The sequence below is a fragment of the Luteimonas galliterrae genome (assembly GCF_023374055.1).
Classification (GTDB): domain Bacteria; phylum Pseudomonadota; class Gammaproteobacteria; order Xanthomonadales; family Xanthomonadaceae; genus Luteimonas_C; species Luteimonas_C galliterrae.
Genome location: NZ_JAMBEP010000001.1, coordinates 1,477,600 through 1,590,673, shown reverse-complemented (window position 1 = coordinate 1,590,673; position 113,074 = coordinate 1,477,600). Strand labels below are relative to the sequence as shown.

Genomic DNA, 113,074 nt, shown 5'->3' with positions numbered 1-113,074 from the left:
CGACGAACCGCTACCCGAACCGATGGCCCAGCCGCGCGAAGGCGAGGGCGATAGCGGCGGCAATTGGGTATTCGCCCTGTTCGTGGCCTTGATCGCGGCCAACCTGGTGCGCGGCGTGTTCCGGCGAGCGCCTGCCGGCATCCGTGGCGTCCTGACCGGCGGCGCGGCGGGCGGTGCGGCCTGGCTGATTTCGTCCTTGCTGGGCCTGGGCATCGCTGCGGGCGTGATCGGGCTCGTGTATGGCCTGGTAAGCGTTTCGGCCGGACGTTTTGCGCGGGGCGGCGGCGACTGGGGCGGCTTCGGCGGCGGTGGCTTCGGAGGTGGCGGTTTCGGCGGGGGCGGCGGCTTCGGCGGCGGTGGAGGCGGCTGGTCCGGCGGCGGCGGCATGAGCGGAGGCGGCGGCGCCTCGGGGAGTTGGTGATGGCGATGTCCCTGACCCGGCTGCTGCGTCACTTGTTCGCGCGCCCGGCGCATGGCCTGTATCCGCCGGACAGTCTGCAGCGGATCGCCGACGCGATCGCCGAAGGCGAAAACCGCCATCGCGGCGAGGTGTGTTTCGCGGTGGAATCGGCGTTGCCGGCGCGGCAGGCGTTGATGGGCCGCGACGCGCGCCATCGCGCCGCTGAAGTTTTCGGGCAATTGGGCGTCTGGGATACGGCCGCCAACAACGGTGTGTTGGTGTACCTGCTGCTGGCCGACCATCGCATAGAAATCGTCGCGGACCGCGGGTTGGAGGGCCGGATCAGCGCCGAGCAATGGCGCGGCATCTGCCAGATGATGGAAGAGCGTTTGAAGGCCGGAGAGCCGGAAGCGGCGGCGGTGCGCGCCGTGGCGGCGGTATCGGGCCTGCTGGCGGAACATTTCCCGCGCGCGGCCGGCGATCCAGACGACAACGAGCTGCCGGACCTGCCCAGGATCCTCGATTAAGCGCGCTGCGCTTCGTAGGAGCGGCTTCAGCCGCGAGCTTCTCATGTCGAGGCGATCTCGCCAGAAGAGCTCGCGGCTGAAGCCGCTCCTACAAGAAGCCGCTCTCACAGAAAGGCCGCCCCTCCAAAAACCGCGGCCTCGGGCACAATAGGCCATCGCCGGCTTCCCGATTTTTCGCCTGATGATCGTCCTCCACCAGATCGACCCGATCGCCTTGTCGCTGGGCCCGCTGCAAGTCCACTGGTACGGCATCATGTACTTGCTCGGCTTCGCCGCCGCTTGGTTCCTGGGCCGCAGCCGCATCCGTGCCGGCCGCTTGCCCGGCGCGGACACCAACGCCTACGGCGACCTGATGTTCTACGCGATGCTCGGCGTGGTGCTGGGCGGACGCATCGGCTATGTGCTGTTCTACAGCTTCGGCGCCTTCCTTGAAAATCCGCTGATGCTGTTCAAGGTGTGGGAAGGCGGGATGAGCTTCCACGGCGGCCTGCTCGGCGTGTTCGCCGCGGTTGCGTGGTGGGCGCGGCGGCATCGCCTGCACGTGTTCGACGTGGTCGACTTCATCGCGCCGCTGGTTCCGCCCGGGCTCGGTTTCGGGCGGCTGGGCAACTACATCGGCGGCGAGTTGTGGGGCAAATACACGCAGGCCGGTTGGGGCGTGGTCTTTCCGCGCGCGGAACGCGAACTCGCAAACCTGGATCCGGCTCAGTTGCAGGCGCAATACGCCGCCGGCGCGCTGGATCATTTCGCGCGGCATCCTTCGCAGCTCTATCAGGCCACGTTGGAGGGCTTGGTGATGTTCTGCGCCCTGTGGTGGTTCTCCCGCCGGCCGCGGCCGCGTTATGCCGTCGCCGGATTGTTCGCGCTGCTGTACGGCTTGTTCCGTTTCGCGGTCGAATTCGTGCGCGTTCCGGACGAGCAGCTCGGCTACCTCGCGTTCGGCTGGGTGACCATGGGCCAGGTGCTGAGCCTGCCGCTGGTGGCGCTGGGCCTGTTCTGGCTGTGGCGCTCGCGCAGCGCGCCGACGCTGCAGCCCCAGCCCGCTAGCGAGGCCGCCTGATGCGCCAGTACCTGGACCTGCTGCGCCACGTGCTCGAGAACGGCGCCGAGAAAGGCGACCGCACCGGCACCGGCACGCGCAGCGTCTTCGGTTGGCAGCTGCGCTTCGATCTGAACGAAGGCTTCCCGCTGGTCACCACCAAGAAGCTGCACCTGCGCTCGATCGTGCACGAGCTGCTGTGGTTCCTGCGCGGCGAAACCAACATCGCGTACCTGAAGGAAAACAAGGTTTCGATCTGGGACGAGTGGGCCGACGCGAACGGCGAACTCGGCCCGGTGTACGGCAAGCAATGGCGGCGCTGGGCGGCGCCCGGCGGCCGCGAGATCGATCAGATGCGCTGGGTAGTGGACGAGATCAAGCGCAATCCGGACTCGCGGCGCCTGATCGTCAGCGCCTGGAACGTCGCCGACTTGCCCGACATGGCGCTGATGCCCTGCCACACGATGTTCCAGTTCTACGTGGCGGGCGGCAAGCTCAGCTGCCAGCTGTACCAGCGCAGCGGCGACATTTTCCTCGGCGTGCCGTTCAACATCGCCAGCTACGCCTTGCTGACGCACATGGTCGCGCAGGCGACCGGCCTGGGCGTCGGCGATTTCGTGCATACGCTCGGCGATGCGCACCTGTATTCGAACCACTTCGACCAGGCGCGCGAGCAGTTGTCGCGGGAGCCGCGCGCGCTGCCGAAACTCGCGCTGAATCCGGACGTGAACGACCTCTTCGCTTTCACGTACGACGATATCGCGATCGAGGGCTACGATCCGTTGCCCGCTATCAAGGCGCCGGTCGCGGTCTGATATTGGTCCCCGGCTACGGCCATTTCGTCCCGCGATGCTGGCCGTCGGCAGACGAGTGCGATGCAATGCCTTCCGCACAGGTGCTGTCCGGAGGAGCAAATGAGCATCGCAGGCTGGCATAACGCCGTGGAGCGTCGTTTGGCAGGCCAGCATGGCGTCGGCCTGCTGATCCTGCGTATCGTGATGGGCGGGCATCTGATGTTCATGACGCAGGACAATGTGTTTTCGTGGGCGCGGATGCTCGAGTTCCGCGATTTCCTGGCGCAGTTCGGTTTTCCCTTTCCGTTGTTCTGCGCGGTGCTGTCGGTGATCGGACAGTTCGGCGGCGGCCTGGCGCTGGTGCTCGGACTCTGCACGCGTTTCGCAGGCGCGATCGTGGCCTTCAACTTCGTCGTCGCGATCGTGATGGTCGATTCGAAACAAGCTTATCCCGGCGCGTTCGCCGCGCTCGCTTTGGTCGCGGCGGGCTTGTGCCTGGTGTTCGCCGGCGCGGGCCGCTATTCGCTGGATCGAAGTTGGCGCAAACTAGCGCGATGAAACTGTCGTTGATCGCCGCGCTGGACCGCAACGCCGCCATCGGCAAGGGCAACGCCTTGCCCTGGCATCTGCCCGACGATCTGAAACGCTTCAAACGGCTGACGCTGGGCAAGCCGGTGCTGATGGGCCGCAAAACCGCCGCGTCGCTCGGCCGCGCGCTGCCGGGGCGGCCCAATCTGGTGCTGACGCGATCCGGAAACGCGCCGTTCGAAGGCATGCAGGCCGTCGATACGCTCGACGCCGCGCTGCAGGCGGCAGGCGACGACGGCGCGCAGGAACTGTGCGTCATCGGCGGCGCCGAGATCTACGCGCTGACCTTGCCGTCGGCCGATGCGCTGTATCTGACCCATGTCGACACCGTGGTCGAAGGCGCGGATACCTTCTTCCCGGATTTCGATCGCAACGGATGGCGCATCGCATCGCGCGAAAGCCGCCGCGCCGACGCCAAGCACGCTTTCGATTTCGAATTCGTCGATTACTTGCGCGCCTGAGGCGAAGGCGCCGGCACGTTGCGCCCCGGCACCTGCACGACGCGCAAATCCTCGCTGTCCAGCTGCAGCGCGGTCAGCTTGCCGCCCCAGACCGCGCCGGTGTCCAGCGCATGCACGCCGTGGCCGATGAACAGGCCCAGCGTCGACCAGTGCCCGCAAACGATCTTCAGCGTGCGCTCGGCCCGTCCCGGGACTTCGTACCACGGATACAGACCCGGCGGCTGCGTGCCGGGTGCGCCCTTGGCGTCGAAGGCGATGCGCCCGCGCGGCGTGCAATAGCGCAGCCGGGTGAACACGTTGATGATGGCGCGGTCGCGCTCGACGCCGGACAGCTTGGGCGACCACGACGGCTGGTCGCCGTACATGTTCTTCAGCAGCTTGCGGTAGCCGTCGCCGCGCAGCCGCTGTTCGACTTCGCGCGCATGCTTTTCCGCCAACGATACGGTCCATTTGGGCGCCAGGCCGGCGTGCACCATCATCCAGCCCAGATCGTGCTCGGCGTGCAGCAGCGGTTGCGAGCGCAGCCAGTCCAGCAGCACGTCGCGATCTTCGGCGAACAGTACGCGCTGCAGGTCCGGATTGACCTTGCGTTGCTCTTCGGGACGGCGCTCGCCGATCGCCAGCAGCGACAGGTCGTGGTTGCCGAGCACGGTGACGCAGTTCGCGCGCAGCGAATGCACCAAGCGCAAGGTTTCCAGCGACTCGCCGCCGCGGTTGACCAGGTCGCCGCAGAACCAGAGCCGGTCGGCCGCCGGATCGAAATGGATGCGATCGAGCAGGCGCCGCGTCGGTTCGTAACAGCCCTGCAGATCGCCTATTGCCCAGACGGCCATATCGGCTTAATGAAGCGTGCGCGGTGTCGACAGCGTGAACGCCGGGATCGGCGCCTCGAAGCGCGTGCCGTCGTCGGCGAGCATGTCGTAGCTGCCTTGCATGGTGCCCAGGCTGGTTTCCAGGATGGTGCCCGAGGTGTACTGGAAATCCTCGCCCGGCCGCAGCCAGGGCTGTTCGCCGACGACGCCTTCGCCCTCGACTTCTTCGATCTTGCCGTTGGCGTCGGTGATCACCCAATGGCGGCCGAGCAGGCGCGCCGGCACGCGCCCGCTATTGCGGATGCTGATGGTGTAGGCGAACACGAAGCGGCCCTCGTCGGGCGCGGATTGGTCGTCCAGGTAGCGCGTCGCGACGTCGATGTCGAAGGCGTAGTCGGTGTTGTCCATGCCGACAGTGTAAGCGAGCGGCGTGAACGCCTGGACTATGCGGTCGGCAGATTGGCGAGACGGACGAAGCCGGCGACGTCGACCTGTTCGGCGCGCAGCCCCGGTTCCAGGCCCGCGGCTTCGATCGCCGCGGCATCGGCCACGCCGTTAAGCGCATTGCGCAAGGTCTTGCGGCGTTGGCCGAAGGCGGCGCGCACCACGGCGGCGAAACGAGCGCGGTCGGCGATGCCGATCTCGGCCTCGGCGCGCGGTACCAACCGCACGACGGCCGAATCCACCTTCGGCGGCGGCCGGAATGCGCCCGGCGGCACCTTGAACAGCGGCGTTACGCGGCAATAGGCCTGCAGCATCACGCTCAGCCGGCCGTAGACCTTGCTGCCGGGTGCGGCGGCCATGCGGTCGACGACTTCCTTCTGCAGCATGAAGTGCATGTCGCGGATCGCCGCCGCGTGATCGAGCGCATGGAACAGGATCGGCGAGGAGACGTTGTAGGGCAGGTTACCGACCAGCCGGATCGGTTCGCCTTGCGCCAGCGCGGTCAGGTCGACGTTCAACGCATCGGCCGAGACCAGGGTCAGCCGGCCGACGTCGCTCGCCGCAGCGGCCAGCGGCACCAGCAAGTCGCGGTCGAACTCGATCGCGGTCAGCGCGCCGTGGCGCGCCAGCAACGGCAGGGTCAGCGCGCCCTGGCCGGGGCCGATCTCGACGATGCGGTCGCCGGGCCGCGGATCGATCGCCAGGATGATCTTGTCGATCACGCCGCGCTCGTGCAGGAAGTGCTGGCCCAGCGATTTCTTGGGCGGCTCGCTGAAATGCGTCATCGCGCGCGCCTGCTGCCGGCGATTCGAGCGCAGGTCTCCACCGCCGCGAACAGGCTCGACGGATCGGCGCGGCCGCTGCCGGCCAAATCGAGCGCGGTGCCGTGATCGACGGCGACGCGCGGATAGGGCAGGCCCAGGGTGAGATTGACCGCGCGCTCGAAGCCGCTGTACTTCAGCACCGGCAGGCCCTGGTCGTGGTACATGGCCAACACCGCGTCGAAGCCGGCCAGCTTGGTCGGCAGGAAGGCGGTATCGGCGGGCAATGGGCCGATCAGCTGCAGGCCCTCCGCGCGCAGCGCGTCCAGGGCGGGCACGATCACATCGATTTCTTCGCGTCCCAGATGGCCGGCTTCGCCGGCATGCGGGTTGAGGCCGAGCACGGCGATGGTCGGCGTCGCGATGTCGAAATCGTCGCGCAACGCGGCATGCATGATACGCAGCTGGCGGATCAGGCTATCGCGGGTGATCGCATCGGCCACCGAGCGCAGCGGCAGGTGCGTGGTCGCCAGCGCCACGCGCGCGGTGTCGTTGGCGAGCATCATCACCACTTCGCAGCCTGCTTGCGTCGCCAGCAATTCGGTAGTGCCGGTGTAGGCGATGCCGCCGGCGTTGATCGTGGCTTTGTGCACGGGCCCGGTGACCAGGCCGTCGAAATCGCCGCGCAGGCAACCGCCTGCAGCGGAAAGCAGGGCGCCGATCACTGCTCGCGCATTGCGCGGATCGGGTTCGCCGAAGCGGGCGGGAGCGGCGTTGGAGAATGGGTACAGCACGATATCGCCGGGGCGCTCGACGGCGGCATCGCGATGCAGCAGGCGCAGCGGCAACGACAAGGCGGCGGCTGCCGCAGTCAGTGTGTCGGCATCGGCGAAAACGGTGATCCGGCAATCGTCGCGCCGCTGCTGCGCCAGGCGCACGCAAAGCTCGGGGCCGACCCCGGCCGGCTCGCCCGCGACGAGGGCAAGCCGCGGGCGCATGTCAGCGTTGGCTGGCGTCGGGCAGGATCGCGTTCTGCGCGCGCTGCTTGCGCTGTTCGCGCGTCTCTTCGACCGGTGCGGTCGGCGTGACGGGTTGCGTCGTCTGGCCGGCCGCGGCGCCGCTGCGGATATCGACGTAAGCTTCGCCGCGCATTTCGCGCAGGTAGCGGTTGTACTCGTCTTCCAGCTTGCGGCGGCCGATCGTCTCGCGCACCTGCGCGCGACGCGTGTCGTCGGTGCTGGCGCTGGTCTGGCGGGTGGCGACGCGCTGCACGATATGCCAACCCGCCGAAGTCTTGAACACCGCCGACACCTGGCCGTCGCGAAGGCCCGCAATCTGCGAACCGAATTCGGGGCCGAAAGCGTCCTGCGCGAACCAGCCCAGGTCGCCGCCCTTGTCCTTGGTGTTCTGGTCTTCCGAACTTTCCTTGGCCACAGTAGCGAAATCGGCGCCGCCGGCGATGCGCGCGCGCAGGGTTTCGGCCTTGGCCTTGGCCTGCGCGTCGGTCGCTTCGTTATCGCTGCGGATCAGGATGTGGCGCGCTTCGTATTGGGTCACCGTGCCCGGCGCCGCTTGCGAGGCATCGCGCACTTCGACCAGCCGTACCAACTGGAAACCGCTCGGCCCGCGCAGCGGCCCGATGATCTGGCCCGGCTGCAGGTTGCGGATCTGGTCCGCGAACACGGTCGGAATCTCGTCCTGGCTGCGCCAGCCCAGGTCGCCGCCTTCCAGCGCGTTCGGGCTGTCGGAATAGCGCACCGCGGCCGCGGCGAAATCCATCTCGCCCTTGTCGATCAGGGCCTTGATGCCGTCGATCTTCTTCTGGCCGGTGGCGATCTGCTCGGCGGTGGCGCCGTCGGGCAAGGCGACCAGGATATGGGCCAGGTGGAACTGCGTGCCGGTGCTGGCCTGCGCGGCCAGCGCGGAGTTCACTTCGGCTTCGCTGACGTTGATCCGCCCCTGCGCGAAGCTCTGCCGCATGCGCTGGGTGATCATCTCGTCGCGCAGCGTGGCGCGGAAATCGTCGAAGCCGATGCCTTCGGCGGCGAGTTGCTGGCGCAGCTGGTCCGGGCTGATGCCGTTCTGGCTGGCGACGCCGTTGACCGCCTGATCCAGTTCGTCGTCGCTGACGCGGATGCCGCTGCGTTCGGCGCGTTCCACCTGCAGGCGCACCAGGATCAGGCGTTCGAGCACCTGTTTTTCGAGTACGTCGCGCGGCGGCAGCTGGTCCTGGCGGTTGGCGTATTGCGCCAGGACGTTGCGCATGGCGCGGTCCAGTTCGCTTTGCAGGATCACGTCTTCCTCGACCACCGCCGCGATGCGGTCGATCGGTTCTGCGGTCTGAGCGTGAGCGGTCAGGGTAGCGGCGAGCGCTGCGGATGCGAGCGCGGACAACAGGAGTTTCTTCATCATAATGAGGGATCCGGATCGGCTTTCTGGCCCGTTGCGGTCTCGGGCGGCACAAGATAAAGGTCGTCCCGGTAATAGCCCAGAATAGCACGGCGCAAGGTGCGTCTCGTATCCTGGCCCGCCGAGCCGAGGCCTTTCAGTTCGATTTCGAAAAGGATGCCGCTGTTCAGGTCGCCTTCGCTGTTTTCGACGTAGCGCCGCGCCATCAGCCGCGCGGCCACGCAGCAGCTCTCCCATTGCACGCCTGCGATCGTTTCCAGTTCCTTGTGGTCGAACAGCGAGTAGTAATAACGGCCGACCACGCTCCATTTCGGATTGATCGGGTAAAGGAAGGAAAGGTCGACTTGCTCGAGCAAATCGGGGCTGTTGTTGACGGTGACCGGCAGGTTGGAGCGGAAGTTCAGATTGCGCCGGTAACGGTAGGCGAAATTGATGATGCCGTCGTCCTTCAACAGGTATCTGGCGCGGAGGCTGGCCAGATCCTCGCGGCGCAGCCGCGAATCCCACTGGTACGAAGCGCCGATGGTCCAGCGGTCGCTGGGCGACCAGTTCGCGTCGGCCACCCATGAGGACTTGCCTTGCTTCACTGCGATTTCGCCGGGAAGCGTAACGCGCGAATCCTCGAAATAGCGGATCTGCCCCAGGCTCACGGAGAATTTTTCGTGTCCGTCGGAACCGCGGATCATGCGGCTGCTGATGGCCATCGTGAGTTGGTTGGCGTCGGCTTGGCGGTCGGCGCCGGAGTAGCGGTTGTCGCGGAAAAGCTGGCCCCAGCTGAATGTGAGCGGCCGCGTATCGAACGCCGGCAACCGCGACTGGTCGCGGTAGGGTACGTTGAGATAGAAGATGCGCGGTTCCAGCGTTTGCAGATAGTCCCGGTCGCGCCAGCGGAAGCTGCGGTCGAAGAACAGGCCGCTATCGACGCTGACGATCGGCAGGCTGCGGGTGGGGCTGTCGTCGCCCACGATCGCGCCCAGCCCATCGTCCAACTGGTATTGCGTGTATCGCCAGGCCGCGGTGGGCCTCAGGAACCAGCTCGCGCCTTCCAGCGGCATGCTGACGTAAGGCTTCAGGTCCAGTCGCGAGCCGCCGGGGAATTCGCGGCGGATGCCGGAGATTACGGCGTCGTCTTTCTGGTAGCGCACCACTTCCGATTCGATGCCGGCCGTAAACCAGTTCGTCAAAGGCCGTTCCCAGACGAAGGCGCCGCGTGGCTTGGCGCTGAAGGGCAGGTTGGCTTTGGTCAGGTTAGGGTCGGCCAGCTGGTAGTGGTTGGCGGTCAACGAGCTGCCCCAGTATCTGCCGCGCCCGTACAAGCCGACGGTACTAACCGCCGTGGTGATCGAAACGCCGTTGATGCTGTTGCTGAAGTCCTCGAAATAACGCGGATCGCTGATCCAGACCAAGCCGCTGCGCGCCTGCCAATGCCGGCTCAAGTTCTGGTAGGCGTTGAAAATGAAATGTCCGCGGTCGCGTTCGCGCAGGTCGTCGTCGGGCATGTACATGCCGGCGATCGTGCCTCGGCCGCGGGGATTGAGGTAGCGAAACTCGGCGCCCAGCGATGCGCCGCGGTTGGTCATGATGCGCGGGTTGAGGGTGGCGTCGTAGTTCGGCGCCAGGTTCAGGTAGATCGGCTGACGGTAGTCGAAACCGTTGCGGTCCGAGTTGGAGATCGACGGATACAACAGGCCGGTGCGGCGCGTGTCGTCGATCGGGAACATGAACCAGGGCACGTACAGCACGGGCACCTTGCCGATGTGCAGCGTCGCGTTGCGCGCCACGCCCATGCCTTTTTCGGTGTCGACGTCGATCCGCTGCGCGCGCAGTTCCCAGCGCTTGTCGCCGGGCGGGCAGGTGGTGTAGGTCGAGCGCCGCATGCCGCCCTTGGAACCGTCGAGCTGGATGGATTCCGCGGCGCCGTTGCCGCGCCGCTCCACCAGCTGATAGCGCACGTCTTCGATCTTGTGCTGGTCCTTGGCCTGGTTGCCTTCCGCGCGGTCGGCAACCACGCGCATGCCGCTGTCCTGGTAGCGGACGTTGCCTTCTGCAACGTAGGTTTCGGTGTCTTCGTTATAGGTCAGCTTGTCGGTACCGATGAACTGGTCGCCGCGGGTCAGCGCCACGTTGCCCTGGTACTCGATCGACTGGTCCTTGACCCCGCCCAGGGTGTCGCCTTCGATATCGGTGGGTTGCTGGCTGCGCGGCGCGGCGATCGCGCCGTTGGCCGGCTTGGGCGCGCCTTCGAAAGGGGGGATGGCGTCGTCCACCGGGCAAAGCCCCCAGTTCGGGGGCGGTTCCGCCGCCTGCGCGGTCAGCGAGATAGCGATGCACAAGGGCAGCGGCAGCAGGCGGAAAACAGGGCGCACGCGGCAATCCGGAACGGAATCGGCGGCTAGCTTGCCGTATCCCATGCGACCCGGCAACGCGAGCGCCTTTTTGTTGTTCAGGTCGAGGCGGGGGCGTGGCCCTGGCGATGAGGCGGTCCAGGCCCGCCTGTGGTGGCAGGCGAGCGGGCCAGTATTCCGCAGCGCTTTGCAGATCTGCTCCGCTCCACCGCTTTTTGCCCTTAAAGACGTCATCTCCGCACAGGCGGAAATCCAGTGCTCCGCTTTGTAAAGAGGGGCTTACCCCGCTGCCATTGCCCTCAAGCCGCCATGTAGCGAAGGCGAGGGATCCAGTGCCTTTGCTTGTCTCCCTTCTTTGAAAAAGAGGGCCCGGGGGAGATTCGCACTTGCTCTGTGTAGGGCGGAGCTTGCTCCGCTGCCTTTGCTGTTGGGTTTGTCGCGACCTGCCGGCCTTTCAGGCCGGGGTTTCGTCCGCTAAAACCGCGGCCGAGTGACTTTCTTTTTGTGGGGCCCAAAAAGAACAGTAACCAAAGAAAAAGGGCCTTTGGAAGGGATCCCGGCGATGGGGCTCCCCCGTATTCTTGGCCACCGCTCGCCAGCCCTCGGGATTCCTCCGTCGCTTCGACATTCAGATTCGGGGCGATCGATCAGAACGCCTCCTTAGCGCAAATCCGCAAAAGCCACGTCACCCATAGGCTGCGAATCAAAATCTAGTACCTGCGTAAGAAGGTCACCTGCGACGAAAGCAGGGTCGCTGGCGGACTTTCAGGCACGACGCATCGCACCGCAGTTCAGGCCCTTTCTTGGGTTACTTTCTTTGGGCCAACAAAGAAAGTGACCCGGCGCAGCCGGAAGCTTTTGTCCATGGCGCGAGCCGCAGCGCAAGCGGCGAGGACGCGGGCCTGGATCCCGGCCTTCGCCGGGATGACGGCTTAGGGGCAAGCGCCAGAGCAAGATGGGTCCCAGCGTTCGCTGGGATGACGGCTTAAAGAGCGAACGGCCTAAGAGCGAAGAGCAGCGGTGCAAGCTCGCTCTACAAAGCCGGAGCAAGGGCAGCGGTCGAGCTCCGCTCCACGAAAGTCTGGGCAAGATGGAGGGGAAGCGAACCGTTCTACGAAGGCCAGCGCATCAGCGCGCGCACGTGGGCCACGCTGCACTCGCGCAAGGCCTGCAGGTCGTAGCCGCCTTCCAGCATCGACACGATCCGGCCTTGCGCATGGCGATCGGCTAGCAGCACCAATTGTTCCGTGATCCAGGCGTAGTCGTCTTCGGCCAAGCGCAATTGCGCCAATGGATCGCGCCAATGCGCATCGAATCCGGCCGAGACCAGGATCAGTTGCGGGCGGAAGGCGTCCAGGGCCGGCAGCAGTTTTTCGCTCCAGATCGCACGGAACTCCGCACCCGACGCGCCGGGCGGAAGCGGTGCGTTGACGATGTTGCCGGCACCGCGTTCGTCGTCGCGGCCGGTGTCTGGGTACAGCGGAAACTGGTGCGAACTGAGGTAGAGCGCGCGCGGATCCGCTTCGAAAATGGCTTGAGTGCCATTGCCGTGGTGCACGTCGAAATCGACGATCGCCACGCGCGCCAGGCCGTGCTTGTCCAACGCATGGCGCGCCGCGACCGCGATCGAATTGAACAGGCAGAAACCCATCGCCGTGTCGCCGGTGGCGTGGTGGCCGGGCGGCCGCACCGCGCAGAACGCGGTTCGTGTCTCGCCGCCGAGCACCGCATCGACCGCGGCGACGCCGGCCCCCGCGGCGCGCAGCGCCGCTTCGGCCGAAGCGGGCGAAAGCACCGTGTCGGGGTCGAGCATGATCCGTCCTTCCGGACGCGTTTCCAGCACGGTATCCAGCAACGAAGCGTCGTGCGCGTGCAGCAGCTGGCCGCGGCTGGCGCGCGGCGCTTCCTGCCATTGAGCGGTTTCGAAGGCGGTGCGCAGGCCGTCGATCACCGCGCCCAGGCGTTCAGGGCATTCCGGATGGCCCGGCCCAGTGTCGTGCGCGAAGCAGGCCGAGTGGGTGAAGAAGACGGGGATGCCGGCGCTCATCGCTTCAGCGCTTGCGGCGCTCGTGCTTCCACAGCACTTCGCCATGGCCATCCGCACGCGCCAGCACGCGCGCCAGCACGAACAGCAGATCCGACAGCCGGTTGAGATAGCGGATCGCTTCGGGACGCACCGGTTCTTGGCGCGACAACGCCACCGTCTCGCGTTCGGCGCGGCGCACGATGGTGCGCGCCAGGTGGCAACGCGCCGCGGCTTCGCCGCCGCCGGGCAGGATGAAATCCTTCAGCGGCGGCAGCGGTTCGTTGTAGCCGTCCAATTGGCGTTCCAGCGCGTCGATGTCGGCATCGAAGATCGCGGCGTGGCCGGGGATGCACAACTCGCCGCCCAGATCGAACAGCTGATGCTGCACGGTGGTGAGCAGATCGCGGATCCCTTCGTCCAACCCGGCGGCCAGCAGCACGCCGATCGCCGAATTGGCTTCGTCGACGGTGCCGTACGCGGCCACGCGCGCCGAATCTTTGGCTACGCGCGTGCCGTCGCCCAGGCCGGTGCTGCCGTCGTCGCCGGTGCGGGTATAGATCTTGCTGAGGCGGTTGCCCATCGCCGGTCAGCGTTGCTTGCGTTCCTGTGCGCCGGCGTGCGAATGCTTGACGATCTGTTCGCTCGCCACCTGCGCGATCGCCGCGACCGCGACGAACATGGCGGTGCTGCGCAGGTAAGGCAGGAACCAGTCGCTGTAGTTCTTCCACCAGCCGGCGAAGGTCGGCTCGGCCACGCTGCTGCTGAGCCAGTAGAAGCTGCCTTGCGCCAGCAGATGGCACAGCGCGGTCGCCGCGAACAGGCTCGCCGCCAGCCGGCCGAGCGCCGCGACGCTCGCGCCTTTGTAATGGCGGGCCAGCCACAGGCCGCCCAGCCACATCGCCAGATGCGCCGGGATCAGGAACCAGTAGCCCGGAGACACGCAGTAATGGCTCCAGAAGCTGATGCCTTGGCTGCTGATGACCCACCAGTCGATCAGTACCGCCAGCGCCATCAGCAGCGGGAATGCCCAGCGCGTCCAGGCGCGCAGATAGAAGCCGCCGATGAAGAACACCGCCCACGACGCGTCGGGGACCGGCGCGAAGTGCGAGAAGACATGGGTCCGGGTCGCGGCCATCAGCAGCACGAGCAGGGACAGGACGATGGCGCGTTGCGTATGGGTGTTCATCGGGCGGGAAACTCCGGGCACGGCGTGCAGGACAGCGCTCATTCTAGCGAACTGGTCGGGCTGCGGCCTTATCATGTCGTGATGAAGGCAAGACACGACGTGCTCATCGTGGGCGGCGGCCTGGTCGGCGCCAGCCTGGCGATCGCGCTGGACCGCCTGGGGCTGGACACGGCCCTGGTGGAGGCCACGCCGGCCGGCGCCCTGCCGGCCGTGTTCGACCAGCGCAACCTCAGCTTCGCAGCGGCCACCGTCAATGCGCTGACCGCGCTCGGGGTGATGCAGAAGCTGTCCGCGCCGACCGGACCGATCCGCAGCATCCAGGTCAGCCGGCGCGGCGACTTCGGCCGGGTCCGGCTGGATGCCGCCGACTACGGCCGCGAGGCTTTCGGCCAAGTGGTGGTGGCGCGCGACTTCGGCCTGGCGCTGGAGGCGCGGCTGGACGAGCTGAACCGCTTCACCCGCTATCGGCCGGCGCGCTTCGTCGGCATCGAAGCCGAAGCCGACGGCACGCGCGCCATCACGATCGCCGACGGCAGCGGCGAGCGGCCGGTCGCCGCCCGCTTGATCGTCGCCGCGGACGGCACGCGCAGCGGCCTGCGCGCCGCGCTCGGCATCGGCCACGACGAGCGCGATTACGGCCAGACCCTGTTCGTGGCGCGCGTCCGCAGCGAACGCGCGCCGGACGGCACCGCCTACGAGCGTTTCGGCGACCACGGCCCCACCGCGCTGTTGCCGCGCGGCGATCGCCATTTCGGCGTGGTGCATGCCGTCGCGCGCGAACAGGCCGATGCGGTCGCCGCGCTCGACGATGCTGCGTGGCTGGAGCGCGTGCAGGATGCCGTCGGTTGGCGCATCGGCAAGTTGGTCGCCAGCGGCCCGCGCAGCGCGTATCCGGCGATAGGCGCCGTGGCCAGGCAGACGGTGGCGCCGCGCGCGGTGCTGGTGGGCAATGCCGCGCAGACGCTGCACCCGATCGGCGCGCAGGGATTCAACCTGGGCCTACGCGATGCGTTGACCTTGGCCGAGATCATCGAGTCGCGTTTGGAAAGCGACGGCGACGTCGATCCCGGCGATGCGACTTTGCTCGACAGCTATGCAACGCGCCGCAGCGAAGATCGCCGCCGCACGCTGGCATTCTCCGACGGTTTGGCGCGGCTCACCGCCAACCCGGCGCCGTGGCTGCGGCCACTGCGCAGTCTCGGGTTGGCGGCGATGGACGGCCTGCCGTCGGTGCAGGGCTACCTGGTCGGCGGCGCGATGGGCTTCCGCGGCGACGTGCCGAGGTTGTGCCGATGAGCCGGCGCAACCGGCTCGATGCCGTGATCGTCGGCGGCGGCGTGGTCGGCGCCGCTTGCGCGCTCGCGCTGTCCGAAATCGGCTTGCAAACGGCTTTGATCGAAGCGCAAGCGCCGCCGCCGTGGCGCGCGGACCGTCCCGACTTGCGCGTATACGCGTTCGCGCCGGACAACGCCGCCTTGCTCGGCGATTTGGGCGTATGGCGGGCCGTGGCCGCTGCGCGCCTGCAGCCTTATCGCCGCATGCGCGTCTGGGATGCGGCCGGCGGCGGCGAGTTGCGTTTCGACGCCGACGCCTTCGGTCGTCGCGAGTTGGGCTGGATCGTCGAGCACGGGTTGCTGGTCGACAAACTGTGGGCCGGGCTTTCGGCGACCGACGTGCGCGTGCAGTGCCCGGCGCGCGTCGATGCGCTGGAACAGCTCGACGACGGCGTGCGCCTGCGCCTGGACGACGGCAGCCGCATCGAAGCCGGGCTGGCGATCGCCGCCGACGGCGCCGAATCCAGCGTGCGCGCCCTGGCCGGGTTGCAGGTCGATGCGCACAGCTATGCCCAGCGTGGCGTGGTGGCCTACGTGCAGACCGAACGTCCGCACGAGCAGACCGCCTGGCAGCGCTTCCTGCCTACCGGACCGCTGGCTTTCCTGCCTTGCGCCGACGGCTCCAGTTCGATCGTGTGGACCTTGCCCGAGGGCGAAGCGGCGCGCATCGCATCGCTCGACGACGACAGCTTCGACCGCGAGCTGACCGCCGCCTTCGACGGCAGGCTCGGCCGCACGCACGCGATATCCAAGCGCGTCGCCTTCCCGCTGCGGCGGCAGCTGGCGCGCGACTACGCGATCGGCCGCGTCGCGTTGATCGGCGATGCGGCGCACGTGGTGCATCCGCTCGCCGGCCAAGGCGTCAATCTGGGCTTGCGCGATGTCGCCGCGCTGCGCGATGCGATCGTGCGGGCGCGTGCGCGCAAGGCTGACTACGCCTCGCCGCAGTCGTTGTCGCGATGGGCGCGCGAGCGCAAGAGCGAAAACGCCGCGGCGGCGCACGCCTTCAGCGGCATCAACCGGCTGTTCTCCAACGACAGCGTCGCCGCCACCTTGATGCGCGGCCCCTTGCTCGGCCTGGCCGGCCGCCTGCCGCCCGTGACGCAGGCGCTGTGGCGGCGCGCCGCGGGCTTGCGGACATAAAAAACGCCCCGCATCTGCGGGGCGCTTTTTTATTCCGGGTTTGCGGATGCTTACATCCAGCCCTTCAACTCATCCCTGCTCAGCCTGCCGTTATTGTTGACGTCGACGGCGCGGAACTCCGCGGTGAGCGTGGCGTTGGAACTGGCCTCGGCGCGGCTCAGGTTGCCGTCGCCGTTCTTGTCCATCGCCGCGAAATCGATCTTGTATTCGCCCACCACCGAATCCGGCGGCAGAGAGTTCACGGTGACCGGCGCTTGCGCCGGCGGCACCGTAGTGGACTGCATCGGCGGCGGTGCGGCAGCTGCGTCCTGCGCTGCTTGCGCGGCTACCTGCGCGCCGACGGCAGCTTCGCCGGCCGTGGCATTGGCGGCCTCGGCGATGGTCTTCGCGCCTTCGGCGACGTCCGAAGCCTGTTTGGTCTGCGCCTGTCCGGCGCCCGACTCGTTGAACGCATTGTTGGCCGCGCCGGCGGCGCCGGCGGCGATGCTGGCGGCGGCGGACGCTTGCGCGGCGCTGTCGCTGGCGACGGTAGCGTTCGCGGCCGCATCTGCGCTTGCCGACTGAGACGCGCTCGCGTTCGCGCTCTGCGCAGCCGCTTCGGCCGTCTGCGCATTGGCGCTGGCCTGCTGCGCGACTTCGGCCGCGGCCTTGCTGTCGCGCTGCGCCTGCTGCTGCTCGGCGGTTTGCGCGAAGGCGGGCGCGCTCAAGCCGAAAGCCGCGGCCAGGGCGATCGAAATAGCGGTTTTTTTTGCGGTCTTCATCGGAGCTACCTCGTGGGAGGACGCTGCGACGGTAGTCCCGGCCCGATCAACCTCGCGTCAACCGCGGCGTTCCAGCCTGAATGGCGGGCAACATTCAGCGCGGGTTTCGGAGCGAAGCGAAAACCGTGATTTCCTCGCGGTCGTGATAAAGCTGGCGCGCGCGCAGCAGCAGCGGTTTTCCCGCCTGCGACGAGAATTCCTGCAGGCACAGGACCGTCTCCTGCCAGCGCCGTTTCATCGGCAGCTTCAGGTTGAAGATCGCGTGACGGCACCACCCTTCGCCGAACCATTGCGCCATGCGGGCAGCGACGCGGCGCGGTTGTTCGACCATATCGCACACCATCCAGTCCAGCGGCCGTTGCGGTTGCCAGGCGAAGCCGTCTGCGCGCAGGTGCTCCACCAGGCCGCTGTCGAACAGATGCGGGCGCAGCGGGCCGTTGTCGATCGCGGTCACGTGCAAGCCGTTGCGCATCAGCACCCAAGTCCAGCCGCCGGGCGCGGCGCCGAGGTCCGCGGCGCGCATGCCCGGTTGCAGCAGACGTTGCCGTTCGTCGTCGTCGAGCAGGCACAGCAGCGCTTCTTCCAGCTTCAGCGCCGAGCGCGACGGCGCATCGGCGTGCATGCGCAAACGCGGGATGCCGAGTGGCCACGGCGCGCTGTCGCTCGGTTCGCCGATCGCCAGCAGCGCCTGGTCGCCGGCGATGAAGCAGACATGCAGCCGTGGCAGATCGTTGCGCTCGCCGGCGCTGAGCAGGCCGGCCTTGCGCAGCGCCGGGCGCAGCGCGTTGGCGAAGCTGCGCGCCAGCCCGGACAGCGGCTTGGCGGCGTCGCTGTCGGGATGTTCGACGAACAGGTCGCCGAACTTCACGTCGGCAGGCAAGGCCGAGAGCATCGGCGCGATGCGGTCGCGCGGATCGAGATCGCGCAGTTCGGCGATCAGCAGCAACTTCTGCCGAGCGAAGATCAGTTCGCGCCATGGCGACGCCTGCGATAGCGCCTGCGCGCTATCGCAGGCGAACACGACATAGCCGGTACCGCGCTCGGTGCGCGCATAGCCGGTATGGCCGGTTTGCGCCGCGCGTTCGGTCAGTTCCGCGGCGAGTTCGGGTTCGAAGCCGGCGCGGCAGTAGCACAGCAGCCCGTTCATCCGGATCGTCGCTGTTGCTTTTGTAGGAGCGGCTTTTGTGGGAGCGGCTTTAGCCGCGAGCTTTTCCGTGCTGCGGCGATCTTGCAAGAGCTCGCGGCTAAAGCCGCTCCCACAAAAGCCGCGTCCGCAGGAATTACGAGGCGGTGCTTAATAGCGGCGGCCGCCGAGCTGGCCGTAGGCGCGCAGCACCGCGCAGGCTTCGTCGCGCCGCAGGTCGCGCACCACCTCGATCCCGCGCCGGTTGAGCTCGCCGATCCAGTCCGCCGGCAGCGGACCTTCGTCGAATTCGGTCAGCGCCATCACGTCGTCGCTGCGCGCGCCGATCAGCAGGCGGTCGATGCCGGCCCAAACGGTGGCGCCGTAGCACTGGCAGCAAGGTTGGGAAGAGGTCGCCAGCGTGTATACGCCATCGCGTTCGCCGGCTTCGTTCTCGTTCAAACGCGCGCGCTGCAGGCGTTGTTGCGCGAGCATGTATGCCATGTTCTCGGCGTGCGCCAGCGACGTGCTCTGCGGCAGTACGACGTTGACGCCGGCCGCGACGACACGGTCGCCCGGCCCGAACACCACCGCGCCGAACGGGCCGCCGGTCTGCGCCTCGATGTTCGTGCGCGACAGCTCGACGGCCAGCGCGACCTTGTCTTCGTCGCTCGCGTAAGCGCGGCCGGCATCGACCGCGTCGTGCACCCAGGCCGGCAAGGTGAGGTGGACTTGCGCGTACAGCATCATTCTTGCGCCGGCGGCGCGGGCGCCGGATCGACGACGGGATCGACCGGCGCAGACAGCGCCGTGCATTGGCCGTTGCTGCATTTGCAGCCCTGGACCGCCTTGAATCCGCAGACCGACATCATGCCGCGCTTCTTGCACTCGGCCGCGACGCCTGCGGGATCGGTCGGACTGTCGACGTTGACGCAGGCGGGCATCATGCCGCAGCAATTGCGCACGTCTTTGACCGCGCAGTCGGCGTCCGTGCTGCATCGCCGGTCGATCGCGGCGGCGACGGCGCGTTCGGCCGGCAACGGACCGCTCTTCGGCGGGGGCTTGGCGGGCGAGGCCGCTTGCGAAGCATTCGATGGCGACGGGTCGGGCGCGGCGGAAGAGGGCGGCGCCGCGCAGGCGGTCGCCATCAGCACGCAGCACGTTGCCAACAAGCCGAGGATGGTATGGCGCATCGGGCTACCCTCCGGTCTGGCTCCAGGTATCGCGTAGCGTAACGCTACGGTTGAACACCGGCGCATCGCTGCGGTGGTCGCGGCGGTCGGCGACGAAATAGCCCAGGCGCTCGAACTGGAACGAAGTTTCGGGCGCGGCGGCGGCCGCGGCAGGTTCGACCCAGCCGCGCGCGATGCTGCGCGAGTCCGGGTTGAGATGGTCGCGGTAGGTCTTCCCCTCGGATTCGTCGTCCGGATCGGCCACCGCGAACAGGCGGTCGTAGAGGCGGATCTCGGCGGCGATCGCGTCGCGTGCGCTCACCCAGTGGATGGTGCCTTTCACCTTGCGGTTGGCGCCTTCCATGTCGGGGCGCGATTCGGGATCGAGCGTGCCGCGCAATTCGACGATCTCGCCGGCTTCGTTCTTGATCACTTCGTCGCAACGGACGATGCCGGCGCCACGCAGGCGCACGTCGCCGCCGGGCACTAGCCGCTTCCAGCCTTTAGGCGGAACTTCGGCGAAGTCCTCGCGTTCGATCCACAACTCGCGCGAGAACGGCACCTCGCGCGTACCCAGCGACTCGTCTTTCGGATGATTGGCGAACGACAGCGTTTCGCGATGACCTTCGGGCAGGTTGGTCAGCACGAACTTGAGCGGGTCGATCACCGCCATGCGCCGCGGCGCGTGCGCGTCGAGGTCGTCGCGCAGGCAGCCTTCCAGCACGCTGAAATCGATCGTCGAGTTCTGCTTGCTGATGCCGACGCGGTCCACCAGCAACCGCAGCGACGCCGGCGTGTAGCCGCGGCGGCGCAGGCCCTGCAGCGTGGGCATGCGCGGATCGTCCCAGCCGTCGACCAGGCCGTCGCCGACCATCGCCACCAATTTTCGCTTGCTCATCACCGTGTAATTGATGTTGAGCCGCGAGAATTCGATCTGGCGCGGCTTGGCGGCCTGGTTCGGCAGGCCGCGGTCCAGCAGCGGCTGCAGCAGCTCGGGCGAATTCGCCAGGCCCACCTTGTCCACGCACCAGTCGTACAGCGGGCGGTGGTCCTCGAACTCCAGCGTGCACAGCGAATGGGTGATGCCTTCGACCGCGTCGCTGAGCGAATGCGCGAAGTCGTACATCGGGTAGATCGGCCAGGCGTCGCCGGTGTTCTGGTGCGCGACCTTCTTGATCCGGTACAGCGCCGGATCGCGCATATTGATGTTGCCGCTGGCCATGTCGATCTTGGCGCGCAGGGTGCGGGCCCCATCGGCGAACTCGCCGGCGCGCATGCGCCGCAGCAGGTCCAGATTCTCGTTCACGCTGCGGTCGCGGAAGGGCGAATTGCGACCGGGCGTGGTCAAACCGCCCCGATATTCGCGCACCTGTTCGGCGCTGAGGTCGCAGACGAAGGCGTCGCCCTGGCGGACCAGCTTTTCGGCGGCTAGGTACAGCACTTCGAAGTAGTCGGAGGCATGGCGCAGTTCGGCCCAGTCGAAGCCGAGCCAGCGCACGTCGTCCTGAATGGCCTGAACGTATTCAGGGTCTTCCTTGGCCGGGTTGGTGTCGTCGAAGCGCAGGTTGCAGACCCCGCCGAACTCGGCGGCGACGCCGAAATTCAGGCAAATGGCCTTGGCGTGGCCGATATGCAGGTAACCGTTGGGCTCCGGCGGGAAGCGGGTGCGGGGCGTCTTGTGCCGGCCCTGGGCCAGATCCTCGCGGACGATCTGGCGGATGAAGTCCTGCTTGCCCGCGACCGGGCCGGCTTCGGTATGCTTGTAGGGCGTGACGGGCGTCACGTTTTCGGGGGTCGAAGCGGGCATGGGACGCAGGGCTCGGGTGGGGGCACAGTCTAACGGGCCGGGTCCGGTTCGTCGCCGCTGGCTCGGCCCGATTCTTGCGTGCGCTCGCCGGCCAAGGGATTGAGCGAGCCAACGCCGGGATCACAGGGGGGCGCCACCATGCAGGTGGTGTTGGAAGCCGGGGCCAACTACGCCGTATCGCCGTGCCCGCTGCCGGGGCACGATGCTGCGCCAGGATCCGCGACTGCGCCATGCGCAGCCGCGCGGCCATGATCGCGCGCTCGACCCATCACGAATGGATGTTCGCCGCCGGCCTGCTGGTGCTGGCGGCGGTATGCGCGGCGAGCGTGCTGGCGGCCTCGTTCACCACGCACCAGGAAGTGTCGTTGCAGGTGGCGCCATTGTCCGGCGGTGCGGTCGCGACATCGGAGGGCGATGGCGTCGATATTCCCGCAAGCCATGGGCCCCCGTCCGAGGCGCGCATGCGTTTCGAGTTGCCGCGCCACGACCCCGGGCAACGTTGGGTGGTGATGTTCAGCCGCGATATCGTCGAGGAGATCGCCGTCGGCAACGCGCGATGGCGCAGCCCTACGCGCCGCTTCTTCGCGCCGGAAGAGAGCGAGGGCGCGATTCCATCCGTGTTCGTATTCCCTCTGCCGGAGCAATGGCAGGGCCCGGTCGTCTTGGATTTGCGGGTGCGCTCGGGCGTCGGCAGCGTGCTGCGGCCGCGAGTGATGAGCGAGACCGCGGCCAGGCGCATCGAACAGCGCACGATCGGTCTGGCCATGTCGATCTACGCCAGCCTGTTCATGCTGGCGCTGGTAATGCTCGCCTTGTTCTACGCGGCGCACGATCGCGCCTTTCTGGCCTATTTCGGCTTCGCGCTCAGCGGCCTGCTGATGATCGCCGCGCTCAACGGCCATCTCTATCTGCTGCCGGGGTTTCACCTGCTGGCGTCCTGGCGGGAACAGGGCATCGCCGCCCTGACCATGTTGTTCAGCGCGGCGGCCTTGCAGATCCTGGCGCTGTACGGCGGCTTGCGCGGCGTGTCGCCGCGGGCGGGCAAGGCGGTCACTGCGGCCTGCGCCGCTTTGTTGGCGATCGCCGGCCTGGCATTGCTGGGCCTGGAAAGCTTGCGCGGCGCATCGCGAACCTTGTCCATGGTCGGTTGGCTCGGCGCCAGTTTCGGTTGCATCGCGATCGGCGTCGACGCGGCCCGGCGCCGCGTCCCGATGGCTTGGCCGATCGCGTTTTGCTGCACCTTGACCGGCCTGGCCGCGATCCTCGCCGAACTGATGTCGCGCGGCTACATCGACGATCTTTGGTGGACGCGGCGCGGCTACCAGGTGGCGCTAGTGGCTTCGGCGGCGATGCTGGCCATCGGCCTGGCGGCGCGCGTGGGCGATTACCGCTCGCAGCGCGACCGGGCCAAGCTGGCGCACGAGGATTCCGACCGCCGCGCGGCGCGCGAGGCCGCGCGACTGGCGCTGGCCGAGGGCCTGCAATCGCAATTGAAGTCGCTGGCCATCGGCGATCTGGAATGGACCGCGTACCGCCGCGTGCTGGACCAGTTGCAGCGCATATTGGATCTGGACGCCGCCGCCGTCGCCGTGTTCGGCGCCGACAACCACAGCCTGCTGGTCGCCGAGCCCACCGAGCGCAAGCCGCAATTCGCGCGCACCGTGGCGCAGCGGCAGAGCGTGCTCAAAGGTTTGGCGCGCACCCGCGCGCCGCTGCAAGTGACGCTGGACGAGCCCGGCGCGCCGGCGACGGGCGCGGCCGTGCCGGCGATCGTGCCGCTGCCGCTGCGGTCGCCGGCCTGGGGCGTGATGATCCTGGAGCGCGGGCGCGGCGAAGGCTTCACCACCGACGAGCTGACCCTGGCCAGCGAGTTCGGGCGCCTGGCGGTGCAGGCCATCGACGAGGCGCAGGCCGCGATCCGCCTGCGCCGCTCGGCGGAAATGGATGCGCTCACCGGCGCGCTGAACCGGCGCACGCTGGACCAGTGGCTGGCGCGCAACTTCGGCGAGGCGCACCGCAACAACCGCGATCTGTCGGTGCTGTTCGTCGATCTGGACAACTTCAAGTCGATCAACGACACCTACGGCCATGCCGCCGGCGACCATTGCCTGCGGCGGGTGTCGGGCGCGCTGAACGGCGTGATCGGCGGCAACGATCTGCTCGGCCGCTACGGCGGCGAGGAATTCCTGATCGTTTCGATGCTGTCCACGGCGGATATGGCGCGGCAGCTCGGCGAACGCATCCGCGCCGCGGTGGAGGAGCTGCCTGTGGAATGGAACGGCCATCCGCTCAAACTCACCGCCAGCGTCGGCGTGGCGTCGCGCTGGCCGCACGAGAGCACGCCCAACGAAACCATCGAGCGCGCCGACCGCGCGCTGTACGCCGCCAAGCGCGGCGGCCGCAATCGCGTGAGCGTGGCGCCTGCCGTGTTCGTCTGATGTGGCAACATGGTGGGATCGCGACGGCTGCGGACCTTCCATGCTCACCCTGGTGATCGGCAACAAGAATTATTCCTCGTGGTCGCTGCGGCCCTGGCTGCTGATGCGGCATTTCGGCGTGCCGTTCGCCGAACATGCGCTGTTGCTGGATACGCCTTCTTTCTACGAGGAAATCGAGCGCTGGTCGCCCAACCGCAGCGTGCCGGCGCTGCACGACGACGACTTGGTGATCTGGGATTCGCTGGCGATCTGCGAGTACGTCAACGAGCGTTTCCTGGAAGGCCGCGGCTGGCCTTCCGACCCGCGCGCACGGGCGCAGGCGCGCTCGGCCGCGGCGGAAATGCATTCGGGCTTCGTCGCGTTGCGCAAGCAACTGCCGATGAACCTGCGCCGGCAACCCGACGGCTACCATTGGAACGCCGATGCCGACCGCGACATCGCCCGCGTGCAGGCGATTTGGCGCGGGCTGCGCCAGGCCTACGGCGCCGGCGGCCCGTTCCTGTGCGGCGAATTCGGCATCGTCGATGCGATGTTCGCGCCGGTGCTGGTGCGCTTCGCCGGTTACGGCGCACCCATTGACGCCACCGCGCAGGCCTATGGCGAAGCGATCCGCGCCTTGCCCGCATACGCCGAGTGGCATGCGGCTGCGCTTGCCGAAACGGTGCGCCTGCCGGATACCGACAACCTGGCGGCGGAACCGGCGAAATGACGGCCATGCGTACCGACCGCGCCGCGCTGTTGTCGATGCTGGCCGGCGCCGCGCTGATCGGCACCAACGCGATGATGGTGCGCTTCGCCGGCACGCCGCCGACCGTGTCGGCTTTCTGGCGGATGCTGTTCGCCGGGTTGATGCTGGTGCTGCTGCTGCGCGCCACCGGGCGCTGGCAGAAGCTGCCCCGCAACGCGTGGTGGTGGGCGCTGGTACCGGCGACGGCGTTCGCCTGCGATCTGTGGCTCTGGCATCGCAGCATCCTGCTGATCGGCCCCGGCCTGGCGACGCTGCTCGGCAACGCGCAGGTGTTCTTCATGGCGCTGGCCGGCGTGCTGCTGTACCGCGAGCGGCTGGGGCCGCGTTTTCTGGCCGGCATCGTATTGGCCTTCGTCGGCTTGTGGCTGCTGCTCGGCAGCGGGTGGAGCGCCTTGCCGCCGCAGTTCCGCTGGGGCGTCTGGCTCGGCTTGGGCACCGGCGTCTGCTACGCGATCTACAACATCACGCTGCGCCGCGCGCAGCAGCACGCGCGCGAAGCCTCGCGGGGGCCCGCACCGATCGAACAGGTGCTGGCGATCGCATCGCTGGGCAGCGCCGTGCTGTTGGGGATGATGGCGGCGGCGGAGGGCGCCTCGTTCGCGATCCCGTCCTGGCAGTCGCTGGCGATCCTGCTCACGCTCGCGCTGTTCGGGCATTGCCTGAGCTGGGTGCTGATCTCGCGCGCGATGCCGCATCTGAGCGTGGCGCTGATCGGGCTGCTGCTGTTGTTGCAGCCGATCGTCGCGTTCCTGCTGGATGTCTGGGCGCTGGACCGCGCCACCACGCCGCGCGAATGGGCGGGTCTGGCGGTCAGCCTGGCCGGCATTTTCCTGGCGGGCCTGAAAGGACGTTCGCGCCTGCCGGAGCAGCCGACCTAGGGCAGCGGCACCTTGAAGCGGCCGCCGCTGCCCGCACATCAGGAGCAGGCCATCCGGGAGCGCGCGCATGTTGGGTATCGGCGGTTACAAGCAACGCATGGTGGATGCCTCCCGCGCCTTGCGAGGGCGCGATACGCCTATGCGCGTGGGCAACGCGCACCACGTGCATGGCCGGCCGATCGCGGGCGATTTCGCCGGATTGAAGCGCGTGCAGTTCGCGCTGGGTTGCTTCTGGGGCGCCGAGCGCAAATTCTGGTCGCTGCCCGGCGTCGAGACCACGGCGGTGGGTTATGCCGGCGGCTTCACGCCCAATCCCACCTACGAGGAAGTCTGTTCGGGCGAAACCGGCCACACCGAAGCGGTGCTGGTGGTCTACGACGAAGCCAAGATTGCGTTCGAGCAACTGCTGAAGACGTTCTGGGAAAGCCACGATCCGACCCAGGGCATGCGCCAGGGCAACGACGCCGGTACGCAATATCGGTCGGCCATCTATTGCTACGACCAGGCGCAGTACGACGCCGCCATCGCCAGCCGCAACATGTACCAACAGCAGTTGCGTGCGGCCGGCTACGGAGACATCACCACCGAGATCGTCTATCCGGCGCCGGAGTTCTATTACGCCGAGGACTACCACCAGCAATACCTGTCGAAGAATCCCGGTGGTTATTGCGGCTTGGGCGGGACCAATGTCAGTTGCCCGATAGGGTTGGGCGCAACAGCCTAAAACGCAGCCGCTCTTGCGCAGCGCGCGTTACGTTTTTTTATCGGCAGCAGGCGTGTTGGGCGCGAACAGATCCTGCGGCAACGCGCGGAACACTTCGGCCAACTGCAGCAGGAATTCATGCATCGCCGAACTCTTTCGCCACGCCAGCGCGATGCGGCGGCTGGGCTGCGAATCATTGAAGCCCAACAGATGGATGCTTTCCGAGCGCGCCACCGGCGGTTTGGTGGCGAGCATCGGCAGCAACGTTACGCCGACGTTGGCGGCGACCATCTGCCGCAGCGTTTCCAGGCTGGTGGCCTGGAAACCGGACTTCTCGGTAGCGCCGGACAATTGGCAAACGTCCAGCGCCTGGTCGCGCAGGCAGTGCCCGTCCTCGAGCAGCAACAGGCGCTGGTCGGCCAGTTCCTTCAGCGCCAGGCTGTCGCGCGCGGCCAGGGGATGGTGTTCCGGCACCGCCAGCAGGAAGAATTCCTCGAACAGGAATTCGGTATGCAGTTGCTCATCGTGCAGCGGCAGGGCCAGCAGGCCGGCGTCGAGCTTGCCGTCGCGCAGACGCGACAGCAGCACATCGCTTTTTTCTTCGACCAGCAACAGTTCCAAGCGCGGGAAACGCGCACGGATCCGCGGCACCGCATGCGGCAACAGGTAGGGACCGAGGGTGGGGAAGACGCCGAGCCGGATCGTGCCCGCTTCCGGATCCTGGCTGCGGCGCGCCGATTCGCGCATCTGCTCCACGTCGCCGACGATGCGCCGCGCGCGGTCGGCGATGTCGCGGCCGGCCGGCGTCAGCATGACTTGCCGCGGCGCGCGTTCGACCAGGGTCACGCCGAGTTCTTCCTCGAGTTTCCTGATCTGCGTGGACAGCGTCGGCTGGCTGACGAAGCACGCCTCCGCGGCGCGACCGAAGTGCTTGTGGTCGGCGAGAGCGACGAAATAGCGGAGGTCGCGGAGGTTCATGGTTGCGATAGTCTACAGCTATCGATAGAATATAAACAATCGACTGGCTGAATCTATGTTGCGGCGCAATAATAGGTCCCGTCGAGCCGCAGCCCCGCCTGCCGGCACAACCCTTTCATCACCCAGGAGCGATCACATGCTGACCGTCGGCGACAAGCTGCCCACCTTCAAGCTCAAGGCTACCGTTTCCACCGATCTGAACAACGCTTTCGTCGATATCGACAACGATACCTACAAGGGCAAGTGGCTGGTCCTGTTCTTCTACCCGAAGGATTTCACCTTCGTCTGCCCGACCGAGATCGCCGGCTTCGCCGCGCACAACCAGGCCTTCCTGGACCGCGACGCGCAACTGCTCACCGGCAGCACCGACAGCGAGTTCGTGCACCACGCCTGGCGCACGCACCACAAGGACCTGGCCAACCTGCCGTTCCCGATGCTGGCGGACATCAAGCGCGAATTCACCAGCGCGCTGGGCATCCTCGACAAGAACGAAGGCGTGGCGCAGCGCGCGACCTTCATCGTCGACCCGGACGGCGTGATCCGCTTCGTGTACGTCACCGACCTGTCGGTCGGCCGCAGCCCGGAAGAAGTGCTGCGCGTGCTCGACGCGCTGCAGACCGACGAGCTGTGCCCGTGCAACTGGAAGCAGGGCGACGACGTCCTCAAGGCCGCCTGACCGGCAGCCGCAGTTCGATTCCGCCGCGTATCCCCTCCCTCGCGTCGGCGGGATCCCGAAGGCGGCCCACTGGCCGCCTTCGTTTTTTCCTGCTTTCGCTTTTGTGGGAGCGGCTTCAGCCGCGAGCTTTTCAAGCGCATCGCGTTGTGCCGGGAAGAGCTCGCGGCTGAAGCCGCTCCCACAAAAGCGACACAAGACAAGGACAACGACATGAGCCTCTCCGACCTGCGCAACCAACTCCCCGATTACGCCAAGGACCTCAAGCTCAACCTCGACAGCGTGCTGTCCGACGGCGGCTCGCCGGGCCTGGACGGCAAGAAGATCCGCGCCGTCGCGCTGGCCTGCGCGATCGCCTCGCGCCACGCGCCGCTGGTGCGCGCGATCGAGGCCTTCGCCGCCGAGCAACTGTCGCCGGAAGAAGTCTCCGGCGCCAAGGCCGCCGCCGCGATCATGGCGATGAACAACATCTACTACCGCGCCACCCATCTGATCCACAACGACGAATACGGCCAGCTGCGCGCCGGCTTGCGCATGAACGTGATGGCCAATTCCGGCCTGGACAAGGTGACTTTCGAGCTGGCCTCGCTCGCGGTCTCGGCGATCAACGGCTGCGGCGCGTGCATGGACTCGCACGAGCGCACGCTGCGCCAGCACGACGTGAGCGCGCAGGGCGTGCAGAGCGCGCTGAAGATCGCCGCGGTGGTGCATGCGGTGGCGGTGACGCTGGAGCAATCTGCCGGCTGAGGCTGTCGATCTTTGTAGGAGCGGCTTTAGCCGCGAGCTCTTGATTCGATTGGTGCGGCCGGGAAAAGCTCGCGGCTAAAGCCGCTCCTACAAAAGCCGCTCCTGCAAAATGGTGTGGCGCAAAAAACGGGTCGAGCAGGACTTTCGTCATGGGTCGGCGGGCTGTGCCGCTAGGTATTCTCCCGGATCGACCCGGGAGACCTCACTGATGCGCTCGATCCGTCCCACGCTGCTCGCTTCCGCCCTGCTGTTCGCCACCGGCCTGGCCCACGCAGCCGATTCCGCCGTGCCCCGCGGGCCGCTGCCCCGCACCGTGGTGCCGTCGCTGGTCAAGCTGGAACTCAAGCTCGATCCCAAGCAGGAGCGCTTCAGCGGCAAGACGCGCATCGAAGCCAAGGTGGCGCAGGCCACCGATACGATCTGGATGCACGGCCGCGATCTGAAGATCGCCAAGGCCGAAGCGGTGGTCGCCGGCGGCAAGCGCATCGCGTTGACCCCCGAAACCGCCGACGTGTCCGGCGTGCTGAAGTTCACCGCTGCCGAACAGATTCCCGCGGGCGACGCCGTCATCGAAATCGCCTACGACGCGCCGTTCGGCGAACTGCAGGGCGCCTACCGGGTCAAGCCCGACGGCAGCGACTACATCGTCACGCAGATGGAACCGCTGGGCGCGCGCAACACCTTCCCGGGTTTCGACGAACCCAGCTTCAAGCAGCCCTGGGACATCACTCTGATCGTGCCGGAAGGCGACGTCGCGGTTGCCAACAGCGCCGAAACCAAAACGGAAAAGCTCGCGGGCGGCTGGAAAAAAGTCAGCTTCGCACGCACCGAAGCGCTGCCTAGCTACTTGATCGCATTCGCGGTCGGCCCCTGGGACGTGCCTGTCGGCCCCGATATCGCACCGAACGGTTCGCGCACCGCGCCGATCAAGCTGCGCGGCATCGCCGCCAAGGGCCAGGGCGAGCGCATGAAGTACTCGCTGGCCAATACGCCGGCGATCGTGCACGCGCTCGAGGATTATTTCGGCATTCCGTATCCGTTCGACAAGCTCGACAACGTCGCCGCCCCCGATTTCTGGGCCGGCGCGATGGAGAACGCGGGCCTGATCGTCTACCGCGACAGCCTGATGTTCATCGACGAAAAATCCGCGGTCGGCCAGCGCCAGGGCTATTGGGGCGTCAGTGCGCACGAACTCGCGCACCAGTGGTTCGGCGACCTGGTGACGATGAAATGGTGGGACGACCTGTGGCTCAACGAAGCCTTCGCCACGTGGATGGGCAACAAGATCACCGGCCAGCTGCAGCCGCAGTTCCACACCGACCGCGGCATCCTGGAAGGCGGTCTGGGCGCGATGGGCGCCGACAGCCTGGCCAGCACGCGCCGGATCCATGAGCCGATCAACGATTTCACCCAGATCCAGTCGGCCTTCGACGGCATCACCTACCAGAAGGGCGGTGCGGTGCTGGCCATGTTCGAGAACTACGTCGGCGAAACCAAGTTCCGCGACGGCGTCCGCAACTACCTGAAGAAGCATTCGCGCGGCAACGCCACCAGCGCCGACCTGATCGCCGCCGTCGCGGCGCAGAGCAACGAAGCCGACGCCATCGATGCCGCGTTCAAGAGCTACATCGACCAGCCCGGCGTGCCGTTCCTGAAGATCGATGTGGAATGCGGCAAGGGCAAGCCGACGCTGGTGCTGCAGCAGCAGCGCTACCTGCCGATCGGTTCCAGCGCCAGCGCCGACCAGACCTGGGGCATCCCGTTGGCCGTGCGCTACGACGACGGCGGCCAGGTGCGCGAAGAGAAAGGCATCGTCACCGGCAAGCAGGCGCGCTTCGAGCTGAAGCAGGCGCAGTCCTGCCCGGCCTGGGTGATGCCGAATGCGCACGGCGCGGGCTACTACCGTTTCGCGCTGGCGCCCAAGTGGCAGCAATCGCTGTCCGGCGCCTTCGCCAAGCTCGACGAGCGCGAGCAGCGCGTTTATGCCGATTCGGTCACCTCGGCGTACGGCGCCGGCGCGTTGACCTCTTCGCAACTGCTGGCCGCGCTGCCGCAGTTCGCCAGCGCCCAGGTGCGCCAGACCGCCATCGCCGGCATGTACAACCTGCGCTGGATGGAAGAGCAGCTGATCAGCGACGACAAGCAGCGCGCCGAATTCCTCGCCTCTGCCGCGGAAATCTATCGTCCGCGCCTGCAGCAGTTGGGTTACGAACTGAAGGAAGGCGAGAGCGACGACGACCGCATCCTGCGCGGCAACCTGGTCGCGTTCTTCGCCGGCGGCTTCAAGGATCCGGCGGTGCGCGCGGAAATGAACAAGCGCGGCCGCACCGTGCTGGGCCTGGACGGCGACGGCAAGCTCAATGCCGATGCGGTGCCCAGGGATCTGCGCGGCACGGCGTTGTGGGTGGCGGTGCAGGAAGGCGGCAAGCCGGCGTTCGACGCCGCAGAGAAGCATTTCCGCGCGAGCCAGGATGCGGTGTTGCGCAGCCAGCTGCTGGGCGCGCTGGGCAACAGCACCGATCCGCAACTGGCCGAGCGTGCGCGTGCGCTGGTGTTCGAGGAAGGCCTGCTGCGCCGGAACGAAATCGTCGCGCTGGTCGGCGAGCAGGCCAACGATCCTGCGATGCGCCCGGCATTGCGGCAGTGGGTGGACGGCCACTTCAGCGAGCTCGAAGCGAAGCTGGCGCCGGCCGGCGCCAGGTTGGTCGGCCTCTATGCCGACGGCATGTGCAGCGCCGCGGACGCGGCCGATGTCGAGAGCAAGTTCGCCGAGCGCATGAAGAACATCGAAGGCGGGCCGCTGGAGCTCAAGCAGACCGGCGAGGCGATCCGTCTGTGCGCGGCGGCCAAGCAGGCGCGGGCGGGGCAGCCGCTGACATTCGCCAAGAAATGACGCCGTCGGCCGGGCTCGCCGCCCTCGTCGTCGGCGAGCCTTGGCCGCGGCTTCTCCTTGTTCCATGGCTTTTGTAGGAGCGGCTTTGTGGGAGCGGCTTCAGCCGCGAGCTCTTTCTCGCAGCTCGCGCGAGCGTGCGAGGAAAGCTCGCGGCTGAAGCCGCTCCTACGAAGAGCAGGCGACGGCAGGCGAGCCGCATGCCGTTAAGATAGTCCGATGGCCGGCACCGCACCCACGCTCGAGCATGCGCTGCGCGCTGCGCGCGGACGCATCGCGGCCGAGGATGCGGAGCTGCTGTTGCTGCATGCATTGCAGCGCCGCGACCGCGCTTGGCTGTTCGCGCATGCCGCCGATCCGGTGCCTGCCGACGCGGCGTCCCGTTTCGAATCGCTGATCGCCCGCCGCGAGCAGGGCGAGCCGGTCGCTTATCTGCTCGGCCGACGCGGGTTCTGGACTTTGGACCTCGAAACGACGCCGGCGGTGCTCATCCCGCGCCCCGAAACCGAATTGCTGGTGGAGCAGGCGGCGGTGCGCATCCCCGCCGATCGTTCCGTGCGCGTGGCCGACCTCGGCACCGGCAGCGGCGCGATCGCCCTGGCCATCGCAAGCGAACGGCCGCAAGCCAGCGTAGTGGCTACCGACGCCAGCGAAGCGGCGCTGGCCGTGGCTCGCGCGAACGCGCGCGCGCACGGGATCCGCAATGTCGAATTCCGCCACGGCGACTGGCTGTCGCCGCTGGCCGGCGAGCGTTTCGACCTGATCGCCAGCAATCCGCCGTACATCGCCGCCGGCGACCCGCACCTGCGGCAGGGCGATCTGCGCTTCGAACCGGAAAGCGCGCTGGCGTCGGGCAGCGACGGGCTCGACGCGATCCGCACCATCGTCCGTGCTGCGCCCGCGCATCTGCTGCCCGGCGGCTGGCTGCTGCTCGAGCATGGCTGGGAGCAGGGCGAGGCGGTGCGCGGCCTGTTGCGGCTCGCGGGCTTCGTCGATGTCGCCACCGAGCGCGATCTGGAAAGCCGCGACCGCGTGACTCTCGGCCGCTGGTCCTAACCGCCTTGTAGGAGCGGCTTTAGCCGCGAGCTCTTCGGTTCGTACGTGGGTGGGTGAAAGCTCGCGGCTAAAGCCGCTCCTACGAAAAGCAGGTCTGCGGGCTAAACTAGCGCCCTACACGTTGCGGACAGGCCCATGCGCGATCTTTACCCGGACATCGAACCCTACGACAGCGGTACGCTGAAGGTCGACGACCGCCATACGCTTTACTACGAACAATGCGGCAATCCGGACGGCAAGCCAGTCGTGCTGCTGCACGGCGGCCCCGGCGCCGGTTGCAGTCCCAAGATGCGCCGTTTCCACGACCCCGAGAAGTACAGGATCGTGCTGTTCGACCAGCGCGGCAGCGGCCGTTCCACGCCGCATGCGGATCTGGTGAACAACACGACGTGGGACCTGGTCGGCGACATCGAAAAGCTGCGCAGCAAGCTCGGCATCGAGCGGTGGCAGGTGTTCGGCGGTTCCTGGGGTTCGACGCTGGCGCTGGCCTACGCGCAGGCACATCCGCAGCGCGCGACCGAGTTGGTGCTGCGCGGCATCTTCATGCTGCGGCGATGGGAGCTGGAGTGGTTCTATCAGGAAGGCGCGTCGCGGCTGTTTCCAGATGCGTGGGAGCACTATCTGGCCGCGATCCCGCCGGTCGAACGCCACGATCTTATTTCCGCGTTCCATCGCCGCCTGACCAGCGAGGACGAGGCGGTGCGCCTGTCCGCCGCGCGCGCCTGGAGCGTATGGGAAGGCGCGACCAGCTTCCTGCATGTGGACGGCGATTTCGTCAGCGGCCATGAGGACGCGCGGTTCGCGCTCGCTTTCGCCCGCATCGAGAACCATTATTTCGTCAATGGCGGCTTTTTCGAAGCCGAAGACCAGTTGCTGCGCGATGCGCACAGGATCGCCGGCATTCCCGGCGTGATCGTCCATGGCCGCTACGATGTGGTCTGCCCGATCCAGAACGCGTGGGAGCTGCACAAAGCCTGGCCGAAATCGAAGCTGGAGATCACGCCCGCTTCGGGCCATTCGGCGTTCGAAGCCGAGAATGTCGACGCGCTGGTGCGCGCAACCGATAGCTTCGCATGACCGCGATCAGGAGACGGAAATGACCGACGAAACCGCCAAGCCGAAAGACAGCAACGGCACGATTCTCGATGAAGGCGACTCGGTCACGCTGATCAAGGACCTGAAAGTGAAGGGCACATCGGTCACCCTGAAGCGCGGAACGCTGATCAAGAACATCCGCCTGACCGACGACGAAGCGCTTATCGAGTGCAACGCCGAAAAAGTGAAGGGCCTTGTGCTCAGAACCGAGTTCCTGAAAAAAGCCTGACACACACCGTCGCATCGGGAACAGACGGTTTTGTAGAAAGGAGCTTGCTCCGCTGCCTTGGCTTGTGGGTTCTCGCGACCTGCCGGCCGTCCCGGCCGGGGTTTCGTCCGCTAAAACCGCGGCCGAGTTACTTTCTTTTTGATGGGCCCAAAAAGAACAGTAACCAAAGAAAAAGGGCCTTTGGAAGGGATCCCGGCGGTGGGGTTACCTCGTGCTCTTGGCCACCGCTCGCTAGCCCTCGGGATTCCTCCGTCGCTTCGACATTTGGATCCGGGGCGATCGATCAGAACGACTCCTTAGCGAACTCCGCAAAAGCCATGTCACCCATAGGCTGCGAATCAAAATCTAGTACCTGCGTAAGAAGGTCACCCACGACGAAAGCTTAGGCCGCTGGCGGGCTTTTAGTTGCGACGCATCGCACCGCAGTTCAGGCCCTTTCTTGGGTTACTTTCTTTGGGCCAACAAAGAAAGTGACCCGCGCGCAGCCCGGAAGCCTTTGTCCATGGCGCGAGCCGCAGCGCAAGCGGCGAGGACGCGGGCCTGGATCCCGGCCTGCGCCGGGATGACGGCTTAGGGGCAACAGCAAAAGCAACATGGGTCCCAGCGTTCGCTGGGATGACGGCATAGAGCTAACGGCCAAAGAGCTAACGGCCAAAGAGCGAACGGCTTGAGAGCGAACGGCTTAAGAGCGAACGGCTTAAGAGCGAACGGCTTAAGAGCGGACAGCTCAAGAGCAAACGGCTCAAGGGCAAAAGCAGCGGAGCAAGCTCCGCTCTACAGAGCAAAGCGGCGGTCTAGACGATCAACGGCTCTTCGTCGGCGCGGCTGCCGTCCGGATTGTGTTCGATCATCCACAGGCCGGCCCAGAGCTTGAGATCGAGCTCGTAACCTTCGCGGTATTTCTGCATCAGCCAAGCCGGCGCCTCGAGGCGCGGCACGGTGTGCACGGTGATGTCCTCGTTGCCCACGCCGCCGCCGGCGCCTACTTTTCTCAGCTCGCGCGCGCGGACGAAGGCGATGCGCTCGTTGCTCATGCCCGACGAGGTGGGGCCGATCAGCAGGACTTCGATCTTGCCGGCTTCCCAACCGGTTTCCTCGACGATTTCGCGGCGCGCGGCCGCTTCCAGCGTGTCGTGCGCATGGTCGTCGCCGACCAGCCCGGCCGGCATCTCGATGGTCTTCGCGCCCAGCGGCACGCGGTACTGTTCGACGAACAACACCTCGTCGTCCGGCGTCACCGCGATCACGATCACCGCCATGCCCTGGCCGTGCGTGCGCTCGCAGGATTCCCAATGGCCGCGCTTGACCAGCCGCAGCCAGTCGCCCTGATAAAGAAGTTCGACGTCTTCGCCCATGCCCCGATGCTACGACGGCGACGATGACAACGCGACCGCCAGCCCCGCCGCGGCCTGGAACCGGCGCCGGGTGAGCGGGCCGAAGCGCAGGTTGTCGCACAAGGCCGTCACGATCGCGGCGTCGGTCGTTCGGCGCGCGAAAGAGACCGCTTCGCCCAGCGGCGCATCCAGCGCGATGGTCGACAGGCGCCGGTACAGCAGCGCCTGTTCGCGCTGGGCGCGCAATTTCACCGCCAGCTGCGCAGCGCCGCGGATGCGCAGGTAAGGGATTTCTTCGACCCGATCCAGCATCGCATCCAGGTTGCCGAAATGCGCCAGCAACACCGCGGCCGTCTTGCTGCCGATACCGGTGACGCCGGGAATATTGTCGATGGCGTCGCCGGCCAGCGCCAGGTAATCGGCGATCTGGTGCGCATCCACGCCGTGCCGCGCCTTGACGCCGGCCATGCCCCAACGCAGCCCCTTGCCGAAATCGAACTGCTCGTCGTGCTCGCCGAGCAATTGCGACAAGTCCTTGTCCGCAGACACGATCACGCCGCGGAAGCCTTGTCCGCGCATGCTGTGCAGCGCGCTGCCGATCAAATCGTCCGCTTCGTATTCGGGATGCGCCAGCGTCGCCAGCCCCAATGCGGCGCAGACCGCCTTGCAATGGGCGAACTGGCGCTTGAGTTCTTCCGGCGCCGGTTCGCGGTTGGCCTTGTAGGCGGGATAAAGCTCGTTGCGGAAACAGGAATCGAGCGCTTCGTCGAAGGCCACCACGATGTGCTGCGGCCGCTCGCGTTCCAGCAGCTCCAGCACGAAGCGGGCGAAGCCGTGCACGGCATTGAGCGGCCAACCGTCGGCGTCGTGCCACTCGTCGGGCATCGAATGCCAGGCGCGGAAGACGTACAGGCTGGCGTCGACCAGATACAGCGTCGGCCGCGCGCCGTTCATTCCGCGGTCCAGTCGCTGAGCAGGTCCTGCGGGTCGGGACGCTCGCGCTCCGGCGCTTCCAGCCTGGGCGTGCCGATGTGGATGAAACCGGCGATCTTTTCGTCCGCGTCCAGGCCCAGGACCTGCAGGATCGCCGGATCGTAGGCTGGCCACCCGGTCAGCCATTGCGCGCCGTAACCCAGCGCCTGCGCCGCCTGCAGCAGGGCAAAACAGACGCAGCCGGCCGAAAGCAAGCGTTCCTGTTCAGGAATTTTCTCGTCGGGACCGAGCCTGGCGACCACCGCCACGATTACCGGCGCGTGCGAGAAACGGCCGCGATCCTTCTCGATGGCCGCGTCTCCGGCGCCGGGATCCCGCTCACGCGTCCGTGCGACGAGTATTTCGCCCAGGGCCGCCCGATCGTCCCCGGCGATCCTCAGGAACCGGAACGGCACCCGCTTGCCGTGGTCGGGCACACGGCAGGCCGACTGCAGCATCCGCAGCAAGGTGTCGTGGTCCGGACCGGGGGCGTCGAGCTGCTTGGCCGGGACCGATCGGCGCGCGTCGAGGGCGGCCAGCGTTTCTTTATTCACCTTGCGATACCCGTCACAGACACGTTAGCTATGGAATAGGGCATTATCGTAACGCGGACGACGGATGCTCCGCGTAAGAAGAATCCCCCAATGACCTTGCCCCTGGACAAATTCGGCTCAGGCGCTTCGGTGCATGCTTCCCGGCAGGCCCCGACGTTCCTGGTCGAAAGCCTCAAGCGCACTGCGCTCGACCAGTTGGGCGGGATCACCCGCGGCCTGCTGCGGCCGATCGAACTGGCGCTGCACGAAATCGAACTGGAGGCGCCCGGCACCCGCCGCGCCGACCAGGAAGCGCTGGGCATGCTCAAGCAGCGCGAGGCGGCGCTGGTGATGCGCTACCGGCAGCTGCTGGCGGACAGCTTCGACCAATTGCTTACGCCCAGCGCCTCCGAGTACGGCCGCACCGCGCTGAGCCTGCTCAGCGAGGAAGAACTGGGCCAGCACCTGGATGCGCAGCGCATCGCCGCTACGCTCAGGGCGCGGCATGCGCGTTCGCTGCTGGGCGCCGAAGCGCGCTTCTCCACACTGGTGCGGTCGCTGGGCGTCAGCGATACCAAGCAGCCGATCGACCCGGAAACGCTGTCCGAGCTGCTGGTCAAGATGCTGCAGGGCCAGGCCGTGCCGGACGGCCTGCGCGAGTTGCTGTTCAAGCAGTACCAGGTCGAATTGAGCCATGTGCTCGATGCTTTCTACACCCAGGTCGATACCCAGCTGGGCGCGGCCGGTTACGGGCTGTTCGTCGCCGCGCCGGTTTCGCGCCCGGTCGCGGCGCCCGCGCCCGCGGCGCCCGCCGAGGCGATGTGGGAACAAGTCGCGCCGCGCGCGGACGCGCCTGCCGGTTACACGGGTGCAGCGCCTGCCGGCTATCCGGGCGCCGCGCCTTCTGGCTATGCGGGCGGCGGTGCCCCGGCCGGCCCCGCATCGGGCGCCGGTCCTGCCCAGCTCGGCGTGGCCTCGGAACAACTGGTGCGCGAACTGGGCCTGCTGCGCGAGCAGTTGCATCACTGGCGGCAGCAGGCGGGTATGGCGACGCATGCCACATTGCCGCGCACGGCCGGGATGGACGCGTTGCCCAACGCGCAACGCCGGCCGTTGCGCACCGACGAGTTGCGCAGCGTCGCGAGCCTGTTGCAGGGCGAAGACACCAGCCAATTCGCCGAAGCGTTGGCGCATGGCGGCGGCCGCCTGCAGGCGGCGCTGCGCGAAGAAATGCTGGAAGGCGCGCGCAAGCTCGGCCTGGACCCGCAATACACCAGCCTGAGCCCGGAAGAACAGGATGCGATCGACCTGATCGGCCTGCTGTTCGAAGCGATCTGCGACGTGCACCGTTTGTGGGAAGAAGGCCGCGGCCTGCTCGGCCGCCTGGTGCTGCCGTATCTCAAGCTGGCGCTGCACGACGACAGCCTGTTCGTGCAGCCGCTGCATCCGGCACGCCGCTTGTTGGACGTGCTGACCGAGGCCTGCGAGAGCAATCGCGGCGCCAGTCCGCACGATCGCGAACTGCTCGACAAGGCGCAGCAAGCGGTCGAGCGCGTCATCGCCGAATATCAGGAAGACCTGAGCGTCTTCGAGCTGGCCGCTTCCGAATTGAACGAACTGGTGGTGCAGCAGCGGCGCCGCATCGAGCTGGCCGAGCGCCGCGCCGCCGAAGCGGCTTTCGGCCGCGAGCGCCTGATGCAGGCGCGCCAGGACGCCGCCGAAGCCCTGGCGCAGTGCGTGCGCGACTACAAGCTCACCGCGCCGGTGCGGCAGTTCATGAGCGAGCACTGGCAGCATCATGTGGTGCAGACGCTGCTGCGCGATGGCGTCGATTCGGCGCGCCATATCGGGGCGATGAATCTGGGGCAGGCGCTGGTGGAGATCGACATCGCCGCCGGCTCGGCGCAGGGCGCGGTGATCGCCGACCGCCTGCTGCTGCTGATGCCGCTGCTGCGCGACTGCCTGGCCAGTTCGGGCCTGGATGCGAGCGCCGCGGACGAGGCGATCGCGCGCCTGGTGCGTGCGCTGGCGTGGCCGGACGTGCCGCGCTCGGTCGTGACGCCTGTGCCGGTGCCGGCCTTGGAAACGGTCGAAGCGGAGCCCGCACTGCGGCTGATCGACAATACCTCGCAGCGCCAGGTCAACCAGGACGCCTTGTCCGCGATGCGCCGCCTGTCGCTCGGCGACTGGGTGCGGCTGATCGACGACGAAGGTTTCGAGCGTGCGCTGAAAGTCGCATGGATCAGTCCGTTGACGTCGCGTTTCCTGATCGTCAACCGCCGCGGCGTGCGAGAGCTGGTCGCTACGGCCGAACAACTGGCGTTGCTGGCGCAAGCCGGCCGGTTGATCGTGGGTTTGCCGGACGCGCCGTTCGAAGGGGCGATGAAACAGGTCTGGAAGCACCTCCAGCGCGCGGCTTGAACGCAGCATTCGCGCAACGCGTTGCGGCGGCGGATACTTCTCGATTCGTCATCCCGGCGTACGCCGGGATCCAGCGCCTTTGAACCGTCATCCCAGCGAAAGCTGGGACCCATCTTGATCATGCGGTTGACGTCGCCACCTGCCGGCCGTCCGATCGGTTCTGAGCCCGTCGGGCCTTTTATTTGTTGACCCACTAGCCGCGGCCAAAGACCCGCAGCTCCGTCAGTCGGCGCTTTTGCTAGGATTGCCCGACTATCCACCGCGGCGGGGCAGGCATGGCAGTCACCATAGGCGTTGCGCGCGAAACGGCGCCGGGCGAGAAGCGCGTTGCGGCCACGCCGGAAACCTGCAAGAAGCTGATCGCGGCCGGCGCCATGGTGCACGTCGAACGCGGCGCCGGCACTGGCGCGCATTTCACCGACCAGGCCTATGCGGATGCAGGCGCGCAGATCGTCGCCGACCGCGCCGCCGCCTACGGCGGCGCCGATCTGGTGCTTTGCGTGCAGCCGCCCGACGCCGCGGCGATCGGCACGCTCAAGCCGGGCGCCGCGCTGGTGGGCATGCTGCAGCCGCAGGCGGACGAAGCCCGCGCCGCGGCGCTGCAGTCGCGCCAGATCGTGGCCTTTCCGTTGGAGAAGCTGCCGCGCACCACGCGCGCGCAGGCCATGGACGTGCTGAGCTCGCAGGCCGGCATGGCCGGTTACAAGGCCGTGCTGATCGCGGCGCAGCTGGCGCCGCGTTTCTTCCCGATGCTGACGACCGCCGCCGGCACTATCCGTCCTTCGAAACTGCTGGTGATCGGCGCCGGCGTGGCCGGCCTGCAGGCCATCGCGACCGCCAAGCGCCTCGGTGCGCAAGTCGAGGGCTTCGACGTGCGTCCGGAAGTGCGCGAGCAGATCGAGTCGCTGGGCGGCAAATTCCTGGACCTGGGCGTCAGCGCCGCGGGCGAGGGCGGTTATGCGCGCCAGCTCACCGACGAGGAGCGCGCCGAACAGCAGCGTCGTCTGGGCGAGCACATCAAGAACATCGACGTGATCGTCTGCACCGCCGCGGTGCCTGGACGTCCGGCGCCGAAGATCGTCAGTGCGGCGATGGTCGCGGGCATGAAGCCGGGCAGCGTGCTAGTGGACCTGGCCGCGGAAACCGGCGGCAATTGCGAGCTCACCCGGCCCGGCGAAACCGTCGAGCAGGGCGGCGTCACCATCGCCGGGCCTTTGAACTTGGCCAGCAGCGGCGCCATGCACGCAAGCGAGATGTATGCGCGCAACCTGTTCAATTTCGTCAGCTTGTTCGTCAAGGACGGCGCGATCGCGTTCGACTGGGGCGACGAACTGTTGGCCAAGACGGTTTGGCCGGAGCGGCCTGCGGCTTAATCCGCTCGTAAAAACCCGTCATCCATGGAGCCGCTCCGCTGCTCTTGCTCCGTCTTTGTAGAGCGGGGCTTGCTCCGCTGCTCTTGCTCTTAAGTCGCTTGCTCTTAAGTCGCTCGCTCTCATGCCGTCATCCCAGCGAACGCTGGGACCCATCTTGCTCTCGCCCTTAAGCCGTCATCCCGGCGAAGGCCGGGACCCAGGCCCGCGTCCTCGCAGGTGCGCTGCGACTCGCGCCATGGATAAAGGCTTCCGCGCTGCGCGCGGGTCACTTTCTTTGCTGGCCCAAAGAAAGTAACCCAAGAAAGGGCCTGAACTGCGGTGCGATGCGTCGCGCCTGAAAGTCCGCCAGCGGACCTGCTTTCGTCGTGGCTGACCTTCTTACGCAGGCACTAGATTTTGATTCGTAGCGTATGGGTGACGTGTCTTTTGCGGATTGGCGCTAAGGAGGCGTTCGGGCCGATCGCCTCGGATCTGAATATCGAAGCGACGGAGGAATCCCGAGCGCTGGCGAGTGATGGCCAAGAATACGGGGGAGCCCCATCGCCGGGATCCTTCCAAAGGCCCTTTTTCTTTGGTTACTTCTCTTTTTGGGCCCCACAAAAAGAAAGTCACTCGGCCGCGGTTTTAGCGGACGAAACCCCGGCCTGGAAGGCCGGCAGATCGCCAGAACCCAACAGCGAAGGCAGCGGAGCAAGCTCCGCTCTACAAATGTAGGTGCGAATTCATTCGCACGCTCTTGATACGCCGAAAAGCGTGCGAATGAATTCGCACCTACGAAAAGCAAGAGCATCAGGGGCACGGCGCTGGATTACTCGCTTCGCTCGCCCTCGGGGCCATCCGCTGACGCAGAGGTTCGCTACGGCCTTCGGCCTCCGCAGTTCCGTCTTCGCGGGAGTGACGGGCTTAAGGCTTTCGGGCTGGATTCTTGTCGATCCACTGCTGACGCTGCTCGGGCGTCATCGCATGCCACTGGTCGCGTAGGGCCTTGCGCTCCTCGGGACTCATCGTGCGCATGCGTTCGAACAGTGCACGCGCTTGTTCGCGCCTGGCCGGATCCATCTTCTCCCAGCGGTGCATGCCCTTGCGTGCTTCGCGGCGCTCGTCCGGGCTCATGCTCCGCCAGCGTTTGGCGTGGTCGTACATGCGCTGCCGATCTTCGGGCGAACGGTTCCAGCGTTCGCGCATCGGTGCGATCAGTTCGTCGCGCTGGGCCGGGGTCAGTTGCTCCCAGGCCGGCAGCGGGATCGATTGCGTCCTGTCTTGCGCTTGCGCGGCGCTCGCCAGGCCGGCCAGTGCGAGCGCTGCCGCCAGCCAATATGCTTTGTTCGTCATCGCCATTACTCCACCGCTACCAGTTCGGCATCGGGCGAACCGAGCCAGGCATAGAAATCGGGATCCTGTTCCAGCGCCGACGCGGTTTCGTAGTCATCGGCCGCCGACGCTGCCGACGCGGCGATTTCGGGTGCGGGCAGCGCCGCTTCCTTGCGCAGGCCCAGGCCGAAAGCGATCGCGAACACCGCGGCCGCGGCGCCACCGAACAGCAGCGGCCACGAGAACCCGTGCCTGCGCGTTTCGCCGGCTGCGGCCGCATGCCTTGCCTGTCGCAGCCGCGCGCGCGTGGCTACGGATGTGCTGCCGGCGGCCACGCGATAGCGTTCGCGCATCGCGGCATCGAAGGCGTCTTCTTTGTTTCGGATATCGCTCATCGCCAGTCTTCCAGTTGTTTCTGCAACGCCTCGCGGGCCCGCGACAGGTGGGTTTTCACCGAGCCCTCGGTGCAGCCCATCGCTTTGGCCGTGTCGGCCACGTTCAATTCCTCCAGCACGCGCAAGCTGAACGCCTCGCGCTGCCGGCGCGGCAGCTCCCGCAAAGCTTGCGCGAGTTTGCCGTAGGCCTCGCGCCCGTCGTGGGCGCGTTGCGGATCCGGCCCTTCGTCGGCCCAATCGATCGCGCCGTCGTCGTCGCGCGGCTCTTGCGGCGACAGCCAGCGCAGCCGGAACGTGCGCCGCCGCTGCGCGTCGACGATGCGGCTGCGCAGGATGCTCCAGAACAACGGCGTCCATTCCGCCGCCGGGCGCTCGCGATAGGCCAGCATCTTCATCATCGCGTCCTGCACCGCGTCCAGCGCGTCGTCGCGGTGGCGCAGCCCGAGTTCGGCGAAACGGAAGGCGCGGTTGCCGATGCCGGCCAGGAATTGCTCGATCGAAGCCGGCTCGATCGAAGCCGGCTCGATCGAAGCCGGCTCGATCGAAGCCGGCTCGATCGAAGCCGATTCGCCCGAAACGCGTTCGATCGGCGCAGCGGAAGGCGTCGCCGCGATGGACGCGGTCGTAGCGAGGGACACTTGGCCGACATCGGCATTCACCTAGGCAAGCTTACGTCCGCCGGCCTCAATGCCGCCTGTCCCAGCGCCGGTCGTAGCGCTCGCCGCGGCGGTCCAGCCGGTTGTCGGCCATGTCGCCACGGCGATCCAGGCGGTTGCCGATGCGGTCGCCGCGGTTGTCCAGGTGGATCGCGCGGCGCTCGTGGCCCAGGTTTTCCTGGTGCTCGGAACGGCGATCCAGCCGATTGTCGATGCGGCTGCCACGGTGGTCCAGGCGGTTGTCGATGCGGTCGCCGCGGTTGTCCATGCGGTTCTGCACGCGGTCGCCGAAGTCGCCTGCCACGGCGGCGCCGGCGCTCGCGGCGCCCGCAAGCAACAGCAGCGGGACGGTCAGCAACAGGGTCTTCATGGTCTCTCCTTGCTCTCGGTCAGGGTGGGGCAGGCCTGCGAGGATGGAAACGCCGGGCCAAGGCTGCGGTTGACAGGGCGACCGGCGGATTCACGGCCCGGTTATGATGCCGAGGACCGGGGTAGGGAGACGACGATGAGCGACGGCTTTGTGGCGCTGTACATCTTCATGCTGGCGGCGATCGCCGGCCACGTGATCATTTCGCGGGTGCCGGTGATCCTGCACACGCCGCTGATGTCGGGCAGCAACTTCATCCACGGCATCGTGCTGATCGGTGCGATGGTGGTGCTGGGACACGCGGACACCACGTTGGAGAAGGCGATCGGCTTCGTCGCGGTGCTGCTGGGCGCGGGCAACGCGGCTGGCGGTTATGTCGTCACCGAGCGGATGCTGGAGATGTTCAAGTCCTCCAAGAAGCCGGAGGCCAAGTGATGGATTGGCTGCCGCTGCTGGTGAAAACGAGCTATCTGGTCGCCGCTACGCTGTTCCTGCTGGGCCTGCAGCGCATGGCCTCGCCCAAGACCGCACGCAGCGGCATCCAGTGGGCCGGCGCGGGCATGCTGATCGCCACTTTCGCGACCTTCCTGCTGCCGGGGTTGCACAACCTGCCGCTGATCGCCACCGCATTGGTCATCGGCACCGCCGCGGCGTGGATCTCGGGCAAGAAGGTCGCCATCACCGACATGCCGCAGATGGTGGCGCTGTACAACGGCATGGGCGGCGGGTCGGCGGCGGCGATCGGTGCCGTCGAATTGTTGCGCATGAGCGGCGAGTCGCAGGCGTCTTTGCCGTCGCAGGGCCCGTCGACCATGGTCTTGGTGCTCGCGGTCGTCGGCGCTCTGATCGGCGCCGTGTCGCTATCCGGTTCGATCATCGCCTGGGCCAAGCTCGACGGCCGCATGGACAAGCGCTACACCTTTCCGGGCCAGCAATACTTCAACGCGGCGGTGGCGATGGCCGCGGTCGCGCTCGGCGGCCTGGTGATCCATTCGCTGGGCGTGCCGACGATCATCGCGTTCTTCATCTGCGCGCTCGCGCTCGGCGTGCTGATGACGCTGCCGATCGGCGGCGCCGACATGCCCGTGGTGATCTCGCTGTACAACGCGCTGACCGGCCTGGCGGTGGCTTTCGAAGGTTATGTGCTGCAGAACGAGGCGCTGATCATCGCCGGCATGATGGTCGGCGCGGCCGGTACGCTGCTGACCCAGCTGATGGCCAAGGCCATGAACCGCTCGATCAAGAGCGTGCTGTTCTCGAATTTCGGCGGCGGCGGCGAAATGCAGGAGATCACCGGCGCGCAGAAGCCGATCGAGGCCGGCGACGTGGCCGCGATGATGGCCTACGCCGAGCGCGTGGTGATCGTGCCCGGTTACGGCATGGCGGTGGCGCAGGCGCAGCACAAGATCTGGGAACTGACGCAGAAACTGATCGAGCGCGGCGTGAAAGTGAAATTCGCGATCCATCCGGTCGCCGGCCGCATGCCCGGGCACATGAACGTGCTGCTGGCCGAGGCGGGCGTGCCTTACGACCTGATCGCCGACATGGACGACATCAATCCGGAATTCGCCGCCACCGACGTCAGCCTGGTGATCGGCGCCAACGACGTGGTCAATCCCGTCGCCAAGACCGATCCGGCCAGCCCGATCTACGGCATGCCGATCCTGGACGTGGTCGATTCCAAGAACACCATCGTCATCAAGCGCGGCAAGGGCACCGGTTTCGCCGGCATCGAAAATGCGCTGTTCTACGCCGACAACACGCGCATGCTGTACGGCGACGGCGCCGAGATGGCCGCGGCGCTGGTGAGCGAGCTCAAGGCGTTGGACGGCGGGCACTAAGCCCCGCCGTCCGTTTGCGCGGCTCAGTGTCCGCGCGGATAGCAGATTTCGCCTGTGACCTCGGTGGTGATGACGCCGCTGGCACGCAAGCCGCTGACGAAGAAATAGCCGGTCGCGCCGGCGTAATCGCCGGTGCCTTCCACGATCGCCTGGTGCGCGGTCACCGCGCCGGGCACGGTGATGCCGGTTTCGCGCATGAACAGGCTGCCCTTGCCGGTGTGGTATTCGAACGGCCCGCTGTAGGGAAACGAATTGGGCGACCCCGACGGCGGCGTGCCGCCGCTGTCGCTTTTGAAGTACGTGGTGCCGTTGAGGCCGTTGTTGCCGTCCACTTCGCCCAGGAAGCACGACGCGTGCCCGGGCTTGCAGCCGGCGGTCGCGGACACTTCCACCAGATCGGCGCGGACGCGTTTGCAGTGCGCGCCGTCGGCGCTCGCCGACAGCGGCGCGGCTAGGGCGGATAGTGCGATCAAGCTGAGGCTGGCGTTTCTCATGGTGCTCTCCTGCGCGGGTGGGAAGCGCGCGAGCCGGACGCCGGCCGTGCGTGGCTTTTGGCGGAAAACGTTCTCGCCGGCGGATCGGCGCAAGGGTTGCCGAAGCGCACGGCGCGATGCGCCGAAGCTAAGCCAGTGCGGCGAATGTCTCCAGCGCCACTTTCCCGGATCGCGCGGGAGCCATTCGCGCGCAGCCGAAGGCGTTTCGGAAAAAGCTCAGGCGTTCGAGCGCGCCGGCCATGCCGCTTCGCGCTCGCCGGCGCTGCCGGCGATCACCCAGGCGGCTCCGCATAACGCCACCGCCATGAACAGGCTGGTGATTTCGCCCTGGTTGCCGGTGTCGGCCATGACCCGCGGCAGGTGCAGGATCACGGCCCACGAGCCGTACATGGCGCCGGCCAGCGTCGCCGCCAGCCGCGCCAGCACGTTGCTCATGATCGCCAATCCGGCGAAGAGGTGCGCAGCGCCGGTGAAATAGGCCCAGAACAATCGCGCCGGAATCCAGGCCGGTATCAGCGATGCGACGAATTCGGCATAGATGAAGTGGGTGGCCGCGAACACCGGCAACGAGACGGCGAACAGCCAACGCCCGATCGCGATCGTCCGCGCAGAAACGGCGGTCGCGCGCAGGCTTGCGGCGACGATCAATGCCGCTCCGGCGAGAGCCAGCGGTTCGAACAGGCGAACCCAGGAAGTGCCGTTGCGCACGCCGGCAAGCAATATCGGCAGATGGATCGCCAGGCAGGCGCCCAGCAGCAGGAAGGCGAGCGCGAGAGCCGCCGCGCGCGCTGTTTTGGCGAATGCCAGGCCCGCTCCGCACAGCAACAGCGACGCGCCGCCGGCGAAGGCGATCGCCGCACGGCCAGGCAGATCCTCGGGCAACGGTTGCAGCGCGGATACGTATTGGCCGAACAGCAGGCTCACCGCGCCGATGGCGGCGATGCCCAACGCGAAAACCCATCGTCCGGTAGTGCCCAGTCGGTTCATGGCGGCGTCCGCTATCTAAAGTGGTGGGAGCGCGAAGGCAGGCGCATCGCGTCCGGGCGCATCACCTCGCGGCCAGCGCCTTGCGCGCGAATACGGCGCAGATGACGCCGAACACCGCATGCATGAAGATGCTGCTGGCGATCCACGCCGCGTTGTCGAACTTGGCCATGCCCGCGGCGGACAGCGGCAACACCACGAAATTCATCGCCGCGTACAGCACCAGGCCATAGGGCAAGCCGAACGCGACCGGCCGCTGGACCAAGGCGGGATACGTGCGCGCAGCCAGGTAATACGCGGCCACCATCATCGTGGCGATGAAGTAATGCAGCCCGGCGCCGAGCCACGCCGCGGCGGCGCCGCCCTGCCGGCTCGCGTCGCCGAGCACGCCGGCAGCGATGGAGCGGAAGATTCCCGCGACGGTCGCGCCCTTGGAAATCCAGAAGGCGTATGCGAAGGCGATATCGAGCGTGCCCAGGACGATTCCGCCCATCAGCAATGCGGACAGCGGGCCTCGCGATCCGGCGCGGGGCAGTACGTCGGCGTTCATCGCAATTCTCCAGGCGGGGTTGCGGCCGGTGGCGAGGATACCAACCCCGCCGCGGCAAAAAAGCCCCGCAGCCGACAGGTCGGTCGGCTGCGGGAGGTCCGGGGGTTACCACAATGGCATCATGAATGATGCTCTTCTCTTTCCTCGATCAGAAGTCGTACTGCACCATGAAGCGGACCGTCCGCGGCGCTTGGAACGACAGCGGCAGGAAAGCCAGATCCAGGCGCGCGCCGGAAGAAGCGTCCTCGACCTGCTCGTTCACCGAGGTCACCTCGCGCGAGTTGAAGACATTGAAAATGTCTACCTTGAACTGCAGCCCTTCGGCGAAGTTCGGACGATAGGCCACATTCAAGTCGAACGTGCGCGTCCACGGCAGGCGGCCTTCCGTGCCGCGCGGCGTCGGGACGCCGTTGCAACGGAAGAACGACGAACCGTATGGGTGCGTGCCGGTCGGGCTGGGCCAAGGCGACAGCACGCCCAGGCAGTTCTTCGGGCGGCCGGACTGCACGATCAGGTTCGCGCCCACCGACCATTCGTCGGTGATCTCGTAGTTGCCGAACAGCTTCAGGCTGTGGCGCCGGTCGTTGGGCAGGTAACCGTAGCTGTCGACCGCAAGCTCCTTGTAGTCGAAGTCCTGCGTGACATTGGTGTCGGCCTGGCCGATATCCGATTTGACGCCGCCTTCGGTGTTGCCTTTGCTCTTGGCGTAGGTGTACGAGCCTTGCAAGAACAGCTTGTCCCACTTGCCGTCGAAGAAGATCTCCAAGGCGGAGTACGTGCGCTTGGCCTTCGGGCTGAGCAACGCGCCGGGCACCGTGGTTTCCTTCAGGTTGCCGTCGCCGTACAGATCGGTCAGGAACACCGCGTCCGCGCCGGGATTGAAGATGCGGCAATAGGGGAAGCCGGAATTCGGAAGCGCGGCGAATCGTCCGTCCGGGCCCAGCCAGCGGCCGTCGTCCTGCTGTTCGAAGCCTTCGGTGGTCAGGATGGCGGTGTAGTCGCAGTTGTCGTCGATCGCGGCCTTCAGGTCGCGGAAGATGGCGCGGATGCCGATCGCGAAATTGTCGTTCAACGCTTTCTGGAAGCCCAGGATGTACTCGTCCTGGTACATCGGATCCAGGTTCTTCGCCGCGATCGTCTGCGGATTCTTGGCGGTGCCGAATTCGCCGTTGACGTAGCGGAAAGAACTGGTCGGCCCGCGCTCGCCGGGCGCCGAGCCGTCGGAGATGTCGGTCATGCCGGTCGGCGCGCCGGTCACAGGATCGAACCCGGTGTAGAAGAATTCCTGGCGCGTGAACAACGAAGCGCTCGCGCCTCGCACGGCCACGGTCGCCGTCAGCGGCAGCGCGTAGCGGCCGGCATTGCCGAACACCTTGAAAGTGGAATCGCCGTTCACGTCCCACGAAAAGCCCAGGCGCGGACCGAATTGGTCCTTGATCTCGACGTAGCTCTGTCCCTGCCCGTTGAGGTTCTCGAAGCTGTCCCAGCGCGCGCCGAGATAGGCGATGAAGTTGTCGGTGACGTTCCAGCTGTCCTGGATGTAATAGGCTTTCTGCTCGACCTTGACTACCGCGCCTTGGTTGACGATCTGTTCGCGGACGAAGTCGACCTCGTCGCCGGTATTGGGTTCATCGTCGGGGCCGTTGTCGGTCCGGTAGCTGAAGATGCGGCCGCCTTCGAAAGACCCGCCGTCGACCGACTCGAAATCGTCCACGTCCACGCCGAAGCGCAGCAGGTGATCGCCCAGCTGCCACTCGGCATCGATCCGGTACTGGTCGCGGGTGTCCTCCGCGTCGCGGCGGGTGATGTTGGCGCCGGTCAGGTTGCAGGTGCTGGCGCGCGTGCCGTCGATGGCTTGGCGGTAGCCGGGGCGCAGATCGACGATGTTCGGGCAGCCGCTGGCGGGCACGTTGATGTCGCCCCCATAGGAAACGTCGAGCCCGCCCGCCGTGCGCAGGCGCTGCGCGCGCGAGAACACGCTGTGGCCGGCCAATGCCGACAGGGTGAAGTTGTCGGTCAGGTAGCCCGTGTATTTCAGCACGTAGTTGTCGCCGCCCTGCTCGGTGAAGGCCGTGCCGAGGAAATCCTTGCGGTTGAGCACGCCTTCGTCGTTGAGGAAGATGTCGCTATCGGTTTCCTGTTTGTCGGAGAACGCGGTCAGTTCCAGCAAATGGTCGTCGGTGACGTTCCAGTCCATCTTCAGCAACCAGTTCGGCGTTTCCGTCCTGGCGCTGTTGTTGGTGAGGATCTGGTTGTTGTTGAACGTTTCGTTCTCGCGCCGTCCGAACGACACCAGGCCGTAGGCGAACAGCTTGTCCTTGATCAGGGCGCCGCTGGCCCACACCGAAGCCACCGCCTGCCACTGGCTGTCCTTGCTGTTGTCCTCGAACAGGGTGCCGTCGGTCATGTAGACGGATTTCCCGTCCTCGCGCAGGTCCTCGGGTTCCCAAAAGATGTTGCCGCCAGCGTGGAATTCGTTGGTGCCGCGCTTGGTGATCATGTTGATCACCCCGCCCAGCGAACGGCCGAACTCGGCGCCGTAGCCGCCGGTCTTGACCTGTTGTTCGGCGACAGCTTCGAACGGTATTTGGGCGAAATTGAGGTTCTGGAACGTGTTGGTGATGTTGAATCCGTTGACGTAGTACTGGTTCTCGGCGACCGACGAACCGCCGAACGAAGCCAGGTTGCCGAATGCGGCGTCGCCGCGCACGGTACCCGGCGCCAGCAGCGCTACGCTGGTGGCGTCGCGTTGCACCGGGATCTTGGCGATCTGTTCGGCGGTGAGGATGGTGGTCGACTCGACCGAGGAGACGTCGATCGGGTTGATCGCGCCGGTGCCGATCACCGTGACCGTGTCCAGGGTCTGCGCATCGCCGCTGGCGCTGACGAAGCTCACGTTGGCGGACGTGCCGACGCTGACGCTGGCATTGCGGGTGCTGGTCGAGCCGTCCGTGCCTTTGCGCGTTACCGTGTATTGGCCGATCGGAACTTGCGACAGGCGATAGCTGCCGTCGCCGCCCACGGTGATGGTGCGCGAAAAGCCGGTGGCCGGGTTCTCGATGGTAATGGTGTCGCCGGCGACGGCGCGGCCGGTGACCGCGCCCGCGGTATTGGTTTGCGCCTGCACGCCGCCGGTGAAGCACAGGCCCAGCGCCAGACCCAGCGCGCTGCGGCGGAATATTTGTCGATGATGTTGTGACATGTCGCAAGTTCTCCCCGGAATCGGTGGATGTGTATGCAATGCCGTCACGGGCCCATGCACGAAGGAATTCGGCCGAGCGGGCGCTTCGGTGGCCGCGTGCCGCAAGCGAGTTGCGTTTGCGAATGCGGGCGGCGCGATGCGCTTGCCGGTCGCGTGACGCGTTAAAAATTAGTGACGCGCGACCGGCGCAGCCAGAGCCACTTGCGCTTCGTGGAGAGGAACCAATTCACGAATGCGTGGAATAGCTCACACGCGCAGGTCGCCGAATGCGACGCGGGCACACGTACGCCACATGCCGGATACGCGAATAGCCGTCATTCCGCGAAGACGGAGATCCAGCGCCTCGGCTTGTCTCCCCTCTTTGAAAAGAGGGACCGAGGGAGATTTGCTTTGGCTCTGTAGAGCGGAGCTTGCTCCGCTGCCTTTGCTTGGGGTTGTCGCGACCTGCCGGCCTTTCAGGCCGAGGTTTCGTCCGCTCAAACCGCGGCCGAGTGACTTTCTTTTTGTGGGGCCCAAAAAGAACAGTAACCAAAGAAAAAGGGCCTTTGGAAGGGATCCCGGCGATGGGGCTCCCCCGTGTTCTTGGCCCTTCTCACCGGCTCTCGTGATTCCTCCGTCGCTTCGACATTTTGATTCGGGGCGATCGACCAGAAATACTCCTAGCGCCTATCCGCAAAAGCCACGTCACCCATAGGCTGCGAATCAAAATCTAGTACCTGCGTAAGAAGGTCACCTGCGACGAAAGCCGGGCCGCTGGCGGACTTCAGGTACGACGCATCGCACCGCAGTTCAGGCCCTTTCTTGGGTTACTTTCTTTGGGCCAGCAAAGAAAGTGACCCGGGCGCAGCCCGGAAGCCTTTGTCCATGGCGCGAGTCGCAGCGCAAGCCGCCAGGACGCGGGCCTGGATCCCGGCCTTCGCCGGGATGACGGCTAAGAGCAAGGACAACATGGGTCCCAGCGTTTGCTGGGATGACGGCATTTAAGGGCAAGAGCAGCCGAGCAAGCCGCTCTACCGTTCTACAGAAGGGGGAACAATGTTCGCCCCCGCATCGCGCGATTCATTCGTCGCGCGATGCCATGCGCGAGAACAGCGCAAGTGGGATGCCGACCAGCAGCATATGCGCCAGGATGCAACTGAACATCCAGGCCAGATCCTTGTCGGCGGTGGCCGTCTGCGGCATCGCACCGATCAGCGGCACGACGATGTATTTGTTGCTCAGGTAGATCGCCAAGCCGAACAAAGCGCCGCAGGTGTAGGGACGTTCGATCAGCACCGCGAAACGGCGGGCCGCAGCATGGTAGATCGCCGCCAGCACCAGCATCCTGGCCAGAAATAGGCCCGCGCCCAGCGCAGCGGTCGTCGCGCCGCCGGCATAGGCTTCGCGGCCCCAACCCCAGTACGCCGCGATCGCCTGCATGATCGTCGCCGGCGAGACGCGATGCAGCGTCTCCCAATAGATCGCCGCGAATGCCAGGTCCAGCGCGGTCGCGGTCACTGCGCCGAGTACGATCCAGGCCCAGGGTGGGACGGAAGTGCTGTGCAATGCGCGGACGGTATTCACGAAGTTTCTCCGTTGGCTGCGGGGGGCGTTCAGGGCGGCATCCCGGCGTGAGGGCGCCGATTGGCCCCATCTAAGCCCGATACATTGGCCCTAGAAAGGTCCAATTGAGTACATTTGAATGGTGCCAATTCCTCCGGAGCGGCCCATGTACCTCGAACTCGACGGCAGCGGTCCCTTGCACGGCCAACTCACCCGCGCTCTGAAGTCGGCGATGTACACCGGCAGCGTCCACGTCGGCGCGCGTCTGCCCGCCACCCGCCTGCTTGCGCGCGAACTCGGGATTTCGCGCAACACCGTGCTGGCGGCCTACGAGCAGCTGCGGGCGGAAGGTTTCGTCGACGGCCGCGTCGGATCGGGCAGCTACGTCACCCCGCCGCTGCAGAGCATGGCATCGGCGCCGGTGCCGGCCGAGCCGATCGAACCGCAATCGGCCTATGCCCGCCGCTCGCGCGAGTACCAGGAACAGGCACGGTTCTTCCGCCAGCGTCCGCCGCCGGCGCGCTACGCCTTCCACTACGCCTCGCCGTCGACCAATCCGACGCTTACCAGCGCCTGGGCGCGCGAACTCTCCCACGCCGCGCTGTACACGCCGCCGGGCTATCCGACCGCGCAAGGGTTGCCGGCCTTGCGAGCGGCCGTGTGCGATTACCTGGGCCGGCGCCGCGGCGTGCAGGCGCAGCCCGACGACATCCTGATCGTCGGCGGCACCCAGCAGGCGATGGCGCTGACCGCGCGCGTGCTGCTGGACGAAGGCGCCGACGTCGCCATCGAAGACCCGCAATACTCGGCGATACGCACCGTACTGAAAGTGCACGGCGCGCGGCTGACGCCGATCCCGGTCGACGAACAGGGATTGCGCGTGGACATGCTGCCCAACAAGCCGCCGCGCCTGGTCTGCGTGTCGCCGTCGCACCAGTTCCCGATGGGTTCGGTGCTGTCGCTGTCGCGGCGGATGGCGCTGCTGGAATACGCGCACCGGCACAAGTGCTGGATCTTCGAAGACGATTACGACGGCGAATTCCGCTACGACACCAAGCCGCTGGCGGCGTTGCGTTCGCTCGACGACGCCGGCCGCGTGATCTACATCGGCACCTTCTCCAAGGCGCTGTTCCCGTCGGTGCGGCTGGGCTATATCGTCATGCCCACGCAGCTGCGCTCGGATTTCATCATCGCCAAATGGCTGGACGATTTCGGCGCGCCGACCGTGGAGCAGGCGGCGCTGGCCAACTTCATGGCCAACGGCGGCTTCGAGCGGCACCTGCGGCGCACCGCGAAAACCTTGAAGGAACGCCGCACGGTGCTGCTCGACGGCCTGCGCCGGCATGCGGGCGACCGCATCGAGATCGCCGACTCGCACGCCGGCATGCATCTGGTGGCCTGGCTGCGCGGCAAGAACCGCGAGCAAGGCGAAGCTTTCATCGCGCATGCGCGAACGCTGGACATGGAGCTGACCTCGGTGTCGCAGTTCTGCATCGATCCGCCGGATCGCGCCGGGCTGTTGCTGGGTTTCGCATCGATGTCGGTGAACGAGATCGAGCAGGCCGTGCTGCGGTTCGCGCGTTGCCTGGACGAGATGCAGGTCTAGGCGCTCAGCGGCCCAGCCATGCCGCCACCGCCAGCGCAGCGGCCGTCCAGGCGAGCTCGACGCCGCCGTTGGCCAGTTGCGCCAGCGTCCAGGCATAGTCCAGACCGAGCTTCAGCAACGATTCCCACGGCAGCAGGCCCATCGCAGCGCCGATCTGGCCGGCGGCGATGCCCCAGTTGGCCAGCACGACCGTCATCGCCGTCGCCGCGATCGCGCACACGGCCCGCCGCCATCCGCGCCGCATGCCGCCCAGGCGCAGCAGCAAGGCGGCATCCGCGGCGGCAGGCACCGCCATCCAGCCGAGCAGCCGATCGGCGTACAGCGCCAGCAGCACCCACAGCGCCGCGAAACCGACGCTGCCGAGCAGCAGCAATGCGATGGCCAGCCCGGCACGGGGCTTGGCGGCAGGGGTGGGGTGATCCATCGGCGCTCCGCAGTGGCCGCATAGGATAGCGGCAGGGCGGCGTTTAGAATGGCGCGCTCTTGCGTCGGGCTCCGGCGCCCGCATCTTCCTATCGTCTCCGCTCCCCGCAGAACCATGTATTCCCGCAACAGCGAGCCTGTCCGTTTCGAACGCGACTGCGACGCCGTCCTGGTGCCGCAGGGCGAAGCCGTCAGCCTGCCGGCCGGCAGCATCGGCTATATCACGCAGGCGCTGGGCGGCAGCTACACGGTCTTCGTCGAAGGCAACCTGTTCCGGATCGCAGGCCGCGACGCCGATGCGATCGGCAAGGAGCCGGCGCCGGCGCTGGAGCTGCCTGAAGGCGCCAGCGACGACGACGTCGAAACCTTGGTATGGAAGCAGTTGCGCACCTGCTTCGATCCGGAGATCCCGATCAACGTGGTCGACCTGGGCCTGGTCTACGAAGCGCAGGTGCATCGGCGCGACGACGGACAGCGCGAGGTCGGCGTCAAGATGACGCTGACCGCGCCCGGCTGCGGCATGGGCGACATCCTGGTCGACGATGTGCGCAGCAAGCTCGAGCTCATTCCCACCGTGGCCGAAGCCGATGTCGAGCTGGTGTTCGATCCGCCATGGAACCGCAGCATGATGTCCGAGGCCGCCAGGCTCGAAACCGGCATGCTGTAGCCCGGGTGGAGCCGATGGCGATACCGCGCCGCTGGGCAAATCCGCGTGCGATGCCGTCACAACGCGCCGCCGCGCGCGGCGCAAGATCGTTTATCCCGTTTTTTGCTGCCCCAGCCTTGGGCCTCGGCGGAAAAGCGAAATGGCGGAATGGGACAAGCCCCGGGTATCGCTGCGCTCCACCCGGGCTACGCCGCCGGAACACCCGCGAACATAAAAAGTTGCAAATGAAATCGTTTACGTGATCGATACGTGAAACCGATCACATCTTTAACCCCCGTTTATGCTGCACCTGCAGCGTGAAACCAAGGCGAAGTGTCCTATATGGTCACTTTTCGGACGAAGAGCGTCACTCGTTCGAGCCATTAGTCGGGTAGGGCAATGCCAATACCCTGACTTTCGTCACCTCTTTGGGTGACTTTCCAGTTTCGGGGGCGTTACGTCATGTCTCACCACCACCTGCATCGCTCCCGCGCCATGCGCCCGCGCCTTCGCGCGCCGGTGTCGTCGGCATTACACGGTCAATTCCAGGACGGAGCGAATAAACGCAAGGAAAGGAAGCGCCGGTAGCCGGACGGCTGCCGGATTTGGAACGCAAGCCGGCTTGCGCTCCCCAGGGGGTGGTTGATTTCGATGCGGCGTCGCCGTCGCATCGTGGCAGTTGGATTTGCCGGGAAAAAAAGCAATCGCGGTTTCGCGATCCCATTTTTTTCCAATTCGTAAGGACACAGACATGAGGAATTCAAGGCAAGCTTTGGCTGTCATCGCTCTTTCGCCGCTGGCGCTCGCGCTGTCGGTGGCATCGGCCGCGGACCGGGTCGATCTGCACGGCAAGGACGTCGCCCAACTCAACCGCCAGTACCAGGCCGCCAGCGCAGGCGTCGGCGTCGCGGCGGTCGCGAAGGACCGCCATGCGGAAATACTGGGCCTGGATAACGATTCCAGCCTGAAGCTGCTGCGCTCCAACAAGGACAGCGACGGTTCCACCGTCTACCGTTACGAGCAGCAGTTCCGCGGCGTGCCGGTGTTCGGCGAGCACGTGATCGTGCGCGAAGGCAAGAACGGGGCGGTCAACCGCCTGTTCGGCCGCATGGTCAACGGCTTGGCCAGCGAAATGCCGGCGACCGCCGCACGCATCCCCGCCAGCCAGGCGCTGGCCGTCGCCAAGCGGGCGACGCTGGGCAGCGGCTTGGCGACCAAGGTCGTCGAGAACGAAAGCAACCGCCAGATGATCTACATCGACGACAGCGGCCGCGCGCGCCTGAGCTATGTCGTTTCCTTCTTCGCCGACGCGCCCAAAGGCGGCGCGCCGACCCGTCCGTTCGTGATCGTGGACGCGCAGACCGGCGCCATCCTGAAGCAATGGGAAGGCCTGAACCATGCGCTGATCGGCACCGGCCCCGGCGGCAACCAGAAGACCGGCCAGTACGAGTACGGCACCAACTTCGGCTATCTCGACGTGGCGCAGAGCGGCAGCACCTGCACCATGAACAACGCCAACGTGAAAACCGTCAACCTCAACCACGGCACCAGCGGCAGCACGGCCTTCTCGTACACCTGCCCGCGCAACACCGTGAAGACCATCAACGGCGCCTATTCGCCGCTGAACGACGCGCATTATTTCGGCGGCGTGGTGTTCAACATGTTCAACGCCTACGTCGGCGCGCCGCCGCTGACCTTCCAGCTGATGATGCGCGTGCACTACAGCAACAACTACCAGAACGCGTTCTGGAACGGATCGTCGATGACCTTCGGCGACGGCGGCAGCACGTTCTATCCGCTGGTCAGTCTCGATGTCGGTTCGCACGAAGTCGCGCACGGCTTCACCGAGCAGAACTCCAACCTGACCTATTCCGGCCAGTCGGGCGGCATCAACGAGGCGTTCTCGGACATGGCCGGCGAGGCCGCCGAGTACTACAACGAAGGCAGCAACGACTTCCTGGTCGGCGCGGACATCTTCAAGGCCGCGGGCCAGGCGCTGCGTTACATGAGCAATCCGCCGCAGGACGGGGCATCGATCGACCACGCCTCGGATTACTACAACGGCTTGGACGTGCACTACTCGTCGGGCGTGTACAACAAGGCGTTCTACCTGCTCGCCACCAAGCCCGGCTGGAACACGCAGACCGCGTTCAAGGCCTTCGCGAAAGCCAACCAGGACTACTGGACGCCCAGCACCAACTTCAACCAGGGCGCGTGCGGCGTGGAATCGGCAGCCGTCGATCTGGGTTACACCAAGGCCGACGTGACCTCGGCGTTCAGCGCGGTCGGCGTGAGCTGCGGCACGAGCAGCGACGGCGTGGTGGTGTTGAACGTGAACCTGCCGAGCGTGAGCACCGGCAACTGGTCGTCGACGTACACCGTCAGCATCCCGTCGGGCACGACCAAGCTGGTCGTCAACACCTCGGGCGGCACCGGCGATGCCGACCTGTACGTCCGCAGGAACGCGTCCCCGACCACGAGCAGCTACAACTGCCGCCCGTACACCAGCGGCAACAACGAGACCTGCACCTTCAACAGCCCGATCGCGGGCAGCACGTACTACATCCGAGTGCGTGCCTACTCGTCGTACTCGGGCGTGAACCTGAAGGCCACCCGTTCGCCGAACTGAGCAGTACCCACAGGGACGTGACCTGGATGGCGGCCGCGCAACGGCCGCCATCCGTTTTCCTCGCCAGGCCCGTGGGCGGCGAGGCAGTTCGGTATGGCGCACGGATCGGGCCGATTCGCTTCGACCCGGCCCCTGCCGCCATTCCTCCAGCGATCAGCACCGGATCCGGGCGCGCGCCCGGACATGAGGGAGCGTTCCGATGACATTGCACCGCACCGTATTGACCTGCCTGCTGGCGGGTTTGTCGTTCGCAGCCCAGGCGCAGCAAGGTACCGTGCATCCCGCGCACGAAACCGACGCGGCCAGGTTCGAGCAGGCGCCGTTCGCGCCGGTCTACATCGTCACTTCGCGCGACACCTACATCAACACGTTGCAGCAGGTCGCCCGCAACGGCGTCGCCAGGCGCGACAGCATCGGCGCCGATCTGGTGGTATCGGAAATCGAGGCGCACCAGTTGCCGGAAGTCAGCGAACGGATCCATGTGCGCGAGAAGCGCTGCGGCGGCTATTTCGCTTTCGCCACCCGCGCGCAAGCCGATGCCTTCATCCGCAACGATCGCTCGGCGCAGGCCAGGAGCCTCGCGGCGCTGGTCGACTACACCATCGACAACCACGCCACGGTCGACCCCTGGCTGCCGCAGGTGCAGGCGGCCAACATCCTGGGCACGATCAACCATCTGTCCACGGCCTATCCCAACCGCTATTACGCCAGCAGCCACGGCCAGACCTCGGCCAACTGGATCCGCGACACCTGGGCGGCGCTGGCCAACGGCCGCACCGATGTCAGCACCGAGCTGTTTTCGTGCGGCAATTGCTCGACGCAGCCATCGGTCATCCTGACCATCCAGGGCACCGACCTGCCCGGCGAAATCGTCGTGCTCGGCGCGCATCTGGATTCGATCAACACCGCCGGCGGCGGCGAAAACATGGTCGCACCCGGCGCCGACGACGACGCCTCGGGCATCGCCACGCTGACCGAAGTGCTGCGTGTGGCGCTGGCCAGCGGTTGGAAGCCCAAACGCACCGTCAAGTTCATGGGCTACGCGGCCGAGGAAGTGGGCCTGCGCGGCTCCAATGCCATCGCGCAATCGTTCCAGACGCAGGGCAAGAACGTGGTCGGCGTGCTGCAGCTGGACATGACCAACTACAAGGTCGGCAACGGCGTCGACATGCAGTTGATCACGGACTATTCGAACGCGTCGATGAAGACGTTCCTGACCAACCTGTTCGACGCCTACATGGCGCCGCTGGGCATGACGCGCGGCAGCTACACCTGCGGCTACGGCTGCTCCGACCACGCTTCTTGGACCAGCGCCGGTTTCCCGTCGGCGATGATGTTCGAGGCCGGCGACGAGGACGGCGATTACTTCCCCTATATCCATTCGGCCAACGACAAGTTGCAGAACATGGGCAATTCGGCGAGCCACAGCGCCAAGTTCGCCAAGTTCGGCCTGGCCTTCCTCGGCGAACTGGGCAAGACCACCAGCGGCGGCCCGGGTCCGGGCAATACGCCGCCGGTGGCCAACTTCACCGCTGCGCCGAGCGGACTGACGGTGCAGTTCACCGATACCTCGACCGACAGCGACGGCAGCATCGCGTCGCGCAGCTGGAACTTCGGCGACGGCGGCACGTCGACAGCGGCCAATCCCAGCCATGCTTACGCGGCGGCGGGCAGCTACAGCGTCAGCCTGACGGTGACCGACGACGACGGCGCGACCCACACGCGCACCCAGTCCGTGGTCGTGAGCGACGGCAGCGGCAACGTCCTGAGCAAGGGCGTGCCGGTGACCGGGCTGGCGGCGACCACGGGCAACGCGTTGAACTACACCATGGTGGTGCCGGCCGGCGCGACCAACCTCAGCTTCGCCATCTCCGGCGGCAGCGGCGATGCCGATATGTACGTCCGGTTCGGCAGCGCGCCGACCGACACGGCGTACGACTGCCGTCCGTACCGGAGCGGAAATGCCGAGACCTGCACTTTCGCCGCGCCCCAGGCCGGCACCTATCACGTGCGGCTCAAGGCGTACTCCAGCTTCTCCGGCGTGAGCCTGGTGGGCGATTACGCCACCGGCGGCGGGGGCGGCGGCACGCAAACGTACAGCAACGGCACCGACTATCCGATCGACGACAACGCCACGGTCGACAGCCCGATCGCGGTGTCCGGCCGCACCGGCAACGCACCCGGCAACGCATCGGTTTCGTTCGCCATCGTGCATACGTACAAAGGCGATCTGAAGGTCGATCTGGTCGCGCCCGACGGCACGTTGTACAACCTGCACGACCGCACCGGCGGCAGCGCGGACAACGTCTCCGGCACGTTTACGAAGAATCTGTCGAGCGAGGCGTTGAACGGCGGTTGGAAGCTGCGCGTCAACGACAACTCGCGCAGCGACACCGGTTACATCGATAGCTGGAGCATCACGTTCTGACTGCGGCGCGGCTCCGGTTCCAGGCCGGAGCCGCCATCGGCGCATGCCTTTCCGACGGGGCCCGTCGGCGCGCGATTCGGCCTTCGCTGGGCCGCCTTCACGGCGCCGGTCACACGCGTACCGCCAACTGAGCGTTAGGCCTTCGTTAAGCCTTGCAATCAAATTTCGTTACATGGTAAAAATGTGATGAACATCACATTTTAATGCTTGTTTTGCTGCGCTTGCAGCGTGAACCTGTCTTTAAGTGTCGTTTATTGTCACTTTCGGACAGGGAAGTCCACCTGGTTTTGATACCCGTCGGAGCCTGCACGACAGACTCCGGCCACGACCGCCCAGCGGTCATAGGTTTTCGTTCGGGGGATGGCGGATGTCCGAAACAAGCTCGCGTCGTGCGAACGCCTGCACGTCCGCGGCCACCCTGCATTCAGCGCGGGCAACCGGTTACGGCCGGTCGCCCTGATCGATCACGCCGCGGACGGCGACGTCCGCGGCGTTTTTGTTTGTTTCGTTCGGAGCGGCAGCAAAAAGGAGCAGTAACGGAAGGACAGCTCAGGCGGATGCCGGAGTCGTCTGTTTGGACCGCTAGCCGGCTTGCGGTCCACAGGGGGTTGGTGTGATTCGAAGCGTGCCGACGCATTTGCGCCGGCCGCCGATGGCAGTTCTATTCGCCGGGAAAAAAAAGAAGTCGCGCGCGCGCGATCCAAAATTTTTCCAATCTTGCAGGGACACACATCATGAGGAATACAAGGCAACGTTTGAGTCTTATCGCTCTGTCTCCGTTAGCGCTCGCGCTCTCGGTCGCGTCCGCGCAGGCCGCCAACCGCGTCGATCTCCATCGTCAGGACGTCGCCCGGCTCAACGCCCAGTACCAAGCCGCCAGCCGCGGCCTGGCCGCGCCGGCCGCCGCGCGCGACCGTCACGCCGAACTGGTCGGCCTCGACCAGGAATCGAGCCTGAAGCTGTTGCGATCCAACCGCGACAAGGACGGCTCCACCGTCTATCGCTACCAGCAGGAGTTCCGCGGCCTTCCGGTGTTCGGCGAGCACGTGATCGTGCGCGACGGCAAGGACGGCAACGCCAACCGCCTGTCCGGCAAGATGGTCACCGGCCTGGCCAGCGAAATCCCGGCCGGCGCGGCGCGCATACCGAAATCGCAGGCGCTGGCCATCGCCAAGCGCACGGCGCTCGGCAGCGGCCTGTCCACGAAGATCGTGCAGCGCGAAAGCGCGCAGCAGATGATCTACGTCGGCGACGACGGCCGCGCGCGGGTCAGCTACGTGGTCAGCTTCTTCGCCGACGCGCCCAAGGGCGGCGCGCCGACGCGTCCGACCGTGATCGTCGACGCGCAGACCGGCGCGGTGCTCAAGCACTTCGAAGGCCTGACCACGGCCGAGATCGGCACCGGCCCCGGCGGCAACGAGAAGACCGGCCAGTACGAGTACGGCACCGACTTCGGCTTCAACGACGTGACCGTGGACGGCGCCAACTGCATCATGGACAACGCCACCGTCCGCACGATCAACCTGAACCACGACGACACCTATCCGGTGCCGACCGGCCAGGACGCGTTCGAATACACCTGTCCGCGCAATACGTTCCAGGCGATCAACGGCGCCTTCTCGCCGGCCAACGACGCGCACTACTTCGGCAAGGTCGTGTTCGACATGTACAACGCCTATGTCGGCGAACCGCCGCTGTCGACCAAGCTCGAGATGCGCGTGCACTACGGCACCAGCTACGAGAACGCGTTCTGGGACGGCGTCGGCATGACCTTCGGCGACGGCGCCAGCACGTTCTATCCGCTGGTCAGCCTGGACGTGTCCTCGCACGAAGTCTCGCACGGCTTCACCGAGTTCAACTCGGGCCTGATCTACGCGGGCCAGTCGGGCGGCATCAATGAAGCGTTCTCGGACATGGCCGGCGAAGCGGCCGAGTACTTCTTCCACAACGGCACCAACGACTTCCTGGTCGGCGCGGAGATCTTCAAGGCCGAAGGCGAAGCCTTGCGCTACATGAACAATCCGCCGCAGGACGGCATTTCGATCGACAGCGCCGACGATTATTTCGACGGGCTGAACGTCCACTATTCGTCGGGCGTCTACAACAAGGCGTTCTACGTGTTGGCGACGACCGCGGGTTGGACTACGGAAACGGCCTTTAAAGCCTTCGCCAAGGCCAACCAGGACTACTGGACGCCGAGCACCGACTTCTACGACGGCGCTTGCGGCGTCGAGGATGCGGCGGGCGACCTGGGCTACAACGTGGCCGACGTCACTGCCGCGTTCGAATCGGTCGATTCCGAATGCGGCGGCGGTCCCGAGCCGCCGACGGTCGAGCCGCTGACCAAGGGCGTGCCCGAAACGGGCTTGTCGGCAGGCACCGGCCAGTCGCTGTACTTCTCGCTGGACGTGCCCGCGGGCGCATCCAACCTGACCTTCACCATGTCCGGCGGCACCGGCGATGCGGACATGTACATGAAGTTCGGCGAGTTGCCGACCGACGTGGTCTGGGATTGCCGTCCCTACAAGTCCGGCAACAACGAGGTGTGCACGGTCGCGGCGCCGCAAGCGGGCACGTACAACGTGCGGCTGAAGGCGTACACGGCGTTCACGGGCGTGACCCTGGTCGGCGATTACAGCACCGGCGGCGGCGGCGACGTGCAGACGTACACCAACGACACGGACGTGCCGATCGTCGACAACGGAACGGTGGCCAGCTCGATCACGGTTTCCGGACGCACCGGACGTGCCGGGCGCGCCGTCCCGATAGACGTGAACATCACCCATACCTTCAAGGGTGATCTGCGCGTCGACCTGGTGGCGCCGGACGGCAGCACGTACAACCTGCACAACCGCACCGGCGGCAGCGCCGACAACATCATCCAGACGTACACCAAGAACCTGTCCAGCGAGAAGTTGAACGGTACCTGGAAGCTGCGCGTCAACGACAATGCCGGCGGCGACACCGGGGTGATCAACAGCTGGAGCATCACGTTCTGATCCAAGAACGGACCTGTCATGGACGATAAGGAAACCCCGGCTCCGGCCGGGGTTTTCTTTGTAGAGCGGAGCTTGCTCCGCTGCCTTTGCTTGGGGTTGTCGCGACCTGCCGGCCCTTTGGGCCGGGGTTTCGTCCGCTAAAACCGCGGCCGAGTTACTTTCTTTTTGTGGGGCCCAAAAAGAGAAGTCACCAAAGAAAAAGGGCCTTTGGAAGGGATCCTGGCGATGGGGTTACCTCGTGTTCTTGGCCACCGCTCGCTAGCCCTCGGGATTCCTCCGTCGCTTCGACATTCAGATCCGAGGCGATCGATCAGAACGACCCCTTAGCGCAAATCCGCAAAAGCCACGTCACCCATAGGCTACGAATCAAAATCTAGTACCTGCGTAAGAAGGTCACCTGCGACGAAAGCTTAGGCCGCTGGCGGACTTTTAGTTGCGACGCATCGCACCGCAGTTCAGGCCCTTTCTTGGGTTACTTTCTTTGGGCCAACAAAGAAAGTGACCCGGGCGCAGCCCGGAAGCTTTTGTCCATGGCGCGAGTCGCAGCGCAAGCCGTGAGGACGCGGGCCTGGATCCCGGCATTCGCCGGGATGACGGCTTAAGGGCAAGCGCCAGAGCAAGATGGGTCCCAGCGTTCGCTGGGATGACGGCTTTAAGAGCGAACAGCTTAAGAGCGAACGGCTTAAGAGCGAACGGCTTAAGAGCGAACGGCTTAAGAGCGAATAGCAGCGGAGCAAGCCCCGCTCTACAAAGCGGGAGCAAGGACAGCGGAGCGAGCTCCGCTCTACAGAGCTGGAGCAAGAGCAGCGGGCCGGCTGCGCTCTACAGAGCCGGGCGCGATTGGACTAGCGCCGCGCGCAGTGGATCGAGCAGGGCGCCGTAGCGTTCGGCGCGGGCGGTGTCTTGGCGCAGCGGTTGCCTTACTTGCGAGGCGCTGGGCGTGCGCACGCTGCGCGCGGCCTGGTGGTAATCCAGGCAGCTCGCGTCGAAGGGCAGGCCGCAGAAGTCGAGCAGCTCGCGTATCTGGTTTTCCGGGTCGGCCAACAGCGCCTCGTAGGATTGCGTGCGGATGCGCCGCGGATCGGCCTGCTGCCAATGCGACATCGCGCGCTCGCAGTCGCGCAGGTAGGCGGCGATATCAGTCAGGTCGCATGAAAAATGCGGCAGCCGGTAGAACTGCTGCTTGAAGCACGACCAGCCCGTCTCCAACGCATCGCGGCGCGTGTCGACGATGCGCGCGCCGGGCAGCATCGCGCGCAGCACGCCGGCGTACAGCCAGTTTTCCGGCATCTTGTCGGTGAAGCGCGGACGGCGCCGGCGCCAGCGCGCCGTACGTTCCAGATAATCGCGGCCCAGCCGCCGCCAATCCTCCGCGCTCGCGTTCGGCACCCATTGCGGGAAGGGCAGGCCGCGGCGCGCCGATTCGTCGCGGATCACCTCGCCCAGATCGGGCAGCTCGCTCGCGCCCTCGACCTGCGGATGCGCGGCCAGGATCTGCTCGAACAGCGTCGAGCCCGAGCGCGGCAGGCCGACGATCAGGATGGCCTCCCGCCCCAGCGATTCGTCCACCGGCGCCGGCAGGGTTTCGGCGACGGCGATCGTGGCGTCGACGAACACGCGGAAGGCCTGCGCGTTCCACGGCGCCATTCGGCGCAAGCGCGCATTGGCGTCGCTCAGCGCGGCGAAAGCCTCCGGATAGCGGCCTTGGTCCTCGCATACCTTGCCCAGCGCGTAACCGATCGCGATGCGGTCGGATTCGGCGATGTCGGCCCTGCGCAACTGCAACGACAGCTGCTGACGGTCTTCGTCGGACAGCGGACGCGTCTTGATATTGGCCAATCCGCGCCAGGCGTCGCCGCATGCAGGATGCACGCGCAGCGCTGCGCGGTATTGCGTTGCGGCGTCGTCGAAGCGCCCCAGATGCACCAGCGCATCGCCGAGCAGGATGCGCGCGGGCAGGAAATCCGGCGCCAGCGCGGTGGCGCGACCGAGCGCCTCGGCGGCCGCTTCGCTGGCGCCTTCCAGCTGCAGGTTGCGGCCGAGGTTGTACCAGGGCATCGGTTCTTGCGGCGCCAGCGCGCAGGCGCGGCGCCAGCTGGCGAAGGCCGGCTCGCGTTCGCCGCTGCCGTACAGCGCGCTGCCGAGGTCGTTGAGGATCTGCGCATCGTCGGGGCGTTGGACGAGCGCGCGTTGCAGCGCCGCTTGCGCGTCGACGTGACGGCCGCATCGGTTGTAGAGGATGCCGTACAGGCGCAACGCTTCCGGATGTTCCGGCGCCTGCGCGAGAATGCCATCCAGAAGGCTTTCGGCCGCGGCGACGGCGCCGTCGCGGATCGCGCGCGCCGCCGCGTGCATGCGCGGGATCGCATCGGCCGGCAGCCCGGCCATGCGCGGATCGGCGCCGCCTTGCGGTGGCGCGGCCGTATTAATCCACGGCCTCGAAGCGGTTCGCGGCCACGTTCTTGCGCACCTTGGCCGGATCCCAGACGCGGCCGTTCATCGCGATGTAGACCCCCGGCGGCAGCGATTGCACGGCGCCGACCGCCGTGCCGATATTGAATTCGGCGTCCGAGCCGCGGAATCGGGCGGGGTTGAGCGCGCCGGTGAGCACGATAGTCTTGTCCGCGATGCTGGAGAGCACTTGCGCAGTTTCCACCATGCTGTCTGTGCCGTGCGTGACCAGCACGTGGCGCGCATCCTGGGCTGCGATGGCGGCGCGGACCAGCTCGCGGTCTTCGCGGCTGATGTGCAGCGAATCCTTGCGGATGATCGGGATCACGCTGAAGCGGAACGCGACGCCCAACTCTTCCAAGATGCGGCCGATCTGCGGTTCGCCGACCTGGTAATCCGACTTGTCGTCGAAATAGACCTTGTCGATGGTGCCGCCGGTGGTGACGATCAGTAACTGTTCCATCCTGTTCCTCGTTCGGCGCTGCCGCAGTTCAATCGCGGTCTTCCGGCCCTTCGATATGATACGTCGGACCGTAAGTTTCGCAGAGTTCCAGCCGGGCCGGCGAGGGCGGAAGCGTCGTTTCCCATTCGCCGTCGAGGCTCATGGCATTTCCTTCGGTTCGTTGCGATTGCGTTTTCCGGAACGCGCGCGCAGGCCCGGCAGGCTGGCGACGGCGACTATGACGGTGGCCAACGCTACGGCCAGCAAGGCCAAGCCGCGTTCGGCGGGCCGCGTCCAGGCCACCATCACGCCATGCGAGAACCACATCAGCGCCAATACGCCGGCCCAAAAACCCGCATTGCGCCGGCCGAACCAGGCTGCGGCAGCCAGCGATAGCGGCGGCGCTGCAAAAACGGCGACGGCGAACCACTCCGCGCCGCGCCCGAACCAGATTGCGTACAGCGCAGCCAGCGCCAGCAACGCAACGGCGAGGCCGGGCCTGCGTTTCATGCCGACAGTTTCGCGGCGATGCCGGCGAGCCGCCTGCCGAGCGCGCGCGCCAGCTGCGCTTCTTCCGCGGTCGGTTCGGGGTCGTCGTTGTTGCCGGCGAAGTGGCTTGCGCCATAGGGCGTGCCGCCGCTGCGCGTGCTGCTGAGCGCCGGTTCGGTATACGGGATGCCGACCAGTACGCAGCCGTGGTGCAGCAGCGGCGTCATCATCGACAGCAAGGTCGATTCCTGTCCGCCGTGCATGGTCGAGGTGGACGTGAACACTGCCGCCGGCTTGCCGACCAGAGTGCCGCTGGTCCATTCCGCGCCGAGCGAATCGAAGAAATGCTTCAGCGGCGCGGCCATGTTGCCGAAGCGGGTGGGGCTGCCGATCGCCAGGCCGACGCATTCGCGCAGGTCGCGTTTGTCCACATAAGGCGCGCCGTCTTCCGGCACCGGCGGCGCGGCGATTTCGACTACGGGCGCCACCGGAGGCACGCTGCGGATGCGCGCAACCATGCCTTCCACCTCGCCGATGCCGCGGGCGATGTGCCGCGCCAGCCGCGCTACCGATCCGCCGCGGCTGTAGTACAGCACCAGAATATCGGGCATGCGGACCTCGGGGCTTGGATGCGGATAGTTTGACAGGGATTCCGGAGAGGCGTCCTCATTCGTCCTGCCGTCCAGGCGCAAACCGGGAATTCGGCATCTATGCTCGGCTGCTTTTGCTCTTGAAGCCGTCATCCCCGCGAAGGCGGGACTGCGGAGGCCAAAGGCCGTAGCGAACATCTGCGTCAGCGGATGGCCCGGAGGGCGAGCGAAGCGAGTAACCCAGCGTCTTGGCTTGTCTCTCCTCTTTGAAAAGAGGGACCGAGGGAGATTTGCTTTGGCTCTGTAGAGCGGAGCTTGCTCCGCTGCCTTGGCTTGTGGGTTCTCGCGACCTGCCGGCCGTCCCGGCCGGGGTTTCGTCCGCTAAAACCGCGGCCGAGTTACTTTCTTTTTGATGGGCCCAAAAAGAACAGTAACCAAAGAAAAAGGGCCTTTGGAAGGGATCCCGGCGATGGGGCTCCCCCGTGTTCTTGGCCACCGCTCGCCAGCCCTCGGGATTCCTCCGTCGCTTCGACATTCAGATGCGAGGCGATCGACAAGGACTACTCCTTAGCGCCCATCCGCAAAAGCCACGTCACCCATAGGCTACGAATCAAAATCTAGTACCTGCGTAAGAAGGTCACCCACGACGAAAGCTTAGGCCGCTGGCGGACTTTCAGGCGCGACGCATCGCACCGCAGTTCAGGCCCTTTCTTGGGTTACTTTCTTTGGGCCAGCAAAGAAAGTGACCCGGCGCAGCCGGAAGCCTTTGTCCATGGCGCGAGTCGCAGCGCAGGCCGCCAGGACGCGGGCCTGGATCCCGGCCTTCGCCGGGATGACGGCTTAAGGGCAAGCGCCAGAGCAACATGGGTCCCAGCGTTCGCTGGGATAACGGCATTTAAGGGCAAGAGCAAATGGGTCCCAGCGTTCGCTGGGTTGACGGCTTAAGAGCGAACGGCTTTAAAGGCAAGAACAGCGCAGCAAGCTCCGCTCTACAGAACAAGGGGCCAAATTGCCCCATTACCTGGCGACGCGCCCGCTTTGCTACCCTTCGCTTATGGAGCCGCTGGATTCCTTGAACCGCTGGAGCGACCGCATGCGCGACCGTGCGCGTACCGGGACGTTCTTTCGCTTTTTGTGGCGGCGTTTCCTCGACGACCGCCTATTCGAAGCGGCCGGCTCGCTGTCGTTCACCACCGTGTTCGCGCTGGTGCCGCTGGCCACGGTGGTGTTCAGCGCGCTGTCGGCGTTTCCGGTGTTCAAGGAATGGCGCGACAGGCTAGGCGATTACGTGTTCTCCAATTTCGTGCCGTCCTCGGCGCGCGCGGTGCAGAGCTACCTCAAGCAATTCTCGGACAGCGCCGGCCAGCTGACCGCGATCGGCATCATCGCGCTGGTGTTGTCGTTGTTGATCACCTTGGTCGGCGTGGAAACCACGTTCAACCGCATCTGGCGCGTGGAGACCGCGCGCCCCAAATTCGGCAGGTTCCTGGTGTACTGGACGGTGCTGACGCTCGGCGCGCTGGTGGCGGCGGCCAGCCTGGCGCTGTCGGCACGTTTTTTCGCGCTGGCGATCTTCGACACCGAGCCCGGCCGCTGGCTGGAAGAACTGATGCTGCGGGCGACGCCGATGCTGATCGAGCTGGCTGCATTCGCGGCCATCTACCGCGTCGTGCCGCACCGGACGATCCAATGGCGGCATGCGGTGGCGGGCGCGCTGCTAGGCGTGCTGGTGTTCGAACTGGTCAAGAGCGGCATGGGGCTGTTCCTGACCACGTTCAATTCCTACCAGAAGATCTACAGCACCTTCGCCTCGGTGCCGATCTTCCTGTTGTGGATCTATTTGAGCTGGGTGTCGGTGCTGCTGGGCGCCTCGTTCGCCTCGTCGATCTCGGCGTTCCGCTACCAACCGGCTTCGATGCGGCTGCCGCAGGGCTACGAGATCTACGGCTTGCTGCGCATGCTCGGCCGTTTCGACGAATACCGCGCGCGCGGACGCGGCCTGCACAGCGACGAGATCCAGCAGCTGGAACCGATGCTCACCGATTCGCTGGTGCAGCACATGCTGGCGCAGTTGTGCGAGATCGGATTGGTGACGCGCGCAGAAACCGGCGAATGGCTGCTGGCGCGCGACCTGGATACGCTCACGCTGGCCGAGCTCTACGAGGCCTGCAACCTGCGCATCCCCATCGCCGAGGCGCACCTGCCGTGCCGCGACGACGCCTTGGGCAAGTCCGCCATCGGCGCCCTCGACGAACTCCGCATACCGTTGCGCGAACTGCTCAAGCATCGCGTCGGCGATCTCTATACGAACGTGAAGGAAGGCGCATGACCGCTCGCGAGCTTTCGATACTCCTACTTGCCGCGTTGCTTGCCGCTTGCGCCAAGCCCACCGGCGACGAAACCGCCAAGACCGCCGAGCCGGCGGCGACGCCGGCACCTGCAGCGCCGGCGGAAAAATCCCCGGCGGCCGCAGCCAAGCCTGCGCAGCCTTCATTGAGGCTCGCCACGGTCGATGGCAAGCCCTACGACCTGGCGGCGCACCGCGGCAAGTGGGTCGTCGTCAATTTCTGGGCGACGTGGTGCGCGCCTTGCCTGAAGGAAATGCCCGAACTGTCGGCACTGGACGCGATGCGCGAGCACGTCGAGGTGGTCGGGTTGGCCTACGAAGAGATCGAACCCGAACAGATCAAGGCTTTCCTCGTCGAGCATCCGGTGGTCTATCCGATCGCGGTGGTCGACGTCTACGACCCGCCGCAGGATTTCGAAACGCCGCGCGGTTTGCCGATGACCTATCTGATCGCGCCGGACGGCACGGTCGCCAAGCGCTTCCTCGGCCCGGTGACGGCCAAGGAGATCGAGTCGGCGATCTCCGCCGCGGGCGGCCCGAAAGCGGGCGCGTGATGGCCGCTGCGCGCTTCCTGGTGCGCGGCAAGGTGCAGGGCGTGTTCTTCCGCGCGTCGGCCCGCGAGCAGGCTTTGACGCTGGGCTTGCGCGGGTACGCCAAGAATCTGCTCGACGGACGGGTGGAGGTGTTGGCCGTGGGCGATGCCGACCGCATCGAGACGTTGGCGCAATGGCTGCGGCACGGTCCGCCGATGGCGCAGGTCTATGCCATCGAACGCAGCGACATCGATGAGCCCGCCATCGCCGGCGATTTCCAAGTATCGTAGAGCGGGACTTTGTGGGAGCGGCTTTCAGCCGCGAGCTTTTTGGTGCCGCCGGTGTCGAAAAGCTCGCGGCTAAAGCCGCTCCCACAAAGCTCTTCCACGAAGCCGCTCTCGCGACGATCAGTCGTCCTGGGGGTCGAAGGCGGGTATCGGCTTCAAGACGCCGTAGCGTTCCTTGTGCGGCTTGCCGGACAGCGGCGTCAGCTTGAGCTTGGATTCCGGCAGGTGCGTGTCGGGCAGGCGATCCAGCAAGTCGCGGATCAGGGTCAGGCGGCCGCGTTTCTGGTCGTTGAAGTCGACCAGCGTCCAAGGCGCGAAATCGTCGTGCGTTGCCTTCAGCATGGCTTCGCGCGCACGCGTGTAGTCGGCGTACCTGGCGCGGGCGTCGAGATCGATCGGCGACAGCTTCCAGCGCTTCAGGGGGTCTTCGCCGCGTTCGGCGAAACGCTTTTCCTGCTCTTCCTGGTCGCAGCACAGCCAGTACTTGAACAGGAGGATGCCGTCGTCGACCAGTTGCTTCTCGAAGGCCGGCGTCTGCTGCAAGAAAGCCTTGACCTGCGCCTCGCTGGCGAAGCCCATCACCTTCTCGACGCCGGCGCGGTTGTACCAGCTGCGGTCGAACAGCACGATTTCGCCGGCCGCGGGCATTTGCGCCGCATAGCGCTGGAAATACCACTGCGTGGCTTCGCGGTCGGTCGGCTTGGGCAAGGCGACGACGCGGCATTGGCGCGGATTGAGGTGTTCGCGGATCGCATCGATCGCGCCGCCTTTGCCTGCCGTATCGCGACCCTCGAACAACACCACCAGGCGCTTGCCGGCGGCGGCGACCCAGCGCGCCATCGCGACCAGTTCCACCTGCATCGGTTCCAGCAGTTCCTCGTAATCCTTGCGTTTCAGTTTTTTCATCCCGTCGATTCCGTAGGGTGGGCCTTGGCCCACCATGACCCTCATTCCGATCGCATCGAACAATGATCGAAGCTTCGCCCAATGGCATTCGGACATCGAAAGATGGCGACGATGGGCCAAGGCCCACCCTACGTCATCGTTTCGCCATGCTGCGCGCCACTTCGAGCAATGCGCCCTGTTGCTTGGTGTTGAGCTTGCGGTAGGCGGCGAGCAGGTCGTGCTCGCCTTTGGTACGGGCCGGATCGAGCGTGCTCGCCAGTTCGGAAAGCAGCGCGCCCGCGGGCACGCCGAACATGCGCGCCAAGGCATCGAGTTGGTCCTTGCCGGGCAGCTTTTCGCCGCGCAGCCAGGCCGATACGGTAGCCACGCCTGCGCGCGGAATGGCGGTGGCGATGTCGGTGGCGCTGTATCCGCGCGCCTTGGCCAGCAGCCGCAAGGTGGTATCGATCGACATCTTCACTCCTTCAGCCGCGGCTTCAAGGTGGCGAGGTTGCAAGGCTTGGTGCGCGCGTCCAGTTGCGCGCGGATGATCTTTTCCCAGGCGGTGCGGCAGGCCGAGGTCGAGCCGGGCAGGCAGAACACGAAGGTGGCGTTGGCCAGGCCGGCGAAGGCGCGCGACTGCAGCGACGAAGTGCCGATTTCCTCGAACGAGATCGCGCGGAACAGTTCGCCGAAGCCGGGCATTTCCTTGTCCAGCAGCGGCAGCAGCGCCTCGGGCGTGGAATCGCGGCCGGTGAAGCCGGTGCCGCCGGTGACGAGCACGCCGTCGATGGCCGGATCGGCGATCCATTGCGAAACCGCCGCGCGCAGGCGGTAGCGGTCGTCGGGCAATAGAGCGCGTTCCGCCAGGCGGTGGCCGGATGCCTGCAAGACGGATACCAGATAGTCGCCGGAGGTGTCGTCCGCTGATGTGCGCGAATCAGACACCGTCAGCACGCACAGGTTCAAGGCGATGGGTTCGTTAGCCGCGCTCATGCGGTAAGCCTAGCGCAAGATGGATGGCAACGTCAGTCGCGGGTTTTTCAGCCGTCATTCCCGCGAAGGCGGGAAACCAGTGACGTTAAGAACTCTCCAGATCGAGACGCGGCGACTTGATATCCCGCGCGCCCTCACCCAACCCCGCAAGCGGGAGAGGGCTAAAGCCAAAGTCGCTGGATTCCCGCCTTCGCGGGAATGACGGCTGAAAACAAAAAGCCGTCACTCCAGGCGCAGCGAATACCACTGCGTCTCGTCCTCATGCCAGCCGGCATTTCGATAGAGCGCTCGTGCAGCATCGTTATCGCGCGTGGTCTCCAGCACGATGCCGCGCGCGCCGTCCGCGCGGGCGAAATCGGCGGCGGCGTCGAGCAGGGCGCGGGCGACGCCGCCGCGGCGCGCGGCCGCGTCCACGTACAGGTCGTTGAGGATCCAGGTGCGCGCGGTGTGCACGGAGGAGAACATCGGATACAGCTGCGTGAAGCCGACCGCGCGACCGCCGTCTTCGGCCAGCAATACGACCGATTCGCCCGCATCGATCCGCGCCTGCAGCCACTCGCGCGCACGCGCCGGATCCGACGGCTGGCCGTAGAAGCCGCGATAGGCGTCGAACAGCGGCGCGATGGCATCGATGTCCTGCGTCGAAACGCGTTTGATGCGCAGGCTCATGCGGACTCTGTCATGCGTGCGAGCTCATCGGCCTGGTGCTCGCGGCTGAGGCGCTCGATCAACGCATCCAAGTTGCCTTCGAGCACGTTGGGCAGGTCGTACAATGTCAGCCCTTCGACGCGATGGTCGGTGATGCGGCCCTGCGGATAGTTGTAGGTGCGGATGCGCTGGCTGCGGTCGCCGCTGCCGACCTGCAGCTTGCGGTCCTGCGCCTGCGCGGCCTCGCGCTTGGCGATCTCGGCCTCGACCAGCATGGCCTTGAGCCGCTTCATCGCCTTGTCGCGGTTGGCGTGCTGCGAACGTTCGGTCTGGCTTTCCACGACGACGCCGCTGGGCACGTGGGTGATGCGGATCGCCGATTCGGTCTTGTTGACGTGCTGGCCGCCCGCGCCGGACGAGCGGAAGGTATCGACCTTCAGGTCGACCGGATTGATCTCGACCTCGATGTCGCTGATGTCCTCGGCGATGATCGCCACCGTCGCCGCCGAAGTGTGGATGCGGCCCTGCGACTCGGTCTCGGGCACGCGTTGCACGCGATGCGTGCCGGATTCGAATTTCAGCTTGGAATAAGCGCCGCGGCCTTCGACGCGGGCGATGATTTCCTTGTAGCCGCCGTGCTCGCCCGGGCTGGCCGATTCGACTTCCACCTTCCAGCCCTGCCGCTCGGCGTAGCGGGCGTACATGCGGAACAGGTCGCCGGCGAAGATCGCCGCTTCGTCGCCGCCAGTGCCGGCACGGACTTCCAGGTACAGGCCGCCTTCGTCGCGTGCGTCCTTGGGCACCAAGTGCGACATCAGCTCGTCGTCGAGGGCTTCGAGCCGCGCGCTGGCGGCGGCGATTTCCTCTTCGGCCAGCTCGCGCATTTCCGGATCGCCGCGCATCGCTTCGGCGTTGGCCAGGTCGCGGCGCGCCTGCGCTTCGTTCGCCAGCGCGTTCGCTACCGGTTCCAGCTGCGAGAATTCGCGCGAAAAGTTGCGGAAGCGATCGGCGTCGGCGATCACGCCCGGATCGGACAGCAGCCGCTCCAGTTCCTCGCGCCGTTCGGCCAGGGCCTCAAGCTTGCGGCGCAGGTTCGCTTGCATCGTCTTGGTCGGCGTCCGTCGGCGGGAACAGTTTGTCGGCGGCGCGCGCGAGTTCGGCGTCGCCGGTCAGCGCCGCTTCGCGCAGCGCCACGGTCGGCGCGTGCAGCAGGCGATTGGTCAAGGTGTGGGCGAGCAGGTCGAGCACGTCGTTCGGATCGGCGCCGGCGGCGAGTTCGCGGCGCGCCTTGGCCAGCGCTTCGGCGCGCGCGCTGTCGCCGTGCGCGCGCAGGCGCTTGAGCGGCGCATGGCGCGTGGCGGCGGTCGTGGTTTCGATGAAGCGCGCGGCTTGCAGCTCGATGATCGCTTCGGCCTCGGCCGCGGCTTCGCGCCGGCTGCGGCGATTGTCTTCCACCGCGCGTTCCAGGTCGTCGACGGTATAGAGGAAGGCATCCTTGAGCTCGGCCACGTCCGCATCGATGTCGCGCGGCACGGCCAAGTCCAGCAACAGCATCGGCCGGTGCCGGCGCGTGGCGAGCGCGTGGGCCACTTGCGCGCGTTTGAGCACGGTGTCGCGGCTGGCGGTGGCCGAAATCACCAGGTCCGCTTCGGCCAGATGCCGTTCCAGCTCGCCGAGCGGCAGCGCCACGCCGCCATGGCGGGAGGCGATGTCCTGCGCATGCGCCAGCGTCCGGTTGGCGATCAGCAGGCGCTTGACCTTGCCCTCGCTCAGATGGCGCGCGGCCAGCTCGATGGTCTCGCCCGCGCCGATCAGCAGTGCGGTCGACTCGTCCAGCCGCGCGAACGCGTTTTGCGCCAAGCGAACGGCGGCCGAGGCCACCGACACCGGATGCGCGCCGATGCGCGTATCGGTGCGGGCGCGCTTGGCGGTGGCGAAGGCCTGCTGGAACAGGCGGTCCAGTCCGCTGCCCAGCGTGCCGGCGGCGCGCGCCGCGGCCCAGGATTCCTTCACCTGGCCCAGGATTTGCGGTTCGCCCAGCACCAGCGAGTCCAGGCCGGCGGCGACACGGAACAGATGGCGCACCGCATCCAGATCGCGATGACCATATAAATAGGCGTGCAGGTCTTCGCTGCCGTCCGGATGTGTGGCCAGCCAGTCGCGCACGCTGCGGCCGTCGTCGTCGACGACCGCATACAGCTCGGTGCGGTTGCAGGTGGAGAGCAAGGCCACTTCTCGAACTTCCGGCAAGGCGCGCAGGGCCGCCAATGCCGCGGGCAGCGCGGCGGCGTCGAACGCGACGCGCTCGCGCAGGGCGACCGGCGCGGTCTGGTGGTTCAGTCCCAAGGCATACAACGGCATATTCAGCGGCTTGCGATTAAGCTAGCTATTCATTCCCAAGCCGCCATTTTAGCGGCCCGGTCGCCCGATGCCCGCACTCGCTCGTTATTTCCGCAACTTGGTTTTGGTTCGGGGCCAGGAATCGCGCAAAACCGGCTGGTGGCTGGCGCTGCTGCTGGCCGCCGGCACGACGCAGGCCATCGCCGCGACCCCGGCCAAGACGCCGCCTGGCGCGCTGGAACCGGTCATGGCCGGCGAATTCGCGTTGCAAAGCGGGCAATTGAACGAGGCCGCGCGTTGGTATCTGGAAGCCGCCCGGGTGTCCGGCGACGCCGGCCTGGCCGAACGCGCGGCCCGTATCGCCTTGCTGGCCAACGACGACAAGCGCGCCGCCGAGGCGCTGAGCCTGTGGCGCAAGCAAGCGCCGGATTCGCTGGCGATCCGCACCGCGGAGGCCACGCTGTCGCTACGCCGCGGCGACGCCAGGGCCGCCCGTAAACAGCTCGAAGGCCTGCTGCGCGATCCCGACAAGACCGCCTGGGCGCATGCCTTCGTCGCCTTGGGCACCGGCGGCAAGGATCCCAAGCTGGCCGCGCGCCTGCTGGGCGAGATGATCGATGACGACGCCATCCCCCAGCAATTGCAGGCCTGGCTGGCCTTCGGCGGCCTGGCGCAGCGCCTGGACGATGCGCCGCTGGCCGAACGCATCGTCGGCGAAGTGGTCAAGCGTTTCCCTGGCGAGCCGCGCGTGGCCTTGCTGCGCGCCAGCCAGCTGCGCGAGGCCGGCAAGAACGACGAGGCCAAGCAGGCGCTGGCCAAGCTGCTGCCGCAGGCCGAACGCGACCCCGATATCCGCCGCGCCATGGCCGCCGAATACGACCTGCTCGGCGATGCCGTCGCCGCGGCCGACGTGCTCGCGCGCGGACCGCAGGACGACCGCAGCTACGGCATGCGCGCTTCGTTGCTCGCCAAGTCGGACAACAACGCCGCATTGACCCAGCTCTACGACGAGTTGCGCAAGCAGGCCGCGCAGCCCAATCCGTCGCGGCGTTTGCTGCTCGGCCAGATCGCCGAGTTCCTGAAACGCTACGACGAGGCGCTGGAGTGGTATCGCGGCGTGCCGGGCGGCCAGGAGCGGTGGATCGCGCGGCTGCGCTCGGTCAACGTGCTGTACCAACTCAAGCGCGCGCCGGAAGCCTATGCCGAAGTGCGCAGGCTGCAGTCCGATTCCAGCGCCGACGAAGACGTGAGCCGGGACGCCTACCTGTTGGAAGCCGAACTGCGCACCAAGGACAAGGACGACGCCGGCGAACTCGACGTCTATGCGCGCGGCCTGGCCGCCTATCCCGACGACGGCGCATTGTTGTACGGCCGGGCGCTGGCTTGGGAGCGCCGCGACCGCATCGATCGCGCCGAAGCCGATCTGCGCAAGGTATTGGTCGCCGATCCCGAGAACGTGGCCGCGCTCAACGCGCTGGGTTACACGCTCGCCGACCGCACCACGCGCTACACCGAAGCGATGGAGCTGATCGACCGCGCGCGCGCCGCGGAACCGGGCAACGCCGCGATCATCGACAGCCACGGCTGGGTGCTGTACCGGCTGGGCCGCAACGAGGAGGCGCTGGTGCAACTGCGTCGCGCCTTCACGTTGCAGAAAGATCCGGAGATCGCCGCGCATATCGGCGAGGTGCTGTGGATGACGGGCAAGAAAGAAGAAGCGCGCAAGTATTTCGACGAAGCGCGCAAGCTCGATCCGGAAAACCGCTCGCTGCAGCGAGCGCTGTCGAAGACCGGGGCTTGATCGTGCCGACGGCTTTTGTGGGGGCAGCCTTTGTGGGAGCGGCTTCAACCGCGAGCTTTTCAAGGCTTGGGCGTCCTACCAAAGAGCTCGCGGCTGAAGCCGCTCCCACAAAGGCGCACCTACGAACCGCGTCGATAACGGTGGTCGCTTTGTTACTGGCGGCCTGCGTGCCGCAGACGGTGCGCTCGCCATTGCCGTCGCTCTCGCCGCAGGAAGTCGCAGTGGCGCAAACGCGACAAACCACACACGAAGCGGCCGTGCGCGCCGCACCGTCGTGGTCGCTGCAAGGCCGCGTCGCCGTATCCAACGGCCGCAACGGCGGCAGCGGCCGCATCGATTGGCGGCAGGATGCGGACCGCTACGAAGTCGCCCTGAGCGCGCCGATCACCCGGCAGAGCTGGCGACTTAGCGGCGACCGCGTCGCCGCGCAGTTGGAAGGCCTAGAAGGCGGCACCCGCAGCGGCGCGGATCCGCAACAACTGCTGCGCGAAGCGACCGGCTGGGAAATCCCGGTCGCGGCGCTGTCGTCCTGGGTCCGCGGCGCGCGTGCTGACGAAGCGGTCTTCGGCCCGGCGACGCTCGCTTTCGGCACGGACCTCCGGTTGGCCCGCATCGAACAGGGCGGTTGGACGATCGACTACGCCGCCTGGCAACCGACGTCCGAGGCCGCAGCGCTGCCGTTGCGGCTGAACGCCCAGCGCGGCGAGGCCAAGGTACGCCTGGTCGTCGACGGCTGGAATGGCGTCGAAACCCCATGAACGCCGCCGACTGGTCCGAGTGGCCGGCGCCGGCGAAGCTGAATCTGTTCCTGCGGATCACCGGCCGGCGCGCCGACGGCTATCACCAGCTGCAGACCGTATTCCGTCTCCTCGATTGGGGAGACACGGTCAAGCTGCGGGTCCGCGAGGACGGCCGGATCGTCCGCCACGGTCAGCCCGCTTACGCGGCAGGCGAGCATGAAGACCTCTCGGTCAGGGCGGCCTATCTACTGAAAGAAGCGGCCAAGGTCGCCCAAGGTGCCGACATCCTCGTCGAAAAACGAATCCCGGTCGGAGGTGGATTCGGCGGCGGATCGTCCGATGCCGCAACGGTGCTGGTCGCTCTGAACCGGCTTTGGGGCCTGAAATGGCCGGCCGACCGCTTGGCCGAACTGGGCCTGCGGCTGGGCGCGGACCTGCCGGTCTTCATTCACGGCGGCAATGCCTGGGCCGAAGGCGTGGGCGAAACGCTGACCCCGATCACGCTGCCGCCGGCCTGGTATCTGCTGGCCGACCCGGGCGTTCACGCGGCCACGGCCGAATTATTCCAAGCCCCTGAATTGACGCGCGATTCGCCGCCCGCGACAATATCGGACTTCGTTTCGGGTGTTCCGCTCGGCAATGCGTTCGAGCCGGTATTGCGCCGCCGCGAGCCGGCCGTCGAGGCCGCTTTCGCAGCCTTGGCGCGGATCGGCGAGCCGCGTTTGACCGGGTCGGGCAGCGGCTGCTTCGTTGAATTCGTCGATCGCGACTCGGCCGAGGCCGGACTGGCGGCATTGCCGCCGGGCCTGAACGGCTGGGTGGCGCAAGGCGCGACGGAATCGCCACTGCGCAGGGCGCTCGCAACCAGGTAACCGCAGGGGCGTCGCCAAGAGGCCCAAGGCACCAGGTTTTGATCCTGGCATTCGTAGGTTCGAATCCTACCGCCCCTGCCAATTTTGCGGGATTTGAGATTCGTGATTCGAGATTGGTGACGCGGACCATTGCTTACTAGTCCCTAATCACCAATCCCAAATCCCAACCACCGCAACGGTCAGAGCGAGCGGAGTAAACATGCAAGACGATCGCAATCTGCTGATCTTCAGCGGCAACGCCAACCGGCCGCTGGCCTTGTCGGTGTGCAAGGAGCTGGGGATCCGCTTGGGCAAGGCGCTGGTCGGGCGTTTTTCCGACGGCGAAGTGCAGATCGAGATCGAGGAGAACGTCCGCGGCCAGGACGTGTTCGTGATCCAGCCGACCAGCGCGCCGAGCGCGGAGAACCTGGTCGAACTGTTGGTGCTGGTGGATGCGCTCAAGCGCGCCTCGGCCAACAAGGTCACCGCGGTGGTGCCGTATTTCGGCTACGCCCGGCAGGACCGGCGGCCGCGTTCGGCGCGGGTGCCGATCACGGCCAAGGTCGCGGCGCAGATGTTCTCGACGGTGGGCACCGACCGGGTGCTGACCATCGATCTGCACGCGGAACAGATCCAAGGTTTCTTCGATATCCCGGTCGACAACGTGTACGGGTCGCCGCTGCTGCTCGCCGACGTCTGGCGCGCGCACGGCACCGACAACTTGATCGTGGTGTCGCCGGACGTGGGCGGTGTGGTGCGCGCACGGGCTATCGCCAAGCGCCTCGACGACGCCGACCTGGCGATCATCGACAAGCGCCGGCCGAAAGCCAACGTGGCCACGGTGATGAACATCATCGGCGACGTGGCGGGCAAGACCTGCGTGCTGGTCGACGACATCGTCGACACCGCGGGCACCTTGTGCGCGGCGGCGGCAGCGCTGAAGGCGCAGGGCGCGATCAAGGTGGTCGCGTACTGCACGCACCCGGTGCTGTCGGGCGCGGCGATCGACAACTTGAACGGTTCGGAGCTGGACGAGCTGGTCGTCACCGACACCATCCCGTTGTCGGAAGCGGCGCGCGGGTGCCGCAAGATCAGGCAGCTCAGCGTCGCCGAGCTGCTGGCGGAGACCATCCGTCGCATCTCGTTCGGCGAGTCGGTGAGTTCGCTGTACGTGGATTGAGGGCGGGGATTAGGAAATGGGGATTAGGGATTCGTAAAAGGCGGCGGACTCGCTCTTTCGAATCACCAATCCCGATTCCCGAATCCCGGGAACGCAAGCTCCCCTGGTCGCGGGGGAGTTTTCCAAATCGCTGCGAGGCGATCTAACGTTACGAAGAGAGAGTAAAAAAATGGCTACCGAACATAAAATCGCAGCTGCCGCGCGCGGCGACGAGGGCAAGGGTGCGAGCCGCCGCCTGCGTCGCGCCGGCCAGATCCCCGCCATCGTCTATGGCGCCCACGCCGATCCGCAGAGCATCCAGTTGGAGCACGAGAAGACCTGGATCGCCAGCCAGAACGAGTGGTTCTACTCGTCGATCCTGACCCTGGAAGTGGACGGCAAGGCCGAGCAGGTGCTGCTGCGCGATATGCAGCGCCACCCGTACAAGCAGATCATCATGCACATGGACTTCCAGCGCGTCAGCGCGAACGAAGCCATCCGCGTGGCGGTGCCGCTGCACTTCATCAACGAAGACAAGTCGCCGGCCGGCAAGGCCGCCGACGTCGCCGTGACGCACGAGCTGACCGAAGTGGAGATCAGCTGCCTGCCGAAGGACCTGCCGGAGTTCATCGAGATCGATCTGGCCGATCTGAAGGTCGGCGATACGATCCACTTGTCCGAAGTGAAGCTGCCGGCCGGCGTGGAAGTGCCCGAGCTCAAGCTCGGCGCCGACCACGACGTGGCGGTGGTGGTGGCTCGCTTCGTCAAGGAAGAAGTGGAAGAAGAAACCGCCGAAGGCGAGGCCTCCGCCGAAGTGCCGGCCGCCAAGGTTTCCGACGAGGAAGCCGAAGAGGGTGGCGACAAGGAGTGATCGTCGCGTCGCGGCGTTCCTCTTTGCGGGCTTGCGGGGGACCTGCCGAAAAGCAGGTCCCCCACTTCATTTCGGGATGACGGTTGAGAGATGGCTGGTTTGCGCCTGATCGTGGGCCTGGGCAATCCCGGGCCGGAGCACGCCCGGACGCGGCACAACGCCGGGTTCTGGTTTGTCGATGCGCTCGCCGAGAAAACCGGCGCGCGTTTTTCTGTGGAATCCAAACTGTTCGGCGAGACCGCCAAGGCGGAAATCGCAGGGCGATCGGTGTGGCTGCTCAAGCCCGCCACTTATATGAACCTCAGCGGCAAATCGATCGGCGCCGCGCTGCGTTTCTGGAAGATCGAGCCCGAAGAGTGCCTGGTGGCGCACGACGAGCTGGATCTGGCGCCGGGGATCGTCCGTTTGAAATTCGACGGCGGCCACGGCGGCCAGAACGGCGTGCGCGACACGATGGCCATGCTGGGCCACGGCAAGTTCCACCGTTTGCGGATCGGCATCGGCCATCCGGGCAACAAGGACAAAGTGACGCCGTGGCTGCTGAAGGGCGGCCCGGGCAAGGATGACGAGATTTTGATCGGGCGGGCGATCGACGCTGCGCTCGATGTTCTGCCGTTGGCGGTGAATGGCGATTTCAACGAAGCGATGAAACGCCTGCATACCACCAAGGAATAGCAATACAGGGCTGTCATCCCGAGCGTAGCGAGGGATCTGCTTGCACGTCGGCCGATACAGCCGATCCCTCGCTGCGCTCGGATGACGCTCTTGTGGGATTCCGCCCCACCGATTCATCAGACACGATCCACGTACCGGACCAAAAATAATGGGCATCAAATGCGGCATCGTCGGCCTGCCTAACGTCGGCAAATCGACCCTGTTCAACGCGCTGACCAAAGCGGGCATCGCCGCGGCCAATTTCCCGTTCTGCACGATCGAGCCGAACGTGGGCGTGGTGCCGGTGCCGGACATCCGCCTGAACGCGTTGTCGGAGATCGTCAAGCCGCAGAAGGTGATCCCGACCGCGGTCGAGTTCGTCGACATCGCAGGACTCGTCGCCGGCGCGGCCAGCGGCGAAGGCCTGGGCAACAAGTTCCTGGCCCACATCCGCGAAGTGGACGCGATCACGCACGTGGTGCGTTGCTTCGAGAACCCGGACGTCATCCACGTCAACAACAAGGTCGATCCGATCGCCGATATCGACACCATCGACACCGAATTGGCGCTGGCCGACCTGGAATCGGTGGACAAGGCGCTGCAGCGCGCCGAGCGCACCGCCAAGACCGGCGACAAGGACGCGAAGGCACGCGTCGAAGTGCTCGCGCGCGTGCGCGCCGGCTTGGATGCCGGCAAGCCCGCGCGCGCGCTGGGCCTGTCCGACGACGACATGGCGGCCGTGCGCGACCTGTTCCTGCTCACGCTCAAGCCGGTGATGTACGTGGCGAACGTGCTCGAGGACGGTTTCGAGAACAATCCGCACCTGGACGCCGTGCGCGCACGCGCGGCGGGCGAGGGCGCCGAAGTGGTGCCGGTGTCGGCCGCGATCGAAGAAGAACTCTCGCAGTTGGACGACGCCGACCGCGATGCGTTCCTGACCGATCTGGGTCTGGACGAACCCGGCTTGAACCGCGTGATCCGTGCGGCTTACAAACTGCTAGGCCTGCAGACCTATTTCACCGCCGGCGTGAAGGAGGTGCGCGCCTGGACGGTGAAGGCCGGCTCGACCGCGCCGCAGGCGGCCGGCGTGATCCACACCGATTTCGAGAAGGGCTTCATCCGCGCCGAAACGATCGGCTACGACGATTTCCTCAAATACAAAGGCGAATCCGGCGCCCGCGACGCCGGCCGCCTGCGTTTGGAAGGCAAGGAATACCGCGTGCAGGAAGGCGATGTGCTGCATTTCCGCTTCAACGTCTGATCGCGCCCGCTTTTGTAGAGCGGAGCTTGCTCCGCTGCCCTTTGCTTGGTAGGTGCGAATTCATTCGCGCGTACTTGGCGTCAAAAATGCGTGCGAATGAATTCGCACCTACAAAAGCGAAAGCTGGAAGCAAAAGCAGCGCAGCAAGCTACGCTCTACAAAGCATCGGGCGAAAAAAACCTCCCGTCGCCGGGAGGTTTCGAGGGCGGGACTACGTTTTAGAGCGCCTTTCCGCCGAACTTGTAGGTGAACTGCAGGTAATAGCTGCGCCCCAGCGTGTCGAACCACGACACGTCGTAATAGGGATACGCGGTATAGGTCTTGTCCCGCGGCGGCATCTTGTCGAACAGGTTGTCCACCGCTAGCGACAGCCGCATGTGGTCAGTGAACCGGTATTGCAAAGTCGCGTTGTAGCGGTACGTGGCGGCGATGTAGGGGCTGCCGGCCTCCGGGTCCTCGGGATCGAAGACGCCGTCGTAGGAATCGGAATTGGGCAGGCGACCCAGGCGTTCGCCGTGCAGGCTCGCGATCCAGGCGTTCTTCTCCCACGACAGCGTGGCGCTGGCCTTGGTGCGCGGGATGTCGAAGCCGCTGTTGACCGCGAATTCGTCTTCGATTACGTCGCCGTCGAACTGCTGGAACGTGTGCTCGCGCACCCAGGTGTAGTTGCCGGTGAAGCGGAAATCGCCGATCCGCGTCGGCAGCCGGAAATGCGTGCTGAAGTCGATGCCGTTGGTGCTTTCGCGGGCGATGTTGATCGGGTTGACGTAAATGCCGTACAGCCGGCCGTCGATGCGGGTCACGCGCGAAATCGCATCCTGGCAGGTCGGCGAATTCACGTCCACCGGCGTACCGTCCACGCGCGAACCGATCCGACAGTCCGCTTCGTCCCGTAGGATCGGGTCGTTGCTCATGTCCTGGACTTGCTTGCGCATGTCGATGTCGAAATAGTCCACCGACAAGTCGAAATTGTCGTTCGGCGACCACACCAGGCCCGCGGTCCAAGAAGTGCTGGTCTCGGGTTCGAGGTAGCGATTGCCGGAGCGGGTACGGATCAAGCCTTCGTCGCCCCAACTGCAATCCTCGAAGGTTTCGCCCGGTTCCTCGGTACGGCAACGGTAATAGTCGACGCCGGAGGTTTCATCGTTGCCGATGCCGGCGTAGAGATAGTGCAGGTCGGCGGCGCGGAATGCGGTGCCGTAGGAACCGCGCACCAGCAACGAATCCACCGGCCGCCATTCCAAGCCGGCGCTGTAGGTGAACTTGCCGACTTCGCGACCGGAGTAGCGGTATCGGTCGTAGCGCGCAGCGGTGCTGAGGTTCAGCGTCTCGAACAGTGGCATGCGCACCTCTCCGGCCGCGGCCCAGCGGTCGCGACTGCCTTTGCCGTTGGAGTCCTTCCAACTGTAGTAGTAGTACTCCAGCGCGCGCGGATCCGGATTGAGGTCGTAGGCCTGGTTGCCGATCTCCACCACGCCGGCAAAGCCCGCAGGCCCGGCCGGCATCTCGAACAGGCTGGTGTTGGTCACCGTGAACGACAGCGTGTCGGTGCGCGACCTCGGGTGATAGGTGGTGTAGTCGGCGATCGAGTCGTACTCGGCGCGGGTGAGCGGCGTGTACAGGCGGTTCGGATCGGCGTTGAAGATCGGCAGCTCGTAGGTGGGGTCCACGCCCAGTTGCGGGCCTAGAAACAAATTGTTGGCCGCCGCCGCGACGATCTGCGGCCAGCCGATCTCGGATTTGTATTGCGAATGGCTGAAAGCCGCTTCCCAGTCCCAGTCCTCGCCGAATACGCCCTTGAAACCGGTGACGACGCCGAACGTCTTTTGCTTGTTGCGGATCATGCCTTGGTCCAGGCCGCCCATTTCCTCGGGCGAAAACTGGCGCTGCCAGTATTCGACGCGGTTCGTGGCCTGGTTGAAGAAATAGCCTTCCTCGTTGCCGTCGGGGGCCATGTAGCTCCAACTGCGCACGTCGGTGAACAGTTCGACTTCGTGGTAGCCCAGCTGCACTTCGGCGAACCACTCGGTGTCGCCGTCGAAGGCGTAGCTCATCGAGCCGTAAGCGTTGGCGCCGCGGCGCTTGCTGATGATCGTCCCGTAGCCGATGGATTCGTCGCTGCCGCAGAAGCGGCCGGGCGGATAGTCGTCGGCGATGGGGTCGTAGCGTCCCCAGTTCGGCCGGCTGGCCCGGTAGGTCGATCCCTTGTTGAGATAGGCCAGCGCATCGCAGGTGGCTTGGCCGGGGTCGACGTAGTATTCGTTGTCGCCGTCGTCCGGATCCCACGCCGTCTGCAGGAATGCGCGGCGCGATGCCGCACCCGGATCGGGCGAGTCTTTCGTCGAATCCTGCAGACTGCGCTCGTACGCCCACAGCGGTTTCTGGTCGAGCAATTCGACGCCGTACACCGCGTTGAAAGCGCCGCGCGAAAAGCCCGACGACAGGCTCAGCTTGATCGATTCGCCGCCCCCGCGTTCGGTGTCGCCATAGCGCAAGTCGACGGTGGTGCCGTCGGCGTAATCCTTGAGGATGAAGTTCACGACGCCGGAAATCGCATCCGAACCGTAGACCGCCGACGCGCTGCCGGTCAGCACCTCGATGCGGTCGACCATGCCCAGCGGAATGTTGGAGATGTCGGTGAAGTTGCTGCGGCCCTTGAACGGCATCGGAAAGTCGGCGATGCGGCGGCCGTTGACCAAGACCAGCGTATGGTTGGGACCCAGGCCGCGCAGGTCGACCTGCTCCGCGCCTGGCGAAAAATCGCCGCCGCTGAAGGATTGCTGGCTCTGGGTCTCGCCGCCGTTCTGGGTCATCGCCCGCAGCACGTCGGGAACGCTGGTGAATCCGCTGGCCTGGATGTCCGCGGAAGTGACGACGGTCACCGGCGCCGGCCCTTCGACTTGCGCGCGCGGAATGCGCGAGCCGGTCACTTGCACCGTTTCCAGCGTAGTCGTCTGCTGCGCGGCGGCATCGGCCGAAGCGCCGCCGGAAGCGGCGGGCGCGGCGGTAGCGGGGCGCGGCGTCGCGGCGGCTTCGCTTTTCACGATCACCACCGCGCCCGACGCATCGCGCCGCGCGGCATAACCGCTGCCGCGCAACAAGCGGTCGAGCGCTTCGTCGGACGAGCGCGCGCCCTGCACGCCCTGCGTGCGCAGGCCTTTCAGTTGATCGGCGCGATAGACGAATTGCGCGCCCGATTGCTTGGCCAGCGAATCCAGCGCAGTCACCAGATCGCCGGGAGGGATGTCGATCCGCGCGGGACCGCCGGTCTGGGCCTGCGCGGCCAGGGCGGCCGAACAGGCCAATGCGAGCAGCAAGACACGGAACGAACGCACCATCGGGTTCCCCTCCCCATCGGCGCACGGAACGGCGCCGTATGACTGTGGGGACGAACGAGTCCGGAAAATCCCCCGCCCGAATGCGATCGGCGTCACTGACTGCGCAAGACGATGCGGTCGTCCCGGTATTCGGCCCGGACCGGGAAACCCTGCTCCAGGAGCCGCACGAACACATCCACGTTCGACCAGCGGAAGTTGCCGCCCACCCGCATCGCTGCGGTCTCGGCGTCGCCGATCACGATCTTGCGGGCGTTGTAGCGGTTGAATTCGGCCGCGGCGTCGGCCAGCGGAGTGTCGTGGAAAGCCAGGAAGCCGCTGCGCCAATTGAGCTGCTGCTCGGCCTCCTCCACCGAACCCGAACGCACCAGCACGCCGTTGCGGCTGGCCAGCGCCACGCTGCCGGCAGGCAGCAGGGTGGTGGGTTGCGGATGTTGGTCCGGGGCGGAATCGGTTTCCAAACGCACCGTGCCTTCGGTGACCACCACGCGCAGGTTCGCCGCGTCGCGACGAACGGCGTAATGCGTACCGACGGCGACGGCGCGGCGTGCGCCTGCGGCGACTACGAACGGCCGGCCGGGATCTTTGGCGACATCGAAGAACGCTTCGCCTTGCTGCAGATCGATGCGGCGCTCGCTGCGCGACATCGATACCAGGATGCGGCTGTCGCTGCTCAGCGTGGCGCGCGAACCGTCGGCCAGCGGTATCAGGCGCAGTTCGCCGAGTCCGGATTGATAGGAGGTCTGCTCGACTGCGGTGAGGTGATGCCAGAGCCCTACCGACGAAACGGCGAGCACCAATGCGGCAGCCGCACCGAAATAACGCCCCATCCGCCCGCTTCGTCGTGGCGTGCGAGACGCAGAGAGTGCCGATGCGGCGCGCGTCGTCTCACTCGCCGGTTCGCGTGAGCCCAGGAACGGCGATGGCGCCCACTGTCCGCGCTCAGGCAGCGTGCCGGCCGGCAACCCCGCGCCGAGCGCTTTCAGCCGGTCGCTCTGCTGCCATGCGCTTTCCAATCGCAGGAAGGCGACGCGGTGCGCGGTCGAAGCCGACAGCCAAGCCTCCAGACGCGCCTGGTCGCGCTCGGACCAACGTCCGCCGTCGCGCTGCGCCAGCCAGGCCGCGGCGGTGCGTTCAATCTGCCTGCTGCTGCTCATGGTCCGTTTCCCGTTCGGCGTCCGCTGCCTGTCGCGAACGACCGGCTCGCGCCGAGTCCCCGCCGTAAAAATGCTCGGCGATCATGCGAACGCCTTTTGCGACGTGTTTCTCCACAGTCTTCTCTGTAATGCCCAGGCGCGCTGCGACTTCTTTTTGCGGCAGTTCTTCCACGCGCCGAAGCCAGACCACCTCCCGGCACCGGTCCGGAAGCCGGTCGAAGGCTTCGGCCAGTTGCCTGAGCACCTGCCGCGCGCCCAGGCGGCGTTCCGGCGAGATCTCGTCTATCAAGACGTTCATCGACTCGAAATCACCCACTGTCTCGATCGACACCACCCGACCGCGCCGCAGCCGGTCGGTCATCAGGTGCCGCGCGGTGGCGAACAGGAACGACTTGGGCATCGCCGGCCGCGCCTTGCCGGCCGCTTCGTAGATGCGCACGTAAACTTCCTGGCGCAGATCGTGGATATCGTCGCGCTGCGGCCAGCAGCGCCGCAGATAAAGCACCAGCGAATCCTCGTGGACGAGGATTTCGCGGGCGAACCAGGCGTCGAGCGACTCGTTCATGGCGCGACCTTACCCGATCGCGGCCGGGTAAGAAGCCGCCGCGAAAATAAATTCCCGCAACGCGCGCGGGGATGGGGGATGGCGCGCTTACGTTCGTCTCAGGCTCCATGGGCCGTGCGAAAACGCGCGGGGGAGAAACAGGCATGGGTTTGCGTTGGCATACATCGGTCGTCCGCATCGTGCTGTGCCTGGCGCTGTTCTGCTGCGCAGCCGCACTGGCTGCGCCCAAGGCCGGCGGCAAGGGCTACCGCTATTTCGAGATCGGCGACGTGCAGGCGCCCAGGCCCGGCGCGACCCAGGCCGGCATGATGCTGGTCGGCGGCGGCGATTGGCCCTACGACGCTTTCCGCTGGATGATCGCGCGCGCCGGCCACGGCCGCATCGTGATCCTGCGCGCCTCGGGCTCGACCGAGGCGCAGGACGAATTCTTCAAGGACATCGGCGGCATCACCGCGGCGCAGACGCTGGTCTTCAGCCACCGCCGCGCCGCCAGCGACCCGAAAGTGCTGGAGATCGTGCGCAACGCGGACGGCATCTTCCTGGCCGGCGGCGACCAGTCCAACTACGTGAATTATTGGAAGGGCACGCCGCTCAACAAGCTGCTCGACGAGCACGTCCGCGCCGGCAAGCCGATCGGCGGCACCAGCGCCGGGCTGGCCATCCTGGGGGCCTGGTCGTACGGCGCGATGGACGGCGGCAGCGTGGTGTCGGAAACCGCACTGAAAAATCCGATGAGTTCGGAAGTCACCCTGGTCGGCGATTTCCTGCACATGCCTTACCTGGAGAACGTGATCACCGACAGCCACTTCGGCAAGCGCGAGCGGTTGGGCCGGTTGATCGCGTTCGTCGCCCGGCTGTCGAAGGAGCAGGGCAGGTCCGACCTGGCCGGCATAGGCGTGGACGAGTACACCGCGCTGTGCATCGACGATGCCGGCACGGGGCGGGTATTCACTGGCAATGGCGGCTATGCCTGGCTGGTGAGGCCGCAGCGGCAGGCCGATGAGTTCGGTGCGGGGCCGCTGACGTTCCGTGCGGTGCCGGTGGTCGGCCTCGGCACTGAGAGCTTGCTTCGGCTGCCGGATTTCCAGGTAGAAAAACCAGCATTTTCAAAAGTTTATGACGTGATGGGCGGGCGGCTCTCGGTTGCCGTAGCTACCCACTGACCATGTATCTAGCTTTATAAGCCGTCATTCCCGCGAAGGCGGGAATCCAGTGACTTACTCGTTCCGTCATCCCAGCGAAAGCTGGGACCCATTTTGCTTTTCATGCTTAATAAGCCCAAATCAAAATCAACATGGGTCCCAGCTTTCGCTGGGATGACGGTGCAAGGGTTCGTTGCAGCCCCCGTTACCGACCGCCTTCCGGAGCTCGAAAATGATCCGAATCCTGCGTTCCTGCCTCGTCCTGCTGCTATGTTCGGCCCCGATGGCCTACGCCGCCGATGCGCCCAAACCCCTGTTGATCATCCACGGCGGCGCCGGCGTGGAGCGCAAGGGCATGACCCCGGATGACGAAAAAGCAGCCCGGGCCGCACTGGAGCTGGCCTTGCGCCGCGGCCATGCTGCGCTGGCGGCCGGCAAGCCCGCCCTGGAGGCGGTGATCGCAGCGATCACGACCCTGGAGGACGACCCGAATTTCAATGCCGGCAAGGGTGCGGTCTTCAACCACGACGGCAAGAACGAGCTGGATGCATCGCTGATGGACGGCGCCACCCTGAACGCCGGTGCCGTGGCCGGGGTGCACCGGGTCAAGAACCCGATCCTGCTGGCGCGGGCCGTGATGGAGCGCTCCAAGCACGTGATGATGGTCGGCGACGGCGCCGAGAGTTTCGCCAAGGAGCAGGGCATCGAGCTGGTCGATCCGTCCTACTTCCGCACCGAAAAACGCTGGCAGCAGCTCCAGCGGGCGCTTAAAGAGGAGGCCGCCGGCCAGGCGAATGCCGACCTGGAGACCGCCAAACACTTCGGCACCGTCGGCGCGGCGGCCCTGGACGCCCAGGGCCATCTGGCTGCCGGCACCTCCACCGGCGGCATGACCAACAAGCGTTACGGCCGGGTCGGCGATTCCCCGATCATCGGTGCCGGCACCTACGCCAACGCCAGCTGCGCCGTCTCCGGCACCGGCTGGGGCGAGTTCTATATCCGCACGGCCGCTGCCCACGACATTTGCGCCCGGGTGGCCTACCTGAAGGAGACCCCGGCCCAGGCCGGCGAGGCGGTCATCGACCAGGCCATACCCAAGATGGGCGGCGACGGCGGTGCGATCGTACTGGGCGCGGACGGCAGCGCGGCCTTTCCGTTCAATACCGAGGGGATGTTCCGGGGCTGGATCGGCGCCGACGGCGTGCCGCACGTGGCCATTTACTCGGACGATGCCCTGCCCATGCCAGGCAAAGCGGGCAAGTAGTCATTCGATCCTGCCGTAAACGCTCTTGTGGGAGGGGCTTCAGCCCCGACTGTCGGGGCTGAAGCCCCTCCCACACAGAGCCGGCCAGCCGCCGCCCTGAACAGAATCTCCGCCCAGGCCGGGTCCGCACCCGGCCCGGCTCGATTTTTGTTAGCGCGGCGTTGACAGAAAAACGCCCTGGCGTCAAAATCGCGGGCTGTTTCACGGCTTTATGGAACGACCGGAGGGATACCCAAGCGGCCAACGGGGGCAGACTGTAAATCTGCTGGCTTACGCCTTCGGTGGTTCGAATCCACCTCCCTCCACCAGTTTCATGCGGCAAAAGGTTCTCCCGGTGCGGGAGTAGTTCAATGGTAGAACATCAGTTTTCCAAACTGATTACGAGGGTTCGATTCCCTTCTCCCGCTCCACCCCTACATTGATAAACCCGCACCGCGCCACAAGATACAACGCTCACGTAGCTCAGTCGGTAGAGCACCTCCTTGGTAAGGAGGAGGTCGATGGTTCGATTCCATTCGTGAGCACCATTCCAGCAGTACGTCCAACACGCCTTCCACCAATTCAAAGTCAGCGAGAAAGTCATGGCCAAGGGTAAATTCGAGCGCACCAAGCCCCACGTGAACGTGGGCACGATCGGACACGTGGATCACGGCAAGACGACGCTGACGGCGGCGCTGACCAAGATCGGCGCGGAGCGTTTCGGCGGCGAGTTCAAGGCGTACGACCAGATCGACGCGGCGCCGGAAGAGAAGGCGCGTGGGATCACGATCTCCACGGCGCACGTGGAATACGAAAGCCCGAACCGCCACTACGCGCACGTGGACTGCCCCGGCCACGCCGACTACGTGAAGAACATGATCACCGGTGCGGCGCAGATGGACGGCGCGATCCTGGTGTGCTCGGCCGCCGACGGCCCGATGCCGCAGACGCGCGAGCACATCCTGCTGGCCCGCCAGGTGGGCGTGCCGTACATCGTAGTGTTCCTGAACAAGGCCGACATGGTGGACGACGCCGAGCTGCTGGAGCTGGTGGAGATGGAAGTGCGCGAACTTCTGTCCAAGTACGAATTCCCCGGCGACGACACCCCGATCATCAAGGGTTCGGCGCTCAAGGCGCTGGAAGGCGACCAGAGCGAGATCGGCGTGCCGGCGATCCTGAAGCTGGTGGAAGCGCTGGACAGCTACATCCCCGAGCCCGAGCGTGCGATCGACCGTCCGTTCCTGATGCCGGTGGAAGACGTGTTCTCGATCTCCGGCCGCGGCACGGTGGTGACCGGGCGTATCGAGCGCGGCATCATCAAGGTGGGCGACGAAATCGAGATCGTGGGCATCCGCCCGACCCAGAAGACCACGGTGACCGGCGTGGAGATGTTCCGCAAGCTGCTGGACCAGGGCCAGGCGGGCGACAACGCGGGCCTGCTGTTGCGCGGCACCAAGCGCGACGAGGTCGAGCGCGGCCAGGTGCTGGCCAAGCCGGGCAGCATCACCCCGCACACCGACTTCGAGGCCGAGGTGTACGTGCTGAGCAAGGACGAAGGCGGCCGTCACACGCCGTTCTTCAAGGGCTACCGGCCGCAGTTCTACTTCCGCACGACCGACATCACCGGTGCGGTGACGTTGCCGGAAGGCGTGGAGATGGTGATGCCGGGCGACAACATCAAAATGGTGGTGAGCCTGATCAACCCGGTGGCGATGGACGAGGGCCTGCGCTTCGCGATCCGCGAAGGCGGCCGCACGGTCGGCGCCGGCGTGGTGGCCAAGATCGTCAAATAAGCCGATCGGCTGGCGCGTAATGCGCCGCCGGAACGCGCGAACGGCGGGCCGCGATGCGGTCCGCCTTCGCCGTTTGAAGGAAACCGCAGAATTTACGGAATACGCCAGTAGCTCAATTGGCAGAGCAGCGGTCTCCAAAACCGCAGGTTGGGGGTTCGAGTCCCTCCTGGCGTGCCATCCGAAACAGAGTAACGAGACGAAGTGAACAGCAGAGTCGAACAATCCAAAGCCGGCACTTCAGCGGGCGACATCCTGAAGTACGCGCTGGCCGCGTTGCTGGTCGCCGGCGGCGTGTTCGCGTTCTACTGGTTCGCCCAGTGGCCGACGGCGTTGCGCATCCTGGCCGTGGTTGGCGGGCTGGTGCTGGGCAGCGTGGCGTTCCTGACGTCGCGCAAGGGCGCGCAGACGATCGAGTTCCTGTCCGAGTCGCGCTTCGAACTGCGCAAGGTGGTCTGGCCGACGCGCCAGGAAGCCATGCGCACGACCTGGGTGGTGATTGCTGTGGTGATCGTGGTGAGCCTGATGCTGGCGGCTTTCGACGTGGTCATCCAATTCGCGGTCAAGTGGCTGCTGGGTCGTTGATGGAGATGGAAATGCAGACCGCCGAAGAAAACAACAACCGCCGCTGGTACGTGGTCCACGCCTATTCCGGCTTCGAGAAGTCGGTGGCGCAGGCACTGCGCGACCGCATCGCGCGCACCGGCATGCAGGACAAGTTCGGCGACGTGCTGGTGCCGACCGAGGAAGTGGTGGAGATGCGCTCCGGCCAGAAGCGCCGTTCCGAGCGCAAGTTCTTCCCCGGCTATGTGCTGGTGCAGATCGCGACCCATGAGGAAGCCGGCATTCCGCGCATCGATAGCGAAAGCTGGCACCTGATCAAGGAAACGCCGAAGGTGATGGGCTTCATCGGCGGCACCGCCGACCGTCCGCTGCCGATTCGCGACGACGAGGCCAACGCGATCCTGCAGCGCGTGCAGGACGGCGTCGAAAAGCCGCGTCCGAAGGTGCTGTTCGAACCGGGCGAAATGGTGCGCGTCACCGACGGCCCGTTCAACGACTTCAACGGCGTGGTCGAGGAAGTCAATTACGAGAAGAGCAGGGTCCGCGTGGCGGTCCTGATCTTCGGTCGATCCACCCCGGTCGAGCTGGAGTTCGGCCAGGTCGAGAAGGCCTAAACGCTTCAAGCCTTTTGTAGGAGCGGCTTTAGCCGCGAGCTTTCAAGACATTGTCGAACCTGGCAAGAGCTCGCGGCTAAAGCCGCTCCTACAAAAAGCGGAAACAGGGATTCGCGGGTGCGAGTGGTTCGCACCGGCATCAACGCGAGGAGCCCGCTGTCGAAAGACAAAAGGCGCTTGCACTCGCAGGAGTAGAGAGAAATGGCAAAGAAAGTAGTCGGTTACATCAAACTGCAGGTCAAGGCCGGGCAGGCGAATCCGTCGCCGCCGGTCGGTCCCGCCCTGGGCCAGCGCGGCCTGAACATCATGGAATTCTGCAAGGCGTTCAACGCCGCCACCTCCAAGCTGGAGCCGGGTCTGCCGACGCCGGTGATCATCACCGCGTACTCGGACCGCACCTTCACCTTCATCACCAAGTCGACCCCGGCTTCGGTGCTGCTGAAGAAGGCCGCGGGCATCCAGTCCGGCTCCAAGCGTCCGAACACCGAGAAGGTGGGCAAGGTCACCCGTAAGCAGCTCGAAGACATCGCCAAGGCGAAAGAAGCCGATCTGACCGCGGCCGATCTGGACGCGGCGGTGAAGACGATCGCGGGCTCGGCCCGTTCCATGGGTCTTGTGGTGGAGGGCTGATCATGACGACGACCAAGCGAATCAAGGCGCAAACCGCCATCGAGCCGGGTAAGGCTTATCCGATCGACGAAGCGATCAAGATCGTCCGCGACAACAGCAAGGTGAAGTTCGTCGAGTCCGTCGACGTCGCCGTGCGTTTGGGCGTGGACGCGAAGAAATCCGACCAGCAGGTGCGCGGTTCGACCGTGCTGCCCGAAGGCACCGGCAAGACCGTGCGCGTAGCCGTGTTCGCACCTCCGGGCGCGAAGGCCGACGAAGCGCTGGCAGCCGGCGCCGAAGCGGTCGGCATGGACGATCTGGCCGAGAAGATGCAGGCCGGCGATCTGAATTACGACGTGGTCATCGCCACGCCGGATGCGATGCGCGTGGTCGGCAAGCTCGGCCAGGTGCTCGGTCCGCGCGGCCTGATGCCGAACCCGAAGGTGGGCACCGTTTCGCCGAACCCGGCCGAAGCGGTGAAGAACGCCAAGGGCGGCCAGGTGCGTTATCGCACCGACAAGGCCGGCATCATCCACTGCACCATCGGCAAGGCCGATTTCGACGCCGACAAGCTGAAGAGCAATCTGCAGGCGCTGCTGGCCGACCTGATCAAGGCCAAGCCGTCCAGCGCCAAGGGCACCTACCTGCAGAAGATCTCGCTGAGCTCGACCATGGGCCCGGGCGTGATCGTCGACCAGTCTTCTTTGGCTTTGAAGTAATGCTTTAGTTCCTTCTCCCGCTTGCGGGAGAAGGCTGGGGTGAGGGGCGAGCGCAGCGAGTTACCGTTTACGCGCCCTCACCCCGACCCTCTTCCGCAAGCGGGAGAGGGGGATTCGTTTTGAGGGCACCGCGAGGGATCAAACCCGAAACGGAGCCGTCAAAGACCGCAGGCGCGGTCAGCGCACCACGACGACGGGCACGGATGCTCGATTGGCAAGGAATCGCCGTCGCGGAAAGCGGGATCGCTTAATCAAACTCGCGAAAGCGAGCGACAGCCTGCGCAGATGGTTGCCGACCCTCCAGTGATTTTCGTGTTTGTTTCAGATCTGGAAACGGCCAACCGCAAAGGACGTCGGCTTCATAGGCGTCCCGGCATCGAAGGACCGATGCCGCCCAGGACCATCCCGGTTCGGAACCGGTGATGGCGTTCAGGAGTTCCGACGACAACGCATCGTCGCCGGAATCATCGAGGTAATGCAATGGCTCTAAATCTGACCCAGAAGCAGGAAGTCGTTGCCGAACTGGCCGAGGTCGCCGGCAAGGCGCACTCGCTGGTCGCCGCGGAATACGCGGGTCTTACGGTCGAGCAGCTGACCAACCTTCGCAAGAAGGCGCGTCAGGAAGGCGTTTTCTTGAAAGTAGCCAAGAACACGCTGGTTTCGCGCGCAGTGGAGAACACCGATTACGCCGTCGTCAAAGACGCGCTGACCGGGCCTCTGCTGTACGCCTTCTCGAAGGAAGATCCCGGCGCCGCCGGACGTCTGATCAAAGAGTTCGCGAAAGCGAACGACAAGCTGAAGCCGCGCCTGGTGTCGTTGGGCGGGCAGATGTACCCGGGCTCCCATGTGGATGTCCTGGCGTCGCTGCCGACCCGCGATCAAGCGCTGTCGATGCTGCTCAGCGTCATGGTGCAGCCCGCCACCATGCTGGTCCGCTTGCTCAGCGAACCGGCCTCGCAGATCGCCCGCGTCACCAACGCGGTCGGTCAGCAGAAGGCGGCTTGAGGCCATCAGTTCGGTAAACCGATTTTCGAATCAATCAGTCGTTTCCAAATCTTAGATAACAGAGGTAAATACAATGTCCCTTTCCAACGAGCAGATCATCGAAGCGATCAGCAGCAAGACCCTCGTCGAGGTGATGGAGCTGGTCAAGGCGATGGAAGAGAAGTTCGGCGTGTCCGCCGCCGCTCCGGTGGCCGTCGCCGCTGGTCCGGCCGCCGCCGCTGCCGCCCCGGCCGAAGAGCAGACCGAGTTCACGGTCTCCCTGAAGTCCGCCGGCGAGAAGAAGGTCGAAGTCATCAAGGTGGTTCGCGCGATCACCGGCCTGGGCCTGAAAGAAGCCAAGGACCTGACCGAAGCCGGTGGCGTGGTCAAGGAAGCCGTGTCGAAGGACGACGCTGCCAAGTTCAAGAAGGACCTGGAAGCGGCCGGCGCCACGGTCGAAGTCAAGTAAGCGTTGTTGCGTCGCCAGCGGTAATGGCGGCCAGCCGAGGCTGGGGGCGAAAGCCCCTGGCCTTCGGTCGTTCCAGTAAGACCCGGGATTAGGGAGTAGGGATTCGGGATTCGTAGAGCAAACAGCGAAAAGCGCTTCTACGAATCCCGAATCCCGAATCCCCAATCCCACACCCCGAGTCGTCAGTTGGAAATAGCGGGAGAAGGCGTGCTGGTGCCGGCAATACCAGCGATTTCCAACTGACGGTTTTTCGTTCCCCCGGGCCGCGGACGCGCGGTCCACCCAAGAGCCTTCGCGTAGGGCTCTTGCGACACAAATGAGGCGCTAGCTCCCCATGACGACTTATTCATTCACCGAAAAGAAGCGCATCCGCAAGGATTTCGGCAAGCGCGGCTCGATCCTCGAAGTGCCGTTCCTGCTCGCCATCCAGGTCGATTCCTATCGTGAATTCCTGCAGGAAAACGTCGATCCCGCCAAGCGCGAGGACCGCGGCCTGCACGCCGCCCTGAAATCCGTCTTCCCGATCACCAGCTATAACGGCTACGCATCGCTCGAATACGTCGGCTACAAGCTCGGCGAGCCGGCGTTCGACGAGCGCGAGTGCCGCAACCGCGGCCTCAGCTACGGCGCACCGCTGCGCGTCACCGTGCGCCTGGTGATCTACGACCGCGAGTCGTCGAGCAAGGCCATCAAATACGTGAAGGAGCAGGAAGTCTACATGGGCGAAATTCCGCTCATGACCGACAACGGCACCTTCATCGTCAATGGCACCGAGCGCGTCATCGTCTCGCAGCTGCACCGTTCGCCTGGCGTGTTCTTCGACCACGACCGCGGCAAGACGCACAGCTCGGGCAAGCTGCTGTACAGCGCCCGCATCATTCCTTACCGCGGCTCCTGGCTGGACTTCGAGTTCGACCCGAAGGACGCGCTGTTCACCCGTATCGACCGCCGCCGCAAGCTGCCGGTCTCGGTGCTGCTGCGCGGTCTGGGCTACTCCAACGAGGAGATGCTCAACGAGTTCTTCGAGATCAATACCTTCCACATCCTGCCCGAAGGCGTGGAGCTGGAACTGGTGGCCGAGCGCCTGCGCGGCGAAACTCTCGAATTCGATCTGGCCGACGGCGATAAGGTCATCGTCGAAGCCGGCAAGCGCATCACCGCGCGCCATGTGAAGCAGCTCGAGCAGTCGGGCATCGCTGCGCTGGCCGTGCCGGACGCTTATCTGGTCGGCCGCATCCTGTCGCACGACGTGGTCGACGCGGCCACCGGCGAACTGCTGGCCTCCGCCAACGACGAGATCAACGAAGAGCACCTGGCCAAGTTCCGCAAGGCCGAGGTGCCCGCGGTCGGCACGATCTGGGTCAACGACCTGGACCGTGGCGCTTATTTGTCCAACACGCTGCGCATCGACGGCACCAAGACCCAGCTCGAAGCGCTGGTCGAGATCTATCGCATGATGCGTCCGGGCGAGCCGCCCACCAAGGACGCCGCGCAGAACCTGTTCCACAACCTGTTCTTCACCTTCGAGCGCTACGACCTGTCGGCCGTGGGCCGGATGAAGTTCAACCGCCGCATCGGCCGCAAGGAAGTCACCGGCGCCTCGGTGCTGTACGACCGCAAGTACTTCGGCGAGCGCAACGACGACGAGAGCAAGCGCCTGGTCGGCGAGTACGGCGACACGTCCGACATCCTGGACGTGATCAAGGTGCTGACCGAGATCCGCAACGGCCGCGGCACGGTCGACGACATCGACCACCTCGGCAACCGCCGCGTGCGTTCGGTCGGCGAAATGGCCGAGAACGTGTTCCGCGTGGGCCTGGTCCGCGTCGAGCGCGCCGTGAAGGAGCGCCTGACCATGGCCGAGGCCGATGGCCTGACGCCGCAGGACCTGATCAACGCCAAGCCCGTTGCCGCCGCGATCAAGGAATTCTTCGGCTCCTCGCAGCTGTCGCAGTTCATGGACCAGAACAACCCGCTGTCGGAAGTCACGCACAAGCGTCGCGTCTCGGCCCTGGGCCCGGGCGGCCTGACCCGCGAGCGCGCAGGCTTCGAAGTGCGCGACGTGCATCCGACCCATTACGGCCGCGTCTGCACCATCGAGACGCCTGAAGGCCCGAACATCGGCCTGATCAACTCTCTGGCCGTGTTCGCGCGCACCAATGGCTACGGCTTCCTCGAGACGCCGTACCGCAAGGTCGTCAACAGCCGCGTCACCGACGATATCGAATACCTGTCGGCGATCGAGGAGAACGAGTACGTCATCGCGCAGGCCAACGCGGCGCAGGACGACAAGGGCAATCTGACCGCCCAGTTCGTCGACTGCCGCTACCAGGGCGAGTCGTTGCTCAAGCCGCCGGCCGAGATCCACTTCATGGACGTCTCGCCGATGCAGACCGTGTCGGTCGCAGCGGCGCTCGTGCCGTTCCTGGAGCACGACGACGCGAACCGCGCGCTGATGGGCGCCAACATGCAGCGCCAGGCCGTGCCGACGCTGCGCAGCCAGAAGCCGCTGGTCGGCACCGGCATCGAGCGCGCCGTGGCGCGCGACTCGGGCGTGACGGTGAACGCGCGCCGCGGCGGCGTGATCGAGCAGATCGACGCCGGCCGCATCGTGGTCAAGGTTAACGAGAACGAGATCTCCGGCGATACCGATGCCGGCGTCGACATCTACACCTTGATCAAGTACACGCGCTCCAACCAGAACACCTGCATCAACCAGACTCCGCTGGTGAACGTGGGCGACAAGGTCGCGCGCGGCGACGTGCTGGCCGACGGTCCTTCGACCGATATCGGCGAACTGGCCCTGGGCCAGAACATGCTGGTCGCGTTCATGCCGTGGAACGGCTACAACTTCGAAGACTCGATCCTGCTCTCCGAGCGCGTGGTCGAAGAGGATCGCTACACCACGATCCACATCGAAGAGCTGACCTGCGTCGCCCGCGACACCAAGCTGGGTCCGGAAGAAATCTCCGCGGACATTCCGAACGTCTCCGAGCAGGCGCTGAACCGCCTGGACGAGTCGGGCGTGGTGTACATCGGCGCCGAAGTGCGCGCCGGCGACATCATGGTCGGCAAGGTCACGCCGAAGGGCGAGTCGCAGCTGACCCCGGAAGAGAAGCTGCTGCGCGCGATCTTCGGCGAGAAGGCCTCCGACGTTAAGGACAGCTCGCTGCGCGTGCCCCCGGGCATGGACGGCACCGTCATCGACGTGCAGGTCTTCACCCGCGATGGCATCGAGAAGGACAAGCGCGCGCGCCAGATCGAGGAAAACGAGATCAAGCGCGTCAAGAAGGACTTCGACGACCAGTTCCGCATCCTGGAATCGGCGATCTACGCCCGTCTGCGCTCGCAGATCATCGGCAAGATCGCCAACGGCGGTCCGGGCCTGAAGAAGGGCGACACGGTCAGCTCGCTGGTGCTCGACGGCTTGAAGAAGTCCGACTGGTTCCAGATCCGCATGAAGGACGACGACGCGATCGATGCGATCGAACGCGCCCAGAAGCAGATCGATGCGCACGAGAAGGAATTCGAAAAGCGCTTCGCCGACAAGCGCGGCAAGATCACCCAGGGCGACGACCTCGCTCCGGGCGTGCTGAAGATGGTCAAGGTGTTCCTGGCCGTCAAGCGCCGCATCCAGCCGGGCGACAAGATGGCCGGCCGCCATGGCAACAAGGGTGTCGTGTCGACGATCGTGCCGGTCGAGGACATGCCGTACATGGCCGACGGCCAGACGGTGGATATCGTGCTCAATCCGCTCGGCGTGCCGAGCCGAATGAACATTGGCCAGATCCTCGAGACGCATCTGGGCTGGGCCGCGAAGGGCCTGGGCCAGAAGATCCAGCGGATGATGGAAGCGCAGGCCAAGGTCGCCGAGCTGCGCGCCTTCCTCGACCAGATCTACAACCACGACGAGAAGCTGCACGGCCAACGCGTCGACCTGACCAAGTTCACCGACCAGGAACTGCTGGCGCTGGCGGGCAACCTGCGCGATGGCGTGCCGATGGCGACGCCGGTGTTCGACGGTGCGCACGAGGGCGAGATCAAAGCGATGCTCGAACTCGCGGATCTGCCGACCAGCGGCCAGACCGTGCTGCACGACGGCCGCACCGGCGAAGCGTTCGAACGTCCGGTGACCGTCGGCTACATGCACATGCTGAAGCTGAACCACCTGGTCGACGACAAGATGCACGCCCGTTCGACCGGTCCGTACTCGCTCGTCACCCAGCAGCCGCTGGGCGGCAAGGCGCAGTTCGGCGGCCAGCGTTTCGGCGAAATGGAAGTCTGGGCGCTGGAAGCCTACGGCGCGGCCTACACCTTGCAGGAAATGCTGACGGTGAAGTCCGACGACGTGCAGGGACGCAACCAGATGTACAAGAACATCGTCGACGGCGAGTACGAGATGGTGGCCGGCATGCCGGAGTCCTTCAACGTCCTAGTGAAGGAAATCCGTTCGCTCGGCATCAACATGGAGTTGGAAGAGCACTGAGTACGGGAAACCGAAACTCGAACCTCTCATCCAGCTCCTAGGAGATAGCAATGAAAGATCTATTGAACCTGTTCAACCAGCAGCGCCAGGCCCCGGACTTCGACGCGATCAAGATCGCGCTCGCTTCGCCGGATCTGATCCGTTCCTGGTCCTACGGCGAAGTTAAGAAGCCGGAAACCATCAACTACCGTACCTTCAAGCCCGAGCGCGACGGCCTGTTCTGCGCCGCGATCTTCGGTCCGATCAAGGACTACGAGTGCCTGTGCGGCAAGTACAAGCGCATGAAGCACCGCGGCGTGGTCTGCGAGAAGTGCGGTACCGAGGTCACGCTGGCCAAGGTGCGCCGTGAGCGGATGGGCCACATCGACCTGGCTTCGCCGGTCGCGCACATCTGGTTCCTCAAGTCGCTGCCGTCGCGCATCGGCTTGATGCTGGACATGACCCTGCGCGACATCGAGCGCATCCTGTACTTCGAAGCCTATGTCGTGACCGAGCCGGGCCTGACCCCGCTCGAGCAGGGCCAGCTGCTCAACGAAGAACAGTTCATGCAGGCGCGCCAGGAACACGGCGACGATTTCGAAGCCGCGATGGGCGCCGAAGCCGTATTCGAACTGCTGCGCACGATCGACCTGCAGGCCGAGATGGTGAAGTTGAAGGAAGAGATCGCCTCGACCAACAGCGAAACCAAGCTCAAGCGCCTCACCAAGCGAATCAAGCTGGTCGAAGCCTTCCTCGAGTCGGGCAATCGCCCCGAGTGGATGGTGATGACCGTGCTGCCGGTGCTGCCGCCGGATCTGCGTCCGCTGGTGCCGCTGGATGGCGGCCGCTTCGCGACTTCGGATCTGAACGATCTGTACCGCCGCGTGATCAACCGCAACAACCGCCTGCGCCGCCTGCTGGAACTCAATGCGCCCGACATCATCGTGCGCAACGAGAAGCGCATGCTTCAGGAATCGGTCGACGCATTGATGGACAACGGCCGCCGCGGCCGCGCCATCACCGGCACCAACAAGCGTCCGTTGAAGTCGCTCGCCGACATGATCAAGGGCAAGCAGGGCCGGTTCCGCCAGAACCTGCTGGGCAAGCGCGTCGACTACTCGGGCCGTTCGGTCATCGTGGTCGGCCCGACGCTGCGCCTGCACGAGTGCGGCCTGCCGAAGAAGATGGCGCTCGAGCTGTTCAAGCCCTTCATCTTCGCCAAGCTGCAGCGCCGTGGCCTCGCCACGACGATCAAGGCCGCCAAGAAGCTGGTCGAGCGCGAAGAAGCCGAAGTCTGGGACATCCTGGAAGAAGTGATCCGCGAGCATCCGGTGCTGTTGAACCGCGCGCCGACGCTGCACCGTCTCGGCATCCAGGCGTTCGAGCCGGTGCTGATCGAAGGCAAGGCGATCCAGCTGCATCCGCTGGTCTGCACCGCGTTCAACGCCGACTTCGACGGCGACCAGATGGCCGTGCACGTCCCGCTGAGCCTCGAGGCCCAGCTGGAAGCGCGCGCGCTGATGATGTCGTCCAACAACATCCTGTCGCCGGCCAACGGCGAGCCGATCATCGTGCCGTCGCAGGACGTCGTGATGGGCTTGTATTACATGACCCGCGCGCTGGAGAACAAGGCGGGCGAGGGCATGGCGTTCGCCAACATCGCCGAAGTCAAGCGCGCCTACGACCACCGTGCCGTGCAACTGCACGCCAAGGTCAAGGTGCGCATCGGCGAGACCGTGATCGGCGAGGACGGCAGCCGCACCGAGCAGGTCTCGATCGTCGAAACCACCGTGGGTCGCGCACTGCTGGCCGAGATCCTGCCGGTAGGCCTGCCGTTCGCGCTGGTCAATACGGAGTTGAACAAGAAGGCGATCAGCCGCTTGATCAACACCTGCTACCGCATGCTCGGCCTGAAGGAAACGGTCGTGTTCGCCGACCAGCTGATGTACACCGGCTTCGCCTATGCAACGCGCGCCGGCGTGTCGATCGGCATCGACGACATGATCATCCCGGGCGAGAAGAAGGGCATCCTGGACGAGGCCGAGGCCGAAGTGCTGGAAATCCAGCAGCAGTACCAGAGCGGCTTGGTCACCGCGGGCGAGCGCTACAACAAGGTCGTCGACATCTGGTCGCGCACCAACGAGCGCGTGGCCAAGGCGATGATGGATGCGATCGGCACCGAGAAGGTGCAGAACGCGAAGGGCGAGACCATCGACCAGAAGTCGATGAACTCGGTCTATATCATGGCCGACTCCGGCGCGCGTGGTAGCCAGGCGCAGATCCGCCAGCTGGCCGGTATGCGCGGCCTGATGGCCAAGCCGGACGGCTCGATCATCGAGACGCCGATCACCGCGAACTTCCGCGAAGGCCTGAACGTCCTGCAGTACTTCATCTCGACCCACGGCGCTCGTAAGGGCCTCGCGGACACCGCCTTGAAGACCGCGAACTCCGGTTACCTGACCCGTCGCCTGGTCGACGTGGCCCAGGACGTGGTGATCACCGAAGTCGACTGCGGCACGCACGACGGCCTGACCATGGCTCCGATCGTGGAAGGCGGCGACGTGGTCGAACCGCTGCGCGACCGCGTGCTCGGCCGCATCGTGGCCGAGGACGTCTACCTGCCCGGCAACGACGCCGATCCGATCGTCACCCGCAACACGCTGCTGGACGAAGTCTGGGTGCAGAAGCTGGAAGACGCCGGCGTGCAGTCGATCAAGGTGCGTTCGACCATCACCTGCGAATCCGCGTTCGGCGTCTGCTCGCTGTGCTACGGCCGCGACCTGGCCCGTGGCCATACGGTCAACATCGGCGAGTCCGTCGGCGTGATCGCGGCGCAGTCGATCGGCGAACCCGGCACGCAGCTGACGATGCGTACCTTCCACATCGGCGGCGCGGCTTCGCGTGCGGCGGCGGTGGACAACGTCACCGTCAAGACCACCGGCTCGATCAAGTTCAACAACTTGAAGACCGTGGCGCATGCCAGCGGCAACCTGGTCGCGGTGTCGCGTTCGGGCGAACTGTCGGTGCTCGACGGCCATGGCCGCGAGCGCGAACGCTACAAGCTGCCGTACGGCGCGACCATCACCGTGAAGGATGGATCCGCGCTCAAGGCCGGCCAGACCGTCGCTAACTGGGATCCGCATAACCACCCGATCGTGTCGGAAGTGGCCGGCTTCATCCGCTTCTACGACTTCATCGACGGCGTCACCGTCATCGAGAAGACCGACGAGCTGACCGGCCTGGCCTCGCGCGAAATCACCGACCCCAAGCGCCGCGGCTCGCAGGGCAAGGATCTGCGTCCGATCGTGCGCATCGTCGACAAGAACGGCAAGGACCTGAACATCCCCGGCACCGACTTGCCGGCGCAGTACCTGCTGCCGCCGCGTTCGATCGTCAACCTGCAGGACGGCGCCGCGGTCGGCGTCGGCGACGTGGTCGCCAAGATCCCGCAGGAAGCCTCCAAGACCCGCGACATCACCGGCGGTCTGCCGCGCGTGGCCGATCTGTTCGAAGCGCGCAAGCCGAAGGACCCGGCGATCCTCGCCGAGATCTCGGGCATCGTTTCGTTCGGTAAGGACACGAAGGGCAAGCAGCGCCTGATCATCAAGGACCCGGACGGCAACGATCACGAAGAGCTGATTCCCAAGTACCGCCAGATCATCGTGTTCGAAGGCGAGCACGTGGAGAAGGGCGAGACCGTGGTGGACGGCGAACCGAGCCCGCAGGACATCCTGCGCCTGCTCGGCGTGGAGCCGCTGGCCGTGTACTTGACCAAGGAAATCCAGGACGTCTATCGCCTGCAAGGCGTGAAGATCAACGATAAGCACATCGAAGTGATCGTCCGTCAGATGCTGCGCAAGGTCGAAATCACCGACCAGGGCGACACCAAGTTCCTGCATGGCGAGCAGGCCGAGCGCCTGCGCGTGCTGGAGGAGAACGTGAAGGCCGCTGCGCGCAACGAGCTGCCGGCCAAGTACGACCCGGTGTTGCTGGGCATCACCAAGGCCTCGCTGGCCACCGAGTCGTTCATTTCGGCGGCTTCGTTCCAGGAGACCACCCGCGTCTTGACCGAGGCGGCCGTCCGCGGCACCCGCGACGGGCTGCGCGGCCTCAAGGAGAACGTGATCGTCGGCCGCCTGATCCCGGCCGGTACTGGCCTGGCCTACCACACTCAGCGCCGCAAGAACGCTTCCGGGCTGACCGCGGCCGAGATGGATGCTCTGGCCGGCACGGACACCCCGGCCGAGACCGAGGTCGCCGAGACGGCGGATTCGGGCGAGGAGTCCAGCGCCAGCTAAACTGCTGTATCGCGACGGCCTCCGGGCCGTCCCAGACCCCGAAATGAGGCGCAGGGAGCGCCTCGTGTTCGGCCCAGGAAGGGCGGGAAAACTCCACGAAATCCGGGCGTTCCGATTGCGGGCGCCTGGAAATCTGGACCGGCGTGCGTTGACGGCAACGTTTAACGCCAGCTATACTTTTTGGTCTTGGCAGGCCCGCCTGGTGCGGTCCTGCCTTCCTGTTTCCTAGCAAGCCCGGCGAAGGCCAGGCCCAACCGACAGAACCTATATACCGATGGCAACGATCAACCAGCTGGTGCGGAAGCCGCGCAGCCCCGAAACCTACAAGAGCGCGTCGCCTGCATTGGCCAACTGCCCGCAGCGTCGCGGCGTCTGCACGCGCGTCTACACCACGACCCCGAAGAAGCCGAACTCGGCGCTGCGCAAGGTCGCGAAGGTGCGCCTGACCAACGGCTACGAGGTGATCTCGTACATCGGCGGCGAAGGCCACAACCTGCAGGAACACAGCGTGGTGCTGATCCGCGGCGGCCGCGTCAAGGACCTGCCGGGCGTGCGCTACCACACCGTGCGCGGCTCGCTGGACGCCGCCGGCGTCGCCAAGCGTCGCCAGGCCCGTTCCAAGTACGGCGCCAAGCGTCCCAAGAGTTGAGTATTCCGGGCGTTTTGCCCGGGAAAAGCTAGCGCGGCCATTTCTGGCCGCACTTCCAACAAGCAGCATTGAGATAGGCAGATACATCCATGTCCCGCAAAGGTTCCGCCCCCCAACGCAATATCCTGCCCGACCCGAAGCACGGGAGCGAGACGATCGCCCGCTTCATCAACATGGTCATGCAGAGCGGCAAGAAGTCGGTCGCCGAGAAGATCGTGTACGGCGCCATGGACGTGATCGGCGAGAAGAACGCCAACGCCCTGGAGTTGGTCGAGAAGGCGCTGGGCAACATCTCGCCGTCGGTCGAGGTGAAGTCCCGCCGCGTCGGCGGCGCCACCTACCAGGTGCCGGTCGAAGTGCGCGCCTCGCGCCGCATGGCGCTGGCCATGCGCTGGCTGATCGAATCGGCCCGCAAGCGCGGCGAGAACACCATGCCGCGCAAGCTGGCGGCCGAGTTGATCGACGCCTCGGAAAACCGCGGCGGCGCCATCAAGAAGCGCGAAGAAACCCACCGTATGGCGGAAGCCAACAAGGCGTTCGCGCACTACCGCTGGTGAGATAGCTTTGGCCCCTTGTTTCTAGGGGCTTCCGGCACCATTTAGGTGCCCCTGCGGCGTCCGCGCCGCACGACGAATCCGAAAGCCGCCGCTGGGCGGCGTTCGGCCATCCGCACACAGATAAAGAGAGACTGTCGTGGCTCGCACCACTCCCATCGAGCGTTACCGCAACTTCGGCATCATGGCCCACATCGACGCCGGCAAGACGACCACGACCGAGCGCATCCTGTTCTACACGGGTGTGAACCATAAGATCGGCGAAGTGCACGAAGGCGCCGCGACGATGGACTGGATGGAGCAGGAGCAGGAGCGCGGCATCACCATCACGTCCGCCGCGACGACCGCGTTCTGGAAGGGCATGGACAAATCCCTGCCCGAGCACCGCTTCAACATCATCGATACCCCCGGGCACGTCGACTTCACCATCGAAGTCGAGCGTTCCTTGCGCGTGCTCGACGGCGCCGTGTTCGTGCTGTGCGCCGTGGGCGGCGTGCAGCCGCAGTCCGAGACCGTGTGGCGCCAGGCCAACAAGTACTCGGTGCCGCGCCTTGCGTTCGTCAACAAGATGGACCGCACCGGCGCCAACTTCGACAAGGTCGTTGACCAGCTGAAGTCGCGCCTGGGCGCGTACGCGGTGCCGATGCAGGTGCCGATCGGCGCCGAAGAAGGCTTCGAAGGCGTGGTCGACCTGGTCAAGATGAAATCCATCATCTGGAACATGGAAGACAAAGGCGCCACGTTCACGTACGGCGAAATCCCGGCGAACCTCGTCGAGACGGCGACCGCTGCGCGCAACTTCATGATCGAAGCCGCCGCCGAAGCCAACGAAACGCTGATGGACAAGTACCTCAACGGCGGCGACCTCACCGAGGAAGAAATCATCGCGGGCATCCGCGAGCGCACGCTGAAGGTCGAGGTGATCCCGGTTTACTGCGGCACCGCGTTCAAGAACAAGGGCGTGCAGGCCATGCTCGACGCCGTCGTGCAGTTGCTGCCGTCGCCCGCCGACCGTCCGCCGGTCAAGGGCATCGACGAGGACGAAAAGGAAGACACCCGTCCGGCCACCGACACCGCGCCGTTCTCCGCGCTCGCGTTCAAGATCATGACCGATCCGTTCGTGGGCTCGCTGACGTTCTTCCGCGTCTATTCCGGCACGCTCAACTCCGGCGACCAGGTGTACAACCCGGTCAAGTCGAAGAAGGAGCGCATCGGCCGCATCCTGCAGATGCACGCCAACAACCGCGAAGAGATCAAGGAAGTGCGCGCCGGCGACATCGCCGCAGCCGTGGGCCTGAAGGACGTCACCACCGGCGACACGCTGTGCGCCGGCGACCACGTCATCACGCTCGAGCGCATGGTGTTCCCGGAGCCCGTCATCTCGATGGCGGTCGAGCCCAAGACCAAGTCGGACCAGGAAAAGATGGGTCTCGCCCTCGGCCGTTTGGCCCAGGAAGATCCTTCGTTCCGCGTGCGCACCGACGAGGAATCGGGCCAGACCATCATTGCCGGCATGGGCGAACTGCACCTGGACATCATCGTCGACCGCATGCGTCGCGAATTCAACGTGGAAGCGAACGTCGGCAAGCCGCAGGTGGCGTACCGCGAGACGATCCGCAAGTCGGACGTCAAGTCGGACTACAAGCACGCCAAGCAGTCGGGCGGTAAGGGCCAGTACGGCCACGTCGTGATCGAGCTGTCGCCGATGACCGCCGAAGACCGCGCCAATCCGGACGTCGAGAACGATTTCCTGTTCGTCAACGACATCACCGGCGGCGTGATCCCGAAGGAATTCATCCCGGCGGTCGAGAAGGGCCTGCGCGAAACCATCACCAGCGGTCCGCTCGCGGGCTTCCCGGTGGTGGGCATCAAGACCAAGCTCGTGTTCGGTTCGTACCACGACGTCGACTCGTCGGAAATGGCGTTCAAGCTCGCCGCGTCGATGGCCTTCAAGGAAGGCTTCCGCAAGGCCGATCCGGTCCTGCTGGAACCGATGATGAAGGTCGAAGTGGTGACGCCGGAAGAGTACGTCGGCGACGTGATGGGCGACCTGAGCCGCCGTCGCGGCCTGCTGCAGGGCCAGGACGATACGCCGTCGGGCAAGACCATCAACGCGATGGTGCCGCTGGGCGAAATGTTCGGCTATGCGACCACGATCCGCTCGCTGACGCAGGGCCGCGCCACGTTCACGATGGAATTCGACCATTACGCCGAAGCGCCGAACAACATCGCCGAAGCGGTCATCAAGAAAGGCTGAGAAGCCGAGATTCGGGATTCGAGATCTGGGATTGGCGGACGCCGCATTTCCTAAGCTCTTACGAATCCCGAATCCCAAATCACTAATCTCGGAGTAGAGCAATGGCCAAGGGTAAATTCGAGCGCACCAAGCCCCACGTGAACGTGGGCACGATCGGACACGTGGATCACGGCAAGACGACGCTGACGGCGGCGCTGACCAAGATCGGCGCGGAGCGTTTCGGCGGCGAGTTCAAGGCGTACGACCAGATCGACGCGGCGCCCGAAGAGAAGGCGCGCGGGATCACGATCTCCACGGCGCACGTGGAATACGAAAGCCCGAACCGCCACTACGCGCACGTGGACTGCCCCGGCCACGCCGATTACGTGAAGAACATGATCACCGGTGCGGCGCAGATGGACGGCGCGATCCTGGTGTGCTCGGCCGCCGACGGCCCGATGCCGCAGACGCGCGAGCACATACTGCTGGCCCGCCAGGTGGGCGTGCCGTACATCGTGGTGTTCCTGAACAAGGCCGACATGGTGGACGACGCCGAGCTGCTGGAGCTGGTGGAGATGGAAGTGCGCGAACTTCTGTCCAAGTACGAATTCCCCGGCGACGACACCCCGATCATCAAGGGTTCGGCGCTCAAGGCGCTGGAAGGCGACCAGTCGGACATCGGCGTGCCGGCGATCCTGAAGCTGGTGGAAGCGCTGGACACCTACATCCCCGAGCCCGAGCGTGCGATCGACCGTCCGTTCCTGATGCCGGTGGAAGACGTGTTCTCGATCTCCGGCCGCGGCACGGTGGTGACCGGTCGTATCGAGCGCGGGATCATCAAGGTAGGCGACGAAATCGAGATCGTGGGCATCCGCCCGACCCAGAAGACCACGGTGACCGGCGTTGAGATGTTCCGCAAGCTGCTGGACCAGGGCCAGGCGGGCGACAACGCGGGCCTGCTGTTGCGCGGCACCAAGCGCGACGAAGTCGAGCGCGGCCAGGTGCTGGCCAAGCCGGGCAGCATCACCCCGCACACCGACTTCGAGGCCGAGGTGTACGTGCTGAGCAAGGACGAAGGCGGCCGTCACACGCCGTTCTTCAAGGGCTACCGCCCGCAGTTCTACTTCCGCACGACCGACATCACCGGCGCGGTGACGTTGCCGGACGGCGTGGAAATGGTGATGCCGGGCGACAACATCAAAATGGTGGTGAGCCTGATCAACCCGGTGGCGATGGACGAGGGCCTGCGCTTCGCGATCCGCGAAGGCGGCCGCACGGTCGGCGCCGGCGTGGTGGCCAAGATCGTTAAATAACAAATTCGCCCGGGTTAAATCCCGGGTGAAACTTGAAGTACCGCTGTTGCGCGCTTGGGTCGCGTACCGGCTTACCGCGAAAAGAGGTCCAGGACGGACCTCGTGTTCGCCAGACAAGGAAGAAAGTCGTGTGGCAGGGCTCCGGACAGCGGATTCGCTGTTGACGGAGGCTATTCACACGCCTTATACTTTTTTGCTCTGGGCGGGCCGGGTGACCGGGCCGCCTAGTTTTTCGTAAAGATACTGTCGGGTCGCAAGGGTTTCATTTTGTCCCGGAAAGTCTTGATTTCATGGGGTTTCGCGCACCCAGCCGCGAAACCTGTCGCTCTTTAACGAAGGAGTCTCCGCCATGGCGGACCAAAAGATCCGGATTCGGCTCAAGGCGTTCGATCATCGTTTGATCGACCGTTCGGCCAGCGAGATCGTAGAGACGGCCAAGCGGACCGGCGCGCAAGTGCGCGGCCCGATCCCGCTGCCGACCAAGATCGAGCGTTACACCGTTCTCGTCTCCCCGCATGTCGACAAAGACGCCCGCGACCAGTACGAGACCCGCACGCACAAGCGCGTGCTCGACATCGTCGACCCCAACGACAAGACCGTGGACGCGCTGATGAAGCTCGAACTCGCGGCGGGCGTCGACGTGCAGATCAAGCTGACCTGAGGCCGCCACCATGACCGCGAAGAAATATTCGTTGGGCATCGTCGGCCGTAAGGCCGGCATGAGCCGCATCTTCACCGAAGACGGCAAGTCCGTGCCGGTGACGTTGATCGAGGCTACCCCGAACCGCATCACCCAGATCAAGACCACCGAGACCGACGGCTACAGCGCCGTGCAGGTCGCCGTGGGCGTCAAGCGCGCCGCGCTCATCAACAAGCCCGAAGCGGGTCACCTGGCCAAGGCCAAGGTCGAAGCCGGTCGCGGCCTGTGGGAGCTGCGCGTGGCCGACGACAAGATCGCCGACTTCGCCGTCGGCGGCGAGATCAAGGCCGACATCTTCGAAGTCGGCCAGATCGTCGACGTCGAAGGCGTCACCAAGGGCAAGGGCTTCCAGGGCACGATCAAGCGCTGGAACTTCAAGATGGGCGATGCGACGCACGGTAACTCGTTGTCGCACCGTTCGCCGGGTTCGATCGGTCAGCGCCAGACGCCAGGCCGCGTTTTCCCGGGCAAGAAGATGTCCGGCCACATGGGCGCCGTGCGCCAGAGCACGCAGAACCTCGAAGTGGTCCGGGTCGACGCCGAGCGCGGCCTGATCGCGATCAAGGGCGCAGTGCCGGGTGCGCCGGGCGGCGACGTGATCGTCCGTCCGACGAGCAAGGCATAAGGAGCGACGACGATGGAACTCGCTATCACCAATAGCAAAGAGAAGCTGTCGGTTTCCGACGCGATCTTCGGCCGCGAATTCAGCCACGACCTCGTGCATCAGGTCGTTGTGGCTTACCGCAACGCCGGTCGCGCTGGCACCAAGGCGCAGAAGACGCGTTCGGAAGTCAACGGCACCACCAAGAAGTCGAAGAAGCAGAAGGGCGGCGGCGCGCGTCACGGCGCGTTGACGGCTCCGATCTTCGTCGGCGGCGGCGTAACGTTCGCGGCCAAGCCGCGCAACTTCGAACAGAAGGTCAACCGCAAGATGTACCGTGCGGCGATCTCGGCGATCCTGTCCGAGCTCAACCGCCAGGGCCGCTTGAAGGTAGTGGACGCGTTCGACGTGGACGCCACCAAGACCAAGACCCTGGTCGAGAAGCTGAAGGGCTACGAGCTGGGCAACCGCCCGCTGATCGTCACCGAAGACGCCTCCGAGCACCTGTACCTGTCCGCCCGCAACCTGCCTTACGTGGAAGTGCGCGACGTGCAGGGCCTGGACCCGGTCGCCCTGGTCGGCGCCGACAGCGTGCTGGTCACCGCCGACGCCGTGAAGAAGATCGAGGAGTGGCTGGCATGAACAACGCCAACCTTTACAACGTGATTCGTGCGCCGCGCGTGTCCGAAAAGACCGCCCGGTTGCAGGAAATTTCCAACCAATACGCTTTCGAAGTCGCCAACGACGCCACCAAAGCCGACATCAAGGCGGCGGTCGAGCAGATTTTCGACGTCAAGGTCGAGTCGGTGAACGTGGTCAACGTGAAGGGCAAGAACAAAGCCTTCCGTTTCCGCCAGGGCCGTCGCGGCGACTGGCGCAAGGCCTACGTCAAGCTGGCCGAAGGCCAGTCGATCGACGTAATGATGACCAAGGCCTGAGGACAGACCCATGGCATTGATGACTTTCAAACCCACTTCTCCCGGCCGCCGCTCCGCGGTGCGCGTGGTCACGCCCGATCTGCACAAGGGCGCGCCGCACGCTGCGCTGGTCGAAAAGAAGACCAATACCGGTGGCCGCAACCACCACGGCCGCATCACCACCCGTCACATCGGCGGTGGCCACAAGCAGCATTACCGCATGGTCGATTTCAAGCGCGACAAGGAAGGTATTCCGGCGCGCGTTGAGCGGATCGAATACGATCCCAACCGCACCGCGCACATCGCGCTGCTGTGCTACGTCGACGGCGAGCGCCGCTACATCATCGCGCCCAAGGGCCTGAAGACGGGCGACCAGGTGATCGCGGGCAATGATGCTCCGATCCGCGCCGGCAATACCCTGCCGCTGCGCAACATCCCGGTCGGCACTACGGTGCACTGCATCGAGATGAAGCCGGGCAAGGGCGCCCAGATCGCCCGCGCCGCAGGCGCCGGCGTGCAGCTGATCGCGCGCGAGCAGGGCTACGCCACGCTGCGCCTTCGCTCCGGCGAAATGCGCCGCGTGCCGGTCGAGTGCCGCGCCACCGTCGGCGAAGTCGGCAACGACGAACACAACCTGGAAAAGCTGGGTAAGGCCGGTGCCAAGCGCTGGCGCGGCATCAAGCCGACCGTTCGCGGCGCGGCGATGAACCCGGTCGACCATCCGCACGGCGGCGGCGAAGCCAAGGCCGGACAGGGTAACCCGCATCCGGTCACGCCCTGGGGCGTGCCGACCAAGGGTTACAAGACGCGCAAGAACAAGCGCACGCAGAAATTCATCGTGCGCGATCGTAGGAGCTAATCGGCCATGGCACGTTCACTCAAGAAGGGCCCGTTCGTCGACCATCACCTGATCAAGAAGGTGGAAGTCGCGGGCAGCAACACCAAGAAGCCGATCAAGACCTGGTCGCGTCGTTCGATGATCCTGCCGGAGATGGTGGGTTTCACCATCGCCGTGCATAACGGCAAGAACCATATTCCGGTGCTGGTCAACGAGAACATGGTCGGCCACAAGCTCGGCGAGTTCGCGCTGACCCGCGTGTTCAAGGGTCACGGCGGCGACAAGAAAGCCGAAGCGAAGAAGTAAGGAATCGATCATGGACAAGGCAAAACGAGCCAAGCTCGAAGCAAACAAGCTCGCCCGCACCGAGATCAATAAGCGCACGTCTTCGCTGAAGACCGCGCGCATCTCGCCGCAAAAAGCCCGCCTGGTCGCCGACCAGGTGCGCGGCCTGCCGGCCTCGCGCGCCCTCGAGTTGCTGAAGTTCAGCGACAAGAAGGCCGCGCAGATGATCTACAAAGTGCTGTTCGCGGCCGTCTCCAACGCCGAGAACAACGCCGGCGACGACGCCGACGAGCTCAAGGTCAAGACCATCATGGTCGACGAAGGCCCCACGCTGAAGCGCTTCATGGCGCGTGCGAAGGGTCGTGGCACCCGCATTCTCAAGCGCACCAGCCATATCACCGTGGTCGTGGGCGAGGGCAAATAAGATGGGTCATAAAGTTCATCCCACCGGTATCCGCCTGGGCATCGCCAAGGATTGGAATTCCAAGTGGTACGCCGGCAAGAAGGAATACGCCGGTTACCTGGCCGCCGACCTCAAGGTCCGCGAGATGCTGCGCAAGAAGCTCGCGCAGGCCGGTATCAGCAAGATCCTGATCGAGCGTCCGGCCAAGACGGCGCGCGTGACCATCCACACCGCCCGTCCGGGCGTGGTGATCGGCAAGCGCGGCGAGGACATCGAGAAGCTGCGTAAGGAAGTCAGCGATCTGATGGGCGTCCCGGCGCACATCAACGTCACCGAGGTCCGTAAGCCGGAACTCGACGCGCAGCTGGTCGCCGAGTCGATCGCGCAGCAGCTCGAGCGCCGCATCATGTTCCGCCGCGCGATGAAGCGCGCCGTCGGCAACGCGATGCGCCTGGGTGCGCTGGGCATCAAGGTCAACGTCGCCGGCCGCCTGAACGGCGCCGAGATCGCGCGTTCGGAGTGGTACCGCGAAGGCCGCGTGCCGCTGCATACCCTCCGCGCCGACATCGACTACGGCTTCGCCGAAGCCAAGACCACTTACGGGATCATCGGCATCAAGGTCTGGGTGTACAAGGGTGAAGTGTTCGACTTCAGCCAGGTCGGCCAGGAAAAGCAGGACGATTCGCCGCGCGCAGAGCGCAACGATCGCAACGACCGACCGGCCCGCGGGCCGCGTCCGCCGCGCGATCGCGAGGCAAGGGGCTAAGCCATGTTGCAACCCAAGCGAACCAAATACCGCAAGATGCACAAGGGCCGTAACGACGGCCTGAGCTGGAACGCCAACGCCGTGAGCTTCGGCGAGTACGGCTTGAAGTCGACCGCGACCGGCCAGCTGACCTCGCGCCAGATCGAGGCCGCGCGCCGTTCCATCAGCCGTTACGTCAAGCGCGGCGGCAAGATGTGGATCCGCGTGTTCCCCGACAAGCCGATCACCAAGAAGCCGATC

Annotated in this window: 100 protein-coding genes, 5 tRNA genes and 2 pseudogenes (2 of these 107 running past the window's edge); 66 read left to right on the top strand and 41 right to left on the bottom strand. The window is 65.8% G+C overall.

What is annotated here, in order from left to right; translation table 11 throughout:
- From M2650_RS07440 to M2650_RS07415, 6 genes and pseudogenes are all read left to right on the top strand, one after another.
- A protein-coding gene (locus M2650_RS07440; RefSeq protein WP_249472944.1) for a TPM domain-containing protein crosses the window boundary here: on the top strand, window positions 1-421 show its final stretch. Its footprint begins 497 nt before the window's first position; only the last 421 of its 918 coding nucleotides appear in the window; its start codon lies off the left edge, out of view; its stop codon occupies window positions 419-421.
- Complete coding sequence (locus tag M2650_RS07435) at window positions 421-927, top strand: TPM domain-containing protein (protein WP_249472942.1); 507 nt, start codon at window positions 421-423, stop codon at window positions 925-927. Before M2650_RS07440 ends, M2650_RS07435 begins: the two co-directional genes overlap by 1 nt.
- 181 nt (window positions 928-1,108) lie before the next feature.
- Entirely contained in the window at window positions 1,109-1,987 is an 879-nt protein-coding gene (lgt, locus tag M2650_RS07430; protein WP_249472940.1) for a prolipoprotein diacylglyceryl transferase, read from the top strand.
- The gene (locus M2650_RS07425; RefSeq protein WP_249472938.1) at window positions 1,987-2,781 is read left to right on the top strand and encodes a thymidylate synthase; all 795 of its coding nucleotides are present in this window, start codon (window positions 1,987-1,989) and stop codon (window positions 2,779-2,781) included. Before lgt ends, M2650_RS07425 begins: the two co-directional genes overlap by 1 nt.
- Window positions 2,782-2,880: 99 nt before the next feature.
- The gene (locus M2650_RS07420) at window positions 2,881-3,318 is read left to right on the top strand and encodes a DoxX family protein (protein WP_249472936.1); all 438 of its coding nucleotides are present in this window, start codon (window positions 2,881-2,883) and stop codon (window positions 3,316-3,318) included.
- Window positions 3,315-3,743 (top strand): annotated as a pseudogene (locus M2650_RS07415) (dihydrofolate reductase); the annotation flags it as partial. The gene M2650_RS07420 and the pseudogene M2650_RS07415, both read left to right, overlap by 4 nt.
- A 7-nt stretch (window positions 3,744-3,750) precedes the next feature.
- On the opposite strand, the pseudogene M2650_RS07410 reads toward M2650_RS07415, so the two are convergent.
- The 9 genes and pseudogenes from M2650_RS07410 to M2650_RS07370 form a co-directional block, all read right to left on the bottom strand.
- Window positions 3,751-4,642 (bottom strand): annotated as a pseudogene (locus tag M2650_RS07410) (symmetrical bis(5'-nucleosyl)-tetraphosphatase); the annotation flags it as partial.
- 6 nt (window positions 4,643-4,648) lie between these two features.
- The gene (gene apaG, locus M2650_RS07405) at window positions 4,649-5,029 is read right to left on the bottom strand and encodes a Co2+/Mg2+ efflux protein ApaG (RefSeq protein WP_249472933.1); all 381 of its coding nucleotides are present in this window, start codon (window positions 5,027-5,029) and stop codon (window positions 4,649-4,651) included.
- A 35-nt stretch (window positions 5,030-5,064) separates the two neighbouring features.
- Window positions 5,065-5,850, bottom strand: a complete 786-nt coding sequence (gene rsmA, locus M2650_RS07400; RefSeq protein ID WP_249472932.1) for a 16S rRNA (adenine(1518)-N(6)/adenine(1519)-N(6))-dimethyltransferase RsmA — start codon at window positions 5,848-5,850, stop codon at window positions 5,065-5,067.
- Window positions 5,847-6,824, bottom strand: coding sequence for a 4-hydroxythreonine-4-phosphate dehydrogenase PdxA (gene pdxA, locus M2650_RS07395; protein ID WP_249472930.1), 978 nt, complete (start codon window positions 6,822-6,824; stop codon window positions 5,847-5,849). Before pdxA ends, rsmA begins: the two co-directional genes overlap by 4 nt.
- A gap of 1 nt (window position 6,825) precedes the next feature.
- The gene (locus M2650_RS07390; RefSeq protein ID WP_425602533.1) at window positions 6,826-8,235 is read right to left on the bottom strand and encodes a peptidylprolyl isomerase; all 1,410 of its coding nucleotides are present in this window, start codon (window positions 8,233-8,235) and stop codon (window positions 6,826-6,828) included.
- On the bottom strand, window positions 8,235-10,601 hold the full coding sequence (lptD, locus tag M2650_RS07385; RefSeq protein ID WP_425602510.1) for an LPS-assembly protein LptD: 2,367 nt from the start codon (window positions 10,599-10,601) through the stop codon (window positions 8,235-8,237). Before lptD ends, M2650_RS07390 begins: the two co-directional genes overlap by 1 nt.
- Window positions 10,602-11,691: 1,090 nt before the next feature.
- Window positions 11,692-12,627 carry a histone deacetylase family protein gene (locus M2650_RS07380; RefSeq protein WP_249472924.1) on the bottom strand — a complete coding sequence of 312 codons (936 nt, stop codon included), beginning with the start codon at window positions 12,625-12,627 and terminating at the stop codon, window positions 11,692-11,694.
- Window positions 12,628-12,631: 4 nt separating this feature from the next.
- Entirely contained in the window at window positions 12,632-13,186 is a 555-nt protein-coding gene (locus tag M2650_RS07375) for a cob(I)yrinic acid a,c-diamide adenosyltransferase (protein WP_249472922.1), read from the bottom strand.
- 6 nt (window positions 13,187-13,192) lie between these two features.
- Window positions 13,193-13,792 carry a hypothetical protein gene (locus M2650_RS07370; protein ID WP_249472920.1) on the bottom strand — a complete coding sequence of 200 codons (600 nt, stop codon included), beginning with the start codon at window positions 13,790-13,792 and terminating at the stop codon, window positions 13,193-13,195.
- Between the two features lie 81 nt (window positions 13,793-13,873).
- Here M2650_RS07370 and ubiH point away from each other — a divergent pair, with 81 nt between their 5' ends.
- Window positions 13,874-15,088: a 2-octaprenyl-6-methoxyphenyl hydroxylase gene (gene ubiH / locus M2650_RS07365; RefSeq protein ID WP_249472918.1), complete on the top strand. Its 1,215-nt coding sequence runs from the start codon at window positions 13,874-13,876 to the stop codon at window positions 15,086-15,088.
- Window positions 15,085-16,269, top strand: a complete 1,185-nt coding sequence (locus tag M2650_RS07360) for a UbiH/UbiF family hydroxylase (RefSeq protein ID WP_249472916.1) — start codon at window positions 15,085-15,087, stop codon at window positions 16,267-16,269. Before ubiH ends, M2650_RS07360 begins: the two co-directional genes overlap by 4 nt.
- Window positions 16,270-16,319: 50 nt before the next feature.
- Here M2650_RS07360 and M2650_RS07355 read toward each other — a convergent pair whose 3' ends face one another.
- From M2650_RS07355 to M2650_RS07335, 5 genes are all read right to left on the bottom strand, one after another.
- Window positions 16,320-17,030, bottom strand: a complete 711-nt coding sequence (locus tag M2650_RS07355; RefSeq protein ID WP_249472914.1) for an EF-hand domain-containing protein — start codon at window positions 17,028-17,030, stop codon at window positions 16,320-16,322.
- A gap of 94 nt (window positions 17,031-17,124) precedes the next feature.
- The gene (gene rlmM, locus M2650_RS07350; protein WP_249472913.1) at window positions 17,125-18,177 is read right to left on the bottom strand and encodes a 23S rRNA (cytidine(2498)-2'-O)-methyltransferase RlmM; all 1,053 of its coding nucleotides are present in this window, start codon (window positions 18,175-18,177) and stop codon (window positions 17,125-17,127) included.
- A 147-nt stretch (window positions 18,178-18,324) separates the two neighbouring features.
- The gene (locus tag M2650_RS07345) at window positions 18,325-18,900 is read right to left on the bottom strand and encodes a nucleoside deaminase (protein WP_249474281.1); all 576 of its coding nucleotides are present in this window, start codon (window positions 18,898-18,900) and stop codon (window positions 18,325-18,327) included.
- Complete coding sequence (locus M2650_RS07340) at window positions 18,900-19,346, bottom strand: hypothetical protein (protein ID WP_249472911.1); 447 nt, start codon at window positions 19,344-19,346, stop codon at window positions 18,900-18,902. Before M2650_RS07340 ends, M2650_RS07345 begins: the two co-directional genes overlap by 1 nt.
- Window positions 19,347-19,350: 4 nt before the next feature.
- The gene (locus M2650_RS07335) at window positions 19,351-21,132 is read right to left on the bottom strand and encodes a glutamine--tRNA ligase/YqeY domain fusion protein (protein ID WP_249472910.1); all 1,782 of its coding nucleotides are present in this window, start codon (window positions 21,130-21,132) and stop codon (window positions 19,351-19,353) included.
- Between the two features lie 230 nt (window positions 21,133-21,362).
- Here M2650_RS07335 and M2650_RS07330 point away from each other — a divergent pair, with 230 nt between their 5' ends.
- The 4 genes from M2650_RS07330 to msrA all read left to right on the top strand — a co-directional run bounded on the left by M2650_RS07330 (window position 21,363) and on the right by msrA (window position 25,920).
- A complete protein-coding gene (locus tag M2650_RS07330) occupies window positions 21,363-23,570 on the top strand; it encodes a sensor domain-containing diguanylate cyclase (RefSeq protein WP_249472908.1) in 2,208 nt (735 codons plus the stop codon).
- Between the two features lie 40 nt (window positions 23,571-23,610).
- Complete coding sequence (locus M2650_RS07325; RefSeq protein ID WP_249472905.1) at window positions 23,611-24,279, top strand: glutathione S-transferase family protein; 669 nt, start codon at window positions 23,611-23,613, stop codon at window positions 24,277-24,279.
- Window positions 24,276-25,196, top strand: a complete 921-nt coding sequence (locus tag M2650_RS07320) for a DMT family transporter (protein ID WP_249472903.1) — start codon at window positions 24,276-24,278, stop codon at window positions 25,194-25,196. Before M2650_RS07325 ends, M2650_RS07320 begins: the two co-directional genes overlap by 4 nt.
- Window positions 25,197-25,263: 67 nt before the next feature.
- Window positions 25,264-25,920, top strand: a complete 657-nt coding sequence (msrA, locus tag M2650_RS07315; RefSeq protein WP_249472901.1) for a peptide-methionine (S)-S-oxide reductase MsrA — start codon at window positions 25,264-25,266, stop codon at window positions 25,918-25,920.
- 27 nt (window positions 25,921-25,947) lie between these two features.
- Here the strand turns inward: msrA and M2650_RS07310 are convergent, their stop codons facing one another.
- Window positions 25,948-26,877, bottom strand: a complete 930-nt coding sequence (locus tag M2650_RS07310) for a LysR substrate-binding domain-containing protein (RefSeq protein WP_249472899.1) — start codon at window positions 26,875-26,877, stop codon at window positions 25,948-25,950.
- A gap of 136 nt (window positions 26,878-27,013) precedes the next feature.
- Here M2650_RS07310 and M2650_RS07305 point away from each other — a divergent pair, with 136 nt between their 5' ends.
- From M2650_RS07305 to M2650_RS07280, 6 genes are all read left to right on the top strand, one after another.
- Window positions 27,014-27,553, top strand: a complete 540-nt coding sequence (locus tag M2650_RS07305; RefSeq protein WP_249472896.1) for a peroxiredoxin — start codon at window positions 27,014-27,016, stop codon at window positions 27,551-27,553.
- Between the two features lie 210 nt (window positions 27,554-27,763).
- Window positions 27,764-28,297, top strand: coding sequence for an alkylhydroperoxidase, AhpD family (gene ahpD / locus M2650_RS07300; RefSeq protein ID WP_249472895.1), 534 nt, complete (start codon window positions 27,764-27,766; stop codon window positions 28,295-28,297).
- 208 nt (window positions 28,298-28,505) lie between these two features.
- Complete coding sequence (locus M2650_RS07295) at window positions 28,506-31,190, top strand: M1 family metallopeptidase (protein ID WP_249472892.1); 2,685 nt, start codon at window positions 28,506-28,508, stop codon at window positions 31,188-31,190.
- Window positions 31,191-31,406: 216 nt separating this feature from the next.
- The gene (gene prmC / locus M2650_RS07290; RefSeq protein WP_249472890.1) at window positions 31,407-32,243 is read left to right on the top strand and encodes a peptide chain release factor N(5)-glutamine methyltransferase; all 837 of its coding nucleotides are present in this window, start codon (window positions 31,407-31,409) and stop codon (window positions 32,241-32,243) included.
- 135 nt (window positions 32,244-32,378) lie between these two features.
- Window positions 32,379-33,320, top strand: coding sequence for a prolyl aminopeptidase (pip, locus tag M2650_RS07285; RefSeq protein ID WP_249472888.1), 942 nt, complete (start codon window positions 32,379-32,381; stop codon window positions 33,318-33,320).
- Window positions 33,280-33,567, top strand: coding sequence for an alkylphosphonate utilization protein (locus M2650_RS07280; protein ID WP_425602509.1), 288 nt, complete (start codon window positions 33,280-33,282; stop codon window positions 33,565-33,567). The genes pip and M2650_RS07280 overlap by 41 nt, the downstream gene beginning before the upstream one ends.
- 794 nt (window positions 33,568-34,361) lie before the next feature.
- Here M2650_RS07280 and M2650_RS07275 read toward each other — a convergent pair.
- From M2650_RS07275 to M2650_RS07265, 3 genes are read right to left on the bottom strand one after another with little or no spacing between them, the layout of a single operon-like run.
- Window positions 34,362-34,922 (bottom strand): NUDIX hydrolase, encoded by a 561-nt coding sequence (locus M2650_RS07275; RefSeq protein WP_249472886.1) that lies wholly within the window; start codon window positions 34,920-34,922, stop codon window positions 34,362-34,364.
- 9 nt (window positions 34,923-34,931) lie between these two features.
- The gene (locus M2650_RS07270; RefSeq protein WP_249472884.1) at window positions 34,932-35,855 is read right to left on the bottom strand and encodes a 5'-3' exonuclease; all 924 of its coding nucleotides are present in this window, start codon (window positions 35,853-35,855) and stop codon (window positions 34,932-34,934) included.
- Window positions 35,852-36,427 (bottom strand): nitroreductase family protein, encoded by a 576-nt coding sequence (locus tag M2650_RS07265; RefSeq protein ID WP_249472882.1) that lies wholly within the window; start codon window positions 36,425-36,427, stop codon window positions 35,852-35,854. Before M2650_RS07265 ends, M2650_RS07270 begins: the two co-directional genes overlap by 4 nt.
- A gap of 90 nt (window positions 36,428-36,517) precedes the next feature.
- On the opposite strand from M2650_RS07265, the gene M2650_RS07260 reads away from it, so the two are divergent.
- Together M2650_RS07260 and M2650_RS07255 are read left to right on the top strand one after the other, a co-directional pair.
- Window positions 36,518-38,827, top strand: coding sequence for a DUF1631 family protein (locus M2650_RS07260; RefSeq protein ID WP_249472880.1), 2,310 nt, complete (start codon window positions 36,518-36,520; stop codon window positions 38,825-38,827).
- 275 nt (window positions 38,828-39,102) lie between these two features.
- Complete coding sequence (locus tag M2650_RS07255) at window positions 39,103-40,200, top strand: NAD(P) transhydrogenase subunit alpha (protein WP_249472878.1); 1,098 nt, start codon at window positions 39,103-39,105, stop codon at window positions 40,198-40,200.
- A gap of 903 nt (window positions 40,201-41,103) precedes the next feature.
- Here the strand turns inward: M2650_RS07255 and M2650_RS07250 are convergent.
- The 4 genes from M2650_RS07250 to M2650_RS07235 all read right to left on the bottom strand — a co-directional run bounded on the left by M2650_RS07250 (window position 41,104) and on the right by M2650_RS07235 (window position 42,932).
- Window positions 41,104-41,532: a DUF3106 domain-containing protein gene (locus M2650_RS07250; protein ID WP_249472876.1), complete on the bottom strand. Its 429-nt coding sequence runs from the start codon at window positions 41,530-41,532 to the stop codon at window positions 41,104-41,106.
- Window positions 41,533-41,537: 5 nt separating this feature from the next.
- Window positions 41,538-41,906, bottom strand: coding sequence for a hypothetical protein (locus M2650_RS07245; protein ID WP_249472874.1), 369 nt, complete (start codon window positions 41,904-41,906; stop codon window positions 41,538-41,540).
- Window positions 41,903-42,463 (bottom strand): RNA polymerase sigma factor, encoded by a 561-nt coding sequence (locus M2650_RS07240; RefSeq protein ID WP_249474278.1) that lies wholly within the window; start codon window positions 42,461-42,463, stop codon window positions 41,903-41,905. The genes M2650_RS07245 and M2650_RS07240 overlap by 4 nt, the downstream gene beginning before the upstream one ends.
- A gap of 127 nt (window positions 42,464-42,590) precedes the next feature.
- The gene (locus M2650_RS07235; RefSeq protein WP_249472872.1) at window positions 42,591-42,932 is read right to left on the bottom strand and encodes a hypothetical protein; all 342 of its coding nucleotides are present in this window, start codon (window positions 42,930-42,932) and stop codon (window positions 42,591-42,593) included.
- 135 nt (window positions 42,933-43,067) lie between these two features.
- Here M2650_RS07235 and M2650_RS07230 point away from each other — a divergent pair, with 135 nt between their 5' ends.
- Window positions 43,068-43,364 (top strand): NAD(P) transhydrogenase subunit alpha part 2, encoded by a 297-nt coding sequence (locus M2650_RS07230; RefSeq protein ID WP_249472870.1) that lies wholly within the window; start codon window positions 43,068-43,070, stop codon window positions 43,362-43,364.
- Entirely contained in the window at window positions 43,364-44,770 is a 1,407-nt protein-coding gene (locus tag M2650_RS07225; RefSeq protein ID WP_249472868.1) for an NAD(P)(+) transhydrogenase (Re/Si-specific) subunit beta, read from the top strand. The genes M2650_RS07230 and M2650_RS07225 overlap by 1 nt, the downstream gene beginning before the upstream one ends.
- A gap of 23 nt (window positions 44,771-44,793) precedes the next feature.
- On the opposite strand, the gene M2650_RS07220 is transcribed toward M2650_RS07225, so the two are convergent.
- The 5 genes from M2650_RS07220 to M2650_RS07200 form a co-directional block, all read right to left on the bottom strand.
- Entirely contained in the window at window positions 44,794-45,264 is a 471-nt protein-coding gene (locus M2650_RS07220) for a hypothetical protein (protein WP_249472866.1), read from the bottom strand.
- Window positions 45,265-45,480: 216 nt separating this feature from the next.
- A complete protein-coding gene (locus M2650_RS07215) occupies window positions 45,481-46,251 on the bottom strand; it encodes a DoxX family protein (protein WP_249472864.1) in 771 nt (256 codons plus the stop codon).
- A 61-nt stretch (window positions 46,252-46,312) separates the two neighbouring features.
- On the bottom strand, window positions 46,313-46,798 hold the full coding sequence (locus tag M2650_RS07210) for a hypothetical protein (RefSeq protein ID WP_249472862.1): 486 nt from the start codon (window positions 46,796-46,798) through the stop codon (window positions 46,313-46,315).
- A 148-nt stretch (window positions 46,799-46,946) separates the two neighbouring features.
- A complete protein-coding gene (locus M2650_RS07205; RefSeq protein ID WP_249472861.1) occupies window positions 46,947-50,000 on the bottom strand; it encodes a TonB-dependent receptor in 3,054 nt (1,017 codons plus the stop codon).
- Between the two features lie 1,059 nt (window positions 50,001-51,059).
- Complete coding sequence (locus tag M2650_RS07200; protein ID WP_249472859.1) at window positions 51,060-51,563, bottom strand: hypothetical protein; 504 nt, start codon at window positions 51,561-51,563, stop codon at window positions 51,060-51,062.
- 145 nt (window positions 51,564-51,708) lie between these two features.
- On the opposite strand from M2650_RS07200, the gene pdxR reads away from it, so the two are divergent.
- Window positions 51,709-53,148: a MocR-like pyridoxine biosynthesis transcription factor PdxR gene (gene pdxR / locus M2650_RS07195; protein ID WP_249472857.1), complete on the top strand. Its 1,440-nt coding sequence runs from the start codon at window positions 51,709-51,711 to the stop codon at window positions 53,146-53,148.
- Between the two features lie 4 nt (window positions 53,149-53,152).
- Here pdxR and M2650_RS07190 read toward each other — a convergent pair whose 3' ends face one another.
- A complete protein-coding gene (locus M2650_RS07190) occupies window positions 53,153-53,572 on the bottom strand; it encodes a hypothetical protein (RefSeq protein ID WP_249472855.1) in 420 nt (139 codons plus the stop codon).
- A gap of 114 nt (window positions 53,573-53,686) precedes the next feature.
- On the opposite strand from M2650_RS07190, the gene sufT reads away from it, so the two are divergent.
- From sufT to M2650_RS07170, 4 genes are all read left to right on the top strand, one after another.
- Window positions 53,687-54,238, top strand: coding sequence for a putative Fe-S cluster assembly protein SufT (gene sufT / locus M2650_RS07185; RefSeq protein ID WP_249472854.1), 552 nt, complete (start codon window positions 53,687-53,689; stop codon window positions 54,236-54,238).
- A gap of 730 nt (window positions 54,239-54,968) precedes the next feature.
- Entirely contained in the window at window positions 54,969-56,846 is a 1,878-nt protein-coding gene (locus M2650_RS07180) for a M4 family metallopeptidase (protein WP_249472852.1), read from the top strand.
- A 199-nt stretch (window positions 56,847-57,045) separates the two neighbouring features.
- Window positions 57,046-59,274 carry a M20/M25/M40 family metallo-hydrolase gene (locus M2650_RS07175; RefSeq protein WP_249472850.1) on the top strand — a complete coding sequence of 743 codons (2,229 nt, stop codon included), beginning with the start codon at window positions 57,046-57,048 and terminating at the stop codon, window positions 59,272-59,274.
- 755 nt (window positions 59,275-60,029) lie between these two features.
- The gene (locus M2650_RS07170) at window positions 60,030-62,273 is read left to right on the top strand and encodes a M4 family metallopeptidase (RefSeq protein ID WP_249472848.1); all 2,244 of its coding nucleotides are present in this window, start codon (window positions 60,030-60,032) and stop codon (window positions 62,271-62,273) included.
- Between the two features lie 822 nt (window positions 62,274-63,095).
- On the opposite strand, the gene M2650_RS07165 is transcribed toward M2650_RS07170, so the two are convergent.
- The 4 genes from M2650_RS07165 to wrbA form a co-directional block, all read right to left on the bottom strand.
- The gene (locus tag M2650_RS07165) at window positions 63,096-64,661 is read right to left on the bottom strand and encodes a tetratricopeptide repeat-containing sulfotransferase family protein (protein ID WP_249472846.1); all 1,566 of its coding nucleotides are present in this window, start codon (window positions 64,659-64,661) and stop codon (window positions 63,096-63,098) included.
- Window positions 64,662-64,698: 37 nt separating this feature from the next.
- Window positions 64,699-65,187, bottom strand: a complete 489-nt coding sequence (locus M2650_RS07160) for an asparaginase domain-containing protein (RefSeq protein WP_249472844.1) — start codon at window positions 65,185-65,187, stop codon at window positions 64,699-64,701.
- Window positions 65,188-65,325: 138 nt separating this feature from the next.
- Entirely contained in the window at window positions 65,326-65,676 is a 351-nt protein-coding gene (locus tag M2650_RS07155) for a DUF2069 domain-containing protein (protein ID WP_249472841.1), read from the bottom strand.
- Complete coding sequence (gene wrbA, locus M2650_RS07150; protein WP_249472838.1) at window positions 65,673-66,266, bottom strand: NAD(P)H:quinone oxidoreductase; 594 nt, start codon at window positions 66,264-66,266, stop codon at window positions 65,673-65,675. The genes M2650_RS07155 and wrbA overlap by 4 nt, the downstream gene beginning before the upstream one ends.
- Window positions 66,267-67,299: 1,033 nt before the next feature.
- Here wrbA and M2650_RS07145 point away from each other — a divergent pair.
- From M2650_RS07145 to M2650_RS07135, 3 genes are read left to right on the top strand one after another with little or no spacing between them, the layout of a single operon-like run.
- Window positions 67,300-68,574, top strand: coding sequence for a YihY family inner membrane protein (locus M2650_RS07145; protein ID WP_249472836.1), 1,275 nt, complete (start codon window positions 67,300-67,302; stop codon window positions 68,572-68,574).
- A complete protein-coding gene (locus M2650_RS07140) occupies window positions 68,571-69,146 on the top strand; it encodes a TlpA family protein disulfide reductase (protein WP_249472834.1) in 576 nt (191 codons plus the stop codon). Before M2650_RS07145 ends, M2650_RS07140 begins: the two co-directional genes overlap by 4 nt.
- Window positions 69,146-69,415 (top strand): acylphosphatase, encoded by a 270-nt coding sequence (locus M2650_RS07135; RefSeq protein ID WP_249472832.1) that lies wholly within the window; start codon window positions 69,146-69,148, stop codon window positions 69,413-69,415. The genes M2650_RS07140 and M2650_RS07135 overlap by 1 nt, the downstream gene beginning before the upstream one ends.
- Before the next feature lie 117 nt (window positions 69,416-69,532).
- Here M2650_RS07135 and ppk2 read toward each other — a convergent pair whose 3' ends face one another.
- The 6 genes from ppk2 to hemA form a co-directional block, all read right to left on the bottom strand.
- On the bottom strand, window positions 69,533-70,318 hold the full coding sequence (gene ppk2, locus M2650_RS07130; protein WP_249472830.1) for a polyphosphate kinase 2: 786 nt from the start codon (window positions 70,316-70,318) through the stop codon (window positions 69,533-69,535).
- Between the two features lie 133 nt (window positions 70,319-70,451).
- Window positions 70,452-70,772 (bottom strand): helix-turn-helix domain-containing protein, encoded by a 321-nt coding sequence (locus M2650_RS07125; protein ID WP_249472828.1) that lies wholly within the window; start codon window positions 70,770-70,772, stop codon window positions 70,452-70,454.
- Between the two features lie 2 nt (window positions 70,773-70,774).
- Window positions 70,775-71,293 carry a molybdenum cofactor biosynthesis protein B gene (moaB, locus tag M2650_RS07120; protein ID WP_249472826.1) on the bottom strand — a complete coding sequence of 173 codons (519 nt, stop codon included), beginning with the start codon at window positions 71,291-71,293 and terminating at the stop codon, window positions 70,775-70,777.
- A gap of 222 nt (window positions 71,294-71,515) precedes the next feature.
- Window positions 71,516-71,962, bottom strand: a complete 447-nt coding sequence (locus M2650_RS07115) for a GNAT family N-acetyltransferase (RefSeq protein ID WP_249472824.1) — start codon at window positions 71,960-71,962, stop codon at window positions 71,516-71,518.
- Entirely contained in the window at window positions 71,959-73,044 is a 1,086-nt protein-coding gene (gene prfA / locus M2650_RS07110) for a peptide chain release factor 1 (protein ID WP_249472822.1), read from the bottom strand. The genes M2650_RS07115 and prfA overlap by 4 nt, the downstream gene beginning before the upstream one ends.
- Window positions 73,016-74,302 carry a glutamyl-tRNA reductase gene (gene hemA / locus M2650_RS07105; RefSeq protein ID WP_249472820.1) on the bottom strand — a complete coding sequence of 429 codons (1,287 nt, stop codon included), beginning with the start codon at window positions 74,300-74,302 and terminating at the stop codon, window positions 73,016-73,018. Before hemA ends, prfA begins: the two co-directional genes overlap by 29 nt.
- A gap of 67 nt (window positions 74,303-74,369) precedes the next feature.
- Here hemA and M2650_RS07100 point away from each other — a divergent pair, with 67 nt between their 5' ends.
- From M2650_RS07100 to ychF, 8 genes are all read left to right on the top strand, one after another.
- Window positions 74,370-76,082: a tetratricopeptide repeat protein gene (locus M2650_RS07100; protein WP_249472818.1), complete on the top strand. Its 1,713-nt coding sequence runs from the start codon at window positions 74,370-74,372 to the stop codon at window positions 76,080-76,082.
- Window positions 76,083-76,222: 140 nt separating this feature from the next.
- Window positions 76,223-76,840 (top strand): lipoprotein insertase outer membrane protein LolB, encoded by a 618-nt coding sequence (lolB, locus tag M2650_RS07095; protein ID WP_249472816.1) that lies wholly within the window; start codon window positions 76,223-76,225, stop codon window positions 76,838-76,840.
- On the top strand, window positions 76,837-77,694 hold the full coding sequence (gene ispE / locus M2650_RS07090; protein WP_249472814.1) for a 4-(cytidine 5'-diphospho)-2-C-methyl-D-erythritol kinase: 858 nt from the start codon (window positions 76,837-76,839) through the stop codon (window positions 77,692-77,694). The genes lolB and ispE overlap by 4 nt, the downstream gene beginning before the upstream one ends.
- 4 nt (window positions 77,695-77,698) lie before the next feature.
- Window positions 77,699-77,775: transfer RNA gene (locus M2650_RS07085), tRNA-Gln, on the top strand.
- Window positions 77,776-77,893: 118 nt separating this feature from the next.
- Window positions 77,894-78,853, top strand: coding sequence for a ribose-phosphate diphosphokinase (locus M2650_RS07080; protein ID WP_249472812.1), 960 nt, complete (start codon window positions 77,894-77,896; stop codon window positions 78,851-78,853).
- A 169-nt stretch (window positions 78,854-79,022) separates the two neighbouring features.
- Entirely contained in the window at window positions 79,023-79,703 is a 681-nt protein-coding gene (locus M2650_RS07075) for a 50S ribosomal protein L25/general stress protein Ctc (protein ID WP_249472810.1), read from the top strand.
- A gap of 90 nt (window positions 79,704-79,793) precedes the next feature.
- Window positions 79,794-80,378 carry an aminoacyl-tRNA hydrolase gene (gene pth, locus M2650_RS07070; RefSeq protein WP_249472808.1) on the top strand — a complete coding sequence of 195 codons (585 nt, stop codon included), beginning with the start codon at window positions 79,794-79,796 and terminating at the stop codon, window positions 80,376-80,378.
- 148 nt (window positions 80,379-80,526) lie between these two features.
- The gene (gene ychF / locus M2650_RS07065; protein ID WP_249472805.1) at window positions 80,527-81,618 is read left to right on the top strand and encodes a redox-regulated ATPase YchF; all 1,092 of its coding nucleotides are present in this window, start codon (window positions 80,527-80,529) and stop codon (window positions 81,616-81,618) included.
- A 218-nt stretch (window positions 81,619-81,836) separates the two neighbouring features.
- Here ychF and M2650_RS07060 read toward each other — a convergent pair whose 3' ends face one another.
- The 3 genes from M2650_RS07060 to M2650_RS07050 all read right to left on the bottom strand — a co-directional run bounded on the left by M2650_RS07060 (window position 81,837) and on the right by M2650_RS07050 (window position 86,675).
- The gene (locus M2650_RS07060) at window positions 81,837-84,956 is read right to left on the bottom strand and encodes a TonB-dependent receptor (RefSeq protein ID WP_249472803.1); all 3,120 of its coding nucleotides are present in this window, start codon (window positions 84,954-84,956) and stop codon (window positions 81,837-81,839) included.
- Between the two features lie 92 nt (window positions 84,957-85,048).
- Window positions 85,049-86,110, bottom strand: coding sequence for a FecR family protein (locus M2650_RS07055; RefSeq protein WP_249472801.1), 1,062 nt, complete (start codon window positions 86,108-86,110; stop codon window positions 85,049-85,051).
- The gene (locus M2650_RS07050) at window positions 86,088-86,675 is read right to left on the bottom strand and encodes an RNA polymerase sigma factor (protein ID WP_249472799.1); all 588 of its coding nucleotides are present in this window, start codon (window positions 86,673-86,675) and stop codon (window positions 86,088-86,090) included. Before M2650_RS07050 ends, M2650_RS07055 begins: the two co-directional genes overlap by 23 nt.
- 143 nt (window positions 86,676-86,818) lie before the next feature.
- On the opposite strand from M2650_RS07050, the gene M2650_RS07045 reads away from it, so the two are divergent.
- The 28 genes from M2650_RS07045 to rplP form a co-directional block, all read left to right on the top strand.
- The gene (locus M2650_RS07045) at window positions 86,819-87,838 is read left to right on the top strand and encodes a cyanophycinase (RefSeq protein ID WP_249472797.1); all 1,020 of its coding nucleotides are present in this window, start codon (window positions 86,819-86,821) and stop codon (window positions 87,836-87,838) included.
- Between the two features lie 211 nt (window positions 87,839-88,049).
- Window positions 88,050-89,081, top strand: a complete 1,032-nt coding sequence (locus tag M2650_RS07040) for an isoaspartyl peptidase/L-asparaginase family protein (protein ID WP_425602508.1) — start codon at window positions 88,050-88,052, stop codon at window positions 89,079-89,081.
- Between the two features lie 222 nt (window positions 89,082-89,303).
- Window positions 89,304-89,389, top strand: a tRNA-Tyr gene (locus M2650_RS07035).
- 28 nt (window positions 89,390-89,417) lie between these two features.
- Window positions 89,418-89,491, top strand: a tRNA-Gly gene (locus M2650_RS07030).
- Between the two features lie 41 nt (window positions 89,492-89,532).
- Window positions 89,533-89,608, top strand: a tRNA-Thr gene (locus M2650_RS07025).
- Between the two features lie 54 nt (window positions 89,609-89,662).
- A complete protein-coding gene (tuf, locus tag M2650_RS07020; protein ID WP_249472795.1) occupies window positions 89,663-90,853 on the top strand; it encodes an elongation factor Tu in 1,191 nt (396 codons plus the stop codon).
- Between the two features lie 101 nt (window positions 90,854-90,954).
- Window positions 90,955-91,030 (top strand) — tRNA-Trp (locus tag M2650_RS07015).
- Between the two features lie 24 nt (window positions 91,031-91,054).
- Window positions 91,055-91,435, top strand: coding sequence for a preprotein translocase subunit SecE (gene secE, locus M2650_RS07010; protein WP_249472793.1), 381 nt, complete (start codon window positions 91,055-91,057; stop codon window positions 91,433-91,435).
- 11 nt (window positions 91,436-91,446) lie between these two features.
- The gene (gene nusG, locus M2650_RS07005; protein WP_249472791.1) at window positions 91,447-92,028 is read left to right on the top strand and encodes a transcription termination/antitermination protein NusG; all 582 of its coding nucleotides are present in this window, start codon (window positions 91,447-91,449) and stop codon (window positions 92,026-92,028) included.
- 201 nt (window positions 92,029-92,229) lie between these two features.
- The gene (gene rplK, locus M2650_RS07000; protein WP_249472789.1) at window positions 92,230-92,658 is read left to right on the top strand and encodes a 50S ribosomal protein L11; all 429 of its coding nucleotides are present in this window, start codon (window positions 92,230-92,232) and stop codon (window positions 92,656-92,658) included.
- A gap of 2 nt (window positions 92,659-92,660) precedes the next feature.
- Window positions 92,661-93,356 carry a 50S ribosomal protein L1 gene (gene rplA, locus M2650_RS06995; protein ID WP_249472787.1) on the top strand — a complete coding sequence of 232 codons (696 nt, stop codon included), beginning with the start codon at window positions 92,661-92,663 and terminating at the stop codon, window positions 93,354-93,356.
- Window positions 93,357-93,836: 480 nt separating this feature from the next.
- Window positions 93,837-94,361: a 50S ribosomal protein L10 gene (rplJ, locus tag M2650_RS06990; protein WP_249472786.1), complete on the top strand. Its 525-nt coding sequence runs from the start codon at window positions 93,837-93,839 to the stop codon at window positions 94,359-94,361.
- A 73-nt stretch (window positions 94,362-94,434) separates the two neighbouring features.
- Entirely contained in the window at window positions 94,435-94,809 is a 375-nt protein-coding gene (rplL, locus tag M2650_RS06985; protein ID WP_249472784.1) for a 50S ribosomal protein L7/L12, read from the top strand.
- Window positions 94,810-95,143: 334 nt separating this feature from the next.
- The gene (rpoB, locus tag M2650_RS06980; protein ID WP_249472782.1) at window positions 95,144-99,295 is read left to right on the top strand and encodes a DNA-directed RNA polymerase subunit beta; all 4,152 of its coding nucleotides are present in this window, start codon (window positions 95,144-95,146) and stop codon (window positions 99,293-99,295) included.
- 50 nt (window positions 99,296-99,345) lie between these two features.
- Window positions 99,346-103,572, top strand: coding sequence for a DNA-directed RNA polymerase subunit beta' (gene rpoC, locus M2650_RS06975; protein ID WP_249472780.1), 4,227 nt, complete (start codon window positions 99,346-99,348; stop codon window positions 103,570-103,572).
- 274 nt (window positions 103,573-103,846) lie between these two features.
- Window positions 103,847-104,221, top strand: coding sequence for a 30S ribosomal protein S12 (gene rpsL, locus M2650_RS06970; RefSeq protein WP_137266200.1), 375 nt, complete (start codon window positions 103,847-103,849; stop codon window positions 104,219-104,221).
- A gap of 89 nt (window positions 104,222-104,310) precedes the next feature.
- The gene (gene rpsG, locus M2650_RS06965) at window positions 104,311-104,778 is read left to right on the top strand and encodes a 30S ribosomal protein S7 (protein WP_249472779.1); all 468 of its coding nucleotides are present in this window, start codon (window positions 104,311-104,313) and stop codon (window positions 104,776-104,778) included.
- A 136-nt stretch (window positions 104,779-104,914) separates the two neighbouring features.
- Window positions 104,915-107,032: an elongation factor G gene (gene fusA, locus M2650_RS06960; RefSeq protein WP_249472777.1), complete on the top strand. Its 2,118-nt coding sequence runs from the start codon at window positions 104,915-104,917 to the stop codon at window positions 107,030-107,032.
- A gap of 101 nt (window positions 107,033-107,133) precedes the next feature.
- The gene (gene tuf / locus M2650_RS06955; RefSeq protein ID WP_249472774.1) at window positions 107,134-108,324 is read left to right on the top strand and encodes an elongation factor Tu; all 1,191 of its coding nucleotides are present in this window, start codon (window positions 107,134-107,136) and stop codon (window positions 108,322-108,324) included.
- 349 nt (window positions 108,325-108,673) lie between these two features.
- Window positions 108,674-108,985 carry a 30S ribosomal protein S10 gene (gene rpsJ / locus M2650_RS06950; RefSeq protein WP_005408208.1) on the top strand — a complete coding sequence of 104 codons (312 nt, stop codon included), beginning with the start codon at window positions 108,674-108,676 and terminating at the stop codon, window positions 108,983-108,985.
- 10 nt (window positions 108,986-108,995) lie between these two features.
- The gene (gene rplC, locus M2650_RS06945) at window positions 108,996-109,649 is read left to right on the top strand and encodes a 50S ribosomal protein L3 (protein ID WP_249472772.1); all 654 of its coding nucleotides are present in this window, start codon (window positions 108,996-108,998) and stop codon (window positions 109,647-109,649) included.
- 12 nt (window positions 109,650-109,661) lie between these two features.
- A complete protein-coding gene (gene rplD / locus M2650_RS06940) occupies window positions 109,662-110,267 on the top strand; it encodes a 50S ribosomal protein L4 (RefSeq protein ID WP_249472770.1) in 606 nt (201 codons plus the stop codon).
- A complete protein-coding gene (rplW, locus tag M2650_RS06935; protein ID WP_249472768.1) occupies window positions 110,264-110,563 on the top strand; it encodes a 50S ribosomal protein L23 in 300 nt (99 codons plus the stop codon). Before rplD ends, rplW begins: the two co-directional genes overlap by 4 nt.
- A gap of 10 nt (window positions 110,564-110,573) precedes the next feature.
- Window positions 110,574-111,401 (top strand): 50S ribosomal protein L2, encoded by an 828-nt coding sequence (gene rplB / locus M2650_RS06930; protein ID WP_249472766.1) that lies wholly within the window; start codon window positions 110,574-110,576, stop codon window positions 111,399-111,401.
- A 6-nt stretch (window positions 111,402-111,407) separates the two neighbouring features.
- Window positions 111,408-111,686, top strand: a complete 279-nt coding sequence (gene rpsS, locus M2650_RS06925) for a 30S ribosomal protein S19 (RefSeq protein WP_249472764.1) — start codon at window positions 111,408-111,410, stop codon at window positions 111,684-111,686.
- A 10-nt stretch (window positions 111,687-111,696) separates the two neighbouring features.
- Window positions 111,697-112,089, top strand: a complete 393-nt coding sequence (gene rplV / locus M2650_RS06920; protein ID WP_249472762.1) for a 50S ribosomal protein L22 — start codon at window positions 111,697-111,699, stop codon at window positions 112,087-112,089.
- Window position 112,090: 1 nt separating this feature from the next.
- Entirely contained in the window at window positions 112,091-112,834 is a 744-nt protein-coding gene (gene rpsC, locus M2650_RS06915; RefSeq protein ID WP_249472760.1) for a 30S ribosomal protein S3, read from the top strand.
- Window positions 112,835-112,837: 3 nt separating this feature from the next.
- A protein-coding gene (rplP, locus tag M2650_RS06910; protein WP_144900012.1) for a 50S ribosomal protein L16 crosses the window boundary here: on the top strand, window positions 112,838-113,074 show its 5' portion. It continues 177 nt past the right edge of the window; 237 of the gene's 414 nt are visible here — the first part of the coding sequence; the start codon lies at window positions 112,838-112,840; the stop codon falls past the right edge of the window.

What these genes read in the sequence shown, in the direction of transcription:
- M2650_RS07040 (WP_425602508.1), top strand. Translation starts at nt 88,050, where the DNA reads ATGATCCGAATCCTGCGTTCCTGCCTCGTCCTGCTGCTATGTTCGGCC.
- M2650_RS07190 (WP_249472855.1), bottom strand. Translation starts at nt 53,572, where the DNA reads ATGGATCACCCCACCCCTGCCGCCAAGCCCCGTGCCGGGCTGGCCATC.
- M2650_RS07165 (WP_249472846.1), bottom strand. Translation starts at nt 64,661, where the DNA reads ATGGCCGGGCTGCCGGCCGATGCGATCCCGCGCATGCACGCGGCGGCG.
- rplW (WP_249472768.1), top strand. Translation starts at nt 110,264, where the DNA reads ATGAACAACGCCAACCTTTACAACGTGATTCGTGCGCCGCGCGTGTCC.
- M2650_RS07210 (WP_249472862.1), bottom strand. Translation starts at nt 46,798, where the DNA reads ATGAACGCCGACGTACTGCCCCGCGCCGGATCGCGAGGCCCGCTGTCC.
- pdxA (WP_249472930.1), bottom strand. Translation starts at nt 6,824, where the DNA reads ATGCGCCCGCGGCTTGCCCTCGTCGCGGGCGAGCCGGCCGGGGTCGGC.
- lgt (WP_249472940.1), top strand. Translation starts at nt 1,109, where the DNA reads ATGATCGTCCTCCACCAGATCGACCCGATCGCCTTGTCGCTGGGCCCG.
- M2650_RS07280 (WP_425602509.1), top strand. Translation starts at nt 33,280, where the DNA reads ATGTCGACGCGCTGGTGCGCGCAACCGATAGCTTCGCATGACCGCGAT.
- M2650_RS07370 (WP_249472920.1), bottom strand. Translation starts at nt 13,792, where the DNA reads ATGAACACCCATACGCAACGCGCCATCGTCCTGTCCCTGCTCGTGCTG.
- M2650_RS07260 (WP_249472880.1), top strand. Translation starts at nt 36,518, where the DNA reads ATGACCTTGCCCCTGGACAAATTCGGCTCAGGCGCTTCGGTGCATGCT.
- ychF (WP_249472805.1), top strand. Translation starts at nt 80,527, where the DNA reads ATGGGCATCAAATGCGGCATCGTCGGCCTGCCTAACGTCGGCAAATCG.
- M2650_RS07220 (WP_249472866.1), bottom strand. Translation starts at nt 45,264, where the DNA reads ATGAGAAACGCCAGCCTCAGCTTGATCGCACTATCCGCCCTAGCCGCG.
- tuf (WP_249472774.1), top strand. Translation starts at nt 107,134, where the DNA reads ATGGCCAAGGGTAAATTCGAGCGCACCAAGCCCCACGTGAACGTGGGC.
- M2650_RS07180 (WP_249472852.1), top strand. Translation starts at nt 54,969, where the DNA reads ATGAGGAATTCAAGGCAAGCTTTGGCTGTCATCGCTCTTTCGCCGCTG.
- M2650_RS07435 (WP_249472942.1), top strand. Translation starts at nt 421, where the DNA reads ATGGCGATGTCCCTGACCCGGCTGCTGCGTCACTTGTTCGCGCGCCCG.
- sufT (WP_249472854.1), top strand. Translation starts at nt 53,687, where the DNA reads ATGTATTCCCGCAACAGCGAGCCTGTCCGTTTCGAACGCGACTGCGAC.
- M2650_RS07225 (WP_249472868.1), top strand. Translation starts at nt 43,364, where the DNA reads ATGGATTGGCTGCCGCTGCTGGTGAAAACGAGCTATCTGGTCGCCGCT.
- rlmM (WP_249472913.1), bottom strand. Translation starts at nt 18,177, where the DNA reads ATGAACGGGCTGCTGTGCTACTGCCGCGCCGGCTTCGAACCCGAACTC.
- hemA (WP_249472820.1), bottom strand. Translation starts at nt 74,302, where the DNA reads ATGCCGTTGTATGCCTTGGGACTGAACCACCAGACCGCGCCGGTCGCC.
- M2650_RS07175 (WP_249472850.1), top strand. Translation starts at nt 57,046, where the DNA reads ATGACATTGCACCGCACCGTATTGACCTGCCTGCTGGCGGGTTTGTCG.
- M2650_RS07390 (WP_425602533.1), bottom strand. Translation starts at nt 8,235, where the DNA reads ATGAAGAAACTCCTGTTGTCCGCGCTCGCATCCGCAGCGCTCGCCGCT.
- M2650_RS07335 (WP_249472910.1), bottom strand. Translation starts at nt 21,132, where the DNA reads ATGCCCGCTTCGACCCCCGAAAACGTGACGCCCGTCACGCCCTACAAG.
- M2650_RS07045 (WP_249472797.1), top strand. Translation starts at nt 86,819, where the DNA reads ATGGGTTTGCGTTGGCATACATCGGTCGTCCGCATCGTGCTGTGCCTG.
- rpsL (WP_137266200.1), top strand. Translation starts at nt 103,847, where the DNA reads ATGGCAACGATCAACCAGCTGGTGCGGAAGCCGCGCAGCCCCGAAACC.
- M2650_RS07275 (WP_249472886.1), bottom strand. Translation starts at nt 34,922, where the DNA reads ATGGGCGAAGACGTCGAACTTCTTTATCAGGGCGACTGGCTGCGGCTG.
- rplC (WP_249472772.1), top strand. Translation starts at nt 108,996, where the DNA reads ATGACCGCGAAGAAATATTCGTTGGGCATCGTCGGCCGTAAGGCCGGC.
- M2650_RS07100 (WP_249472818.1), top strand. Translation starts at nt 74,370, where the DNA reads ATGCCCGCACTCGCTCGTTATTTCCGCAACTTGGTTTTGGTTCGGGGC.
- rplA (WP_249472787.1), top strand. Translation starts at nt 92,661, where the DNA reads ATGACGACGACCAAGCGAATCAAGGCGCAAACCGCCATCGAGCCGGGT.
- rplV (WP_249472762.1), top strand. Translation starts at nt 111,697, where the DNA reads ATGGACAAGGCAAAACGAGCCAAGCTCGAAGCAAACAAGCTCGCCCGC.
- M2650_RS07080 (WP_249472812.1), top strand. Translation starts at nt 77,894, where the DNA reads ATGCAAGACGATCGCAATCTGCTGATCTTCAGCGGCAACGCCAACCGG.
- M2650_RS07245 (WP_249472874.1), bottom strand. Translation starts at nt 41,906, where the DNA reads ATGAGCGATATCCGAAACAAAGAAGACGCCTTCGATGCCGCGATGCGC.
- ahpD (WP_249472895.1), top strand. Translation starts at nt 27,764, where the DNA reads ATGAGCCTCTCCGACCTGCGCAACCAACTCCCCGATTACGCCAAGGAC.
- M2650_RS07380 (WP_249472924.1), bottom strand. Translation starts at nt 12,627, where the DNA reads ATGAGCGCCGGCATCCCCGTCTTCTTCACCCACTCGGCCTGCTTCGCG.
- M2650_RS07230 (WP_249472870.1), top strand. Translation starts at nt 43,068, where the DNA reads ATGAGCGACGGCTTTGTGGCGCTGTACATCTTCATGCTGGCGGCGATC.
- pth (WP_249472808.1), top strand. Translation starts at nt 79,794, where the DNA reads ATGGCTGGTTTGCGCCTGATCGTGGGCCTGGGCAATCCCGGGCCGGAG.
- rplB (WP_249472766.1), top strand. Translation starts at nt 110,574, where the DNA reads ATGGCATTGATGACTTTCAAACCCACTTCTCCCGGCCGCCGCTCCGCG.
- M2650_RS07235 (WP_249472872.1), bottom strand. Translation starts at nt 42,932, where the DNA reads ATGAAGACCCTGTTGCTGACCGTCCCGCTGCTGTTGCTTGCGGGCGCC.
- M2650_RS07320 (WP_249472903.1), top strand. Translation starts at nt 24,276, where the DNA reads ATGACGGCCATGCGTACCGACCGCGCCGCGCTGTTGTCGATGCTGGCC.
- M2650_RS07115 (WP_249472824.1), bottom strand. Translation starts at nt 71,962, where the DNA reads ATGAGCCTGCGCATCAAACGCGTTTCGACGCAGGACATCGATGCCATC.
- M2650_RS07325 (WP_249472905.1), top strand. Translation starts at nt 23,611, where the DNA reads ATGCTCACCCTGGTGATCGGCAACAAGAATTATTCCTCGTGGTCGCTG.
- wrbA (WP_249472838.1), bottom strand. Translation starts at nt 66,266, where the DNA reads ATGCCCGATATTCTGGTGCTGTACTACAGCCGCGGCGGATCGGTAGCG.
- pdxR (WP_249472857.1), top strand. Translation starts at nt 51,709, where the DNA reads ATGTACCTCGAACTCGACGGCAGCGGTCCCTTGCACGGCCAACTCACC.
- M2650_RS07360 (WP_249472916.1), top strand. Translation starts at nt 15,085, where the DNA reads ATGAGCCGGCGCAACCGGCTCGATGCCGTGATCGTCGGCGGCGGCGTG.
- M2650_RS07305 (WP_249472896.1), top strand. Translation starts at nt 27,014, where the DNA reads ATGCTGACCGTCGGCGACAAGCTGCCCACCTTCAAGCTCAAGGCTACC.
- rpoC (WP_249472780.1), top strand. Translation starts at nt 99,346, where the DNA reads ATGAAAGATCTATTGAACCTGTTCAACCAGCAGCGCCAGGCCCCGGAC.
- rsmA (WP_249472932.1), bottom strand. Translation starts at nt 5,850, where the DNA reads ATGACGCATTTCAGCGAGCCGCCCAAGAAATCGCTGGGCCAGCACTTC.
- prmC (WP_249472890.1), top strand. Translation starts at nt 31,407, where the DNA reads ATGGCCGGCACCGCACCCACGCTCGAGCATGCGCTGCGCGCTGCGCGC.
- ppk2 (WP_249472830.1), bottom strand. Translation starts at nt 70,318, where the DNA reads ATGAAAAAACTGAAACGCAAGGATTACGAGGAACTGCTGGAACCGATG.
- rplD (WP_249472770.1), top strand. Translation starts at nt 109,662, where the DNA reads ATGGAACTCGCTATCACCAATAGCAAAGAGAAGCTGTCGGTTTCCGAC.
- M2650_RS07270 (WP_249472884.1), bottom strand. Translation starts at nt 35,855, where the DNA reads ATGAACGGCGCGCGGCCGACGCTGTATCTGGTCGACGCCAGCCTGTAC.
- rplL (WP_249472784.1), top strand. Translation starts at nt 94,435, where the DNA reads ATGTCCCTTTCCAACGAGCAGATCATCGAAGCGATCAGCAGCAAGACC.
- M2650_RS07145 (WP_249472836.1), top strand. Translation starts at nt 67,300, where the DNA reads ATGGAGCCGCTGGATTCCTTGAACCGCTGGAGCGACCGCATGCGCGAC.
- rpoB (WP_249472782.1), top strand. Translation starts at nt 95,144, where the DNA reads ATGACGACTTATTCATTCACCGAAAAGAAGCGCATCCGCAAGGATTTC.
- M2650_RS07330 (WP_249472908.1), top strand. Translation starts at nt 21,363, where the DNA reads ATGCGCAGCCGCGCGGCCATGATCGCGCGCTCGACCCATCACGAATGG.
- M2650_RS07140 (WP_249472834.1), top strand. Translation starts at nt 68,571, where the DNA reads ATGACCGCTCGCGAGCTTTCGATACTCCTACTTGCCGCGTTGCTTGCC.
- apaG (WP_249472933.1), bottom strand. Translation starts at nt 5,029, where the DNA reads ATGGACAACACCGACTACGCCTTCGACATCGACGTCGCGACGCGCTAC.
- prfA (WP_249472822.1), bottom strand. Translation starts at nt 73,044, where the DNA reads ATGCAAGCGAACCTGCGCCGCAAGCTTGAGGCCCTGGCCGAACGGCGC.
- rplK (WP_249472789.1), top strand. Translation starts at nt 92,230, where the DNA reads ATGGCAAAGAAAGTAGTCGGTTACATCAAACTGCAGGTCAAGGCCGGG.
- ubiH (WP_249472918.1), top strand. Translation starts at nt 13,874, where the DNA reads ATGAAGGCAAGACACGACGTGCTCATCGTGGGCGGCGGCCTGGTCGGC.
- M2650_RS07060 (WP_249472803.1), bottom strand. Translation starts at nt 84,956, where the DNA reads ATGGTGCGTTCGTTCCGTGTCTTGCTGCTCGCATTGGCCTGTTCGGCC.
- M2650_RS07420 (WP_249472936.1), top strand. Translation starts at nt 2,881, where the DNA reads ATGAGCATCGCAGGCTGGCATAACGCCGTGGAGCGTCGTTTGGCAGGC.
- M2650_RS07125 (WP_249472828.1), bottom strand. Translation starts at nt 70,772, where the DNA reads ATGTCGATCGATACCACCTTGCGGCTGCTGGCCAAGGCGCGCGGATAC.
- tuf (WP_249472795.1), top strand. Translation starts at nt 89,663, where the DNA reads ATGGCCAAGGGTAAATTCGAGCGCACCAAGCCCCACGTGAACGTGGGC.
- M2650_RS07375 (WP_249472922.1), bottom strand. Translation starts at nt 13,186, where the DNA reads ATGGGCAACCGCCTCAGCAAGATCTATACCCGCACCGGCGACGACGGC.
- M2650_RS07215 (WP_249472864.1), bottom strand. Translation starts at nt 46,251, where the DNA reads ATGAACCGACTGGGCACTACCGGACGATGGGTTTTCGCGTTGGGCATC.
- rpsG (WP_249472779.1), top strand. Translation starts at nt 104,311, where the DNA reads ATGTCCCGCAAAGGTTCCGCCCCCCAACGCAATATCCTGCCCGACCCG.
- rplJ (WP_249472786.1), top strand. Translation starts at nt 93,837, where the DNA reads ATGGCTCTAAATCTGACCCAGAAGCAGGAAGTCGTTGCCGAACTGGCC.
- M2650_RS07340 (WP_249472911.1), bottom strand. Translation starts at nt 19,346, where the DNA reads ATGCGCCATACCATCCTCGGCTTGTTGGCAACGTGCTGCGTGCTGATG.
- pip (WP_249472888.1), top strand. Translation starts at nt 32,379, where the DNA reads ATGCGCGATCTTTACCCGGACATCGAACCCTACGACAGCGGTACGCTG.
- M2650_RS07055 (WP_249472801.1), bottom strand. Translation starts at nt 86,110, where the DNA reads ATGAGCAGCAGCAGGCAGATTGAACGCACCGCCGCGGCCTGGCTGGCG.
- M2650_RS07310 (WP_249472899.1), bottom strand. Translation starts at nt 26,877, where the DNA reads ATGAACCTCCGCGACCTCCGCTATTTCGTCGCTCTCGCCGACCACAAG.
- moaB (WP_249472826.1), bottom strand. Translation starts at nt 71,293, where the DNA reads ATGAGCGCGGCTAACGAACCCATCGCCTTGAACCTGTGCGTGCTGACG.
- M2650_RS07255 (WP_249472878.1), top strand. Translation starts at nt 39,103, where the DNA reads ATGGCAGTCACCATAGGCGTTGCGCGCGAAACGGCGCCGGGCGAGAAG.
- M2650_RS07250 (WP_249472876.1), bottom strand. Translation starts at nt 41,532, where the DNA reads ATGACGAACAAAGCATATTGGCTGGCGGCAGCGCTCGCACTGGCCGGC.
- rpsJ (WP_005408208.1), top strand. Translation starts at nt 108,674, where the DNA reads ATGGCGGACCAAAAGATCCGGATTCGGCTCAAGGCGTTCGATCATCGT.
- M2650_RS07050 (WP_249472799.1), bottom strand. Translation starts at nt 86,675, where the DNA reads ATGAACGAGTCGCTCGACGCCTGGTTCGCCCGCGAAATCCTCGTCCAC.
- M2650_RS07155 (WP_249472841.1), bottom strand. Translation starts at nt 65,676, where the DNA reads ATGAAACGCAGGCCCGGCCTCGCCGTTGCGTTGCTGGCGCTGGCTGCG.
- M2650_RS07135 (WP_249472832.1), top strand. Translation starts at nt 69,146, where the DNA reads ATGGCCGCTGCGCGCTTCCTGGTGCGCGGCAAGGTGCAGGGCGTGTTC.
- M2650_RS07075 (WP_249472810.1), top strand. Translation starts at nt 79,023, where the DNA reads ATGGCTACCGAACATAAAATCGCAGCTGCCGCGCGCGGCGACGAGGGC.
- rpsC (WP_249472760.1), top strand. Translation starts at nt 112,091, where the DNA reads ATGGGTCATAAAGTTCATCCCACCGGTATCCGCCTGGGCATCGCCAAG.
- M2650_RS07205 (WP_249472861.1), bottom strand. Translation starts at nt 50,000, where the DNA reads ATGTCACAACATCATCGACAAATATTCCGCCGCAGCGCGCTGGGTCTG.
- ispE (WP_249472814.1), top strand. Translation starts at nt 76,837, where the DNA reads ATGAACGCCGCCGACTGGTCCGAGTGGCCGGCGCCGGCGAAGCTGAAT.
- M2650_RS07160 (WP_249472844.1), bottom strand. Translation starts at nt 65,187, where the DNA reads ATGGAACAGTTACTGATCGTCACCACCGGCGGCACCATCGACAAGGTC.
- rpsS (WP_249472764.1), top strand. Translation starts at nt 111,408, where the DNA reads ATGGCACGTTCACTCAAGAAGGGCCCGTTCGTCGACCATCACCTGATC.
- M2650_RS07345 (WP_249474281.1), bottom strand. Translation starts at nt 18,900, where the DNA reads ATGCTGTACGCGCAAGTCCACCTCACCTTGCCGGCCTGGGTGCACGAC.
- M2650_RS07295 (WP_249472892.1), top strand. Translation starts at nt 28,506, where the DNA reads ATGCGCTCGATCCGTCCCACGCTGCTCGCTTCCGCCCTGCTGTTCGCC.
- M2650_RS07425 (WP_249472938.1), top strand. Translation starts at nt 1,987, where the DNA reads ATGCGCCAGTACCTGGACCTGCTGCGCCACGTGCTCGAGAACGGCGCC.
- nusG (WP_249472791.1), top strand. Translation starts at nt 91,447, where the DNA reads ATGCAGACCGCCGAAGAAAACAACAACCGCCGCTGGTACGTGGTCCAC.
- M2650_RS07355 (WP_249472914.1), bottom strand. Translation starts at nt 17,030, where the DNA reads ATGAAGACCGCAAAAAAAACCGCTATTTCGATCGCCCTGGCCGCGGCT.
- msrA (WP_249472901.1), top strand. Translation starts at nt 25,264, where the DNA reads ATGTTGGGTATCGGCGGTTACAAGCAACGCATGGTGGATGCCTCCCGC.